We start from the raw sequence: 114,254 nt of genomic DNA on the forward strand, positions 1-114,254 counted from the left end.
GCTAACCGATACTAATTGCTCGTGAGGCTTGACCATATAACGCCAAAGGCGTTTGACGGCCTGCTGAAGTAACACGTCGTAAAGACACCGATAGATCCATCTCCCGGATTGGTTGAGAGACAAGCGATCGTCGTATCAGAATTAAGCACAGTCCAGATTGTCCAGTTTTTGCTTGGCGACCATAGAGCCGTGGAACCACCTGATCCCATCCCGAACTCAGAAGTGAAACGTGGCATCGCCGATGGTAGTGTGGGGTCTCCCCATGTGAGAGTAGGTCATCGCCAAGCATTGAATACGCAGAACCCCCGGTCTCGTTGAGGCCGGGGGTTTTTGCCTTTACGGCGGCGGCAACAGTGACTGCGGAATCCTGCGTCGCAATTGAATGTCGTAACCGAGCCCTTAATCCCACCGTGCGCGACCCTGAATCAGTCGCAGAGAACCTCTATCTCGCTGAGGAGCCTGTAGGTTTTCTTCATCGGAGGCGGTGCTTATCGTCAGGCATGAAAATGTAGAAGCCCCGTCTCGATGAAGTTGAGGCCTTTGGGGGCTTTTTGACTACGTGTGAGATATCCCAACTAAACATTCCGATCAAATCAACAGCCGGATAATCAGACCAGTACTGATCGGGTGTTGCTCTTCGAAACAAGTAGCTCAGCGAAGTAGAAAATAAAAAGGGGACACTCCTTCCATGAGAGTGTCCCCTTCGTTGGCATCCATTGTCCCTGCTTATCTTGATCCTTAATGGCGTCCTGCCTTCCCTTTAGCGGGTCTTGGCCATCCAGACTATTCGATCCGTGAACAGGAGATCCGTGTTAACAGTATGGTACAGATTACAGTGAGTGCCAGTAAAAACGTAAACTTTTTGCAAATGCACTAATGATATTGAGGGATGAATTACAGTTCCGCTGGCTAGGTTAACAGTACTGCAATTGATGTGCCGGTAGCTGGGGAAGTGACGAAGCTTTTGGCTCCTGTGAAGCAAAGGTACTGGCTCCACCCTTAGGGCACAGAATAGATTAGTCTGCGACTATAGATCGAAATGTATAACGAGTGAGAGGGGTAGAGAGGGCGTCAATCCTTGACACCCCCTCCAAGTTGGCTTCCCTAGTCCTTGCGGAGATAGTGCATCCATGCGTGGCATCCTGCCATCCCTTTCCGCTATTCCAGCCATCCTTAGGTGTTCACTTTCATGAACAGGAGATCCACGAAAGCTATTATCGATTTATAGGAATTATTTGATATAGGAAAAATTCTTAATTTTTATAAGGTTTTCTATATCGCTACTTTTTAGGAAAATAAGCTCAGCCTGATTAGGTGTTTTGGCTGATCTTTAAATCTGACTGCTGCTGCCGTCAGCAAAAATGATCTCTTGGATATGTAGTGATTTTTTTTTCAGAAATCACTACACTGTGATTCTGTCTTGGTCGGGGTGCCTTTTAGATAAGGCTGAGATTTGACCCGTTGAACCTGATCCGGTTAGCACCGGCGTAGGAAATCCAGATGTACTTAGATACGACTCTTAAAATTGGTCGTTCGCCGCTCCTGAATAGAGGAGTGCGAAAATGACCGCTTCAAACGTCCCGATGGCCCTGACAATCGCCGGATCTGATTCTGGTGGTGGCGCGGGCATTCAGGCCGACCTAAAGGCCTTTTCAGCCCTTGGTGTCTATGGCGCCTCTGTTATCACGGCTCTGACTGCTCAGAATACTCTGGGCGTTCAGGCGATTCATCCGGTTCCGGCCGATTTTATTGAGCAACAGCTTTGTTCTGTTTTCAGTGACCTCTCTCCCCGCGTAGTCAAAACGGGCATGCTTGGCGATGCTGCCGTAGTTCGTACGGTTGCAGGGTTTCTCCGTGGGCAACAGAACCTGAAATTGGTTGTTGATCCTGTCATGATCGCCAAGAGTGGAAATGCTCTGTTACGTGCTGATGCCGTCGCAGTGTTGACCCGGGAGCTGTTACCGCTGGCAACGGTTATTACGCCAAACCTGCCTGAAGCCGCTGCGGTACTGGGTTGTGCCGAGCCTGTTGACCTCGATGGCATGAAACAGATGGCTGCAAAGCTTCTGCGGCTGGGATCCCAGTCGGTACTGCTTAAAGGCGGGCACCTGACAGGAGGGCAGTGTCCGGACGTGTTTATGGACAGAGAGGGGATACATGTCATGGATCAGGTGCGTTTGGACACCCGCAACACGCATGGTACTGGCTGTACCCTGGCGTCGGCTATTGCTGCCTTTCTGGCGAAAGGTGAAACGCCAGCTGATGCAGTCTTGCAGGCCAAGAAATATATCACTGAAGCAATCCGTACTGCAGATCAGCTGGATATTGGTCATGGACAGGGACCTGTTCATCACTTTCATGCCAGCTGGCAGTTTGCTTCCGACCCAACAGTAAAACAATAAAGAAACATAGGTAACGCGATGTCTTTAGATGATAAGTCATTGAGCCAGACGGCTCAGGTTGATAAAGATTCAGTTCAGCCGTTCCCGAATTCCCGCAAGGTATATGTTGAAGGTAGCCGCCCGGATATTCGTGTGCCAATGCGTGAGATCTCGCTGGACGATACCCCGACCGATATGGGGGGGGAGAAGAACGATCCACTGTATGTCTATGATACCTCCGGACCCTATACCGATCCGGACGCGACTATTGATATTCGTAAGGGTTTGGCACCGCTGCGTGAGGCCTGGATTCTCGAGCGTGAGGATACCGAACAGCTCAGCGGCATGACTTCCGAGTACGGCCGGGTGCGAGAAGCCGACCTGCGCCTGGACCACCTGCGTTTTGAGCTGCAGCGTAAGCCGCGCCGTGCCATTGAAGGCCAGAATGTGACTCAGCTGCACTATGCCCGTCAGGGCATCATTACGCCTGAGATGGAATACATTGCTATTCGCGAAAACATGAAGCTGGCCAAGAGCCGTGCTGAAGGCCAGGTTGTGGCAGAACAGCACCCGGGGCACAGCTTTGGTGCGAAGCTTCCTGACGAGATCACGCCGGAATTTGTACGCCAGGAAGTCGCTGAAGGGCGCGCTATTATTCCTGCCAACATTAACCATCCGGAACTGGAGCCGATGATTATCGGTCGTAATTTCCTGGTTAAGATCAATGGCAATATCGGCAACTCGGCGCTGACTTCTTCTATTGAAGAGGAAGTTGAGAAGATGACCTGGGGCACCCGCTGGGGCTCAGATACCATTATGGATCTGTCCACGGGCAAAAATATCCATGAAACCCGCGAGTGGATACTGCGTAACTCACCGGTCCCAATCGGAACCGTACCGATCTACCAGGCGCTGGAAAAAGTAAAAGGTGTAGCGGAAGATCTGAACTGGGAAGTGTTCCGCGATACCCTGATCGAACAGGCAGAGCAGGGTGTGGATTACTTCACCATCCATGCCGGTGTTCTGCTGCGCTATGTACCAATGACTGCGAAGCGGATGACCGGTATCGTCTCCCGCGGTGGTTCAATCATGGCAAAGTGGTGCCTGGCACACCATGAAGAGAACTTCCTCTATACGCATTTTGAAGAGATCTGCGAGATCTGTAAGGCGTATGACGTGTCTTTCTCCCTTGGTGATGGTCTGCGTCCGGGATCGGTTTATGATGCAAATGACGAAGCACAGTTCGCCGAGCTGGAGACGCTGGGAGAGCTGACGAAGATCGCCTGGAAGCATGATGTACAGGTGATGATCGAAGGGCCGGGTCATGTGCCTATGCATATGATCAAGGAAAATATGGATAAGCAGCTGACAGAGTGCCATGAGGCGCCTTTCTACACGCTGGGTCCGTTGACGACGGATATTGCGCCGGGCTATGACCATATTACCTCGGGTATCGGTGCGGCTATGATCGGCTGGTATGGTTGCGCAATGCTCTGCTACGTAACACCGAAAGAGCATCTGGGACTGCCAAATAAGGCGGATGTTAAGGAAGGTATCATTACCTATAAGATCGCTGCGCATGCTGCCGATTTGGCTAAAGGTCATCCGGGCGCTCAGATTCGTGATAATGCGATGTCCAAAGCGCGTTTCGAATTCCGCTGGGAAGACCAGTTCAATATCGGCCTGGATCCGGATACTGCCCGTGCTTATCACGATGAAACCCTGCCGAAGGAGTCCGCTAAAGTGGCTCACTTCTGCTCGATGTGCGGCCCTAAGTTCTGTTCGATGAAGATTTCTCAGGAAGTGCGCGACCTGGATGATACTCAGGTGGCGGCTATCAATGCGAAAGCTGAGGAAGGCATGCAGGCTAAATCGGCTGAGTTCAAGGAAACCGGTGCAGAGATCTATCACAAGGTGTGAGTCTGTAGCGATTAGCTAAATTTGAAACCGCTCTTCGGAGCGGTTTTTTTATGCCTGAATCTGGTATTTTATCGTTAGTCTTTGCTAGGAAATTACTGATGTTTGCTGAAGATCTGAAATACCTCTGGGTACTGCTTTTTATTCTGTTTGCCTTTGTACCCGTGACTCTCAATGCCCTGCGCAGGCGAAAGGAAAACCCGCCACCGATGGCCAAAAATGACCGTAAGCTCTATCGCCTGTGGCGCTCAGATCCTGAGGCCTATGAGCGTCAGTATGGCGAGATGGATCGCCAGTATCTGAAAGCTCAGGAGGAAAAGAGGAAGTAATTGCTATATCGGCGCCTGCGGTGCTATCCGGCGCGGTAGGTAGAACTACGATCATCAGGCATCGTAGTTTCCGCAGATCCACCGTAGTATTTGTTGCCTGAATCGCATTAGTGCGAATAGGCCCTCTGACTAAATAACGGCAGCATAGACAGGGTTCCCGGCTGGTACGGGAGCGTCTGCCAATGAGACCGTCAGAGGATAAAAACAACTATGAATCTCTCCTTTAGTAAGAAACTGCTTGCCGCAGCAGCCTGCCTGGTGGCGGTTGCTAATCCGTTGCAGGCCGCTGAGAAAGTTTATCGCCTGAAGATGGCCGAGACCTGGCCATCAAATTTCCCTATCTTCGGTGATGCCCCACGTAATATGGCCGCTATGGCCGACAAGATGTCCAACGGTCGTTTGAAAATCACGATTGATTCCAAAAACAAGCATAAAGCGCCGTTCGGAATTTTTGACATGGTGCGATCCGGCCAGTATGACTTGGGACACTCGGCGTCTTACTACTGGAAGGGTAAGGTTCCCAATACGCTATTTTTTACCACCATGCCTTTTGGTATGACGGCACCGGAACAGTATGGCTGGTTCTACCATGGTGGCGGTATGGAACTGATGAACAAGGTGTATGACAAATACAACCTGCTTAGTTTTCCGGGAGGCAATACCGGTAATCAGATGGGAGGCTGGTTCCAGAAGGAAGTTAAGAGTCTGGACGATCTTCAGGGACTGAAAATGCGTATCCCGGGGTTTGCCGGTGAAGTGCTGGCAAAACTGGGCGCCAAGCCAACGAATATTCCTGCCGGCGAGCTCTATACCGCGTTGGAGCGCCGTACCATCGATGCGCTGGAGTGGGTCGGGCCTTCACTTGATCTGCGAATGGGCTTCCACAAAATTGCGCCGTACTACTACACCGGCTGGCATGAGCCTGCGACTGAGCTGCAGTTCCTGGTGAATAAGCGAACCTGGAAAAAGCTGCCTGAAGACCTGCAGGAAGTGCTGCGCGTCGCTATGCGCACGGCCGCTTATGATATGTATATCCAGTCCTATCATGCCTCAGGTGAAAACCTGGCTAAAATCCTGACCGAATACCCAGATATTCAGGTGAAGAGTTTCCCTGCCGATGTGGTGCAGGCGATGCGCGAAGCCAACCAGTCATTGCTGGCTGAGAAAGCGGCCGCTGATCCGCTGGCAGGCGAGATCCTCAAATCTCAGGCCGCTTACCTGAAACAGGCGCGTCTCTGGACCGATATTTCAGATAAGGCCTATCTCAACAGCCTGTCGACCGCTAAGTAACTGATTGATCCGGAACGCGGACCTGCTGCAGGTCCGCGTTTTTGATGTAACCGGCTTTCTTGCGAGGTCTGACATGCTGCTGCGGCTGGAAAAACTGATTAACCATTTCTCGGATGTACTGGGCAAGCTGGCTGCACTGCTGTTTGTCCTGATGCTTTTCAATGTATTTATCGATGTCGTGATGCGCTATGTCTTCAACGATGTCTCTATTGGCATGCAGGAGCTGGAGTGGCACCTGTTTGCTGCCATGTTCATGCTGGCGGTGCCTTATACCCTGAGGACCGGCGGCCATGTACGGGTCGACCTTATCTATGAGCGATTGGGCCTGCGACGCAAGGCGTTGATCGACCTGCTGGGATGTCTGCTGCTGTTATTGCCATTCTCGCTGCTGGTTGGCTGGTATGGCGTGGGCTTTGCCCTGGAGGCCTGGGAACTGGGCGAAACCTCCGGCGATCCGGGCGGGCTTAGCCAGCGTTGGATTATCAAGGCCGTGATACCTCTGACGTTCTTTGCAATAGCGCTCAGCGGGATTGGCATGATGCTGAAAAGCATCAATATCTTGCGTGGTCACCATCAGGAATGTGACTACCAGCCCCCACAGCATTAGCAGCCGGAGAGCAGAAAATGATTGGTATAGTGATGTTTTTTGTTGCGCTGGCGATACTGCTGATAGGCTTCCCGGTCGCATTTACCTTTGGCGGTGTGGCGCTGGCATTTGGTGTCTGGGCTGAAGGCCCGGATATGTTTGCGTTTATGCCGTTCCGGATACAGAGCATCATGGAAAACGTGGTGCTGATGGCCGTGCCGCTGTTTATCTTTATGGGCATTGTGTTGCAGAAAACCCGGCTGGCCGAGCAGCTGCTGGAGTCGATGGGGAAACTGTTCGGCGGAGTACGCGGTGGCCTGGCGATCTCAACAGTGCTGGTCGGGGCATTGCTGGCTGCCTCCACAGGTGTAGTGGGTGCTTCTGTGGTAGCTATGGGACTGATATCGCTGCCTGTAATGCTGAAGTATAACTACGACAAGTCGCTGGCTTGCGGCACGATCTGCGCCTCGGGCACTCTGGGACAGATTATTCCACCATCCATTATTCTGATCATCCTCGGTGATGTACTGGGTATTCCGGTGGGAGACCTGTTCCAGGCTGCTGTTGGGCCGGGGCTGATGCTGATCGGCATCTATGTCGTCTACATCCTGGTATATACCTGGCTGAAACCGGAGGCGGCTCCGGCCCTGCCGCTGGACGAGGATATAAGCCACAAACGACAGCAGTATCTACGCGCATTGAAAGCAATTGTGCCTCCGCTGGCGCTGATCCTGATCGTATTGGGCTCGATCTTTGCCGGCATTGCCACACCCACTGAGTCCTCTGCGCTGGGTGGTGTCGGTGCATTGGTACTGGCAGCGGCTTATCGTCAGTTCAGCTGGAAAATGGTCTACGAGTCTGCGCTGGAAACTGTCAAGGTAACGGCAATGGTTTTCGCCATCCTGCTGGGTGCCACCGCTTTTTCCATGGCTTTCACCTACACCGGCGGTGACTATATCGTAGAAGAGGTGCTGTCTGACCTGCCTGGTGGGGCAACCGGATTCCTGATTCTTTCCATGGTGGCCATACTGGTACTGGGGTTTTTTATCGACTTCGTCGAGATCAGCTTCATTATTGTTCCGATACTGGCTCCCGCTGCAGAAGCCTTGGGGATTGCGCCGGTCTGGTTTGCAATCCTGATAGCGATGAACCTGCAGACCTCCTTCCTGACACCACCGTTCGGATTCAGTCTGTTTTACCTGAAGGGAGTTGCGCCACCGCAGGTAAGGACGGTGGATATCTACCGAGGGGTAATGCCCTTCATCCTGATGCAGGTGGCCGTCGTAGTGTCGATCCTGCTGTTTCCATCCTTCTACGGGCTCAGCTAACGGCTCGGTAGCTGTTCCGGGCGGGCAATTCGTCATGAATTGCCCGTCTGCGTTATATTTGAACAAATTCTGCGCCCACGAGTTGCTATGACGTTAAAGTCAAAAATCCTTCTGTTGTCGATTTTGCCGCTGATACTGGCTTCCGTGGCTATCACCTGGATAACCCAGATGCAGGCACACCAGCTGTCTGAACAGGAGATCGCTACCTTTGAGCACAATCTGATGGCTTCCAAGCGGCAGCAGCTGCAACACTATGTCAGTCTGGCAATGACATCGATCGCGCCGATCGTGGCTGATATGGATAACGGTCTGGAATCCCGCTTTGCAGAGGAGGAGATCAAACGGATACTCAATGCCCTGACATATGGCGATGATGGCTACTTTTTCGTTTACGATCAGTCCGGCCGGAATCTGGTGCATCCGACCGAGCCCGATCTGGTGGGTAATGATCTGATCGAACTGCGTGACAGCGATGGCAAGTATGTGATTCAGGAACTGCTGATGCTGGCCCGTCAGGGCGGCGGTTTCAGTCGCTATAAATGGAATAAGCCTTCGGAAGAGGGGCCGGAGGATAAGCTGAGCTATGTGGTGCAGATACCCAAACTCAACTGGATGATGGGCACGGGCATCTATGTCGATGATATCGCTGCGGAAGTGGCTTCTACCCGGCAGGATGTGGATCGCAATATCCGGCAAACCTTCTATGTGGTGCTGATTATTATTTCAGTCACCGTTCTGCTGATCATACTGGTGGCGGTGGCGATCAATGTGCATGCAACCCAGCTGGCGGATAAGCGTTTGCAGGAGCTGGCCCATCGTTCGGTACAGTATCAGGTGGTTCAGCGCCGGCACTTTGCCCGTGAACTGCATGATGGCGTAAACCAGCTAATGGTATCCGCCCGGTTGCGGCTGAACCTTTCTATTAAGAAGTGGGGACAGGAGGTGGCGCGGGAGCATCTGGAAAAAGCTGGTGAGATGATGAATCTGGCGATGCAGGAGGTACGCCGGGTGTCCCATGATCTGAGGCCGATCCTGCTGGATGATCTGGGGCTGGAGGCTGCACTGAAAAACATGCTGGATGATATGGCTGAGCGTTCGGATCTGGAGGTGTTCAGCGATCTGCAACTGCCGGTTTCCCGCTTGCCGGATGTGATTGAGATCACGCTTTACCGTATCGTGCAGGAAGCGCTGACGAATGTTGAAAAGCACGCGGGTGCGCGTCATCTGAATGTCAGGATTCGCAGCCGTGAAGATGCGGTTATAGTGGAGGTTGAAGATGACGGGAAGGGCTTTCGTTCTGATACGGTTTCCGAAGGTATCGGCCTGATCAATATGCGTGAGCGAACTGAATTGCTGGGTGGGCGTTTTGACCTGCATAGTCATCCGAAGCAGGGAACCCTGATAAGAGCCGTATTTTCTCTGCGCCTCGAAGGAGAGAAAAGCTGATGAGTCATGAAATTAGGATATTGCTGGCGGATGACCATCCGATGGTCAGAGAAGGATTACGCGCCAGCCTCGATGGAGAGGAGGGAATCTCAGTGGTTGCTGCGGCCAGCGATGGTCAGCAGGCACTGGAGCTGGCTGCCAGTGTGGCGCCTGATGTGGTGTTACTGGATATCTCGATGCCCGGAATGAACGGGCTTGAAGCTGCGTTACGTTTTCGCCAGGAGTTCCCGGGTATTCGGGTACTGGTACTGACGATGCATGAGGATCGCGAGTATATCCTGAAGATGGTGCAGTCCGGGGTGGCAGGGTATGTGCTGAAGGATGTTGCCGCGGATGAGCTGATCCTCGCGGTACAGACGGTCTATCAGGGTGGGACTTTCTTCAGCTCGGCAGCGTCGCGGATTCTCTTTAGCCAGTTTGACGCAGTCACAGCCCCAGCCGCATCGCCGCAGGATGGCCTGACAGCACGAGAAAAGTGGGTCTTAAGGTTACTGGCTGAAGGTTGTGGCAATAAGGATATAGCACGGGAGATGGAGATCTCAGTGCGCACTGCGGAAGCCTATCGGCAGAAGATTAAGCAGAAACTGAATATTTCCACTTCAGCGGGTCTGATCCGCTATGCTATCGACCAGAAACTGGTGAAGTCCTGAAACTGTCAGGGGTAAACCGCCGTTTACCCCTGACGCTGTGATCAGCCGTAGACGGCCAGCTTCACCACAAAGAGCACAGACAGCAGCAGCATGGCGCTGTTGACCTCTTTAATACGACCGGTCAGCAGTTTGATCGCAGTGTAAGAGATAAAGCCCAGGCCGATGCCGGTAGTGATGGAGAATGTCAGGGGCATGGTGACCGCGGCAATAACCACCGGTGCGGCTTCCGTGATGTCATCCCAGTCAATCTGCACCAGGCTGTGGGTCATCAGTACCGCAACGAAGAACAGCGCCGGTGCGGTGGCATAGGCTGGAATGGTTCCGGCTAGCGGAGACAGGAACATGCTGGCAATAAACAGCAGGCCCACTACAACCGCCGTTAGGCCGGTACGACCACCTGCAGCGATACCTGCACCTGATTCGATATAGCTGGTTGTGGTCGAAGTCCCCATGACTGAGCCCGCCATAGTTGCAGTGGAGTCCGCCATCAGGGCGCGGCCGAGACGAGGCAGGCGTCCCTGATTGTCCAGCAGTTTACCTTTCTGGGCTACGGCAATCAGGGTGCCGGAGGTATCAAACAGGTCCACAAACAGGAAGGAGAACACAATACTGATCAGGCCGACCTGCAAGGCGCCTTCCAGATCCAGTTGTGCTAGCGTCGGCTCAAGGCTCGGTGGTGCGGCGACAATGCCTTGGAATTCAATCTGACCGGCAATCAGGCTGATCACTGTTACCAGCAGGATGCCGATCATCACGGAGCCTGTTACCTGGCGGTGGAACAGGGCTGTGATAATGATAAAGCCGACGCAGGCCATGACCGCGCTCCAGCTGGTCATATCACCGATCGTTACCAGGGTTGCCGGGTTATCGACCACGATGCCGGCATTTTTCAGTGCGATGAAGCCCAGAAACAGACCGATACCCGCACCAATTCCGCCTCGCAGGGAGAGGGGGATGCTATGGATAATCCATTCACGCACTTTGAAAATAGACAGCAGGAAAAAGCAGACACCGGAGAGGAATACCGCACCCAGCGCCACCTGCCAGCTGTAGCCCATCTGCCCGACTACAGTGAAGCTGAAGAAGGCATTCAGTCCCATACCCGGAGCCAGGGCAACCGGGTAGTTTGCCCAAAGGCCCATGATCATACAGCCGACTGCGGCCGCCAGGCAGGTAGCGACAAATACGGCACCTTCATCCATACCGGCAGCAGCGAGCATGCTTGGGTTGACGAAGATGATATAAGCCATGGTCAGGAATGTAGTAAAGCCAGCGATCACCTCGGTTTTAACGTCGGTGTTGTGCTCGCTTAATTTAAAGAGTTTTTCCAGCATATCGATAGGGACTCTCTTCCGGTGTTTGACGTTCCTATGGTGCCAGCGGGTCGGACGGTCAGGCGTCAAATGCGGTGGCATACATAGCCGCAGGCTCGCAGAACTTTACTGCTTACGACGGTTGTCGTTCCGCAGGCGGTTTCACCGAGCCAATATCCTTATGTGTGCGACCGAATGTTCAGTCAAAACACCTTTCGGACGGTTTGAAAAAACGCGCAATGATACAGCAAAATATTTGACTAAAGTATTGGCTCTGTCCACTTTTTGGCATTAATGCGCGCGTTTCGGGATGAGGGGTTATATTGCGCTGTATCCGGTCGGAAATCATTTATACGCGGGGCTGCTCCGGCTCTGTATAATATGTCGTTTTCAGAATGTTGCGCTGTTTTAAATGGAATTCTCACTGATCATCCCTGCTCTTAAAACTTTCTCATTAATCTTTCTGGCAGAGATGGGCGACAAGAGCCAGCTGGTCTGCATGTCGCTGGCTGCCCGGCAACGTGTCTGGCCAGTAGTGGCCGGAGCGGTGGCTGCGTTTGCCCTGCTGAATCTGCTCGCCGTGACTCTGGGGGCCACCATTGCCGCGGCGCTGCCTCAATGGGTTATTCTGGCGCTGGTGAGCGTTGCATTCCTCTTCTTTGGCTTACAGGCGCTTAGAGCCACGGCTGAGGATGAAACTGAAGCCGTGCCGGTGACGGGAAGGTCGCTGCTTATTGCCACGTTTTTGCTGATTTTTGTAGCTGAGTTCGGGGATAAAACCCAGCTTGCCGTTGCTGGTTTAAGCGGGATCGAGTCCGTGCTGCAGGTATGGCTGGGGGCTACGTTGGCACTGGCCGCGACCAGTGTGCTTGGCGTAATGCTTGGTAAGGTACTTTTGACTCGAGTCCCGCTGCATTGGATGCAGCGTGGCAGCGGCATCTTGTTTATCGGTTTTGCGATCGTTTCCGCCGTCGAGCTGGTGCGGGTGTTATAGGTGATCGGATGGTTATAGGCTTCCTTGCTCTGCTATTGTGTCAGCTCGCCGGAGAGCTGCTGGTTGTCTGGCTCGAATTACCGGTGCCCGGCGCCGTGGTAGGGATGCTCATTCTGCTGTCACTGCTTGCCATACGGGGCGAAGCTCCTGCCTCTGTGCGTCAGGCCGGTGAAGGGCTTCTCAGTATACTGCCTTTGTTTCTGGTGCCAGCGGGTGTAGGGCTTATGTTGCACTTTCAGCTGATAGCCGCTAACTGGTGGTCGATACTGCTGGCTTTACTGGGCAGTACTCTGATTACCATGCTGGTGGTCGGAGTTTTGATGAAGTGCAGCGCACTGAATCCAGGCGAGCAGGGAGAGACGCATGAGCGCTAAACCCCTGCTGGAATCTCCGCTGTTATGGATTACGCTGACGCTGGCTGTGTTCTGCCTGGCGGTCTGGATCAACCGAAAGGCGGGCCGCTCTCCGTTTCTGCATCCGGTGCTGGTCTCCCTCAGTATCATCATACTGATCCTGCTCTGGCTCGAGGTCCCCTATCAAACCTACTTCAGCGGCGCTCAATTTCTCCACTTCATGATGGGGCCGGCGATTGTTGCCCTGGCGATCCCGCTATACGACAACCGGCAGCGGGTACGTCGGCTACTGCTGCCTGTTTTATCAGCCACGCTGACCGGTGCCGTAACTGCAGCTGTTTCGGCGGTGGTGATCGGTTATCTGTCAGGGGCTGACAGGGTATTGATGTTGACCCTCGCACCGAAATCAGTGACGTCACCGATCGCTATCGGGATTGCGGAGAAGATTGGTGCCGAGCCTTCGCTGGCGGCGGGGCTGGTACTGATAACCGGCGCGCTTTCCTGTCTGTTCGCGCCTTTTGTTTTCCGATTGCTGAGACTTAATGATCACGCGGCCCGTGGTTTCACGCTAGGCGTGTCCGGACATGCGATGGGAACTGCTTACGCATTCGAATACAGCGCCCTGGCTGGGGCTTTTGGTGGTTTGGCAATGGGCCTGGCCGGTGCCTTTACGGCATTTTTTCTGCCGGTTCTGTTGCCTCTGCTGGATTGGCTGCCGGGGTGAGCTGTTTTGTAAGATTCTGATTTTTAAAAGAATATAGGTTTTCCGCGAACTTATTGGTCTATTGTTGAATTTGCCATGGAGATGATAGATGAGTAAAGTTCCGCCTGCTTTGAATTCATCCACCGATAAGTGATTTTGGCAATGACTCCCCTAGAGCGGTATAAGAAAGACCTTCTTCGTGACGACTTCTCCTACGACCCGGCCCAGGAGATGGCGGTTAAACATCTGCAGCGCCTCTATGAAGACCTGACAGCAGTCAAAGAGGAGCCAAAGAAGGGCTTGTTGCAGCGTCTCAGTGGCCGCTTTAAAACGGAGGTCGTCGAACCGCCTACGGGGCTGTACTTCTGGGGTGGTGTAGGTCGGGGTAAGACCTACCTGATGGATACGTTTTACGACAGCCTGCCGTTCGAGCAGAAGATGCGCACCCATTTCCATCGCTTTATGCAGCGGGTTCACAGCGAACTACGGGCGCTGGATGGCACCCCGAATCCGCTGATTGCCATTGCTAAAAAGTACGCAGACGAAACACGGATTATCTGTTTTGACGAGTTCTTCGTTACCGATATCACCGATGCGATGATTCTGGGAAGCCTGCTGCAGGAGCTGTTCAACAACGGTGTGGCGCTGGTGGCTACATCCAATATCGTGCCCGATGGTCTCTATAAAGACGGCCTGCAGCGAGCCCGTTTCCTGCCGGCGATCGATATGCTGAATAAATACACCGAAGTGGTGAATGTGGACGGCGGGGTGGACTACCGTTTGCGTGCCTTGGAGCAGGCCGAGCTCTACCACTGGCCGCTGGACGATAAAGCGGATGAAAGTCTGAACCGCAGCTTTGAAAGCCTGGCGCCTGATCTGGAAGAGGTGGTGGAAGCTGAAGTGCTGGATGTGAATGGACGAGACATGAAAAGCCGTCGCTGCTGCGAAGACGTGGTCTGGTTTGATTTCAGTGAGATATGTGAAGGGCCGCGTTCACCGAGTGATTACATTGAGCTGGCCAAGATCTTCCATGCGGTGCTGGTGAGTAACGTACCCCAGTTAGGCCGTTCCAATGATGATGCTGCGCGCCGCTTTATCAATATGGTCGATGAGTTCTATGACAGTGGCGTTAAAGTAATACTGTCAGCAGACAAACCGATCCATGAGATCTATTCTGAAGGGCGGCTCGAGTTTGAGATAGAGCGTACCCAGAGCCGTCTGCTGGAGATGCAATCCCATGAATACCTTGCGCGCGAACACCGTGCCTGAGGTTATCGTCGGAAAGAGCGGGGCTGAGTGCAGATACTTGCAGCTTCCCCTTGAAGCTATCTGCTTCAGTCCGTATAATGCGCGCCACCTCATCTCTGGGTGAGGGCGTGTTAGTTGTCGCGATGGTCGCGGCAACCAATAACTATAAGTCAGAACGGTCGTGGCCTAGCGTCATTGCCAGCTCTGAATGAATTTAAGGTTTAAATTCAGATGAAAACATTCGTTGCAAAACCAGCCGAAGTAAAACGCGACTGGTACGTTGTTGATGCCGAGGGTCTGACCCTGGGTCGTCTGGCTACTGAAATTGCCCGCCGTCTGCGCGGTAAGCATAAGCCAGAATTCACGCCTCACGTTGATACTGGCGACTACATCGTAGTTGTTAACGCTGAGAAAGTTGCTGTAACCGGCAACAAAGCAAATGACAAAATGTACTACCGTCACTCTGGTTTCCCAGGTGGTCTGAAGGAAGCAAACTTCAACAAAATGGTAGAGACTTTCCCTGAGCGCACTATCGAGCTGGCTGTTAAAGGCATGCTGCCTAAAGGTCCTCTGGGTCGCGCTATGTACACCAAGCTGAAAGTATACGCTGGTGCTGAACATCCACACCAGGCTCAGCAGCCGAAAGAACTGACTATCTAAGGGGAACGTGGAAATGTCTGCTACTCAGTATTACGGCACTGGCCGTCGCAAAACTTCAACTGCACGCGTATTCCTGCGTCCAGGTACTGGCAAGATCACTATCAATGATCGCACTATCGAACAGTACTTCGGTCGCGAAACTGCTCGCATGATCGTTCGTCAGCCGCTGCAGCTGACTGAAACTGAAGAGAAGTTTGATGTATACGTGACTGTAAAAGGCGGCGGTGGCTTCGGTCAGGCTGGCGCTATCCGTCACGGTATTACCCGTGCTCTGATGGAGTACGATGAAACTCTGCGTCCTTCCCTGCGTCAGGCTGGTTTCGTTACCCGTGATGCTCGTGAAGTTGAGCGTAAGAAAGTGGGTCTGCGTAAAGCACGTAAGCGTCCACAGTTCTCCAAGCGTTAATATTACGCGCTTGCGAAATACTCAAAAAAACGCCCGTTTCCTTACAGGAACGGGCGTTTTTTTATGCCCGGTTTCAGGTCAATACTTTGGCCTAATATACGGAATGGCAGGGCAATTCACCTTGTAAGGAAGGGGTATTTTCTTTACTATTTGGCACATTTTTAAAATCCATGTTTCCGTGGCTTTTTTTGCTTATGCGGCCAATTGCACTCCTGATTAAACAGGGGGCGAAAAGTCGATTGAGGGGAGATAATCTTAATGAGCAATGATGGCGTGAATAAGGGTCGGCGTCGCCTCCTGATAGGTGCCACATCCGCGGTGGGCGCGGTTGGTGCTGTCGGAGCGGCTGTCCCGTTCGTAGCTTCCTGGAACCCAAGTGCTAAGGCGAAGTCTGCCGGTGCACCGGTTAAGGTTGACGTCAGTAAACTAGAGCCGGGTCAGCAGACCATCGTCAAATGGCGTGGTAAGCCGGTCTGGATTGTTCGTCGTGGTGATGAGGCACTGGCGAACCTGGAGAAGATCACCGATACCCTGGCTGATCCTAACTCCGAGGTTCCGCAGCAGCCTGCTTATGTACCTGGTACTGCAGCGCGTGCGCTGAAGCGTGACGATATCGTCGTGCTGGTCGGTATCTGTACACACCTGGGCTGTTCACCAACCTACCGTCCTGAGATCGCACCTGAAGATCTGGGTGCTGAGTGGGTCGGTGGTTTCTACTGCCCATGCCACGGTTCCCGCTTCGATCTGTCCGGTCGTGTAATTCAGGGTTCCCCGGCGCCAAGCAATCTGGTGATCCCGCCGCACTCCTATGAGGGTCAGGATGTGATCATTGTTGGTGTTGATCAGGAGGTTGCGTAATGGCTGGTAGCCGCAATAAAGGTAATCCGGGCCTGATGGGCTGGATCGATGATCGTTTCCCTGCGACAGCGATGTGGGAAGATCACCTGTCTAAATACTATGCTCCGAAGAACTTTAACTTCTGGTACTTCTTCGGTTCCCTGGCACTGCTGGTGCTGGTAAACCAGATCCTGACCGGTATCTGGCTGACTATGGCTTATAACCCTTCTGCGGAAGGCGCCTTTGCCTCTATCGAATACATCATGCGTGACGTTGAGTATGGCTGGCTGCTGCGTTATATGCACACCACCGGCGCGTCTGCATTCTTCGTTGTTGTTTATCTGCACATGTTCCGCGGCATGATGTACGGTTCCTACCGTAAGCCTCGTGAGCTGGTGTGGATCTTCGGTATGACAATCTACCTGGCGCTGATGGCTGAAGCCTTTATGGGCTACCTGCTGCCATGGGGTCAGATGTCTTACTGGGGTGCTCAGGTAATTGTTTCGCTGTTCTCGGCGGTGCCGTTTATCGGTGAAGACCTGGCGCAATGGATCCGTGGTGACTATCTGATATCGGGTATCACTCTGAACCGCTTCTTTGCCCTGCACGTTATTGCGCTGCCGATCGTGCTGCTGGCACTGGTTGTGCTGCACATCATCGCACTGCACGAAGTGGGCTCTAACAACCCGGACGGTATTGAAATCAAGGAAAACAAGGATGAGAACGGCGTACCGCTGGACGGTATCCCATTCCACCCTTACTACACCGTGAAAGATATCGTCGGTGTGGTGGTGTTCCTGTTTGTCTTCTGTGCAGTCATCTTCTTCTTCCCGGAAGGCGGTGGTTACATGATTGAAGCGCCTAACTTCGAACCTGCTAACCCGCTGAAAACGCCTGAGCATATCGCGCCTGTATGGTACTTCACGCCATTCTACGCAATGCTGCGTGCGATTCCGCCAATTGCCGGCTCCCAGTTCCCGGGTGTTGTTGTAATGGGTGGCGCTATCGCAATCCTGTTCGTGCTGCCTTGGCTGGATCGTAGCCCTGTTAAATCTATGCGCTACAAAGGCATGATCAGCAAGGTCTCTCTGGTGATCTTTGCAATCAGCTTCGTAATCCTGGGTTACCTGGGTGTGGTTTCCTCTACGCCTGTGCGTACGGTGATGGCTCAGATCTGTACGTTCCTGTACTTTGCGTACTTCTTCCTGATGCCGTTCTACACCAGGATGGAAAGCACTAAACCGGTTCCGGAAAGGGTTACAGGCTAATGAAAAAGTATCTTGTTGCATTGTTAATGGCAGTGCTGCCGCTGGCGGCAACTGCAGCTGGTTCCGGTGCTCACCTGGACCATATGGAAGTTGATCTGGAGAACAAGGCGTCTCTGCAGCGTGGTATGAAGACTTTTGTCAACTACTGCATGGGTTGCCACTCGGCTCAGTATCAGCGCTACGAGCGTGCTGCTGTTGATCTGGGGTTGGATCCTGAGCTGGTGAAGGAGCACATGATCTTCGATGAGAAGAAAGTGGGCGAGCAGATGGGTATTGCTATGCCCGCTGAAGACGCCGGTAACTGGTTCGGTAACCCACCGCCGGATCTGACGCTGGAAGCGCGCCTGCGTAAGCCAGACTGGATCTACACTTACCTGCGTAGCTTCTATGCTGATGAGTCCCGTCCGTGGGGCGTAAACAACGTTGTCTTCAAAGACGTTGGTATGCCAAACGTACTGGCTGAACTGCAGGGTGTCCAGGTTGCGCATTGTTCACGCGAAGAGATGGAAGCCCACGGTATCCGTGGTACTGGTATCGATCCGCTGACCAATAAGCCGCTGAATAACTGTTCCAGCGTAAAGGATGGCTCCGGCCAGCTGACTCCGGCTGAATTTGACCGCGTTGTATACGACCTGGTTAACTTCATGGCTTACATTGGTGAGCCAACCAAGCTTGAGTCCCAGCGTATCGGTACTTATGTGCTGATCTTCCTGGTGCTGCTGTTCTTCCTGGCGTTCGCGCTGAAGAAAGAGTACTGGAAAGACATTCACTAATCAGATTGGTCTGAATTAGTGGTACTATAGATACGCGGCCCCCACAGGGCCGCGTATATTTGTTTCTAGCATCAGTGAGATAAACGGGGTTTATTGATGGGAGTAGTGGCGAAGCGTTCTTCCATGACTTTTTATTCCAATGGTGAAGACCATTACAGTCACCGCGTACGTATCGTGCTGGCTGAGAAAGGTGTGGCGGTTGAAATTGTTGATTGCAACGAAGGTAACTTGCCTGAAGACCTGGCAGCGCTGAATCCGTATAACAGTCTGCCGACTCTGCTGGATCGAGACCTGGTGTTGTTTGAATCCGGTGTGATGATGGAGTATCTGGACGAGCGATTCCCGCATCCACCATTGCTGCCGGTTTATCCAGTGGCGCGAGCAGAAAGCCGTCTTTATATGTATCGTATCCAGCGCGACTGGTGCGTACATGCTGATATCATCCTGAATGCAGATGATGATACAGAGGAAGTGGAGCAGGCTCGTAAGGAGTTGCGCGATAGCCTGGTGGCTGTAGCGCCGATCTTCTCTGAGAAGGATTTCTTCATGAGCGAAGAGTTCTCTCTGGTTGATTGCTGCCTGGCGCCGCTGCTTTGGCGTTTGCCTCTGATGGGTATTGAGCTGCCGGAAGATCAGTGCAAGCCGCTGATTAAGTACATGCAGCGACTGTTCCAGCGCGAGTCTTTCCAGGAAAGCTTGTCTGAAGCAGAGCGTGAAATGCGCGACTGATAGCTGTCGCGGAGTTTTACAGAGGGATGAAGGCTGCTTCATCCCTTTTTTTATGGAGTATCTTTATGAATCCGAGTCGTCCTTATCTGTTGCGGGGGCTGTATGAGTGGTTGCTGGACAATGATGCCACGCCATACCTGCTGGTAGAGGCTGAGCTTCCCGGTGTAATGGTTCCTGAACAGTTTGTTGAAGATGGTCGTATCGTGCTGAATATCGCGCCGGGGGCTGTGCAGGCGCTGAATATAGATGATCAGGCGGTCTCCTTTAACGCCCGTTTCGGCGGTGTGCCAATGGATGTCTATATCCCGCTGGCCGCAGTGGCGGCTATCTATTCGCGTGAAGATGGTCAGGGGATGGGCTTTGGTATGGAGCCGGGGGCTGAGCTATATGAGCAGGAAGAGCCTGTTCAGGATGAGGTGCAGCAGCCGGAGCCGGACGCCCGCCCGCAGGGCCGTCCTTCATTGAAGGTTGTTAAGTAGGCAGGGGTTGTCAGTTAAAACAAAGCCGGGATATCCCGGCTTTTTTATGTCTCAGATGTATTCAAAGATCTTAACGATGCGTTCGACACCGCTGATATTGCTGACAACACCGACGGCATCATCTGCCTCCTGTGGTGTGACGAGTCCCATCAGGTAGACCGTTCCTTTGTCGGTAACTACCTTGATGCGTCCGCCCACGACATTTTCATCGACGAGCAGCTGTGTTTTGGACTTCAGGGTCAGCCAGATATCGCTGGTCTGAGAGAGGGAGGATGCGCCGCCTGAGATCTGTAGTTCGTTGTGTACTTTGCGAACCTTTCGCAGCTGGGCGGTAATCTGTTCGGCTTCCTTCTTGGCGTACTCATTAGGCACTTCGCCAACCAGCAGTACGATACCGTTGAAGCTTGTGACACTGATATTGGAGTTCTTTACTGCTTCGGTGGCCTTGTTGAAGTTAACCAGCGTCATGGTCTCAATCAGCTGGTCATCTACATAGGTGCCCAGGGTGCGGGTGGTTTTATCTTCTTTTATGGGTTCGTCGCGCGTGGCGCTGATCAGGCTCGAGCAGCCACCCAGTAGCAGGGTTGAGGCCATCAGTAGAGCCGAAATTCTGTGTATCATCAGAAGTCACCTCCGAATAACTGGTAGTCAATCAGGTCGCAAAGTGCATGAAGTACAAGTAGATGGGCGTCGTGAACCAGGATGGGGTCATCAGACGGAACGCATATTTCCACTTCGTCCGGGCCCAGCAGGGAGGTTACGTCGCCACCGTCGTTACCGTTCAGGATGATAGTTGTCATCTCCCGGTCGTGGGCTGCCTGGATCGCCTGAATCAGGCTTCCTGAGCGTCCATCGGTCGTGACCAGGAGCAGTATGTCTCCCGGTTGTCCGATCGCACTGATCTGTTTGGCGTAGACTTCGCTGAAGTTGCCGTCGCTGCTGATGCCGCTGACCGTGGCTGCATCGGCGCTGAGATTGATGGCAGGTAAGCCCGGGCGTTCCTGGCGGAAGCGATTCATCAGCAGGCTGGTAAAGTGCTGGGCGAGAGCCGCTGAGCCGCCATTGCCGCAGCAGACGATTTTGCTCTCGTTAACGAGGCAGTGGAGCAGAAGTTCTCCAGCATGTGCAATCAGGGGGGTGTACTGCTCAATGGTGACGGCATTTATCTCCATTGAGTTATGAAACTGACTGACGATTCGGTCTTCTAGCTCCATTTCGGTCCTTACTTGTCGGGCATCAAATTCTGAAGGCGTCTTTATACCATAGTGGAGCCTTGCTTGCTGTATTCCCGTCATAGGCAATCACATCAAAGCGGCAGTTATGGCTGGCCCAGCGTGGGTTTTTGAGCAAAAAGTACTCTGCGGCGTGGATGATCTTGCGCTGCTTGGTGAAATTCACACTTTCCGCTGCATTGCCGTATTGGTGGTGAAGTCTGCGGCGTACTTCTATAAAGACCAGTGTGCTGCGTTCCAGCATAATGAGGTCAATCTCGCCGCCACGACAATTAAAATTGCAACAGAGGGTTTTCAGACCCTGGCTGAGCAGGTACTTCTCTGCCTGTTGTTCGGCTTCCTTGCCGAGTGCTCGCGCATCCATGCGGACTCCTTATTGTTCGATAGAGGGAATGCCCTGTCGGTAGATCGCCCATTCCAGCTCGCGAGTGATGCGATTGTTTTCGCTGATCGACAGTTCGCCTGTTTCGCCGCTGATACTGGCGTCCGGGTTGGCGGCCAGTTGGCGCAGGAACGGGTAGATGCGATATGCATCGAGGCCGAGTGCATAGAGCCGGCCAAAGCGTCCGGAGGTGTTTTCGTGTTGCTGTGCTAACAGCAGATGTTCCGCCGAGGGCGCTTTAATGTTCCATGGGGTGGCACAGAAGCGCACCTTGTTCAGATCCCGGTCGCTATTGGCATTCGCCTGTCCTGAGTATATATGCGAGGTTGCGTATACCGGCAGGTCGGCCCCGTAGTAAAAGTCGACAATCGGCTTTAGCTGGCGCGCATCGTTCGGCAGGGCGCTCATAAATATAGCATCGGCGTCCTGGCGGCGGCGCTCTTCAAACTTGATGCTTTTACCAATCAGGGAACGGACCTTTTTGCTGCGCTCGCGGCTCTTGTCGGTCGCCAGTAGGGCGGCGATGCGGTCAGAGTGCCCGGCTGTGTCGGCATAGAGTGCGTAATCGGCAACGACCCCGCCGAGTGTTTCGAAGCGATTGCTAAAGGCATCCAGTACCTTACGTCCCCAGTTGGCATCGGCGCTGATAGCCAGTACCACGCGATGGCCCTGTTGCCACATGCGGTCGGCGACCTGCTCGGCTTCGCTCTCGGCTGAAAGACCGAACTGGAACAGGTTCTGGTTGATCAGTTCGTCGTTACTGAAATTCAGTGCCAGCATCGGAACAGGCAGGTCTCCGGAGAGAGTCAGAGAGCTGACATAGTTCTTATCCAACGGACCTATGGCCAGATCGGCTTGCTGTTCGTTCAGGGTGGCGATCAGCTGCTGAGGGTCAGTCACGGTAGCTGAATCGATAAAGGTCAGTTCCGGCGTGCTTTCTCCATTCTGGCGGGCAGCATAATAAGCCGCCAGCAAGCCATTGCGGATGGCTTCAGCCGGTTTGGCCAGGTTGCCGCTTTCCGGCAGTATCACCGCAACCTTGTTTGCCTGAATGATTTCGGCGCTGGCAGCCGCTTGTCCCTGTGGCGGTAGCTCGTGGGCGGGATGGGCTTCCCACAGAATCATCCATTCGGATACAGCCTGATTGCGCGCAGCCAGGCCGTTACTGCTTTTTACGGCCTGGCTGAGTTCAAACCAGCCCTGCTCGTAATAAGTGTTGTTCTTACTCAGCAGCTGCTGCAGTTCGCTGCTGCTGATGCTGTTCAGAAGGCCCCAGATCTGATTGTGCAGGAGTTGCTGCTGTTCCGTATCCTGCTGAAGCAGGCTGGCGTAGATCAGTTCGCGAAGCTGGCTTTCTGTGTCCTGCTTGAGATCGTAGGCGGCGGCACGCAGCTGGGTGGAGATCAGGTCCTGCTGTGGTGATAATTCCGCGCTTCTTTTCGGCAGCATCTGCAGATAGGCCAGGGCCTGCTCGGGATCCTGATTTTCCAGTGCGGCTTCTGCTTTCAGTCGGGCAATATCGAACTTCAGTGCTGGTGGCAGCAGCTGTATATCAACGGTCTCCAGCAGAACCAGAGCTTCTTCCTTGCGGCCCTGCTCAATCAGTATGCGCGCCGCTTCAGCGCGGTATTGAGCTGCCTGAATAGGCTGCGACTGACCCGCCTTGTGGATCAGCTGGGTGGCCTGTTGCAGAGGTGTCAGCGGTTGCTGTACCTGTGCCTGTTTTTCCGGCTGCGAGCTGCAGCCGGCTATAGCAAGACTTATTAGTCCGGCGGCCAAAGACAGACGCCATTGAATCATCATATACTTCTCACCCCGTTTGTGAGGATGGAATAAAAATGTCAGAAGCTGCCCTGTATGTGGTTGCTACCCCTATCGGTAACCTCCAGGACATGACGCTACGCGCGGTCGAAGTATTGCAGTCAGTCAGCTTGATCGCTGCTGAAGATACCCGCCATAGCGCTCGGTTATTGTCGCACTTTAACATTAATACGCGGCAGCTGTCGGTGCATGAGCACAACGAGCGCCAGCGCAGCGAGATGATTGTACAACAGCTTGCTGCAGGTAACAGCGTTGCATTGATTTCGGATGCCGGTACGCCGCTGATTTCCGATCCCGGCTATATCCTGGTGGGGATTGTGAGGGAGGCTGGATACCGGGTTGTGCCATTGCCCGGCTGTGCCGCTTTTGTCACAGCGCTGAGTGCGGCCGGTCTGGCATCGGATCGTTTCTCATTCGAGGGATTTCCGCCGGCCAAGAAAGGTGCCCGGCTGGAGCAGTATCGTTCGCTGGCGGATGAAAGCCGTACTCTTATCTTTTACGAATCGCCGCATCGGGTGTTGGATTCGCTCAGGGATATGGCGCAGGCGTTTGGTGGTGATCGTAAGGTTGCTGTTGCCCGGGAGCTGACCAAGACCTTTGAAACTATCCGTTCCGGTTCCCTGGATGAGCTGCTGGTCTGGATGGAGGCGGATCACAACCAGCAGAAAGGCGAATTTGTATTGCTGGTTGAGGCTGCGCCGCGCCGCAAAGAGGAAAGCCTGGGTGCTGAACAGCTCCGGATATTATCTCTGCTGACCGAGGAGCTGCCGGTAAGTCAGGCGGCGGCCCTGGCGGCAAAGATCACAGGGATCAAGAAAAAGGTGCTCTATCAGGCCGCCCTGGAGATAAATAAAGGTTGAATTGTTCGATATTTGCACGATGTAAACGCTGTTTTTAAAAGAGCGTTGCATTCTGCATTAATGTTGGTAGTCTTGCGGCCGAGGAGATCGCCAGACAATCGCTGTCCCGCTTGCGGGAGGGAGGAAAGTCCGGGCTCCAGAGGGCAGGGTGCCAGATAACGTCTGGGCGGCGAAAGCCGACGGAAAGTGCAACAGAAAGCAAACCGCCTAAGCAGCTGGGTTTTCGGATCCGGTTGACGGTAAGGGTGAAACGGTGCGGTAAGAGCGCACCGCGTGGGTGGCAACACTCCACGGCGATGGTAAACCCCACTCGGAGCAAGACCAAATAGGGACCCATTACGGCGTGGCCCGCGCTGGGTCCGGGTAGGTCGCTAAAGGTATATGGTGACGTATACCGTAGATGAATGATTGTCCAAGACAGAACCCGGCTTATCGGCGGTCTCCTCCAATCATTTTGTTCAAGTTTTGATACAGCTGTGACGGATCCGTTACAGTCCGCCTTGTGGTAATCCTTTGATTTACAACACTTCCTGTTTGTTCTGATTGGTCCACTACCTGGTCATCTATCAAGGTGACTCATAATTGCTTGATTCCATTGGTTTGCTGCGATGCAGCATCCTTGCATTGGCTATGGTTAATTTCTATAGTGTCGTGCTGTGGGATAAAGTGGGTAAAAGTGGGATTTTGGGCCGTTAAGTGGTTTTCTGGGGTGGACTTGTATGTTCCGGGGCGTTAATCAGATCAATCTCGATGCCAAGGGGCGCATGGCGATCCCGGCTCGTTATCGTGAGCAGATTAATCGCTGTTGCGAAGGCCAACTGGTTGCCACTATTGATACCGAGGCCCGTTGCCTGCTGATCTATCCGCTGGAAGAGTGGGAAGAGATTCAGGAAAAGGTTGAAGCACTGCCCAGCTTTAATCCTGCGGCCAGAAGAATCCAGCGCCTGCTGATTGGTCATGCGACTGACCTTGATATGGACAGCAACGGGCGTCTGCTTTTGCCGGCGCCTTTGCGTGAATATGCGGTGCTGGATAAGAAAGTTGTATTGCTCGGGCAGGGGCGGAAATTCGAACTCTGGAGTGAGCCGTTGTGGCTGGCGACAAGAGACCAGTATTTACAAGAAGTTGAGGGAAGCGGGGCATTGCCGGATGAGTTGCAAAGCCTTTCCCTCTGAGCCTGGATGACACTAACAGATGGCGCAGGAATTTTCACATACCACCGTATTGCTGGATGAAGCGGTGAACCTTTTGGTCACAGATGAGGCCGGCTTTTACGTTGATGGGACTTTTGGCCGTGGCGGCCACAGTGGTCTGATCCTGAAGCATCTGGGTGAGCATGGGCAGTTGATGGCGATCGATAAAGATCCCGAAGCGATTACTTACTCTCAGACCCTGTTCGCAGACGATAACCGTTTTTCAATATGTCACGGCAGTTTTGCTGAGCTGGAGTCGTTCGTGACTGCCCGGGATATGAACGGAAAAGTTGATGGCATCCTGCTGGATCTGGGAGTTTCGTCACCTCAGCTGGATGATGCCTCCCGTGGATTCAGCTTTATGAATGACGGCCCGCTTGATATGCGGATGAATCCGACGGTGGGTGAGAGTGCTGCTGACTGGATCAACCGTGTCGACGAGAAAGAGATGGCCGACGTGTTCTACATCTATGGTGAGGAGCGCTTCTCCCGCCGTATGGCCAAAGCCGTGGTTGCCGAGCGTCAGCTGGAACCGATCACGACCACAGCGCGGCTGGCAAAGATTATCACCGAAGCGAACCCGGCCTGGGAAAAGGGTAAGCATCCCGCCACCCGTGTTTTCCAGGCGATCCGTATCTACGTTAACCGTGAGCTGGAAGATCTGGAAAACTGCCTGCAGCAGTCGCTTGAGATGCTGAAAGAAGGTGGGCGCATGGTGGTGATCAGCTTCCATTCATTGGAAGACCGTATCGTTAAACGCTTTATTCGCAAGTACGTCAAGGGCGATGAGCATATTCCGCGTGGTATTCCGGTGACTGAAGAGATGCTGGATCAGCGTCTGAAGGCCGTCGGAAAGGCGTTGAAACCGGGTAAGCAGGAAGTCGACGATAATCCCCGTGCCCGCAGCGCCGTTATGCGCGTTGCCAGCAAGTTGAGGTAAGTATGCTGGACAGACTGCGTCAGGCGTGGCAGCAGCGGCAGAATTCTGCGCCCGTTTCCGAGACGGCGGCGGCTGAGTTGTCGCTGTATCGCTTCGAGCAGTTGTTGCGTCCGGCTCTGCTCCTCCTCCTACTGACATCGGTGCTGGTGGGTAGCGCACTCAGCGTCATTCTCAGTGCCCATGAATTCAGGAAACGCTTCCATCAGCATCAGTTACTGGTGCAGCAACGAGATGACCTTCAGGTTGAGTGGGGGCAGTTGTTGCTGGAAACCGGCGCCTGGGCTGCCAACAATCGTATAGAACAGCTGGCCGTTGAAAAACTCAATATGAATGTGCCCGGACTCGAATCCATCGAGGTGGTTCGCGATGAGTGACCCTGCTCTGGTAGACAAAGCCCGGGGCTGGCGCCTCTGGCTGGTATTGATATTGTTGCTGCTTATTGCCGGTGCGATCTCTGCGAAACTGTTCAGTCTCTATCTGCAGGATCAGGAATTTCTCCAGAGCCAGGGCGATGCCCGCTCCCTGCGGACTATCGAAGTGCCGGCTCATCGCGGCATGATCACGGATCGTAACGGTGAGCCGCTGGCGGTCAGTGCGCCGGTGGCAACGATCTGGGCTGACCCGAAGAAGTCTGATCTGGATAATCCCGGTCTTGCGCGTCTTGCCCAGCTGTTAAAGAGTAACAAGAAGAAACTGGTTAAGCGGTTGGCGAATAACCGCGAACGCCGTTTCCTCTACCTCAAACGTCAGGTTACGCCGGAGCTGGCAGAGCAGGTACGTCAGCTGCGTATACCGGGCATCCATGTCGATCAGGAATATAAACGCTATTACCCGGCGGCAGAGGTTGCTACACACCTTGTTGGTTTCACTAACCTGGACGGCCGTGGGCAGGAAGGGCTGGAGCTGGCATTTGAAGAGTGGCTGGGGGCTGAGAACGGCCGGCAACTGGTGATGAAAGATCGCCTGGGTCGTACGATCAAGCATATCCGTGAGCTATCGCCGGTGAGTAACGGTAAATCACTGCAACTGACCATCGACCTGCGGATGCAATACCTGGCCTATCGTGAACTGAAAGCGGTAGTCGCTGCCCATAAAGCGGATGGTGGTTCTCTGGTTATGTTGGACTCCGCTACCGGTGAGGTGCTGGCGATGGTCAATCAGCCTTCCTACAACCCTAATGATCCCGCCCAGCGTATTTCGACCGCACTGCGCAACAAGGCGATGACCGATGTTTTTGAGCCGGGCTCGACCATGAAGCCGCTGACCGTTGCGGCCGCGCTGATGAGTGGCCGTTACACACCATCGAGCGTAGTTGATACTTCTCCGGGATATATGCGAGTGCGACGCAAGACCATACGCGATCACCGGAACTACGGCTCACTGGATATAACCGGCATCATCGCCAAATCCAGTAACGTCGGGGTGGCCAAGCTGGCCTTGAGTATGGAGGCCGGTTCCGTACGCAATCTTATGTCGAATGCAGGTATCGGGCAGGCTACCGGAGTCGGCTTTCCGGGCGAGCAGGGCGGACGGCTGCCATTCCTGAGTAAGAAACAAGACGTACAACGTGCGGCATTATCTTATGGTTACGGGCTTTCCACCACGCCGCTCCAGCTGGCCCAGTCCTATCTGCCATTAGCCAATGATGGATTGCTGAATCCGGTTTCGCTGATTCAGGGGCAGGATATGAAGCGTGATCCCGTCAGGGTAATGCCGGCCACCGTCGCGCGTCAGGTACGCGGAATGATGGAATCGGTAATCAGTGTGGCCGGTACCGGACGCCGGGCTGCCGTACAGGGCTATAAGGTTGCAGGTAAAACCGGTACGGTGCACAAAGTCGGTGCCCAAGGATATATCGACGATCAGTATATCTCGGTGTTTGCCGGTATGGCGCCCGCGAAAAATCCACGCCTGGTGATGGCGGTTATGATCGATAACCCCAGGGGGCAGGAATACTACGGCGGAGAAGTGTCGGCACCGGTCTTTTCCCGGACAATGGCGGGGGCGTTGCGCATGATGAATGTGGCACCCGATACAGTAATTAAGAGTAATGGGCAGGTAGCTCAACGATGACCGGATCTGTGAAAACACTTTCCGAACTGATCGCTGAAACAGCGGATCATCCGCAGGGTAATATTTCTGTGTCCGGTATCCAGCAGGACAGTCGCCTGATCAAGCCAGGCGAGCTGTTTGTGGCGCGCACCGGGGCTGCCGCCAACGGACTGAGCTACATCGCCCAGGTCGAGCAGCAGGGTGCCGCTGCAGTACTGGTTGATGCTGCCGCTGATCTGTCCGGCCTGGAAACCTCGCTTCCGGTCGTCGCCATTGAAAATCTGCAACAACGGATGGGGCCGATCGCCGCAGCCTTCTATGATCACCCTTCCCGTCAGCTCAGGATGATTGGCATTACCGGTACCAATGGTAAAACGTCCTGCAGTCACTTTATCGCTCAGGCGCTGAATCGCAGTGGCTGTAAAGCTGCACTGGTTGGCACTGTCGGCAATGGCTTTCCGGGAAGTTTGCAGTCTGCCAGCCATACCACACCCGATGCCATCGGCTTACAGCAGCTGCTGGCAGGCTTTCTGGCCGAGGGCGCGCAGGCGGTGGTGATGGAAGTCTCCAGTCATGCTCTTGAGCAGGGGCGTGTAACGGGAATCGAGTTTGATTTTGCTGCCTTTACCAATCTCAGCCGCGATCATCTGGATTATCACGGCACAATGGAGGCTTACGGCGCTGCCAAGGCCGGACTGTTTCGCGATTTTGCCCTGCAGGGCGCGGTGATCTGTGCCGATGATCCGTTTGGCCGCTCGCTGATCGGTGAGCTGTCGCAAACGCCTGGCGTCCTGGGATTTGGCGAGGCTGCATCTGATCTGCATCTGCGCAACTACGAACTGAATAGCGGCGGTATTGAACTGACTCTTGCTACGCCCTGGGGTGAGGTGAATGCCGTTACCTCTGTGGTGGGGCGCTATAACCTGCATAACCTGATGCTGAGTGCCGGTATCCTGGGACTGTGTGGTCTGACGGCCGATGAGATAGGTGAGCAGCTGGGGCAGCTGGATGCCGTGCCGGGACGGATGCAGTGCCTGGGCGGTGGTGAAGCCCCGTTGGTGGTGATCGACTATGCCCATACGCCGGATGCGTTGCAGAAAGCGTTGGAGGCAGTCAGGGTGCATACAGTTGGACAGCTCTATTGTGTGTTCGGTTGTGGTGGAGACCGGGATAATGGCAAGCGCCCTGAAATGGGGCGTATCTCTGCAGCGCTGGCTGACCGGAGCTATGTCACCAGTGATAACCCGCGTTCGGAAGAGCCGCAGCAAATTATCGACATGATACTGGCAGCAATGCCCTCGGGTGACGAGGTGCAGGCCGAGGTTGACCGCCGCAGCGCTATTCAGCAGGCGATTACATCCGCCGGAGCGGGGGATGTAGTGTTAATTGCCGGCAAGGGGCATGAAAATTATCAGGACATTATGGGCGTGCGCCATCACTTTGATGATGCGGAAGAAGCTGCACTTATGCTGGCGGAGGTGAAGGGATGATTGGTGAGTGGAATCTTTCCCTGTTGCAGCAGAATTTTGGGGGTGAGCTGAACTGTGATGACGGCCGCCAGGTGAAGTTCACGGGCATCAGTACCGATACCCGCCAGTTGCAGCCGGGACAGCTGTTTATCGCCCTGCAGGGGCCGAACTTTGACGGTAACCGCTTTGTTGCGCAGGCGCTGGAAAAAGGTGCCGCTGCCGCCGTGGTTACCAAGCTGCAGGACAGTGATATCGCACAGTGGTGTGTGGCAGACACCCGTATCGCGCTAGGCCAGCTCGCCAACCTGAACCGGCAGCGTTTCGATGGCCCGCTGATCAGCGTCACCGGTAGTAGCGGCAAAACCACCGTTAAGGAGATGCTGGCCAGTATTCTGGGACAGGTTCAGCCGGTGCTGGCAACCCGTGGCAACTTTAATAATGATATTGGTGCGCCACTGACGCTGCTGGAGATCGGAGCGCAACACCACGCGGCGGTGATCGAGCTGGGTGCCAGTGCCGAAGGTGAGATCGATTATACGGCCCGCCTGGCGGCGCCCCAGATCGCGATTCTGAATAATGCTATGGGCGCTCATCTCGAGGGATTCGGATCGCTGATGGGTGTTGTCCGGGCTAAGGCAGAGATCTTTGATGGCCTGCAGAAGGATGGGGTTGCGGTAATCAATCGCGATGATCCTCATGCGGACCACTGGCTGAAAAAGGTGGCTTCGCTGGCGGTGCGGGTGATGACCTTTGCCCGCGACCGGGCCGATGCCGATGTTACCGCCTTGGATCTTCAGGCGCAGAACAATGGCTGCTACCGCTTTCAGCTCTGCCTGAACGGCGAGCGTCGTGAGCTGGCCCTGCAGGTGATGGGGCGTCACAATGTGGCCAATGCACTGGCGGCGGCTACAGCCGCATCAGCCTGTGGCATTGCTGTGGATCAGATTGTTACAGGGCTGCAGCGATTCTGCGCAGTGTCGGGGCGGATGCGGCGATATCGGGGGGCGCAGGGTGCGCTGCTGATTGATGACAGTTATAACGCCAATCCAGGCTCAGTCCGTGCGGCCATTGACCTGCTGACCGAACTCGGTGGCGAGCGGGTACTGGTGCTTGGGGATATGGGTGAGCTGGGCGAGGGCGCAGCTGAAGAACACTCTGCAATCGGAGCTTACGCAGCACAGAAGGGGATCGACCGTGTTTTTGCGGTGGGTGAGCTGAGTGCGTTATCGGTGGCGGAATTTAAGCAGTATGGCGGTGATGGGCGTCATTTTAAAACTAAAAAAGCGTTGATCGAAACACTGGAAAGCGTTTTGGGGAAAACGGTAACGGTGTTGGTCAAAGGTTCTCGCAGTGCCGGAATGGAGATCATCATTAAGGCGTTGCAGGAAGGGGAAACAAACTAGATGTTATTGTTACTTGCTGATTTTCTTGCGGAATTCCACAGCGGTTTCGCGGTTTTCCAGTATCTGACGCTGCGAGGCATTCTTGGCATACTGACCGCGCTGCTGATCTCACTGGTGCTCGGGCCGGTATTGATCCGTAAGTTGCAGGTTAAGCAGATTGGCCAGGCGGTTCGCCAGGACGGGCCTGAGTCACACCTGAGCAAGTCAGGGACGCCGACCATGGGCGGAGCCCTGATCCTGCTGGCCATCTCTATCAGCACCCTGCTGTGGGGAGACCTGAGCAACCGTTATGTCTGGATCACGCTGATCGTTACACTGTTGTTCGGCGCAGTGGGCTGGGTGGATGACTACCGTAAAGTGATCGAGAAGAACTCCCGGGGGCTACCCGCTCGCTGGAAGTATTTCTGGCAATCCGTGGGCGGCTTCGGTGCTGCGATCGTGCTGTATTTTTCCGCTCAGACCCCGGTTGAAACGCAGCTGATCCTGCCGTTTTTCAAAGATGTGGTGGTTGAGCTGGGTATCTTTTATATCGTCTTCACCTATTTCGTGATTGTCGGCAGCTCCAATGCAGTGAACCTGACCGATGGCCTGGATGGGCTGGCAATTATGCCCACTGTGATGGTCGCCGCCGCACTGGCTGTTTTTGCCTATCTGACCGGTAATATCAAATTCGCCGAGTACCTGTTGATTCCTTATGTTGCGGGTTCAGGTGAGCTGATCGTTTTCTGTGGCGCCATTATCGGCGCCGGTCTCGGCTTCCTCTGGTTCAATACCTATCCGGCGCAGGTGTTTATGGGCGATGTAGGTTCGCTGGCGCTGGGGGCGGCACTGGGGATTGTGGCGGTGATCGTGCGCCAGGAGCTGGTGCTGCTGATCATGGGCGGTGTGTTTGTAATGGAGACGGTTTCAGTCATCCTGCAGGTGGCCTCCTACAAACTGACCAAGCGCCGTATTTTCCGTATGGCACCGATTCATCACCACTTTGAACTGAAAGGCTGGCCGGAACCGCGGGTTATCGTCCGGTTCTGGATTATGACCGTAGTGCTGGTGCTGATCGGGCTGGCAACCTTGAAGATTCGTTAGGGGCGGGCACGATCATGGGTTTAATTACCAGCGATAAGAAACGCATTGTGATCGGGTTGGGCATCACCGGAATGTCGGTGGTGCGCTGTTTCCTGCGAGAGGGGCTGCCATTTGCTGTGGCGGATACCCGGGATGTGCCGCCGGGACTGGAACAGCTGAAATCTGACCATCCGGAGCTTGAGGTGCGGACCGGGCCGCTGGATGCGGACTGGCTGAGCAACGCCAGTGAGCTGATCGTCAGCCCGGGTATCGCAATTGCCGAACCTGCGATTCAGGCAGCGGCGGATGCCGGTGTAGCGATCCGCGGCGATATTGACCTGTTCTGCGAGCGGATCTCGGCACCGGTGATCGCGATTACCGGCTCTAACGCGAAAAGCACGGTGACCACCCTGGTGGGTGAGATGGCGAAAGCCGCTGGTATTGATGTTGGCGTTGGCGGGAATCTGGGCACCCCGGTGCTGGATATGCTGGCGGAGCGGGAGCAGGCACTGTATGTGCTGGAGCTGTCCAGCTTTCAGCTGGAGACCACCCACCTGTTGCGGGCGGAGGTGGCGACCGTGCTGAATATCAGCCCTGATCACCTCGATCGCTACGACAGCATGCAGGATTACTACCGGGCTAAGCACCGGATCTTCCGGGGATGCCGCAAGGCGGTGGTTAATCGCGATGATTCCCTGACTCTGCCGTTGCTGCCTAAGGGGGTAGAACAGCTGGCGTATCATGCCGGCCGTCCCGACCTGAAGCTGTTTGGTATTGCGCAGGAGCAGGGCGAGGATTACCTGGCGGTCGGTCTGGACCGGCTGATGCCGGTGGCAGAGCTGCCGGGGCTGGGGCAGCATAATACGGTGAATGCGCTGTCGGCACTGGCGCTGGGTTTTGCTGCGGGGCTGCCGCAGGAGGCGATGCTGCAGGCGCTGCGGGAGTTTCGCGGCTTGCCTCATCGTTGTGAGTTTATTGTTGAGAAGGACGGTGTCAGTTGGGTGAATGACTCAAAAGGCACTAATGTCGGCGCTACTGTTGCCGCGCTGACCGGACTGGGGCCGACGCTGGCAGAGGGCGCGGGTATTGTGCTGATCGCCGGCGGCGTGGGTAAAGGGGCTGAGTTCTCCGAACTGAATTCGCCAATGCAGCGCTTTGGGCGTGGTCTGGTGCTGATCGGTGAAGATGCACCGAAGATCGCGGCCGCAGTGGATATCGAAACCCGGCACGCTGATTCGATGGCGGATGCCGTGGCGCAGGCGGCAGAACTGGCTGCGCCGGGTGATATTGTCCTGCTCTCTCCGGCATGCGCCAGTTTCGATATGTTTAAGAACTTCAATGTACGGGGCGAGGCCTTTGTGCAAGAGGTTGAGGCGCTGTGATGATGGCGATGGCGGGCGTAGCCAACCCACGGATGAAGGGGGGAGTATTGCCCTTTGATCCCTGGTTGGTATTATGCGCCGCCTGTCTGATGCTGACCGGCTTCATCATGATCAGCTCCGCATCACTGGAAGTCGCTTCTCGCAACAATGGCACGCCTTATTTTTATATGCTGCGACAGGGGATCTTTATCCTGATGGCGCTGGTGGGTGGTCTGATCGTCTGGCGTATTCCGATGGCCTTCTGGCAGCAGAAAGGTCATTGGTGGATGATCGGAGCTGCGGTGTTGCTGGTGCTGGTGCTGATTCCGGGGGTTGGGCGGGGCGTTAATGGCAGCCATCGCTGGTTGCCGCTGGGGCCGATCAACCTGCAGGCTTCCGAGGTCGCGAAGTTCTGTATGGTGATGTACATGGGAGGCTATCTGGTACGCCGCCTGAAAGAGGTCCGGACCAGCTGGTCCGGCATCGCCAAGCCGGCACTGCCTCTGGGAATTTATGTGGGACTGCTTTATCTGGAGCCCGACTTTGGCGCGGTGGTGGTGCTGACCAGCACGGTGATGGGAATGATCTTTCTCGGAGGCATGCGCTTCTCCCAGTTCATTCTGGTCGCGGGGGGCGCTGCGAGCCTGCTGGCTCTGGTGGTCGGTCTGCAACCCTATCGAGTGGCTCGGCTGCAGAGCTTTATGGATCCATGGAAAGACCCCTTCGGCACCGGCTATCAGTTATCTCAGGCGCAGATCGCCTTTGGGCGCGGTGACTGGTTTGGCACCGGTCTGGGAAACAGCGTACAGAAACTGTTTTATCTGCCGGAGGCGCATACCGACTTCGTGTATTCGGTGCTGGCTGAAGAGATGGGGCTGATCGGGGCGCTGGTGATTATCCTGATCTATGCCGTGCTGGTGGTGCGGATGTTCTTGATCGGCCGTAAAGCTGAAAGCATGCGGCAGTTCTTTATGGCCTACGTGACTTATGGCTTTAGCATCATCATGGCCGGACAGGCCCTGATCAATATCGGGGTGAATGTCGGAGCTTTACCGACTAAAGGTCTGACTCTGCCACTGGTCAGTTATGGCGGTAGTAGTTTACTGGTTTGCGTGGCGATGTTAGCGGTGATTTTGCGTATTGATTACGAACTGAAGCGCCTTCAGATTGGGGCAGCGGGAGATCCAGACCCGCAAAATGATGAACGGGAGAGCGGCAAGAATGGGTGACCGCAGAGTTGCATTAATCATGGCGGGTGGCACTGGCGGACATGTCTTCCCGGCCCTGGCAACAGTACATGAGTTACAGGGCAACGGTGTTCATTGCGAATGGTTGGGAACGGCAAAGGGCATCGAGGCTGAAGTCGTGCCTGCTGCTGGTCTGAAACTGCACTGTATCAGCGTCAGTGGCCTGCGTGGCAAAGGTAAGCTTGGCTTACTGCTGGCACCGTTTAGGTTGCTGTGGGCTTTGGTGCAGGCGCTGAAGGTGATCCGTCAGGTGAAACCTGATGTGGTGCTGGGTATGGGAGGCTTTGCCTCCGGACCGGGCGGCGTGGCGGCGTGGCTGCTGGGGATCCCGCTGGTGATTCATGAGCAGAATGCCCTGGCAGGGATGACTAACCGGTTGCTGTCCCGTGTCGCCCGTCGGGTACTGGAAGCGTTTGACAATGGCTTTCAGGGCAAGGTGGAAGCCGAGCAAGTCGGTAATCCGGTGCGCGGTCCTATCCTGCAAATGGGCGAGCCTGAGCAGCGTTTCGGTGATCGTCAAGGGGCGCTGCGTCTGCTGGTGGTTGGCGGCAGTTTGGGGGCTAAGGCGTTAAATGAGGCGCTACCGCAGTATCTTGCGGCATTGCCGGAGGAGGAGCGCCCGGAGGTATGGCACCAGACCGGTAAACGTACTTTTACCGAGACGCTGCAGAGTTATGAGTCATTGGGAGTGACAGCAAAAGTCGTTCCTTTTATCGATGATATGAGTGAGGCTTACGGCTGGGCAGATCTTGTGATCTGCAGATCCGGAGCCTTGACGGTCAGCGAGCTGGCGATTGCGGGTGTTCCATCGCTTCTGGTGCCTTTCCCGCATGCCGTCGACGACCACCAGACTAAGAATGCAGAATATCTCTCCTCTCTGGGGGCGGCACAATTGCTACCGCAGCCGGAGCTGAATGCAGAGACACTGAAACAGATAATTAATGGCCGCTTCAGCAGTCGCGATGCGCTGCTGGTTATGGCCAGAAAGGCTAAACAGCTGGCCCGCCCCGAAGCCGGGAAACGGGTGGCGGAAGTTTGCCAAGAGGTGATGAAGTAATGATTAAACAGGGACAGGCAGCGATGTTTGAAGTACCTGAGATGCGCCGTATCAGCAGTATCCACTTTGTTGGTATTGGTGGCGTTGGTATGTGTGGTATCGCTGAAGTGCTGTTGAACCAGGGGTATACCATCACCGGTTCCGATATACGTGAGTCAGCGACCACTAACCGCCTGCAGGCAGCAGGGGCAACCATCTTTATTGGCCATGCCGAAGGTAATGTGGCGGCGGCCGATGTTGTGGTGGTTTCGACCGCGGTGAATGAACAGAACCCGGAGGTTATGGCTGCACGGGAACGTCGGGTGCCGGTTGTGCGTCGCGCTGAGATGCTGGCGGAGCTGATGCGCTACCGTCACGGTATCGCTGTTGCCGGAACCCATGGTAAGACCACAACCACCAGTCTGTTAGCGTCGATCTTTGCCGAAGGTGAGCTGGATCCGACCTTCGTAATTGGAGGACGCCTGAACAGTGCCGGCACCAATGCACAGCTGGGCGGAAGCCGTTACCTGGTAGCCGAAGCGGATGAGAGTGATGCATCCTTCCTGCATCTGCAGCCGATGGTGGCGATCGTTACCAATATTGATGCCGACCATATGGAAACCTATGGCGGTGACTTTGGTACGCTGAAGAAAACATTTATCGATTTCCTGCATAACCTGCCGTTTTACGGCCTGGCCGTGATGTGTGTCGATGACCCTGTGGTGCGGGAAATCATGCCATCCGTCAGTCGTCCGATGCTGACCTATGGCTTCAGTGAAGAGGCCGATTTCCAGGCGTTCGACTTGCAGCAGCACGGCATGTATACCCGCTTCCGGGTACGCCGGCCTAAGGGACATGCCGTACTGGATGTGACTCTGAATATGCCGGGCCGCCACAATGTACAGAATGCCCTGGCGGCAATCGCCGTGGCGACCGACGAAGGACTGAGTGATGCGGCAATCTGCCAGGCGCTGGAGAAGTTTGCCGGTGTTGGCCGTCGCTTCCAGGTGCTTGGTGAAATTAAGGCGAAGGATGGTCTGGCGACTCTGGTTGATGATTACGGCCATCATCCTCGTGAAGTTAAAGCCGTGATCAATGCAGTCCGTGAAGGCTGGCCTGACCGCCGTCTGGTGATGATCTATCAGCCTCATCGCTATACCCGTACCCGGGACCTGTATGAAGACTTTGTACAGGTGTTGTCGGATGTGGATGTGCTGCTGTTGCTCGACGTTTATGCCGCCGGTGAGGAGCCGATCGCCGGTGCTGATGGGCGCAGTCTCTGCCGCAGTATCCGTCAGCGCGGTCAGATAGATCCGGTCTTTGTCAGCGATGCATCTGAAGTATCCGCTGTACTGAAGAACATCCTGCAGGATAATGATCTGCTACTGACCCAGGGCGCAGGTAACATTACCCAATTGGCACATACCCTGACTAACGAGACCCTGTTCGAAGAGGAGTAAGCGATGACTGACTACCGGATTACTGCTGAACAGGCGGCTGAGTTTGGCCGGGTCGCCGTGATCTATGGCGGAAACTCCGCCGAGCGTAGTGTCTCGCTGAACAGCGGTCGCGAAGTGCTGGATGGTTTATGTCGTGCGGGTGTCGATGCATTCGGGCTGGATCTTTATGGCGAGGGTGCGGCTGAAGATCCGATTCGTCAGTTGCTTGAGGCCTGCTTTGATCGCGCTTTCCTTATTCTGCACGGTCCTGTCGGTGAAGACGGTACCCTGCAAGGCGTACTGCGAATGATGGACAAGCCGTTTACCGGCAGTGATGTCACGGCATCGGCACTGGGAATGGATAAACTGCGCACCAAGCAGCTGTGGAAAGGAGCCGGCCTGCCTACCCCTGACTTTATGGTGCTGCGCAGGCCTGAGGATCTGGCTGAGCTAGAGGCATTGATCGGATTTCCGGTCATGGTGAAGCCTGCGCATGAGGGCTCAAGCATTGGTATGGCAAAAGCCGAGAATATGGCTCAGCTGCGCAGTGCCTATGAGCTGGCCCATGGCTATGATGGCCTGGTGCTGGCCGAACGCTGGATGAGCGGGGCTGAGTTTACCGTAGCGGTGTTGCACGGGCGCGCGTTACCCGCCATCCGGCTTGAGACCCCGCACGGTTTTTATGATTTTGACGCCAAATACACTTCGAATGATACCCATTACCTGTTTGAACTGGGAATCAGTGAGGAGAAAGAAGCCGAGTTGAAAAAACTCTGTGAAGAGGCGTTTCGGATGGTAGGGTGCAGCGGCTGGGCAAGAGTTGATGTGATGCAGGACCAGTATGGTGATTTCCAGCTGCTTGAAATTAATACGGCGCCGGGTATGACGGATCATAGTCTGGTGCCGATGGCTGCTCGCCAGAACGGCATGGCGTTTTCTGAGCTGGTTGTCGAAATTCTGAAAACGGCGGTTTAAGTGCTGGCACGACTGCGCAGGTTTCGCGAACCGGTTCCCTCTGTCACAGAGGCCTCCCGGGGGGCACCCGCTTCGGTTGCAGATGAGGGCTGGTGGTTACCGCTCTGGACGCTGACCGCGCTGCTGATCTTTATTGCCCTGATTGCCGGACAGGGCCAGCGGCTCTGGTTATGGCTGGATCGTCCGGTGACGCAGATTGCGGTCAAAGGTGACACTTATCACCTGGATCGAAAGCGCCTTGCGGAAGATGTGGCTGCTGTGGTGGATGCCACGTTGTTACAGCTGGATATTGCTGCCATACGGGATATGGTGGCCGCCCACCCCTGGGTACGGGAAGTGTCGGTAGGCCGGGACTGGCCACAAACGCTGCAGATCACCGTCAGGGAAGAGGTGCCTGTTGCGCGTTGGGGGGAAAAGGGATTGTTGAATCATCAGGGAGATATTTTCTGGCCGGAGCTGAAGCCGGAATATGAAAAGTTACCCCGATTAAGCGGCCCGGCTACGGATACGGCGACCGTTATGGTCCAGTTCCACGACCTGAACCAGATGTTCAGGCAGGCCGATCTGACGATAAAGGGGCTTAATCTCGAAGCGCGTGGTGCCTGGACGCTGATTCTTGATAATGGCATCCGGGTTGTAGTTGGAAGAGAAAATATAAATGAGCGCCTGCAGCGCTTTTTACGCATTTATCGCCGTGAGCTGTCTGCTCAGGCTGAGCGCATTGAGCAGGTAGATATCCGCTATTTCAATGGCGTTGCGGTAAAATGGCGCCCGGAAGCGGAAGAAGATAACACAGGTTGACAGAGATATGGGTTCAACGACAAATAGCAATATGATAGTAGCGCTGGATATAGGTACATCCAAGGTGGTTTGCCTCGTTGCCGAGGTGACGCTGGACGGCGCAATTGAGGTTGTCGGCATCGGTTCTCATCCCTCCCGTGGATTGAAGCGCGGGGTTGTCGTCAATATCGAATCAACCGTCAGCTCCATTCAGCGGGCTGTTGAAGAAGCCGAGCTGATGGCGGGCTGTAAGATTCATTCCGTCACAGTCGGCATTGCCGGCAGCCATATCAGTAGCCTGAACTCCCACGGCATAGTGGCTGTACGGGAGCGGGAAGTAACGGACTACGACCTTGAACGGGTGATTGACGCTGCCCGGGCGGTGGCTATCCCGGCTGATCAGAAAATTCTACACATTCTGCCGCAGGAATATGTAATCGATAACCAGGACAGCATCAAGGAACCGCTGGGGATGTCCGGCGTGCGCCTGGAAGCCAAGGTGCATCTGGTAACCGGCGCGATCAATGCTGTGCAGAATATCGAAAAGTGCATTCGTCGCTGCGGACTGGATGTCGATGACGTGGTCCTGGAACAGCTGGCATCAAGCTATGCGGTGCTGACGGATGACGAAAAGGAACTCGGTGTCTGCATGGTCGATATCGGCGGTGGCACCACTGATATCGCGGTATTTACCGGTGGTTCCATCCGCCATACGGCGGTGATACCTATTGCCGGTGATCAGGTGACTAACGATATTGCGATGGCTCTGCGCACGCCAACCCAGCATGCCGAAGAGATCAAGATCAAGTACGCCTGTGCGCTGGGACAGCTGGCCAGTGCCGATGAAACGATTAAGGTACCGAGTGTGGGGGATCGTCCTCCGCGGGATCTTTCACGTGCAGCGCTGGCCGAAGTGGTCGAACCCCGTTACGATGAACTGTTTACACTGATTCAGGCCGAGTTACGCCGCAGTGGTTTCGACGATCTGGTTGCTGCCGGCATTGTACTGACCGGCGGGACTTCATCCATGGAAGGCGCCGTGGAACTGGCAGAGGAAATTTTCCATATGCCGGTAAGGCTGTCGCGACCTCACGGCCTTCGGGGAATGGACGACATTCTTGAAAGCCCTATCTTCGCAACCGGCGTTGGCTTACTGCAATATGCAGGACAGAATCAGGAACGTAGTTTTGAGTCCGCGCGACCTGCCCAGCAGGACGCACCCGAACCGATTTTAGAACCTGTGCCCCAGATCAGTCTGCTGGAACGCATGAAATCCTGGTTCCAGGGTAATTTTTAACGCCATCTTGCATTAATCGCTTGATGTTGCTGATGACAGAATTATGATAGCGCCGGAAGGTAGTGGCAGGCGCACAAATGGAGGCTTGGCAGATGTTTGAATTATTAGATAACTTACCGCAAAACGCGGTCATTAAAGTAGTAGGTGTCGGTGGCGGCGGTGGTAATGCTGTCCAGCATATGGTGAGCACCGAGGTTGAAGGTGTTGAGTTTATCTGTGCTAACACTGATGCTCAGGCCCTTAACAATATGGCTGCCCGCACCGTGCTGCAGATCGGTGGTGAACTCACTAAAGGTCTGGGGGCGGGTGCAAATCCTGAAGTCGGCCGTCAGGCGGCCATGGAAGATCGTGAACGCATTACCGAGATGCTGCACGGTACCGATATGGTGTTTATCACTGCCGGTATGGGCGGGGGTACTGGTACTGGTGCTGCGCCTATCGTGGCTGAAGTCGCCAAAGAGATGGGTGTGCTGACCGTTGCGGTTGTCACTAAACCGTTTCCTTTTGAAGGCAAGAAGCGCTCGCTGATCGCCGAAGAGGGGATCAAATCTCTGCGTGAAAGCGTGGATTCCCTGATTATTATCCCGAATGCCAACCTGATGCAGGTTCTCGGGCGCAACTGCAGCCTGATGAATGCGTTTAATGCAGCGAACGACGTACTTCGCGGCGCGGTGCAGGGTATCTCTGACCTGATCACCCGTCCGGGTATGATCAACGTCGACTTTGCCGACGTCCGTACCGTGATGTCCGAAATGGGCATGGCGATGATGGGGACCGGCGTTGCCCGTGGTGAAGGACGCGCACTGGAAGCGGCTCAGGCCGCGATTAACAGTCCGTTGCTGGATAACATCGACCTGAAGGGCGCGAAAGGCGTACTGGTAAATATTACTGCAGGTATGGATCTGAGCCTGGGCGAATTCTCCGAAGTCGGTGATCTGGTGCATGAGTATGCGTCCGAGAATGCCACGGTTGTGGTGGGTACTGTATTTGACAGTGAACTTACTGACGAGCTCAAGGTCACAGTGGTGGCAACTGGTCTTGATAAGGCTCAGGAAGAAGTGCGGGTAGTCTCTTCCAATACGACCAAAAAGACCGATGGCAGCCTGGATTTTGAACAGATCGAACTGCCAACTGTCCTGCGTCGCCAGAAGGAAGATGCGCTGGCCGCACCGGAGACACACCCATCCCGTTCTTCAGATGCTGCAGCGCCAGCCGATAAAGAAGATGGAGACCTGGGATACCTTGATATTCCTACGTTTCTACGAAAGCAGGCGGATTGATTTCGCCTGCTCAAGTTGCTGTAAGAAACACAACTTTGGTATGATTGCCCGTTTGACGGCGCACCACTAACACGGCGATATATATGATCAGACAGCGAACACTAAAAAACAGTATCAAAGCTACCGGCATCGGCCTCCATACAGGTCAGAAAGTTTATCTGACATTAAAGCCTGCCCCGGTAGACAGCGGTATTGTTTTTCGTCGCGTCGATCTTGATCCTGTCGTTGAGATTGAGGCGCATGCACACAACGTGGTTGATACCACGCTCTCCACCAATCTGGCTAAAGATGGTGTGCGTGTTGCGACGGTTGAGCATCTCCTGTCAGCTATGGCTGGCCTCGGTATCGATAACGCGGTTATTGAACTGAGCTCGGAAGAAGTGCCAATCATGGATGGCAGTTCTGCTCCCTTTGTATTCCTGATTCAGTCTGCAGGGATTCATGAGCAGGATGCAGCGAAAAAATTTATCCGTATAAAGCGTGAAGTAACCGTTAAGGTTGATGATAAGTCTGCGACTTTCCGTCCGTTTCACGGCTTTAAGGTCGGCTTTAAAATCGACTTTGAACATCCAGCGTTCGAAGGCCGTAATATGGAAGCCTGTCTGGATTTCTCCAGCACCTCATTTGTAAAAGAGGTGAGCCGTGCCCGTACCTTCGGCTTTATGCGGGATATCGAATACCTGCGTTCCCAGAATCTGGTGCTGGGTGGTAGTTTCGAGAATGCGATCGTTGTTGACGACTACCGAATTCTGAATGAAGACGGTCTGCGTTACGAAGATGAGTTTGTTAAGCACAAAGTGCTTGATGCCGTGGGCGATCTCTACCTGCTGGGCAAAAGCCTGGTCGGTGAATTCTTCGGGCACAAGTCAGGTCACTACTTGAATAACCTGCTGCTTCGCGAGCTGCTGGCTCAGGAAGATGCCTGGGAGGTTGTGACTTATGAGGATCAGGACGCAGAAGCGCCGATCTCCTATCAAAAGCCGGTGCTGGCGGTAGGATAAAAAGGAAAGCCGAGCCTCCGGGTTCGGCTTTTTTATGCCCTTAGCCCGCCTTGTCCGTGGCTTTCTGTTTGACTAAGTCTGTGTCGACTAGCCGTCATCCCCAGGGGCGGGCTTTTCGCCGGGGCTCTAGGCATTTAGTCACATCCTTTTGATTTAATACATAAATATACGTCCTTGAGATTCTATTCTTCGCCCCAATAAAGGTAGAATGAATCACTTCCGCGCTATGTGGAAAGGAACCCGATATTAACTAGCTGAAAGTGCAAGCATGCTGACCTCTCTGTTCAAAAAGATATTCGGAAGTAAGAACGATCGTGAACTCAAGCGGATGGGACGTCTGGTTAAACAGATCAACGCCTTCGAGCCTGAGTTGGAAAAACTATCTGATGCTGAACTGAAGGCTAAAACTGAAGAGTTTCGCCAGCGTCTTAAGGATGGCGCGACGCTGGATCAGCTGTTGCCGGAAGCCTTTGCCGTAGTGCGAGAGGCCTCCAAGCGTGTGATGGGTATGCGTCACTTTGATGTACAGCTTATCGGTGGCCTGACGCTGCATGAAGGTAAGGTCGCAGAGATGCGTACCGGTGAAGGTAAAACCCTGGTGGCCACACTGCCGTCTTACCTCAACGCCCTGAGCGAGAAGGGGGTTCACGTTGTCACAGTGAATGACTATCTGGCGCGGCGTGATGCTGACTGGATGCGCCCGTTGCATGAAGCTCTGGGGCTGACCGTAGGTGTTGCGGTATCGGGACAGGACCCTGCTACCAAGCGTGCAGCTTATGCCTGTGATATTACCTACGGCACAAACAACGAGTTCGGGTTCGATTACCTGCGCGACAACATGGCGTTTAGCCTGGATGAAAAAGTCCAGCGCGAGTTTAACTTTGCCATTGTCGATGAAGTGGATTCTATCCTGATCGACGAAGCGCGGACGCCGCTGATTATCTCCGGCCCTGCTGAAGACAGCTCCGCACTTTATGCAGCGATCAATACCCTGATTCCGGAACTGGAACGCTTTGATGGCGAGATAGACCCGAAAGATGAATCTCAGGTAATCGACCAGCACTTCGTGGTTGATGAGAAGAACAGAACGGTCGAACTGACCGAGGCTGGCCACCAGATGGTGGAAGAGATGTTTAACAGCCACGGCCTGCTGCAGGAAGGCGAAAGCCTGTACGCCCCTCAGAACCTGAACCTGCTGCATCATGTGCTGGCCGCGCTGCGTGCCCATCACCTTTATGTGCGTGACAAGGACTATATAGTTCAGGACAGTCAGGTTGTCATCGTTGATGAGCATACCGGCCGAATCATGCCGGGCCGCCGCTGGTCTGAAGGCCTGCATCAGGCCGTTGAGGCAAAAGAAGGTGTGACGATTCAGCAGGAAAGCCAGACTCTGGCCTCCACCACCTTCCAGAACTATTTCCGCCTCTACAATAACCTGTCAGGCATGACCGGTACCGCGGACACTGAAGCCTTCGAGCTGCGCCAGATCTACGGCCTCGATGTGGTGGTGATCCCAACCAATAAGCCCGTTGCCCGTAAAGATGCCAATGACCTGGTCTACCTGACCATGGACGAGAAATATCAGGCGATTATTAAAGAGATTCGTGGTTGTCAGGAGGCCAAACGCCCTGTTCTGGTGGGTACCGCTTCTGTTGAGTCTTCCGAGCTGATCTCGGCGTTGCTGAAGAAAGAGAAGATCGCTCACAATGTACTGAATGCCAAGAACCATGCCGGTGAAGCGACAGTTATCGCCGATGCGGGTCGCCCGGGAGCGGTTACTATTGCTACCAATATGGCCGGACGTGGTACTGATATTATGTTGGGGGGGAAGCTTGACGCTGAGTTAGCTGCACTGGGCGACGAGGCGACGCCAGAACAGATTGAAGCGGCAACAGCGGACTGGAAACAGCGTCAGGCAGCAGTCCTCGAAGCCGGCGGCCTGCATATCGTGGGTACCGAGCGCCATGAGTCACGTCGTATCGATAACCAGCTGCGTGGTCGAGCTGGTCGCCAGGGTGACCCGGGTTCATCCCGTTTCTTCCTGTGCCTTGAAGATGACCTGATGCGGATCTTCGCTTCTGACCGGGTGCGCCAGTTTATGCAGGCGCTGGGTATGGAGAAGGGCGAAGCAATTGAGCATAAGATGGTGACCAACGCGATCGAAAAGGCCCAGCGTAAGGTTGAAGGCCGTAACTTCGATATTCGTAAGGCACTGCTTGAGTACGATGACGTGGCAAACGACCAGCGTACGGTGATCTACGGACAGCGTAACGAGCTGATGGCCAGCGATGATATTTCCGAAACTGTAGTTGCCGTTCGGGAAGAGGTTGTCGATGCTGCGATCAGCGAGTATATCCCGCCACAGAGTCTGGAAGAGCAGTGGGATGTGCCGGGTCTGGAGAAGACCATGGAAGCTGAGTTTGGCCTGAAACTTCCGATCGCTCAGTGGTTGGAAGAAAACGATAACCTGCACGAAGAATCACTGCGTAAGAAGCTTCAGGATGAAGTGAACGCCTCTTACGCAGCTAAAGAGGAACAGGTGGGTGCGGAAACTATGCGCACCTTTGAGAAGCAGGTGATGTTGCAGGTACTGGACACCTTGTGGAAAGAACATCTGCAGAGCATGGATCATCTGCGTCAGGGTATTCATCTACGTGGCTATGCGCAGAAAAACCCGAAGCAGGAATACAAGCGTGAATCCTTTGAGCTGTTCCAGCAACTGCTGGAAAACATTAAGCGCGATGTCGTGCGTATCCTGTCTCATGTTCAGGTTCGCGAACCTGAAGACGTGGATGCTATGGAGCAGCAGCGACGAGAGCAGGCCGAGCGTCAGCAGATGAACTACCAGCATGAACAGAGCTCTGCCATGCAGCAGGATATGCAGCTGGAAGAGTCTGATGTCGCAGTAGAAACTGATGAAGCAGTCGAGACCTTTGTGCGTGATGAGCGTAAGGTCGGTCGTAATGAGCCTTGTCCTTGCGGATCGGGTAAAAAATATAAACAGTGTCATGGCAAGCTGAGCTGATATCTATATCGGCGATGCACCGGGCATCCGGTCACTGGCAGTCATGCCTGTGACTCGTAACACATAAACAAAGCAGCCCCGGCTGCTTTGTTTGTCTTTAGGAGAGATTGAAATGGCTGTTGGACCTGATACCTTGCAGCGGATGCTGCCTGTCGCGGGCTTTAAACTGGGCACGGCTTCGGCGGGAATTAAAACCCCAGGACGCCTGGACCTGGTGCTGATGGAGATTGCGGAAGATTCCACCGTTGCCGGTGTCTTCACTAAGAATGCTTTCTGTGCTGCCCCGGTGCAGATCTGCAAGCGTCACCTTGAGGTCGCATCTCCACGCTATCTGTTGGTGAATACCGGAAATGCCAATGCCGGTACCGGTCAGCAGGGCTATCAGGATGCGATACTGAGCTGCGAATCAGTGGCGGGCCTGACTGCTACTCAGGACGCTGAAGTTCTGCCATTTTCCACCGGCGTTATCGGTGAAAAACTGCCGGTTGAAAAGATTGTCGCGGCGCTGCCCCAGGCTCAGGCTGATCTGAAAGAAGCCGGCTGGGAACGTGCAGCCAGCGGTATTCTGACCACTGATACCCGACCTAAGGGCAGCAGTGTGCAGATTGAGTATCAGAGTCAGAGCATTACCCTCACCGGTATCTCTAAGGGCTCCGGTATGATCAAGCCAAATATGGCGACCATGCTGGGCTATGTAGCAACGGATGCGGCCATTGCCCAGCCTCTACTGCAGCAGCTACTGACGCAGGCTACTGATAAGTCTTTCAACCGCATCACTGTTGACAGTGATACCTCTACCAACGATTCCTGCATTCTGGTTGCTACCGGTCAGTCCGGGATCGAAGTATCCGCGCAGGAACCTGAACTGTTGCAGCTTTTCAGCAGCGCACTGGAAGAGCTGATGCAATATCTTGCCCATGCCATCGTGCGTGATGGCGAAGGGGCGACTAAATTTGTCACTGTTCAGGTTGATGAGGCTGCAACTCAGGACGAGGCACTGGCGGTCGCGTTTGATATCGCTCACTCCCCGCTGGTTAAAACCGCACTGTTTGCTTCCGATCCGAACTGGGGGCGTATTCTGGCAGTAGTCGGACGCGCAGGTGTGGAAAATCTGGATATCGATGCGCTGGAGATTTACCTAGGCGATGTGCGTATTGTTTCTGCCGGTGGCCGCGATGCAAATTACACCGAAGAGGCAGGTCAGGCCGTCATGGACCAGGAAGAGATCTGCATCCGGGTTGTATTACACCGTGGTGAAGTGTCAGAAACCGTCTGGACCACCGACCTGTCGCAGGAGTATGTCAGCATCAACGCGGATTACCGTAGTTAAGATGTCAGTTGCTAAGAAAATCGTGCATGTAGCTGCTGCCGTGATCGTTGATGATCACGGCAGGATTCTCCTGGCGAAGCGCCCTGATGATAAGCATCAGGGCGGTCTCTGGGAGTTTCCGGGTGGTAAGGTGGAGTCCGGTGAGCCGGTTTCCTCCGCTTTGCTCAGAGAGTTGGATGAGGAGCTGGGCATCACCGTCATGGCGTCTTTTCCCCTGATTAAGGTTCCGTACCACTATCCGGATAAGTCGGTGTTGCTGGACGTCTATAAGGTGACGGCCTTTACCGGCGAAGCCTATGGTCGGGAAGGTCAGCAGGTACGCTGGGTTGAGCCAGCGGATCTGGATGACTATCAGTTTCCGGCGGCTAACCGGCCGATCGTCAATGCTGCATTGTTACCACAGCGTTTATTGATTACTGGCACCGCTGAACCTCAGGAGTATGTTGAGAAGGTCGCACAGGCGGTCAATCGCGGGGCTGAAGGCGTGATGTTTCGGGCTAATGCGCTTGATGACGCTTCCTTCGCGGAGCTGGCCGCCGTATTGCAGACCGGTTTCACACAGGCGCGTTTTCTGACCCTGAACTGTTCCATTGAGATGGCTGAAAAGCTGCGTGCTGATGCGCTTCACCTTAATCGACACCGTTTGCAGGAATTACAGGATCGCAAGCAGTTTAGCGGTCGCTGGCTCAGTGCTTCCTGCCACAGTCGTGAAGAGCTGCAGATGGCGGTGGAGAAGGGTGTGGATTTTATTTTGCTGTCACCGGTAAAGGAAACCTCCAGTCATCCGGGAGATGCTGGTATGGGCTGGGATCGGTTTGCCGATCTGCTGGCTGAATGCCCAGTACCGGTTTTTGCGTTGGGTGGAATGGGAGAGGAGGATCTGGCTCTGGCGTCCAATGCCGGAGCCCAGGGGATTGCCGCTATCAGTGCGTGGTGGGCGTAAATTCCTGCTCTGAGAGGTCATCTCCGGAGCTGAAGTCATTGGCATCAGCGGGAGTGTTGATCTGATACTCCTCGTTGGCCCAGGCGCCTAGATCGATCTGTTTGCAGCGTTCGCTGCAGAAGGGGCGGAATGGACTATTACTGTTCCATTCCATCTTTTTTCCGCATTGCGGACAATTCAGTTTAACTTTACTCATTTCTGATCTTCTCAACGGCTTTCAGAAGCCAGTTGCAACAGCTTCAGGTGCAACTGGTTAACGCTTTGCCTAAGATGATACAGATCTCCGCTGTTATCTAAAACCGAATCGGCTTTTTCCAGTCTCTGTTTGCGCGCCATCTGTGCAGCAATAATCGCCCGGACCTGCTGTTCGCTGTTCTGATCTCTGGACGTTGTCCTGCTGACCTGGATCTCCTCAGGCACATCAACCACGATGATATGGTCTACCAATAAGTGCTGGTCAGTTTCCAGCAGCAAAGGAGAAGCGAGGACGGTGTATTCCGATGCAGAACTCTGTAGTTGGGAGATAATACGTTCACGGATCAGGGGATGCAGCAACTGCTCAAGCCACTCACGCTCAGCTGGTTCTGCGAAAACCCTGGCGCGCAGGGCGGCTCGGTTGAGTTCGCCGGACTCAAGCAGTACCTCATTACCAAAGTGAGCCGCGATAGAATCCAGTGCTGATTCTCCGAGTTCGACCACTTCGCGCGCAACGATATCGGCATCGATAATATTGATGCCCAGGGATTCCAGCTGCTGAGATACCGCGCTTTTACCACTACCTATACCGCCGGTCAGGCCTACGATAAACATCAGTTAGAGTCCTATATACCGGAAATAAGCCTGGGTAATATCCTGTCCCCAGATCATCGCGATCCAGCCGGCAATAGCCAGATAAGGGCCAAATGGGATGGGCTTCTGCTGGTCATGGCGCTGAAACAGGATCATCGCGATACCAATAGCGGCACCAACCACGGAAGAGAGCAGTATAATCAGTGGCAGTTGATCGATACCAGCCCAGGCACCCAGTGCCGCCAGTAACTTAAAATCGCCATAACCCATACCTTCCTTGCCGGTGACCAGCTTAAACAGCCAGAAGATACTCCACAGGCTTAGATAGCCAGCCACAGCGCCGAATACCGCCAGATGCAGCGTGGTGAAAAGACCATAACTGTTTGCCAGCAGCCCCAGCCAGAGCAGCGGCAGGGTAATCCGGTCAGGCAGCAGCTGGTGATCGATATCGATTGCCGTCAGACAGATCAGCGCCCAGGTCAGCAGTGTCAGCGTAATGCTAATCTCGTTAAGGCCATAAGTGTAAACAATAAAGCCAACTAGCAGGGCGCTAATCAGCTCAACGATAGGGTAGCGAATTGAAATGCTTGTTTTACAGCCATTGCAGCGTCCCTTCTGCATCAGATAGCTGAACAGCGGAATATTCTCGTACCAGCGGATACTGTGCTGGCAATGGGGGCAGCTGGAACCCGGTACGATCAGATTATAGGGTGTTTGCTGGCTGGCATCAGTGTCATCCAGCTGTGCCTGCCACTCCCGCTGCATCATCACCGGAATGCGGTGGATAACAACGTTAAGGAAACTGCCGATAAGCAGGGCGAAAATAGTACTTAGGCTGATAGCCAGCCAGAGATTGTTTAGGAGAAATTCGAAATACATATATCAGTTCAGAGACTTCTTAGAATATTTGGTCTAAACGGCCGAGCCAAGCTGGAATATTGGTAAGTACATTGCTATTACCAGTCCGCCAACCAAAACGCCTAGTACCACCATAATTAAAGGTTCAAGCAGATCAGATAGGTTATCTACGGCATTGTCGACAGCTTCTTCATAAAAATCAGCTATTTTGGAGAGCATCATATCCAGAGAGCCGGCCTCTTCGCCTATGGCGATCATCTGGGTAGCCATATTGGGAAATACGCCAGTAATAACGGTTGCTGATTGTAGGGACTGACCGGTAGAAACGCCATTTTTTATCTGGAGAATGGCATTCCTATAAACAACATTTCCTGAAGCTCCAGCAGCTGAGTCTAGTGCATCGACTAATGGAACGCCTGCCGCAAAAGTGGTAGCAAGGGTTCTTGCAAAGCGCGCTATCGATGCTTGGTGTAATATGCTTCCAATTACAGGAACTTTTAACATAGTACGATCAACAGAATCGGCGAACTTCTGAGAGCGCTTTTTGGCTTTCGCAAACGCTAGTCCCGCTCCTATGGACGCAGCGAGTCCTATCAACCACCAGTCTTGGGCGAACTCAGATAGTTGCACAACTAGTCGTGTAAATGCGGGTAGGTCGGCTCCGAAACCTTTAAATATTGTCTCAAATTGAGGAACTACTTTGACCAGCAGTATTGCAGATACGAGGATGCCTACTACCAATACTGCCGCTGGGTAGGTCATCGCTTTCTTGATTTTTGCTTTCAGGCTTTCCAGCTTTTCCTTATAGGTTGCAATTCTGTCCAGCATGGTTTCAAGGGCACCAGAATGCTCGCCAGCCTGAACCAGGTTGCAAAACAGCGCATCAAAGTAGTCCGGATATTTGCTTAAAGCCTGTGAAAAATCACTACCGCCATTAACGTCATTGCGGATACCAAGAATCATTTCGCGTAGCTTATCCTTCTCTACGCCGTTGGCAACAATCTCCAGTCCTTGAAGCAGTGGCACGCCAGCCTTCATCATTGTCGACATCTGTCGGGTAAAAAAAGCGATATCAACCGGCTTAACAGCGGCCTTTTTCTTATCAAACAGGGTAAAGCTGCTTTCTCTGTGTACCTTCTTTGGAGTGATGCCTTGCTGTCGAAGTGCCGTTTTTGCCTTGGATATGCTGTCAGCACAAATGCGTCCCTTGCTATTATTACCGCTTTTATCCTTGCCTTCCCACAGAAATTGTAGTTGCTTTTTTTCTTTATTAGCCACAACGGTTTCCTTCAGGTTTTAATAACCCTGTTGATCTCTTCCAGACTGGTAATACCCTGAGCTACCTTGGCACGGGCGGAGTCACTCAGGGTTTTGAATCCCTCCTCCTGAGCGACTCGGAGTATATCCAGAGAGCTGCCATTACCCATAATGATCTCTGACAGGGCTTTAGTGATCTTCATCATCTCGTAGATGCCGACCCGTCCCTTATAGCCGCGATTGCATTTACTGCAACCGATACTATTGGCTTCAAAAAGCTGTAGATCTTTTACCTCATCCTGATTGAATCCCACCTCCAGTAGACTTTCCTTGGGGATGCTAGCTGCTACTTTGCAGCTATTGCAGAGGCGTCGGGCGAGGCGTTGGGCGATAATCAGTGAGACTGAGGATGCAATATTAAAAGCAGGTACCCCCATATTGCGCAAACGGGTCAGGGTTTCGGCGGCACTGTTGGTATGCAGCGTCGATAGCACCATATGACCGGTCTGGGCGGCTTTTATGGCGATCTCGGCCGTTTCCAGATCTCGGATCTCACCCACCATCACAATATCCGGGTCTTGGCGTAGGAAGGAGCGTAGGGCTTCGGCAAAGTTCAGGCCGACCTTAGGGTTTACATGTACCTGGTTGATACCGTCCAGATTGATCTCTACCGGGTCTTCGGCGGTGGAGATATTGCGCTCTTCGGTATTAAGGATATTCAGCCCGGTATAGAGGCTGACGGTTTTACCGCTACCGGTCGGGCCAGTAACCAGAATCATCCCCTGCGGTTTATGCAGGATATCCATATAGAGATCATGCTGTTCCTTATCGAAGCCTAGCGCTTCGATGCCCATTTTTGCACTGGATGGGTCAAGGATACGCAGTACGATCTTTTCCCCCCAAAGGGTAGGTAGAGTGTTGACACGGAAGTCGATTGCCCGGGTCTTGGATATCTTCATCTTGATACGGCCATCTTGAGGAACGCGGCGTTCTGATATATCCATTTGAGACATGACTTTTAAGCGTGCAGCTAGTCGGCCGGAAAGGTTAACCGGTGGTTTGGCGACTTCTTGCAGTATGCCGTCGATGCGGGAACGAATACGGTAGCTTTTCTCATAGGGCTCAAAATGGATATCCGACGCGCCGACCTTGATAGCATCCAGTAGCACTTTATTTACAAAGCGAACAATAGGGGCGTCATTAGCAGAATCAGACTCTTCATCTTCCTCCTTGCTGCCCCCCTGCAGGCTATCATCGATCTCCAGGTTATCAAGATCGGTATCTTCCAAGTCATCCAGTGCGCCTCCTTCCTGGGCTTCAAGGTACTGATCGATAATGCGATGCAGCTTGTCTTCCTCAACGATCACTGCTTCAGTGGTAATCCCGGACTGGAACTTAAATTCATCTAAGGCCTGGATATGGCTTGGGTCCGAAATAGCAACAAAGAGGCGGTTCTCACGCTTAATCAAAGGCAGGGCGCGATGCTTAAGAATCAGCTTCTCATCGATTAGTCCACGGCTGAGGGAATCCAGATTAATAGCATCCAGATCAAGTAGTGGTATGCCAAATTCATCAGCGGCTGCGGCCGCCGCACGGGCGGCACTGACAAGGCGCTGTTCAATGATATAGCTGATAAAGGTTTGCTGATTTTGTCGAGCGCTTTGCGCGGCCTCTGCGGCGACCTCTGTAGAGAATATTCCTTCATTAACCAGCCTCTTGGCCAGCCCACTCAGCGGTTGGAATGACTGCACTTCTGCTCCCTGTATGATCTGTCTGATGATTTGGGTCAAAGTTAAAATAGCATTTGTACAATTGTTTGAAAATGCGGTTATACTGCTAGGCGGTTGGTATCGCGACTGGGGACCAGTAGGACACTGGAGTGATGGCAACTTCAAATACTTAGGGATCTTTTGCTGGAGAACTATCAATGAAAACCGTAGAAAAAAATCAAAAGGGTTTTACCCTGATTGAATTGATGATTGTGGTAGCGATCATCGGTATTCTGGCAGCAATTGCGCTGCCTGCATATCAAGGCTATATCGCACGGGCAAATGGCTCTCAGGCTGTATCTGCGCTGTCTCAATCTAAAGCACTGGTTTCTGAAAACTGGTCTTTAGGTAACGGCGCGTGTACTAATGTAGATACCGGAGCCGGTGGTGACAATAATGGTTGTACAGTACCTGAGGGCGGTGGCGCAGTGCTTGTTAGCGCAAGCTTCGGCGACGGAAGTGCCGCAACAACTGCTACATTGACTGCTACATTCCCTAATGGTTCGGGTACTATCGCGTGGGCTTGTACCGTTAGTAATGCTCTGGCAGCTAATCAAAACTGTACAGCAGCAGCAGAGTAATTGTCAGTGACGCTGTTACATATATAGTACGTTACAGATAACTTAGAACAGCGTTATTTCATTGAAACCGGATATGGGAATTGATTCCTATTTCCGGTTTTTTGTGGTTGATAGATCTTCGAAAGAGTCAGCTATAAGCATAATCTCGCTACAGTGGTAATCATTTGGTGATCGGTTATCATGAAGCTTCTTATGAATGGAAGTACGCTAATTTATGAAACGCACACTTATTATCCTTCTGGTTGCTGCCTGCGTTGGCATAACGATTTACCTTAATAAAAGTAGTGACCAACTTAGCTTGTCGACAAAAAGTGAAGTTGAAAAATCGGTGCTTGGATTACCTACTTTTCCTGCCCGCCCAGTCTGGTGGCAAAACGATTCTGTACTTGCTGTTGGCGTAGTAAAAAAGTCCGATAACCACGACCAAGATGCAGTCACTGTTTGTAAGATTGCTAAAGAGCATGGTGTAACTGATCTGTTGGTAGAGATCTACGATATCGTGGAGATCCAGCAGAACGATAACTGGACCCGGATTGGTAGCGCTAATTGCGCAGCGATGGCCCAATAGATTGGGTCTCAGGCAGTTCAGATACTAAAAAGGCGCTTCGATAAGCGCCTTTTTAGTATCTGTAGGTCAGGTAATACCAATCAACTCTCAATCAATCGCATAGAAAGATCCACGGCCTGCACATGCTTGGTCAGGGCGCCAATCGAGATGTAATCCACACCTGTTTCGGCGATGCTTAGCAGTGTTTCGTCTGTCACGCCGCCGGAGGCTTCCAGTTTGGCTTTACCGGCTACTTCTTCGACGGCGTGGCGCATGTCGGCCAGGCTGAAGTTATCCAGCATAATGATGTCGGCACCGGCATTCAGGGCGGCACGCATCTCTTCCAGGCTTTCTACTTCGATCTCTACCGGTTTGCCGGGTTCGTTGGCTTTAGCGGTGCTGACAGCCTGTTCGATACCGCCACAGGCCATGATGTGGTTTTCTTTGATCAGGAAGGCGTCGTAGAGGCCGATACGGTGGTTGAAGCAGCCGCCGCAGGTCACGGCATATTTCTGGGCGTTACGCAGGTTAGGCAAGGTCTTGCGGGTGTCGAGTAGCTTAACATTGGTGCTGGCGACCATCGCGGCATAGCGGGCGCTTTCAGTGGCTGTGCCGGAGAGGGTCTGCAGGAAGTTCAGGGCGGCGCGCTCAGCGGTGAGTAGGCTGCGGGCGGCACCTTTGGCTATAAACAGTACCTGATCTCGCTCGACTGTGTCGCCATCGGCAACCTGCCACTCTACGATCATCTCCGGATCTACCTGCTTGAAGACTTCGTTGACCCAGTCGACACCACAAATCACTGCTTGCTGGCGACTGATAACACGGGCTACGGCCTGGTTCTCAGCCGGGATCAGCTGGGCAGTGATATCGCCGTCTCCGATATCCTCTTCGAGTGAGTTGCGTACGGTGGTGGCAATATTATGTTTCAGATCGTATTGGGTCAGCATGGTATCAGGTTGTCCGTCCGGGTCTGCAGGGTTGCTATGCGTTTATGCCGGGTGCTCCATAAAACGGTGTTGGGAGCCTGTAGCGGCGCACTGCCAAAGCTAATTCGATGATAAGATGGCGCTTATTCTAGCGAAATTGCCTATGGGCTGATAGAGATGAAGTCAGAGAGATGAGCACTAAGTTTCAGGTTGTAGATGGCTGGGTTCGGGGAGCTCGTTGTTGTGAGTCTCCTAACTTTAACCAGCGGCCGCTGCAGGGCGATATCAGTTTGCTGGTGATCCATAATATCAGCCTTCCGCCGGGGCAGTTTGCCGGCGACGATGTCGAACGTTTCTTCTGCAACCAGCTCGATTTTGACAGCCATCCGTTCTATCAGGAAATTCGAGGTGTTGAGGTGTCGGCACATCTGTTTATCCGCCGTGATGGCGAACTGGTTCAGTTTGTCTCGCTGGACAACAGGGCCTGGCACGCCGGGATGTCAGAGTTTGAGGGCCGTGATCAGTGCAATGATTTCTCGATTGGGATCGAGCTGGAAGGAACTGACAGTCAGTCCTATACAGATCAGCAGTATCAGGTGTTGTCAGTGCTAACCCAGGCAATACAGCATGCATATCCGGAAATCTCGGCTGAGCGTATCACAGGCCATTCGGATATCGCTCCGGGACGAAAGACTGATCCGGGCGAGGCGTTTGACTGGTTACGCTACCGTTCATCACTGAAGTAGATGTCACGGTGTCGGGCGGCTATAAGCAATAATTGTTTTCATTTATAATTTCCTTCCCCTTTTTTGTCTGTGTGAGCTGAACCGATGTCGCTACTGCTGGAAGTTGAAGGTCTGAGCTGTGCCTATCAGGACCATATCATTACCCGTGATATCAGTTTTTCAGTAGCGCCGGGACAGATCGCCTGTTTGCTGGGCCCCAGTGGCTGTGGTAAGACCACGGTGTTGCGGGCGATTGCCGGCTTTGCGCCGGTACGCCAGGGGACTATTGCGCTGGGCGGGCAGATTATCTCCTCTGAGGCAGCGACACTGGCGCCGGAGAAGCGCCAGATGGGCATGGTCTTTCAGGACTATGCGCTGTTTCCCCATCTGAGTGTGGCGGACAATATAGCGTTTGGCCTGAATGGAGTCAGTGCAGCCGAGAAACGCAGTCGGGCAGCCGAGATGCTGAAGCTGGTGCGCTTACCTGATCTGTCAGACCGATATCCCCATGAGCTATCCGGCGGCCAGCAGCAACGTGTGGCGCTGGCACGGGCGCTGGCACCGAAACCGAAGTTATTGTTGATGGATGAGCCGTTCTCGAACCTGGATACCGACCTGCGCCAGCAGTTGTCGCTGGAGGTGCGGGATATCCTGAAGCAGCAGAAGATCGCCGCAATTGTGGTTACCCATGACCAGCAGGAAGCTTTCACCATCGGGGATCAGGTCGGTATTCTCGCCGAAGGTACCCTACAGCAATGGGCACCGCCTCAGGTGCTTTACAACACGCCGATCAATGCGATGGTGGCAGGTTTTGTTGGTAAGGGCGAGTTATTCCGCGGCCAGTGCCTGACGGAAACCCGGGTTGAAACCGAACTGGGTGTACTGGAATTCGCCGAGCCTTTCTGCCTGCCGGTTGGTAAACAGGTTGATCTGTTTATCCGTCCCGGCGATCTGCGTCCTGTGACGGGTGGAGCTGGGGCGGTGGTGCAGTGCAGTGAGTTCCTCGGAGAATCAATTCGTTACTGGCTGCGCCTGGATAATGGTCGTAAGGTTGAGTCGCTCTGCTTCGAGTCCTCGGCCCTGAGTGATGGCGAGCAGGTCGGCGTGCGGGTCGCGGTACATCGGCCAATCGTCTTTGAAGTAGAATGATCCAGTTTTGCGTTGATTAAGAAAGCCGGTATTGCCGGCTTTTTTTGTCTCTTTGGAAAGTGCTGCCGACTAGTTTGCCGATCGGGTAGATGAGATTGTACGGGTCAGCAGGATCACCGGAATAATCCCCACGGCAACGATCAACAGTGCTGCCAGCGCACTCTCTTCCAGCATCTCGTCTGAAGCAAACTGATAGACATAGGTTGCCAGCGTGTCGTAGTTAAAGGGGCGCAGGATCAAGGTGGCTGGCAGTTCTTTCATGCAATCGACAAAGACCACCAATGCAGCGGAGAGTATCCCGCCACGAATCAGAGGCAGGTGTACCTTGATCAATGTCTGCAAGGGTGTCAGTCCCAGTGAGCGTGAGGCCATATCCATACTTGGTGTGACTTTGTTCAGACTGGATTCGATAGCACCGGTCGATACCGCCAGAAAGCGGACCGAGTAGGCAAAGACGATGGCAAAGCTGGTACCACTGAGCAGCAGACCACTGGAGATATCAAAGTGGGCGCGCAGGAAGCTGTCGACACTGTTATCGAAGGCGGCCAGCGGGATAACAACTCCTACTGCCAGTACGGCACCGGGCATGGCATAACCCAGGCTGGAGAAGTTGCTGGCGGCCGTGAGCGAGCGACGCTGGTGCAGGCGCTTGCTGTAGGCCAGCAGCAGGGCGATCAGGATGGTTACCAGTGCAGCGGTGGCTGAGAGATAGAAGCTGTGGCTGGCGTAGGTGAGGAAATCCTCAGTCCAGAGCTGGTCCAGGTGGCGGCTGGCATAGGTCGCCAACAATGAGACTGGAATCAGGAAGCCTAGTAATACCGGCATGGCGCACAGCAGGGTGGCAACCCAGCCTTTGATACCGCTGAGCTGGAAGGTTTCAATCGCCTTATAGCGGTCGCTGGCGTGGAACTGTTTCTGGCGGCGACGGGCAAAGCGCTCCAGCACAATCAGAAGTACCACAAACATCATGGTCAGGCTGGCGATCTGGGCCGAGCCACCCAGGTTGCCCATATTGAGCCAGGTGTCATAGATGCCGGCACTCATGGTTTTGACCGCAAAGTAATCCACGGTGCCGAAATCGTTAATGGTCTCCATCGACACCAGTGCCAGTCCGACTGCGATGGCCGGACGGGCGATCGGCAGTGAGATCCGGAAGAAGCTGGTGGTCGGTGTGCAGCCCAGTAAACGGCTGGCATCGCGCAGGCTGTTACTTTGCTCGAGAAAAGAGGCACGCACCAGCAGGTAGATATAAGGGTAGAGCACCAGCGCCAGCATCAGAGTCGCGCCGCCTAATGTACGGATGTCCGGAAACCAGTAGTCACGTGCACTGCTCCAGCCAAACAGCTCGCGCAGGAAGATCTGCACCGGGCCGGAATACTCCAGCAGGTCGGTATAGACGTAGGCGATCACATAGGCAGGGACTGCGAAGGGCAGCATTAGGGCCCATTCAAAGATTCGCTTGCCGGGAAAGCTGCACATGGTCACCAGCCAGGCAGAAAGCACGCCCATACTGATTGCCAGTACACCGACCCCGGTAATCAGCATCAGGGTGCTGCTGATATAGACCGGCAGTACCGTATCGACCAGATGGCCCCAGATATTTTCGGTGGGGAAGAGGGCGAGGTAGAACACAGACAACACTGGCAAGGCTACCAGGGACGCAACCAGCCAGGTTGAACCGTACCAGTGGATCAGGCTGTCGCCTTTTTCACTCTGATCCATCGGACTACTGCCTAGTGTGCTGGTAGATGTTGTCAAAACCGCGTACCTCAATAACGACGAAAACGGTAGCCGCGAAGCGGACTACCGTTACTGACAAACTAATGGCCTTGCCGGGTAGGGCGAGGTTAGTTGTCGAACTGTACCTGATCAGCCAGTTTGGCTGCTGCCGAGCGCAGTGATGCGATCTGCTTCAGGCTGATATCATCTTCTTTAAATTCGCCCATATGCTCCTTAATCAACGGGGAGCGTTCGGTGTTCGGGCGGACTGGGAATTCGAAGTTAACCTCGGCATAGAGACGCTGGGCTTTTTCGCTGCTGAGGAACTCAATCAGCTTAATCGCCGCTTCTTTATGCGGTGCATAGCGGGTAACACCGGCACCGGAGATATTCATATGGGCACCGCGATCGGTCTGGTTCGGGAAGATCAGGTTGACGGATTCAGCCCATTTGATCTGCTCTGGCTTCTTCTCATTGGTAATCATCTTGCCGAAGTAGTAGGAGTTACCCAGAGCCAGGTCACAGACCCCTTCGTTGATCGCTTTTACCTGAGCCCGGTCGTTACCCTGAGGGCGGCGCGCCAGGTTCTCTTTCAGCGCCAGGGTCCATTGCTTGGCCTCGGCTTCGCCATGGTGGGCGATCATAGAACCAAACAGGGACAGGTTATAGGTGTGCTTGCCACTGCGGGTACAGATACGGCCCTTCCACTTCGGATCGGCCAGGTCTTCGTAGCGACTGATTTCGCCCGCTTTTACCCGCTCTTTGGAGGCGTAGATAATACGTGAACGGGAGGTTAGTCCATACCAGCGGTTCTCCGGATCACGGTATTTGGCCGGGATATTCGCTGCCAGGGTATCGCTGCTGATGGATTGCAGCAGGCCGCGCTCGGATGCATCATACAGCGGTCCTATATCGGAGGTCAGCAGGATATCGGCCGGTGAGTTCTTGCCTTCATGCTTCAGGCGCTCCAGCAGGCCTTTCTTGGAGAAGACCACATTGGCTTTAATGCCGGTCTCTTCGGTAAAGGCATTGAGCAGGGGCTTGATCAGGAAAGCCTGACGGAATGAGTAGATGTTAACTTCATCGGCTGCCTGAGCTACAGGCGCGAGGGTTGCCGCGGTGAGGCTGAGGGCCAGCAGGGCGTTCTTAGCGTATCGCATCATAGTTACAACATTCCGAAGCAGGTTTACAAAGAGTAATGCGAATAATTCTTGTTTGTTCTCAGGCTAAAGTCAATCTTTTCTGAGTTTTATTCTCAATTGCGTTTGCATCATTGATAGAGGTCAAACGAGTCAATAAGCCTGTCATCAGATCAGTGGGAATAGCCGCGCCAGCAGCACAGGCACTGCATTTTCAACCCGCAGGATACGCTGACCAATATGGATCGATGCAAACCCTGCGGCATTGAGCTTCTCGACTTCGTAGGGGATAAAGCCACCCTCAGGGCCGATCGCCAGTGTGGTGTGTTGATCCGATGGTGGCGGGCAGGCCGATGCCCCGTAAGGGTGGGCAATCAGGGCGCGAGTATCAGCGGCAATATCCGGCAGCTCATCCTCGACAAAAGGCTTGAAGCGCTTACGCAGATGAACTTCGGGTATCAGGGTATCGCCAGCCTGTTCCAGTCCCAGCAGCAGCTGCTCTTCGATCGCCCCGGGTTGCAATAAGGGTGTCGACCAGTAGCTTTTATCGACCCGATAGGAGTTGATCAGGTAGATCTGTTTGACGCCCATGGCGGTGATGGTTTGCAGGGTGCGCTTAAGCATCTTGGGACGCGGCAGGGCTAACAGTAATGTCGCAGGTAGCGGTGCGGGAGGCTGTCTCTCCAGCGCGACCTCCAGCGTCACCTGTTGATCGCCGATTGCGGTGACAGTGGCGGTACCGGTCTCGCCGTTCAGCCGGCCAACCCGGAGCTGCTCACCGACTTCGGGCTTATGCACCAGGCTGATATGGGTATAGCGACGGTCACTGAGTCGGGCCGTCGTCGGGGCGATAAAGTCGGCGTCAAACAGCAGGATCAGATTCATATTGCAGCCCGGTGAGAAAAGGGCGTCATTGTAGATCAGAGTTGTGCCAGGGGCGAGGTTGACAGGGGCTGTTTATCAGGACAACAGTCTGTTCGTCTTAGATGAATACAGGTAGCGCTGAAAAGCAGTTAAAATTGACCTGTTCCCTCCTTTCAATCACAAGTGCTTTAGCCATGTTGCTATGAAATGCAGCGCGCTGACAGAGACTCCCTATGCCCGTAAAAACTGATCTGTTAAAGGATTCGATTGGCTCCGTGCTGGTTCGAATGACCCTGCCGATGATGATGGGGATAGTCAGCCTGATGCTGTTCAATATTGCTGATGTCTATTTTGTCGGGCAGCTGGGTACTGCACCACTGGCGGCGCTTGGCTTTACCTTTCCGGTGACGTTCAGTGTGGTCAGTCTGGCGATCGGCCTGGGCATCGGTACCTCGGCGACACTGGCAAAGCTGATTGGTAGTGGTGATCAGGCTCAGGCCAGCTCTCTGTCCAGTGATAATCTGTTATTGGCGGCACTGCTGACACTGCTAATCGCCGCAGGAATGCAATTGCTCAGTGCTCCGCTGTTCACCCTGATGGGAGCGCCGTCCACGTTGTTGGTTACGATTCAGGAATATATGTCAATTTGGCTCTTGGGAGCGGTGTTCCTGGTGGTCAATATGGTGGCAAACAGTTCCATGCGAGCCAGCGGTGATACGAAAACGCCGGCGAAGATAATGGCATTCTCCTCTGTGCTTAACCTGATACTTGATCCGTTACTAATTTTCGGCTGGGGGCCGGTACCGGCGCTGGGCATACAGGGGGCGGCGATAGCCAGTGTCATTGCCTGGGGGATTACCACGCTGATGGCCCTGCATATCCTCTACCATCACAAAAAGCTGCTGATCCTGCAGGCGCTGGAGCTGACGCGTCTGCGCCGTCACTGGCTGAAGGTGATGAAGATCGGTTTACCTGCGGCGCTTTCCAATATGATGACTCCGCTGGCCAGTGGTGTCCTGACAGCGGTTGTTGCCAGTTATGGCGCTGAGGCGGTCGCGGCCTTTGGGGTGGGCACCCGGCTGGAGTCTCTCTCGCTGCTGGCCTGCCTGGCGTTGTCTATGACTCTGCCGCCCTTTATCAGTCAGAACTATGGTGCTGGTCAGACGGCGCGTGTTGCCCGGGCATGGTTGCTGTCGGTGCGCTTTGCCCTGGTTCTGCAGGCCGTGATCTATCTGCTGCTGATATTGTCGGCGGGTACGGTCGCCCGTTTGTTTAGTGATCAGGCTGAGGTGCAGGAGCTGATTCGGCTCTGGATCTGGATTGTGCCGCTGGGCTTTGGTTTTCAGGCGGTGACCTTCCTTTCGGCTTCCAGCTTCAATGCTCTGCATCAGCCCATGCGGGCGATGCGGATCAGCGTGACCCGCCTGTTTCTGCTTTATGTTCCACTGGCCTGGCTGGGTGGTTACCTGGCCGGGTTGCAGGGCATGTTTATCGGCCTGGTGGTGGCGAATATGCTGACTGCAGCAGTGGCCGCCTTCTGGATCAGGCGCCACCTCAATCGCCTGGCGGATTCTGTCGCGACTCAGGAATCGTCATAAGTATCCACAAAGGCTGTCATTGATTGTTCATATCCCGTTTGTAGTCTGAACTGACCCGGCGATAGATCGAGATATCCGGCTGTCAAACTGATCTTAATGATCAGGGTCAGCAGAAATAGCGACCAAAGTTATATTATTTAACTGCGCTGTTGGTATTATGATCAGCTGAGGTCAAGGAACGTACCAATAAAAGATAACAACTACAAAAATACAATTCACAACATATACCTGAAGGGATGTGAATATGAGTCAGAAAATTGCTCTCGTAACAGGTGGTACCGGTGGTCTGGGTACTGCAATTTGTCGCTCGCTGGCTGATGCGGGCTTTAAGGTTGTTGCTGGCTATAACAGCGGCGGTAACCATGAGAAGGCTTTGGCCTGGCAAGAGCAACAGAAAAAGGATGGCTACGATATTCTGGTAGCCTATGGTGATGTGACGAATGCCGACTCTTGTGCCGAGTGTATTAACACGGTGGCTGAAGTTGCCGGCGGCGGCGTGGATATTCTGGTTAACAATGCCGGTATTACCCGCGATGGCCAGTTCAAGAAGATGAGCTGGGAGCAGTGGGACGAAGTCCTGAGTGCAAACCTGGATTCCATGTTCCATATGACCCGCCTGGTGATCAATGGCATGATCGACAAGGGCTGGGGCCGCGTGATCAATATCTCCTCTGTAAATGCCCAGAAAGGCCAGTTTGGTCAGTGTAACTACTCTGCTGCAAAAGCGGGTATCCACGGCTTTACTAAGGCTCTGGCGCAGGAAGTTGCCCGTAAGGGCGTGACAGTTAACACTGTATCTCCGGGCTATATCAAAACCGCTATGGTGGCTAAAATCGCTCAGGAAGTTCAGGATCAGATCTGTTCCGGTATTCCTGTTGGCCGCTTTGGTACCCCTGAAGAGATCGGTCGCACTGTATCCTTCCTGGTTGATGACCAGTCTGGCTACATCACCGGCGCGGACCTTTCCGTCAACGGTGGTCTGCATATGTCCTGATCTGCGGATCAGAACAAAAAAAGCCAGCGCTTGCGCTGGCTTTTTTATGTCTGCTCTATTGGTATCAGGCCACTGGCCTGGTCTGAAGTCGTGCCACCTCGGTGTTGACCGAGCCAGCCTTAAGGTTACTCCAGCTCGTTCAGCAGGCTGGTAAAGCGCTGTTCGAGGTCTTCAAAGCAGCTGCTGAACGCAGCGCATTGCCACTCGTATTCCAGTTTCTTTATCGCCGTCAAATCGGGCGATTCATCCTGCTGTGCCAGCGCCTGTTGCAGCCGCTGCATCTGATATTCCATTCGCAGGGCCTGATCTTCAATCGGGGAAGGTCGGTTAAGCGCGATTTCCAGCCGGATGCAAAGCTGTCTCAGCACCGGTTCCTGTTCGGCGACAGCTTGTTCCAGCTGTTCCGGAGCTTCGGCCAACTGGGCCAGCAGATTATAGCGCTGCTGCATCAGCGGGGCATAAGTCGCCGGCAAGGTATCAAGCTGTTGCTTTTCAGCATCCAGGCGGCTGTCCAGATCGCCGCTGTGGCCCTCAAGCAGGGCAGCTTCGATTTGCTGACACAGTTCGATTTTCTGCTCAAGCGTTCGGAATTCGCAACTCTGCAGGGAGGCCATGGCGCTCTCCTGCTGATCGATAAACGCGAGTGCGGCATCAAAGCGCTTGCTGAGCTGGTTATCGACTTCGTGGCCCTCTTTGCTCAGTTCGCCCAGCTGGCTTTTCGCCTGCAGCAGCTGCTGCTGCATCTGGGTCAGGCCGTGTGGGGTTTCCTGCAGGGTATCCAGCTGATCGCAGATGGCGTTAACCTGCTCGCGAACCGATTGTTTCTGATCCGAATGCTGGCGACGTTGCTGGTGGTAGAGGTCAAACAGCTGGTTGCAGTACTGGCGGAACTCAGACCAGAGTTTTCGTTCCTGGCTGTGGAAGGTGGCACCGGCCTGCTTCCACTGGTGCTGCAATTGCTTGGCTTCTTCGGTCGCCGCGGCCAGGTCTTCGCTGTCCAGCAATTGCCGGGCCTGCTCGACCAGCACCTGCTTGCTGTCACGGTTCTTTTCGCGAAACGCCTTGAAAGGGGTTTCCAGGCTTTGCAGTAGCTTATTAAAGCGCTCCTGCGCCTTTTTGCCCGGGGCGCGGTCCACCGGGCTGAAGTTACGCCACTCAGACTTTGCCACCTTAAGGATCTCTTCCAGGGCCTTCCAGTCAACCTGATCCCAGTCGATGCTGTTCAGGTAACCTTCAAGCTGCTGGCAGATCTCTTTACGGGCTGCAAGGTTGCGCTGGCGTAATTCACGCTGCTCGCTGAAATGATTCTCGCAGGGCTCGTAGGCGCGGTCAGATGCCGCTTTGAAGCGTTTCCAGAGCGTATGTGAGTGATGTGAGTCTGTGGAGTCCAGTTCACGCCACTGTTGCTGAAGCTGGCGGATGCGGTTGGCCCGCTGCGGCAGCAGCATCTCTGAGTCGATCAGTTGTTCCATCTCAGCACAAAGGGCTTCTTTCTTAGGCAGTACCGCGTAGCCCTGCCAGTCCTTCAGTTCCTGAAGCTGAGCCTGCAGCGATTTCACCCGGTTATCCAGCGCGCCACTGAGTCTGGCCGGCAGTTGCGGCTCGACCTGTTTGCGGATCTTGTCGGCGTTACGAATCTCACCGGCTTCGATGGCCAGAGACCACTCGGTCAGAAGCTGTTCAAGCTGTTGCTGCTGTTGTTTCTCGGCTTTTTTCAGTTCGGCCTGCTGTTGCTCCAGTCGGCCAATCAGTGCCTGCAGCTGTTTAAGAACCGAGGGCTGGGGAATCTGTGATGGCCAGTTCAGCTTGCTGTGCAGATTATTACAGCTTTTCAGCTGTTGCCGCAGGGCCTTAGGGCTGCTCTTGTCCGGGGCTGACTCGGACAGCAGTGCTTCCAGTGTCGGCTGCAGCTCTGTCAGTCGGGTTCTTGCTTCAAGGTTATTGCGGCAGTTGCTCAGCAGCTGGCTGACGGACTTGTCGCGGTTATCCAGCTCTTCTGCGCGCTGCTTCAGCGCTTTCAGCTGTGCAGTCTGCTGCTGCAGGTCGCTGGTCGGGTCGGTTGTTTCGGTCAGAAGTTGCCCGGCATCGTTGCACAGCTGTTGCTGTGCTTCTTTCAGGGCTTGTCGTTGCTGTTCCAGCTCGCGACTGGCAGCCTGCTGCGCCTGATAGCTGTCTACTTTTTGCTGGCTCAGCTCTCGGGCACGGGCGAATGTCTGTGCCTGCTCGGTGGTTGCATCGCCGGCCTGTTTGCCCCACTCCTGAATCAGTGCGTTCAGGCGGGCGGCGTATTGTGGATAATACTCAGACTGGCTCAGCTGTTCGATAGTGCTCAGCAGCTCCTGTCGGGCCTGCTGTTTGTCCTGTTGCAGCTTTTCAGCGTCGCGAAGTTGCTTCAGCTTGTCGCGCAGAATGCGATGAACACTTTTATCCTTGCCGCGCAGTTCTTTGCTGAGGCTTTCAAGCAACTCAGGGTTTTCAATCTTTTCGGCGGCTTTGCAGCGTAGCTGAACCTTATTGCTGTTCAGTAGCAGGGTGATCAGGTGTTCATCCTGATTGATCTGGTTGAGCGCGATCTCCTGCAGGCTGCTGTTATTGGCATGCAGGATAAAGCGGGTCAGGATGTCGGGCGAACTGATATTGCGAATCGCGTCCTGACGTTTGTCTTCGGTAATATCCGGACTCTTCAGGAGCAGGTCGCAGGTACGGGCAGCCGCGGTCTGGCGGTTCTCTTCAGTCTGGTCGTGGCGATAGACACGCAGTAGCAGATCCAGGCTTTCGAGACGCTCGATGGCGGCCTTACGAACCGGGGCGCTCTGATCTTCAAGGGCAATTCGTGAAATGATTTCGGTACGGTCGGGATCGCTGTCGCTCAGGCGAACGACGGCGCGAATACGCGCTTCAGGATTACTACTCTGCCACTTAGGTTTGAAGAACTGTTTCAATATAAACATAGGTACTAGCGCTGACGTCCTGCGATGGCTTTCAGGGTTTTAACCCTTTTAACTTATTGATATTGCAAGCCTAAACCCACTTTCCCCGGTGCTGCGCGTATTATTTTTATATCAGGCCGAATTGTAACATTTGAAGATTACGAAGTGGTGCTTACAGAACCACTATTCGACGGGGGCTGTAATCCTATTCAATCCAGCAATTAAGTCAATCTTGCAACATTTACGCTGAAGGTGTAGGCGCCAGATCACTCTGGCGGCCAGATCCAGCTCTTTGGCTCCGAATATGGGGCGATTATGCTGCTACTGCGGCGATAACGGCTGAGGCCGGCAGAGCAGGGCGGCGGCCGTTGGGCAGGGGCTCAGAAGCTTATATCGATATTTGCTATAGATAGCAGAAATCATACATTTAGCTGAATATTATTCAGCAGGTGTGAACTTCTACATCACCATCGACATAGACCCAGAAACCGTTTTCGCGACGAAAGTTGGACCTCTCGTGCAAAACGCCACTCTCATCACCGGCTTCATACCTGGCTTCAAACTCCACTACACCAGTGGCATCCTCTTTGTCGCCCCGATGCTTCTGGAGAATCTGCAGGCCCAGCCAGTTAGTGTATTTAACCTGTTCAGTAATGATCGCGGCGTCATCCGCGCTGCGCTTTTCAGGTGCCGTGGTCTGTATCAGGTAGTCGACTGCGCCCAGGGCAAAAGCGGTGTAACGTGAACGCATCAGCGCTTCAGCCGTCGGAGCTGGCATCTGTCCTTCGATTGCCGGTTCGCAGCAGAAGGCAAATGGCTTGGCTGATCCGCAGGGGCAGGTTTTGCTGGTGTCTAGGTTATGCAACATTGGTGATCCCTCAACCCTGAAATGTTAATCTGGTCACCTCGCAAGTATAACTGTTGTCTTCATCTATCCGCTAAGGGAAATTTATGGCTCAGGCCCCGCTTACCTTCTTCTGGCATGACTATGAAACGTCCGGAGCAGATCCGCGTCGTGATCGTCCGATGCAGTTTGCCGGCATCCGTACCGATGCTGATCTGAACATCATCGAAGAGCCGGTGATGTTCTACTGTAAACCGGCGGATGACCTGTTACCGCATCCGGACGCCTGTCTGATTACGGGCATCACGCCGCAGGATGCATTGCGTGAAGGGGTTAGCGAAGCGGAGTTTATCAGCCGGGTGCATCTGGAACTGGCGCGTCCGGGCACCTGTGGCGTCGGCTACAACAGTCTGCGCTTTGATGATGAAGTCACCCGAAACACCCTGTATCGAAATTTCTATGACCCTTATGCCCGGGAATGGCAAAACGGCTGCTCGCGCTGGGATATTATCGATATGATGCGGTTGACCCGTGCTTTACGTCCGGAAGGCATTCACTGGCCCACTTATGAGGACGGCACTCCCAGCCTGCGTCTTGAAGACCTGACCAAGGCGAATGGTATCGATCATGGCAATGCCCACGATGCCCTGTCGGATGTCTATGCCACGATTGAGATGGCGAAACTGGTACGGGATAAGCAGCCCAAGCTTTATGAGTATGTGCTGAATAACCGGGGTAAGCAGGCAATCGGCCGGATGATCGATGTGAGCACCTACAAACCGGTCTTACATGTGTCTTCGAGGTATCCTGCGGAGTGGGGTAATTGCGCCATCGTGGCACCTCTGGCCAATCACCCGACCAATCGCAATGGCGTGATCGTCTGGGACCTGCGGGAAGATCCGCGTGCCCTGCTGGATCTGCCGGTGGAGGAGATTCGTCGCCTGCTTTATACCGCGCGGGCTGATATGGCGGAGGGGGCTCCACGGATCGCCCTGAAGCAGCTGCATATCAACAAATGCCCGATCGTTGCACCGGCCGGGATGCTGAATACGGCGGAGGCACAGCGCCTCAATATCGACGGGGACATCTGTCGCACCCACCTGCAGATGCTGCGTGGCTCTGATGGCCTGCGGGAAAAGGTTGCTGAGGTCTTTAATGAAAACCGCTTTGAAGCCGATAATGATCCTGATCTGATGATCTACAGCGGCGGCTTTTTTGGCGACAGTGACCGGTCGGCTATGGAACGGATTCGAAATGCGTCGCCTGAAGAGCTGATGCAACTGGATCCGGGATTTCAGGATGCCCGGTTGGAAGAGATGCTGCTGCGCTATAAGGCACGTAACTTCCCGGCAACGCTGATTGACGAGGAGCGCGTGCAGTGGGAGGAATATCGTAAGCAGAAGCTACTGGAAGGTGGTGGTAACGGCTTCCTGACGTTTGCCAAGTACTACGAACGGCTGAATGAGCTCTATACTGACACTGATCTGAGCGCCAGGGACCGGACCATTCTGGAAGAGCTGGCGATCTATGCGGAATCAATCTATCCGATGGGAGATGAGTTTTACTGATGAAAGGCTCCGGTACCCTTTGCCTGATTCTGAGCTGTCTGAGCCCTGCGCTGTGGGCAGCTGATGCGGCGGATGAAGTACCGATTCCCTATCGTCTCACCTTGCCCGGACAGAGTGCCGAATATCGTCATGGTGCTATTGCTTATGAAGGGCTGAAGCGGGGCACCTTCGACCGTGAGGTGATGGATGAAATTCTGCCGCAGAAGATCCCTAAGAATCTGGCAACTCCGGTGGTGGTGCCTTACAAAGACCGGCCGAATGTGATCCGCACCAAAGAGGGCGAGCGAAAGATCAGGCTGACCGGAGAGGACAGGATCTTCAAGCAGATCGCTATCGATGTAATCAAGTCTCGCTGTATCCTGCTGGGCGACTGCCCGGAGGAGAAGAAGCCGGAGATGCCGCCGCGTATCGAGTTACCGATTCGGCTGCGCTAGCCTTATCGGGATTGCGGACATTAAAAAACCTGCCAGCTGGCAGGTTTTTTAATGTCCGGATCGGGTGCCGCAGCGAATCTGCCGGAGGCTCAGGCTTCCGGCATAAACTCGCCGGCGACTTTCAGGGCCTGAATATCGGCATCGCAGCGTCTGGCGATCTCTTGCTGGTCGGCCTCCGCCAGGTGTTTGTTACCGAAACTGCGAACCGTGAGCCGGCGCTGATCCATCTCGCGGAAGCTACGCTTGATATCGGCCAGCGACAGGGCCTGGACGGCTGCCGCCAGCTCTTCCCGGCTATTGAAGTTAGCCTGGTCGCGGTCGATTTCACGCCAGTAGCGTGCAGAGCGTTCGGTAAGGGTGTTCTCCCGCTTCATCACACGTGAAACCACACTCTGTTTGTAGCGCTCAAGCTGCTGCTCATCCAGCTCGTCCAGCTGAGCCTGCATACCGCTGATAAAGCCGTTGATGTGTTTTTCCAGCTCGGTTGGCGCGGCTACCGGAGACTGGACAACAAAGGCCAGTCCCGGAGCACGGCGCAGCTGAAGAGGTGTTTCGAAGACAACGTAGCCCAGCTGTTTTTCAGTGCGCAGGCGGTTATAGAACGGAGAGGCCATCAGTTCGCTCAGCAGCGCGTATTTGGCACGGGTATCGAGACTGGTATCATCGCCCTGGAAATAGACGCTGATGGCGGAGTCGTTGTGATCAACCTCCAGTGTCTGGACCAGGTTACGGGCTTTCTGCAAGCGGACGACCGGGGTCTCTTCTGCGCGGGCCGGACGGGCGCCCTCAAACAATGTGCCTGAAACCACCTGGGCCAGCTCGACCGCATCCTGCTGCTGCAGGTTGCCATGTGCCAGCAGGCGCAGCTCGGTCTCTGCCAGCAGCTGTGGTACGAAGGCTTTAAGGTCTTCCAGTGTCAGGTTTTCGGCGACGCTTAGCTTATCTTCCTCAGACCATTCCGGCAGCAGCAGCTGGAAAATCTCATTAATGGTCTGATTGTAGGGTTTGTCGCGCCGACTGTTTTTCAGGCTGCGGATATATTGCTGGCGGATGTCGGCAAAGCGCTGTTGATCAAACTCGGGCTGCTTAAGGCCGCTGATCACGTCTTGCAGCAGTCGATCGAGCTTATCGTTATAGCCAGAGATACGCACACTGAAACCGCGCAGGTGAGGGTAGATCTTACTGCTCAGCCCTGCCACATAGGCATCATAGAGCGTTTCGTTAAGCTGTTCCTGTACCATGCGGGTGTATAGCGAGGTCAGTGCCGCGTTTCTGGCGCTGGCATTGGCCTGCCTGGTCATCACGGTAAAGAAGAAATCGGCCTTCGGAATCTTGTAGGTGCTGTCCTGCTGATGCCACAGAGTGACGCCTTCAGAGCGCAGTATCACCTCCGGGCCGTCTGTCGGTTGAGACGGCGACTTCAGCGCCAGATCCTGTGCTACGAACGGATTCGCCTGGCGGGCAGCCAGTTGCTTAGCTGCGACGGTAGTGGTCAGCGAGGCGATTGCGGCCTGATCCAGCTGTTTCAGGCTGTATTTGGTGCCATACCACTCCTCCTTACGGTCGGTCTCGAGGTCACGCGCCATCAGAGTCAGCAGCATATTCTCGGGCTGAATGGCGTTCAGGTAGCTTTTGATCCCGGCCGGGTCATAGCGCTCGAAGCGGTAACCGGCGTCGATCACATGCTTATCAGGGAAGCGTTGCAGATTACGCGCCAGTGCGCCGACGTAGCGCATCGGTTCGCTGCCTTCCTGAAAGCGGAAGCGGATATCACTCAGCTGGCGTTCTTCTTCGTACAAGGCCGGGTTTACACCTTCCGCTGTGATCATCTCAACATATTCGAAGAACAGCGAGGTGACCTGCTGGTAATGTTTCATACCGGACTTGGTCAGGGCGATCTGAACCTGAAACGAGGCATCATTAATCAGATCGTGGCCGGTGGATGCGGAGAAGCCGGTGGCCCAGCCGCGGCGTTTCAATTCAGACAGCAGGCTGCCTGCACCTTCGTAGCCGATCTGGCTGCTGATGTAGAACAGCGGCTTGGTGCGCCAGTGATCGCGCACGGCGGCCACCGGGAAGGTCAGGCTCAGGCTACGCAGGTCCTTAATGGTTTTAATGTTCAGCTGTGCTGGTAACTGCTTTTTCAGGAACAGCGGCTCGCTGTTAACAAATTTCTTGGCTGAGAAGTCCGGGATATCACTGAAGCGGCTGGTGACCATCTGTTTCAGCTCTTCGGTGCTCTGCGGTCCCAGCACTACCAGTGCCATCAGGTTGGACGAGTAATAGCGTTGGTAGAACTTCAGCAGATCATCCCGTACCGCGCTGTTCTCGCGGTCGGCCAGGGTTTCCAGGCTACCGACAGAAAAGTTGCTGTAGCTGTGAGCCGGATTCAGGGCGCGTTTACTGACGGCATAGGCGCGGCGGCCATCATCCCGTAACTTTGACTGGTATTCGGAGTAAACCGCGTGACGCTCGCGATCTACCAGCTCTTCCGTAAACAGCGGATCGATAAAGAAACGTGAAAAGCGATCCAGCGCACCGGGCAGCTGCTCGGCCTTTACGTCGAAGAAATAGTTGGTGTTATCAAATGAGGTGTAGGCATTGTGGTTGCCCCCGCTGGAGCGGATAAACTCCTGATACTCGCCGGCTGTCGGGTATTTCTCCGTGCCCAGAAACAGCATATGTTCGAGGAAGTGGGCCAGTCCCTGACGACCGGCCGGGTCAGCCCCGGAACCGACCGCAACATCCATTGACGCAGCGGCTTTTTTTGCCTGGGGATCAGAAACAACCAGTACTTTCAGATTGTTTTTGAGGGAGAACGCCAGGTATTCGCGATGATCGTTCGGGCTTTTCTGCACATTGGCGTGGGCCAGTTTTGCCATAAAAAACAGCAGGCAGAGCAGCAGGTATTTCAGAGTGTTCGGTTGCTTCAGTCGGGTCATATTCAGGGGCCTCTGGGCTGAAGTGTTCCTGAGAATGTTAGCAGGGGTAAAGTTCACCATCCTAAATGAACACTCAAGAACTGTCTAATAATTATTCAGTGGTTGATTTGTTATATCTGAATCAGGGTTAGTTCTATCGATCATAAGGCTAAAAGTAAACGGTAGACCGGCTGAATGTAAAATGGTTCTGCCGGAAGTCATGGAAGATCGGCGCCGGAGTGCTAGAATCGCGCCATTGTCAGATTGCCGCTATACGTGCCGAAGGAAGGTCGCCATGAACAAAGAGAAGGTTATTTTCGCATTTTTTATCGTTCTGGCGATGACGCTGAACTTCGGTTTTTTCCTCGGGGATATCGACAATCCCGCCCATCACAATATCTATGAGTTTTTCGCTGCCATTGCCGTCAGCATGGTCTGTACCGTACTGAAGTTTGGTGACCGAACCCACCTGGGGGCATTGATGCTGGCCACCTCGCTGGTCGCGGACCTGCAGCTGGTAATCGCCGCAGCGATCTGGGGCTATGCCGAAAATGTCTCGATGGTAGGCATGACGCCGGAGCATATGTCCAGCGTGGTCTCTCTGACCGGTGGTGCGCTGATGGCAAATGTTATCTCGGTGGTCCTGTTGATGGTTGAGACCATTATGGTGCGTCGTTAACCCGGACGGGCATTGCAGTCATGATGCAGAACGATGCTATCTATCTGCTGTTGCGGCGGTTGCGTATGCCGCTCATCACGCTGATTACGGTCTATACGATTTCGATTCTGGGGTTTGTGCTGATACCGGGTATGGACGATCAGGGCCAGCCCTACCGGATGAGCTTCTTTAACGCCTTCTACTTCGTCTCCTTTATGGGGTCTACCATCGGGTTTGGTGAGATTCCCTATGCCTTTACTGCAGGCCAGCGCATGTGGGCGATGGTCTGTATCTATGGCACCGTAATCGCCTGGCTGTATGGCATCGGTGCCACCCTGGCGGCGCTGCAGGAACCGGTACTCAGTCGCGTAATGCGCCGGCGCTCGTTTGCCGCCCGGGTGCGAAAGATCGCCCAGCCGTTCTACCTGGTCTGTGGTCATGGCGTGACGGGTGGCATCGTAGTGCGCAGCCTTTCCCGGCGCGGCCTTCTCTGTGTGGTGGTGGATATTAATGATCAGCGCATCGATAACCTGGAAATGGCCGGGCTGGAGCTGCCGGTGCCGGGGCTGGTGGCTGATGCTTCGCTACCCGATGTACTGGACGATGCCGGCTTACAGCATCGTCACTGTATCGGTGTGCTGGCCCTGACCAACAGCGATCAGGTCAATCTCTCGATCGCCATCGCCAGCAAACTGCTGATGCCGGGCCGGATGGTGATCAGCCGCACCGAATCGGATATCACTACCGCCAATCTGCAATCCTTTGGTACTGATCTGGTGGTCGATCCGTTCCGGGCCTATGCCGAGTATCTCTCTCTGGCGGCCCATGCCCCTTATATGCACCTGGTCTATGACTGGCTGCTCAATCCGGTTCACCGGCCGCTGGCCAGTACTTACCAGCGAACTAAGGGGCGTTGGATTATCTGTGGGCACGGACGCTTTGGCCGCGCGCTGTACCGGGAATTCAATGAGGATGAAGTGGCGCTGACCGTCGTCGACCCGGATGCCAGTCACCTGGCACATCTGCCGCACCTGATCGAAGGGGTGGGTACAGAAGCCCGAACCCTGATTGAAGCCGGAGTGGGGGATGCCGTCGGCATTATCGCCGGTACCGGAAATGATGCCGATAACCTGTCGATTATGATGACAGCGCGTGAACTGAATCCGAAGCTGGTCACAGTGGTACGCCAGAATATCGATGCCAACAGCCTGGTGTTCAAAAATTCGCGCGCCGATTTCGTCATGGAGCCCGGGCGCATTATTGCCAATCGGATTCTGGCCCAGATAAAAACCCCGCTGCTGCCGGTATTTATCGAACAGGCGCTGCAACATGACGACGTCTGGGCGCATACCCTGCTTAACCGCATGGCCAGTATCAGCACCGATGAAGAGCTGGATAGTTGGTCATTTACCATCAGCGAAGAGAATACCCCGGCACTGTGCACCGCCATTGCAGAAGGGATGGCACCCAAGTTGTCTCTGTTCCTGAAAGATCCGCGTGACCGCAAACGAAACCTGAAGGCTTTCCCGCTGTTGATGCGGCGCCAGGGCGAGCTGTTTATGCTGCCAGGTGAGCTGCATAGTATGCAGCTGGGGGATGAGGTGCTGTTCTGCGGCCTGTCGAAGGCGTTTGGACGCAGTCAGTGGACTGTCAATAATTACAACGTACTGCAATACGTGATGACCGGTGAGGAGCGCAGCCACAATGTTCTGGCTCGTTTGCTGGATTATTACGCCAACAGGAAAAAATAGATGGCCTATCTGCTGCTGGTGTTTACGGTGCTGTTCTGGGCCGGCAACTTTGTGGTGGCCCGGGCGATGCACCTGGAACTGCCGCCGGTCACGATGGCCTTTATGCGCTGGTCACTGGCGTTCATACTTATCTCCCCCTGGCTTATTCCCCGGTTCTGGCGGTTACGCGCCGTTATCCGCCGGCATTGGAAGATTCTGGTGTTCTACGGAGTGGTCGGCGTGGCCGGGTTTAATACTCAGATCTACCTCGGTCTGCAGGACACTCAGGCCACCAATGCCACCCTGATGCAATCCTTTATTCCGATACTGATTCTGGTGATCTCTGCGCTGGGCTTGAGACAGCCGGTCTCCCGGCGGCAATGGCTGGGGGTACTGATCTCCTTTGCCGGGATCTGCTTCCTGGTGTCGAAGGGGCAGTGGCAAAACCTGGCGGCACTGACGTTTAACCCGGGCGATATATGGATTCTGGGGGCGGTGGTTGTCTGGGCTCTGTACTCTGTGGCGTTGCGCTGGAGACCGGCAGAGCTGGATGGACTGACCTTATTAGGCGTCACGGTGCTGGTGGCTGTACTTACGCTGGCACCGCTAAGCTACTATGAGCTGCGACAGGGTGCCGAGATTCACTGGAGCCAGGGCAGTATCGCGACCATCCTCTATATGGCTCTGTTTCCGTCCATACTGTCGTATATCTTCTGGAATAAAGGAGTGGAGCAGCTGGGTGCCCCCGTGGCCGGCCTCTTTATACATTTACTGCCGGTGTTTGGCCTCATACTCTCAGCTTTACTGCTGGGTGAGCAGATCTATGCTTTCCATTTATATGGGGTCGCTTTAATATTCACAGGCATCTATCTGGCGTTGATCGCCGATGCACTGAAGATTCTGCGACGACACCGATAACCATAAACGCAGATATCTGTTCCAAATCCAACGAGAAAGAACAAGAGACAGGAGTTTTTATGCGGACACTGGTAGCCAGTCTGCTGGCAGTATTTCTAACCTTTACCCTGGCAGTCGATCAGGTTGAAGCCAAGAAGCGTTTTGGTGGTGGCTCTTCCCTGGGTAAATCCTACTCAACCCCTAAGAAAACTTCACCGAGTTCGACTGATTCTGCAACCAGCCAGCAGAAGACTTCACAGACGGCCAATAATACTCAAGCTCAGCCTAAGAAGAAAAGCGGCCTGATGGGCGGCTTGCTGGGCGGTCTGCTGGCGGGTGGCTTGCTGGCGGCGCTGTTTGCCGGTGGTGCCTTCGAGGGCATCCAGTTTATGGACATCCTGCTGGTCGGGTTGCTGGCCTTTATCGGCTTCAAGCTGTTTGCGATGTTCCGACAACAACGTCAGCCGCAATACGCCACCGGTAATGCGCAGTATGAGATCCGTCCTGAGCCGATGAAGCGCGAAGCGCCACAGCCCCAGCCAGAGGAACCTAAGTTCTCGCCAATGCCTGCCTACAACGGTGGCGGCTTCTCCGGTGACGAGCTGAAACTGCCGCAGTGGTTCGACAAAGAAGGTTTTGTTGAAGGCGCCCGCCAGCACTTCACATTGCTGCAGAAAGCCTGGGATAACTGCGACTGGGATGAGATCAAGACCTATACCTCAGCCGAACTGCTGGAGCAGCTGAAAGCAGAGCGCGCCAAACTGCCAGAGCAACAGCACACTGAAGTCGTTTCAGTGATGGCGGAGTTGGTTAACTTTATCGACAACAACGATCACGTTATTGTCAGCATCAACTTCTACGGCTGGCTGAAGGAAGAGGGTGACGAAACCACTGAGTTTAACGAAACCTGGCACCTTTCCCGTGATACCACTGAGCAGAACTCAGACTGGTTTATCGTGGGTATCGAACAGCAGTAACCTGCTGTCGTGAAATTCAAAAGGCGGATCACTGATCCGCCTTTTTTATATCTTAACGAAACTGCTATCAGTGAATGCCGTCTCTCGGGCTCCTTAACTGTTTTGCGCTGAATGGGTAGCGGACAGCGAAGCCCTTTGATACCTGTGCCGGGCATTATCGCTTCGCGGCGCATCCCGGAAAACGCTTACTCGGCGTGGTCGCGGATAAAGGTCAGGGTATCGCCTTCCGACATCGTCTCTGCAAAGCGGTAGCCTTCCAGGTCAAAGTCCTTCAGCTGCTCAGGGTCGCTGATCTGGTGCTGGATGATATAACGGCTCATCAGGCCGCGGGCTTTCTTGGCATAGAAGCTGATGATCTTGTACTGACCGTTTTTCTGGTCCTTGAATACCGGCGTGATGATCCGCGCCTTCAGCTCCTTCTTCTTTACCGCCTTGAAATATTCGTTCGAAGCCAGGTTGACCAGCACATCGGAGCCCTGTTCCGCCAGCAGCTCGTTCAGCTTCTCGGTGATAATCGAACCCCAGAACGCGTACAGGTCCTTGCCGCGGCTGTTGGCGAACTTAGTGCCCATCTCCAGCCGGTAGGGCTGCATCAGGTCCAGCGGCTTCAGCAGGCCATAGAGGCCGGACAGCATGCGCAGGTTCTGCTGGGCGAATTCCAGATCCGTTTCGCTGAAACTCTCGGCATCCAGACCGGTGTAGACATCTCCCTTAAACGCCAGTAACGCCTGCTTGGCATTTTCCCGGGTGAACTCCGGCTGCCAGGATTCGTAGCGGGCGACGTTGAGGGCTGCCAGTTTGTCACTCAGTTTCATCAGGACGGCAATGTCCTGCACCGACAGCTCACGCAGCTGCCGGATCAGCTCGGCGGAGTGGTCGCTAAACTCCGGCAGCGTGGCCGTCTCGGTAATTGGCGGGGTTTCGTAATCCAGCGTTTTGGCAGGTGAAATAACTGTCAGCATAGTGGGTGTTCAGATCCGTTGGCGAAGAGTGAACAGCATCCGGCAGTCAGGCTGATGGTGGACAGACTGAGCGAAAGCCTCTTTAGGCTGAATCATACCGCTGCGACCGGAAACAAAAAAGGCCGGAGACTACCGGCCCGAAGAGGGTGAAACGACTGGCTTGATGGGAATTGAATCAGAATCTGAGTTAGTTACGTAACCGTATATTGAGTTCGTCGACGACCTCGCACCAGTCCGAATCGGACTCCAGCGCTTCCTTCAGGAAGCCGGCCTGTGCGGGGGTCCAGAATGTGGCTTCAGTGATATCGATCTTATTGCTGAACAGCCGGTGAGTGGCGATAAACTGATCGATCGAGCGATCACTACTGGGCAGACCCAGCTGTTGGAACAGCGTATTGATCGTATGACTTGAGGTATCCATTACAGCATCCTCTGAGGCGATTAATAACCCTGACATCAAGTTTTGGTCAGGATGAATGGTCTGTCAAACTGCGGGGGCAGTGCGGCCTGAAAAATTGGGGTATGATAGCCGCCTGCTGTTTGCACAGAACTTGGTTGAGACGAAGGATTCATGAGTAATAAGAAGACTGTATTAACCGGTATCACGACCACCGGCACCCCCCATATCGGCAACTATCTGGGCGCGATCAAGCCTGCCATTGAGGCCAGTGAAAACCCGGATTTCCAGAGCTACTTCTTCCTGGCGGACTATCACGCCCTGATCAAGTGCCACGATCCGGAGCGTGTCGCACGCTCTACCCGTGAGATTGCCGCCACCTGGCTGGCGCTGGGGCTGGATACCGATAAGGCAGTGTTCTATCGTCAGACCGATATCCCAGAGATTCCGGAGCTGACCTGGATCCTTACCTGCATGTGCTCCAAGGGCCTGATGAACCGCGCCCACGCCTACAAGGCCTCCGTGGATGCGAACCGCGATGCCGGTAAGCAGGACCTGGACGATGGCGTCACTATGGGACTGTTCAGCTACCCGGTACTGATGGCGGCCGATATCCTGATGTTTAATGCCGACCGTATCCCGGTGGGTAAAGACCAGATCCAGCATATCGAAATGGCGCGTGATATCGCCGGTCGCTTTAATCACACCTATAAGAGCCTGTTCAACCTGCCGGAAGCGGTCGTGGACGAACAGACTCAACTGATTCCGGGACTGGACGGTCGTAAGATGTCCAAGAGCTATGACAACACCATCCCGTTGTTCTGCAGTGCCGACGAATTGCGTAAGCTGATCAACCAGATCAAGACCGACACCCGTCTGCCGGGCGAGCCGAAGCCGTTGGAAGACAACACCATCTACCAGCTGTACAGCTGCTTCGCGAGCGAACAGCAAACGGCCGAGATGGCCGATAAGTTTGCCAACGGAATCGGCTGGGGTGATGCCAAGACCGAGTTGTTTGAGTTTCTCGACAGCCAGCTGAGCGCACCACGTCAGCGCTACAATGAGTTGATGAACGATCTGGGCGAGGTTGAGCAGGTGCTGAATAAAGGGGCGGCTAAAGCGCGTGAATTCTCAGCGCCTATGCTGGAGCAGGTGCGTATCGCCGCTGGCATCCGCCCGCTGACCTATGTGGCGCAGGATAAGACCGAAGAAGCTCAGAAAAAAGAGAAGTCTGCCGAGCAGATCGCCCGTGCGGAAGCCGGTCGCCGTCGTGCCATTCTGATGCAGCTGAAACCGATGCTGGACAAGGTTGCCGCGGCGGAAGACAAGTCGGCAGAAGCTCAGGCCATCGTTGCCGCTAAAGCAGAAGAAGTAGCAACGCTGAAGAAGAAAGCGAAGCAGAAAGCTGAAAACGAGCTGGAACTGCTGCGCGAAGAGCTGGCTGAATATCTGGGGTAAACCGCCATGTATACCACCATTGTTAACGCTGATACCCTGCAACAGCACCTCAACGATCCGGACTGGCTGCTGATCGACTGCCGCTTCAGTCTGGCCGACAGCGGCTATGGCAAACGTTTGTACGGCGAAGGGCATATACCGGGCGCGCGTTATCTGGATCTGGATGAAGACCTCTCCTCGGCGATTACGCCGCAAACAGGCCGTCATCCGATGCCCGATGCCGATGCGCTTAGTACTCGCCTGAAAGCGCTGGGCCTAAAGTCCGGACAACAGGTCGTGGTATACGATGACTGCAGTGGCATGATGGCCGCCCGCGCCTGGTGGCTGCTGCGCTGGCTGGGGCACGAAAGGGTTGCCTTGCTCGATGGTGGCCTCAGCGCCTGGAAGGGCGAACTCAGCGCTGATAATCCGTTGTACGAAGCCGGTAACTTCGAGGCGACGCCACGCAATACTGAGCGGGTGGAGCTGGCGGCGGTCGAAGCTAATCTCGATCAGCCCCGCTTTACCCTGATCGATGCCCGCAGCGCCGAGCGCTATCGTGGTGAGCAGGAACCGATCGACCCGGTTGCCGGACATATCCCCGGTGCCCTCAACCGTCCCCTGACCGACAACCTGCGCGACGGTGTATTTAAATCCGCCGGTGAGCTGCACGCCGAGTGGAAAGCTGTACTGGGTGATACCCCTGCAAGCGATATAGTGCATATGTGCGGTTCCGGCGTCACTGCCTGCCACAACCTTCTGGCGATGGAGATCGCCGGCCTCTGCGGCTCGCGTATTTATGCCGGCTCCTGGAGCGAATGGATCAGGAACCCGAAGCATCCGGTGATCAGCGTCAAGTAAGCGGTTACAAACATAAAGAGACCCGCCAATTGGCGCAATGCTGTTCACTTAAGCGGAGCAGCTTTGCGGTCAACGAGGTATCGGGTCTTTGATATCTTTACCGTCCTCGGTGTCGATGGCCGAGGACGGTGCTCCAGAAACAGGCTCGCGACGCCTGCTCGTAATTTTGATAATCGGCACCGGTTTTCGACGCCGGTTGCGCCGCCCCCATGACGATCAGTTGTGCCGCGATAAACTGACAGGCTGGCTTGAAGCGTATTTCGCTGGGACTGCGTCCGTAGCAGACCGCCGCCTGACTCGCTTCTCGGCGGATCACGTTATACGCCAGTAACATGCCCCAGACCTCCTGATAGATCAGTTCGACTTTCTTACTCCGAAGGGTGATTGCATTGTGCTGCATTGAGCTTTTTATATCCCGGAAGCCAAGCTCAATTTCCCAGCGCTCCTGATAAAGTGTCGCGACCTGCGCCGTGCTGAACCGCTCAGCAGGCAAGGAGGTAAAGACAGTCTTCAGCTTGCCATTCACTTCATAGGATACCGCCCGCACAGTCCAGGTTTCCGGTAAGGCGGGATGACGCTTACGCGCTTGAGCCGAGACTGTCATCTGCAATAAACGGTCATGCTCGTTATAGGCTTCAACCTCTTCATAGACCAGGCCTTTGCGTTCCGGTATCAGCCAGTGACGCTGCTCCCCGGTCCGATTGATGCTCAATAGCAAATCCGCGCCCCAAAAGCCCTTATCAAACAGCGTAACTGAGTGATCCGGTATTTGAGCGATGAAGGTCTCAGCCAGCCGCATTTCGCTGCGCCGGTATGGACTCAACTGTGCGTTCAGGATGACATGGGAGCGAACATTCATCAGAGCGACCAGCCGCATCATGGGAAATGCAGTTTGGCGCTGACTCGATGTATTGCCTGAACCGAAGTGTTCACGCAGCTCAGGTGTATCCGGTGTTCGGAACAAAGCCCCATCTACCGCGAAGATTTGCAAACCGTGCCAGTCATCTTGCGGATAACGTTCAGTTCCCCAATGTTGGCCGGTGCGTTTAAACAGCCACTCCAGTGGCTGATCCCCCAGACGCTGGCGCGCTTCTGATAAGCCGCTGCGCGCCAGCAACGCTTCATTGGCTAACCCCTCAGCACATATATTAAGCCGACGGGCGACTTCTCCAATCGGCTCATGCCTAAACAGTGCCATCCCCATTACCAACCACAAAACCTGCTCTGGAGGTAAGCGACGGCGCCGGATGGAAGCTTTAGTTGTGAGCTGGAGAGCCGACTCGATCCATTCGATGGGAATGTTCTGAGAGAAAGCGTCAAGATCGGTAAAGGAGTGCAGGTCGTCAAACCCGAGCAGCATCTGTTGAATAGGCACAAAAAAATCCGGTATTCATAAGGAATACATAGTTCTGTGTCAGCGTAAATCACAGATTGTAGTGGTCAACTGGGATAGCGTCAGATTCCAGTTTTGCACCGGATGCGTCCACTTCTCAGATGCCTTCGTCATACCCACATAGAGGAGCTTCAACAAGCTGGTCTCATTTGCGAAGCCCCCTTTGGTTTTGGTCAGCTTTCGGAACTGGCGGTGCACGGCCTCAACGGCATTGGTGGTATAAATAGCCCGGCGAATCTGCTCAGGATATTTAAAGTATACCGATAGGTTCTCCCATTTTCCGCGCCAGGACTTAATCACCAGCGGATATTGTTGGCCCCATTTGCCTTCCAGGTCATCCAGAGCTTGCGCGGCAGCGTTCAAGGTCGCAGCTTTATAGACGCACTTCAGGTCTGCCATAAAGGCTTTTTGGTTCTTACTGGCCACGTACTTCATCGAGTTGCGGATCTGATGGACGATACATAGCTGCACATCGGTATCCGGATAGATGGTTTCGATGGCCTCTGGGAAGCCCTTCAAGCCGTCGACAGAGGCGATTAGGATGTCCTTAAGGCCTCGATTCTGCAGGTCGGTCAGGACGCTGAGCCAGTAGTGTGCGCCTTCGCTGTCAGAGAGGTAAAGGCCCAGTAGCTCTTTCTTACCCTCAATGGTCAGCCCAAGGATGGTGTAGACCGCTTTGGAGACGAAACGCCCATTCTCTTTGATTTTGTAGTGGATGGCATCCAGCCAGACAAAGGGATAGATCGGATCCAGATCCCGTTCCTGCCAGGCCCTTAACTCGGGTACCAGGCGATCTGTAATGGCATTGATCGTGCCATTGGAGATGCTCATCCCGAACATATCCATGATGTGTTCACGGATGCTCTGGTAACTATTGCCGAGCGCGAACAATGATAGGATTTTGCTTTCCATCTCATCAGTCAGGCGAGTCTGGTACTTCTTGACGGTTTGCGGTTCAAACGAGCCGTTACGGTCTCTGGGTGTCTCCAGTTCAAACTCGCCGGAAGGCGACTTCACGGTCTTTTTAGAGGAACCGTTTCTTCGGTTGGAGGTATCATCCTTGGACAGATGCTCATCCAGTTCAGCACCCAGAGCCGCCTCGGTGATTTGCTTGATTAGCGGTGTAAGCAGGCCGTCCTTGCCGTTGAGGCTTTGGCCAGATTGCAGTGCTTTGGCGAATGCCTGGATATCGATTTCGTACTTATCAGCCATGATGTGTCGCTCCCTGTTTTAGTCAGTGTAGGAAACGACACAGAACTTTGAACACTACCGATTCAAAGGTCGCTGGGTCGTAATTGGGATGATTGCGCTTGCTAGTGTTAATAGCTATCTGAGGATCCATCAGCGTATATGAATGAACCTCGATTAGCTTTAATAGCATCTCTTGAGTCTATAAAGAGACTATATTGTAGAGTATCGATTTAGAAATTAGCTGGCTATTAGTGTTGACCCTAAGCTTTTGGCGGGCATTGCTAATATGAAATCTAGCTGTTCTATCCGATATAGATAGAATCTTTCCTATCTCCCAATAAGTTTTTCCAGCGCACAACCACTTAATGCATTCGGCCTCTCTATTTGATAGCTGAAAAGCTTTTCTGGAGTGGTTGTTGTTTTTGATTAATTGTTCAAATCTATAATGGAATGTATTTGTAAAGGCAAATAGCTTGCTTCCAAACTGGGCGAGCCATTTCTCTTCATCTACATTGTTTGGCAGTGCTAGTCCCCAGCCCGCAATAGATTGATCAAAGCTTTGGGCTGGAACGCCAATACCTTTGATGAGGCCATACTCCTTTGCCTCTTGCCAGAACTGAATAGCCTTCGCACTTGGCTCAATTACTTTTTTGCAATCTTTCCATATAAAGGGCCGCTTTAGAGCGGCGCAACAGTACGCTGTAGGGTCAACTAGATGATAGTCATTCTCAATATAGTGGCTAATCCACTCTGAAGGATAATTGCCACATGACGGATTAGTAGAGGCGAGAGGGCTTGTATGTATATAGATATATCTATCCATATCTAGCTGTGAGACAGAATTCTGAAAAGCTCTTTCTAAGTCGTCGATAGACTCAGCAGAATTGGTCGAGGCAAGCAAATCCCAAATGTCTTCCATAATCTCTACTGTCACATGTGACAGTTAATCCTTGTGTTCTATTGAATTAGCATTGGTGAATGCTTTTGATACCGCTTATTTTAATGAGTGTATATATAAGTACTGGGTGCCTGTAAATAGGTAAATGGTCTTGCTTTGGGATGGGGGATAGAGAAGAGCTATGAAATTGAATCAATTGGCTGTATGTAGCAGCGTATTATTTTTGACAGCTTGCCAATCAATGGGAAGTGGCTCACTGATTGATAACATCACTAAGCCTGTTGCAGACATGGCGTCCGGGCACAATCAAGAACAGGCCCAGCGTGCATCGTCTGCAGAAGCTATTAGCGATAAAAGTGAAAATTCGGCACCGTTACCAGTATTCTCAGGTTATAAAAAAATAGTTGCGGTTTCTCGATTTGAAAATCGATCATCTTTCAATAGCGAAGGGGCAATGAATTTAGGTGCTGGCATGCGAGATCAGCTTGCTGATGCACTTGTTCAAAGCGGACGCTTTGTTGTTCTAGAGCGTCAAAATTTGACTGATGTGTTTGGAGAACAGGATTTATCTCGCAGTGGGCGGGTCCAGCGCTCCCAGTCTGCGAGAACAGGAAAGGCAACTGCTGCGCAGTTTTTGGTTCAGGGAACCATTACCGAATTTAAGATGGACTCCGGCCAGGGGGGATCTGGAGTTTCCTTTGCTGGAATTTCCTTGGGAGGAGCTTCGTCTTCAACGCATATTGGCTTGATTGTTCGAATGATCGATACAACTACCGGAGAGGTGGTTGCATCAGAGCGTGTGCAAGGTATAGCCGAGGGGTCGGCATCCGCTGTTAGTGTTGACTTCGGTGGCATTGGATTCAAGACCGGAAGTCAAAAGGAAGACCCCGTTAGCATGGCTGTACAGCAAGTCATAGATAAAGCTGTTCAGGCTATCGCTGTGAAGCTGGGGGATAAGCCGTATCGAGGACGAGTTGTACAAGTTCAGAAAGGTACAGTTATTGTCTCAGCAAGTGAGCGCAATGGCACTAAGGTGGGTGATGTTTTCACCGTCTATTCAGTTGGTCGTGAGCTTAAAGATCCTCTTACTGGTGAGTTGTTGGGACGTGAAGAGAAAGAGGTTGGTCAGGTTAAGATTACTACAGTAAAAGAGAAGTATTCATTTGCCAAACATGTCGGGCGTTTCCGTCTCAAAACAGGTGACTTCATCCAAGCTATAGATTCAAACTTAGCTTTTCGTTAATCAGTGTATTAAGGGTGAAAAGGAGTCATTGCTTTTAGCTGGCTCCTTTTTTATTTGGAGGGATATTATGTTTTTATTTGGAAGGCAGAATTTTAAGTGTTTTTGCTTTTTTTCTGTGTCGGTGTTTCTCTTTCCTTTAGAAGCGGATGCTACAGATAAGAAAGAAAAGCGTCGTTACGAATATAGATCTAAGGCTCCTATTGTTATTGTTCCGCAAGACTATTACGGTAGCGTTGAAGTATATATTACCTCAAAAGGCTATGTGGTTTTAAAGAAGGAAAAGGAAAAGTCCAGCTATGAAGAAATACGTAGCTACTTAAGTAATGAGGATGATTTGAATAAATAGGAACTTTTTTGTATTGAGTGATAGTTATTGGCTCTCTTTGGAGGTGTTATGTTTAGAAGCTTATGCTTTTCTTTTTTGATGTTTTTTGTATCAGGGTCAATAACTTCCGTAGGTTATGCTAGTGAGAGAGATCTCATTGTTGATAGTGTGAAAAGTGATAAAAAAACTTGTGAGAGAGCTAGGAAGGAATATCACAAGTCGCCACTGTACTTCTCTGGCATCCTCAAGGTTTGCGGGATATCTGCACCTCCTAAAAGCAAAGACAGTTCCGGATACGTTAATGAGACGTATGATGTAAGTAAGCGTGAGGTGCGTGAAGTCTCCGTTGAGGGGTACCAAGACATACAAAATGAGATTAATGAATCTTCTTATGAATCATATGGAGTCTCTAGGAAAATAAATAAGCTGAAGGACTGTGGAGAGGGGCAAGGTGAAGTCCATCGTAGTTTGTGCTCTAATCCTGATGAAAGTGTTTACGAAGGAGAAGCTTACTCGTTATCAGGGAGTGATGAATATTTAGAACAACTAGAGCAGAATCAGCTCGAGCTGAATGAGGCATATGACAGCTATTTAGAAAGTGCTGAAGTAACAGATGAAGTACTTAGTAATCTTATTGATGACCTGGTCGGGAGTAAAAGTCTAGAGGTTGGGGTTTCACATAAAGCTAATTTTAATAGTTCTGATGATTTGGAAAAGAGTAACCTTGATCTAACGCCTAGCCCTGTCGAAAAAAGTGAATTGTTGGCGGATATCTATGAAAAAAGTCGTAGTCAGGATATAAAGGCTCCAAACCCCTCTTGGCGAGCACTTCTACCTTCTTGGGTCCCAGGTTCTCAGCCAGCAATGATCGAGAGGTCGATGGATGAATATGGAGATGGTATTGAGAAAGTGCGTAAGATTGGTCGAGGAGATCTAGTTCCCGAGAGAGCTGCATGCGGAGATGTTTTCTGGAATAGAGAAAAGGTTTATGGGCAAACGCCTCAACAATTAAAGCGATTTCATTCACGATGTGAAAGTCATTCAAAACTAACGATGAATGGAGGCAAAGCAGCTATCGCTGTTTCTGGAGCAGGATTTATAACCTCTTTCGGTGCTGAATTAATATCAGCAGGAGTTGATGGAAGTCTTAGTACAGATGATAAGTTGAGCCTATCCTCTGGGGTGGTGAATCATGCGATTAGTTTGACTACTAATGCTGCTACCAAAAAGACATCGATGGTTCTTGAAGGGGTTGGGCTTATTGAAGCGGGGGCTGAGACTGCTAATGCAGGAATAAAATCTTATTACGAGGAAGCTAAGAAGCCATAAGTTTAGAGGGTGTTCATAGTTCTGTGTCATCCGAGTTTTACAGATCGACGTATTCGTCGATCCGACCTTCGAAGTGGATGCTCAACTGAGACAGTGTCAGATTCCAGGGTAGTGTTCAAAGTTCTGTGTCTTTTCCTACACTGACTAAAACAGGGAGCGATACAGAACTTTGAACACTACCAAGAGGGCTGCTCTGCTACCCTGCTAAGACCCATCGCCTCAATCACATCTATCTATATCGCGCCCGAATATGCTACCTCAGCGTATTAATCTCATTTGCCAACGTATGTTGATTACTTGTCAGGCCGCCAATGATTTCAGCTCAAAGAGCCAGAATCGTTTTATCGGGTGCAGATTTAGAAGGCGGATGAAGTACGGAGCAGGGCAGGCTTAGTCCTGCAGCTGTTGCCTGAAAAAACGCACCAGTTCCCGGTTCATATGTTGGTGAAATGCTTGACGGTCGAAGCCCGGTTTATCGACACAGAGTAGCTCCCAGGTGTCCGGTTCAGACTGCTTCAAGGCCGGACGGCAGCGGGGCAGCAGAAAACTAAAGTGACCGGCATCTTCAATCCAGTGGAACTCAGCACGCTCGTCCAGGGCGTCGGCAATCGGCTGCGCATTGCTGTTATGGGGTACCCGCTTGTCTTCAAGCCCGGACCAAAGCTGTACTGGCACCTCAATACCCGCCAGTGCATTTGCATCAAAGGCGATACCCAGTCCCGGCGCGGCAATAGCGGCGGCACCGATACGTCGGTCAGCGCCCCAGGCTGCTGGTGGGAGCTGTGGCAGATCGCTCTTGGCCAGGCTGGCAACCAGTCCCTCTTTACAGGCAAACTCTTCCGGGACTGATTCGCAGTGGCTCGCTGCCCGGTCAAGGTTCGGCAGGGCTCCGATCAGGTTGAGTGCTGTCAGGCCGCCTGCAGAAAAGCCGAAGATGCCTACCTTGCCATCTCTGAGCGCCTCGCGCTGCGGCCAATGCTTGGTTAGTTGGTCGATGGTCTGGCTGATATGGCGTGGCCGATCCAGAACCCACTGTGGTGATGGCGAGCTCATATCGCCGAAGGTATTGCCGCTATGGCTTGGTGCAGCAACGACAAAGCCCGCCTGGGCCAGTGCCAGTGCCGTGTTGGCATGACTACCGAGCCAGCCACCATAACCGTGGGAAATCAGGATCAGGGGCCGGTCCTTCCCTTTTATCGGTGCATTCAGGGCCAGGGCCTGGCCGAATGGGCTGTTGGGATTCTCAGGTACGGGGCTGTCAGTGGGATACCAGATGCCGATCTGCAGTGGCTTTTCTTCAGGTAACTCTACCGCTAGTAGGCTGAAGCCGGTGGCATAAGTCGATAGCGGCACGCTGAGTAGTGCGAGGGTCAGAAGCTGCAGCAGTATTTGCCAGAACAACCGTGGGCTGCTGTCTGTTGCTGCAGTGATTTTCATCGGCTGTTGCGGGGGCATAGCATTACTCCATACGGGACTGTTAGAGGTGACGATAGTGCCGCTAGCCTGCCAAAATAGCGTCCTCAATCGCGATTCAGGTCGAAGCAGAACGCGATTTAGGCCATAGTCCTGCGCATAATGTTCTGACGGACAATGTATCAGAAGGAGTTTGTACCCCCATGGTTTTCTTGCCCCTGCCCATCGTGGCGGCACTGGTGCTGGCGACGATGTTGCTTATCTTGCGTGAGCGCCTGCTGTCTGCACCCGCCGGACGTGTGTTCGGAATCTTGTTATTGCTGTACTGCGTTGAATCGGTATTGATCGGTATCCGTTGGGGCTACGACATCATGTATCTGCTGCCCCTGCAGTCGTGGATCGCCGCCTTGTGGTGCCCCTTGGCCTGGATTGCATTTCGCAGTCTCAGTCATGGTAAGCCCAGTTGGCAATGGCCGGATGACTGGCCGCATCTGTTGCCCGTGTCGGCTGTGACGCTGTGCATACTGTTTGGACCGTCTCCCATCGAGGTGATCTTGATGCTGACCTATCTGGTCTACGGTGTGATGCTGGCGCGCCTGGCCCGGCGTGGGCCCGATGCCCTGGGTATGGTGCGCCTGAGTAGCGCGGTGCTGAGTCATCGCGCTCTGGTGGTGACCGCATTGCTGATGTTCTTTTTTGTGCTGGTGGACCTGCTGATCTCCATCGATATACATGGCTATCAGGGCCAGCATGCCTCGACAGTAGTGGCGATTGCCACTGTGCCGATGCTGCTTTTGTTGGGTGTGGCTGCTGCCGTTGCTGGGCAAGAGCGGGTAGAGGCAAAGGAGGATGAAGAGTTGGAGCCGAGGCCGGAGGTCAATGAGGAGGCTGTCGATGTAGAGGCTCAGCAACTAATGCCGCAATTACAGACATTGGTGCAGCAACTGGGGCTGTACAAAGATCCTGAGCTTAATCTGCAGTGTCTGGCACGTAAATGTGGTGTTCCGGCACGGCGTGTGTCGCGCGCAATCAATCTGGTGACCGGACAGAATGTTTCACAGTGGGTGAACGAGCAGCGGATCACTGCGGCCTGTGAGCTGCTGAAAAGTAGTGACGGGAGCGTGACATCAATTATGGAAGCGGTGGGTTTTATGACCAAGTCCAACTTCAATCGTGAGTTTAAGCGGGTCACGGGCACTACGCCGAGCGCCTGGCGGAGTGCCTCTGATTCCGGCTAACCTGTCTGAGTCTCAGGACGCTTCAGCTTCGGCAGCAGCAGTGAGTCACTGAACAGGATCAGGAAGTGGAACAGCACGCAGACCAACAAGGCTTCGCCCAGCGCCTGGTTAAGGGCCGTGAGCACGCTGACAGCAACAGGCAGGGTTTTCTGTGAGCCGGTAAATAGCAGCGCCAGGGTGACCGACCAGTCCAGTTGTATCGCTTTGGCCGCCAGCCAGCAGAGCAGCATCAGGCCAAAGTGAATGATCAGGGTGGCCAGTGCAATCTTGATCAGATCAGCCCCCTCTATCTGGCGCAGAACCTCAGCGGAGTCTGACATCGCCATCCAGACGGTGACGATCACGCAGAGAGAGGGCAGGTATTGCAATGCCAGGGATTGTGGTGACAGGCTGAGCAGAGTACGCAGCGCGGCACCGACGATAAATGGCAGCAGCACCAGCTTCAGCAGGGTCAGTAGCAGCGGCAGCGGTGAAATGCTGATATCGCCGCTTTGACTCAGGGTAAGTGCCAGCATAAAGGGCAGGGTGAAGATGCCGACGATATTGAGTATCACTGTCATCACCAGCGCCCAGAGGCTGCGGCCGCCGCAGAGCTGAGTCATGACAATACAGGTCGAAAGGGTGGAGGGCACGGTGGATTTCACTACCAGTCCCAGAGTCATGCCCGCGCCAAAACCAAGCAGGCTGGCAGTGGCGGCGCCTAACAGCGGCCCAATCAGCAGTGAAATCACCCCGGCGGCCAGAGTCGCTTTGATAAATACGGACTCGCGGGGAAGTTCTTTCAGGTTGGTCTGGTAGCCATTGACCAGAAAGATAGTGGCGACCATCCAGGGAATCAGTCCGATCTGCTTAAGCAGGGTACCCGCTTCAGGTGCGACATAGGCGATGGCAAATGCCACTAACAGTCCGCTGGGAAGAAAGGCGCTTTTCACTATCGATTCCTTTTACGAGTATTCACTACAAAACTGCTGTGTAGTGAGTGGAAGAACATTAGGATGCCGCATAGTTTTTTATAAAATCAAGGAAAAAGACTGTCTTCGAAACTGAATCCAGTGATCTTATCTGTCTGTACCTTGAAGGTCGATGATTACTCTTGTAGTTTTGTGTAATAAATAGTCCAATTTTCGATCACAAGTTTGTAAAAATCGCTGGTTAAGCTATGATTTTGTAAAAGAACTACAAGAATTACCTAGCCAGGAGAGAATCATGCAGCCAACTATGACTAGCCGTACAATCGCAATTTTGGCAGTCGATGGTGAAAACTACGAAGTTTCCGGTCACTTTGAAGGCCAGAAACGCAAGGCGAGCTGGTATACAGTGACCCGTTCCAGTGATCGTTCCGTCAGTGTAGATAAGTTGGACCAGTTCCCGACTCACGATTCACTGCGTACGTTGATGAACTGATCAGAAATAGCGATTTCACTGTTCGGCCGTAGCGATACACCCGCAGCGAACAGTAAAAAAGCCGGGCATGGAAACATGCCCGGCTTTTTAATGGCTGCGCTTCAGCTGAGACGGCCTGTGAGGCTTACTGAGCGGTCTCGTTATCGGAAAACACGCCTTCAAACAACGGCGATGACAGATAACGCTCGCCGGAATCCGGCAGGACCACCACGATCTGCTTACCTTTATTCTCCGGCTCGGCGGCCAGGCGCAGTGCTGCGCAGATTGCCGCACCACTGGAGATACCCGCCAGAATACCTTCCTGTTTCATCAGGTCGTGTGCCGTCGCAATGGCGTCTTCATTGCTGACCTGTTCTACCCGGTCGATCAGCTCTAGATCCAGGTTGCCCGGGATAAAGCCGGCACCGATACCCTGAATCTTATGCGGTGATGGTTTCACCTCTTCGCCATTGATTGTCTGAGTGATGACCGGAGAAGCGGTTGGCTCTACGGCTACCGAGGTGATCGCCTTGCCCTGAGTCGTCTTAATGTAGCGCGAGGTGCCGCTGATGGTACCGCCGGTGCCTACGCCCGCAACCAGAATATCGATAGCGCCATCGGTGTCCTGCCAGATCTCCGGGCCGGTGGTTTTTTCGTGGATCTCAGGGTTTGCCGGGTTTTCGAATTGCTGCAGCATCAGGTATTTGTCGGCGTCAGAGTCGACCAGCTCCTGGGCTTTTTCGATTGCACCTTTCATGCCTTTAGCCGGCTCGGTGAGGACAATATCGGCACCCAGTGCTTTCATCAGCTGACGACGCTCCAGACTCATAGAGGATGGCATAGTCAGGGTGATCTGGTAGCCACGTGATGCGGCGACGAAGGCCAATGCGATACCGGTGTTACCGCTGGTCGGCTCGACCAGTACCATGCCTGGCTTCAGTTGGCCGGATTGTTCCGCTGACCAGATCATATTGGCGCCAATGCGGCACTTTACAGAACCTGCAGGGTTGCGGGATTCGATCTTGGCGTAGATGTCTGCGTCTGGGGCCAGGCGTTTCAGGCGAACCAGTGGTGTACCGCCGATGGTCTGGGAGTTATCTTCAAAAGTGTTCATGGCGCTCATTCCCTTCGGATCTGTCGTTTGCTGGGTGCGATCCATTCTTATATAACGGAATGCTATTGTATTCCAGATTTTTTATGCCTTTTTTATCAGGCCAGGTCTCGGCTACAGGATGATCAATATTAGCGACGTCTGATATGATGGCGTTCCTATTTATCGTTGCTGTTCAGCGGAAGGTTTTACCATGCGTTTTCTGATGCGTTTACTGGCTCCTGCACTGTTCTGGTTTACCTTTATGCTGTTCCGGGCATCGCCGTTTAAGCGCTCTGAGCGCAAACATAGGCTGTTGATGAAGTGGTTCCGCTTTGCGGCTGATAACGGTAGTGAGAAGGCGCTGTCGGTCTACGGTCACCTGCTGCATTTTCGCGGTGAGGGGGTTCAGAACCGGATACAGGGCGGTATCTACCTGCAGCGGGCGGCGGAGAAGGGTGACAGTAAAGCCTGCTTCCAGATGGGTAAAATCTATGAGAGCGGTTTCGAGCATTACTTTCAGCCCGATCAGGCCAGGGCCCTGAGCTTCTACCGTAAGGCGGCTGAGGCAGGCCATCAACTGGCGATCCGGCGTCTGGCCGATGCCTATGATGCAGGCGAACTGGGACTGGAGGTTGATAAGGCTGAGGCCGGTCGCTGGTCTGATCGCCTGCCGGAGATCCCTGGCGGACGTTAGGCCGTGCCGGGTATCGGCTGGTGCTGGTTCCAGGCTTTGTAGTGAGTCAGGAAGCGGTCGAGCAGCTTGTCCAGCTCCGCCGCGACCTGATCCTGCTGGCTGAGGCGCAGTAACTCTGCCATGGTTTCCGCGGTGCAGAGGTGGTCGAAGTCCGGGTTTCGGCGCAGGTCGTAGCGGGTTTTCCGCTCCGGGGTAAACGACAGCAGTGGTAACTGATCCAGCCAGGGGCTTTTGCGTACCATCTTGCGTACTTCTTTCCAGGTACCGTCCGGTACCACAAACAGCGGTGTGCGCTGAGAACTGATTTCAAGTGGCTTGATCCGTGCCGCCAGCTCCGGACGATCGCCGGGAAACAGCAGCCAGGGCTGATAGGCGGGGTCATTGATCAGCCTGATCAGATCCTGCGGTGGCTCTTTGCGCTGCCAGATAAAGCATTCGGTCTCCGGCAGCAGCTGGCGGATCAGGCCGCTGGTGTTGGTCGGCCTTTGCGGCTCGTTCTCATGCAGTAGCAGGGCGATCTTCAGCGCTGGCCGGAACTGCGTCGCCGTATGGCAGACGCAGTAGGGGGCCGGCAGCTGGCAGTGACAGGTATCGGACATCAGCGCTCTGATTTCAGTAACTTGGCGCGGAAGTCTATCAGAGATTCACTTTTCCCCGGAACTTCGACGACCCAGCGCGCAGTGCCGGCGTTGGTTTTCTCATACTCGGGGGCGCTACGCTCCATCTCCCAGATCTGTGGGAAGTTAGCGTTAATCACCACCCTGGCAGGGCTGTTGCGGCTGTTACGAATGCTCAGTTGCTGCTCGACGATCAGGCCGTCGTAGCTTTTGCTGAACTGGGTTTGCTTGCGGCTGATGCTGACATCGAAGGCGCGCCCCAGCCCCACCTCCACTTTCTCGCCGCTGGCAGTATGTCGGATCGCCGAGCCGCCGATAAACTGCAGCTGCTGTTTCTGGTCCGGGCTGAATACCCGCACATTGCCGCCCGGTAAAGGCGTGCCGTCTTCGGAAAGCTCGTTAACAAAGCGCAGCTGGAGCCGGGGTTTAGCTTCATGTTTGGTGCTGTCCAGGTAGTTGGAAACCAGGAAGCTGTGGTTGTACTCACGCTCGACCGGGATTGCTTCTGCGCCGATCAGGCTGACCTGTTTCTGCTGTCCATCCAGCAGGTCATACTGGCCGGGCAGGCGGTAGAGGTGAAAGTCTGCCAGTTGCTCGCGCGATGGCATCGGGCTGTCCGCCATCGCCGCCATCATCTCAATGCCTTTACGGCGGATCTGCGCCTGCTGGCGTGGTTGACTGAGGTCGCCGGCCAGTAGCTGGATCTCGGCCTGGCTGAAGTCGTTGCCGGTGTTGTTGCTCAGTGTGGCCAGACCGTCCAGGCTGATGCTGTCGCCCTTATCGTTCAGGGTCAGGACATAATCCACGCCCCAGTTCATACCGCCGCTGAGGTAGCTGATCTGGGCGTTTGCAGGCTGGGAGGTACCGCCGGAACGGAAGTTAAGGCTGGGACGGCTGAGCAGGCGTTTCGGGATTGCCGGGAAGATAAAACGCCACTGGTCGCCGTAGGGGATAGATTCTGCCCGGCCGTTACGTTCTACCAGTGCGCGGTTGCCTTCAATACTAAGCAGGCGCACATTGCTGGTGGTTTCTTCGCCGGTGGCCGGATTGGTCCGTGCCAGTTGCAGCTCTTTGCCGAGATAGTGTTGTAGCAGGCTACGCTGGTTGAGCAGGTTGGTGTTGAGGTTCTGTTCCAGGATACGGCCGGCGTTCTTAACCTGCAGGGTTGCCGGCTGCAGCAATCGGCTGACGCCTTCAACGGTGACCTGCTGGCCCGGCTTGAGCACCGGCAGCTGGCGTTGTTCGCGCACCAAGCCGAGATCCTGATTGTACAGGGTCAGGGAGAGCGCCTGCCGTTGCTGGTCGCTGATACTCAGCTGTGCTGATGCCAGTGTTGGTAAAAGTGCCAGCAGGCTGGCCGTAATCAGGTTGCGTGAAAAAGGTATCAGCATTCTACATTCCTCATTGTGGTGTCACATCCAGTGCGACCCTGAAGCCCCAGCTGTCGCGATGCTCGTCGATGGCATAACGATAACGGCTGGCAGGCCGAATCAGGCGTCCGATTTCAAACCAGGAGCCGCCACGCATCACCCGGTATTGGCATTCACCGCTGCGACTGGCAGAGCCGTCAGTCGGCGTGTCTTTATAGCTGTCGTTATAGCAGTCGGCGACCCATTCATAGATATTTCCGGTCAGGTCATACAGACCCCAGGGGTTGGGCTGGAAAGAACCCACCGGGGCACTGCTTTTGCCATCCCATTCGCTGCCGCACTCATCACAGACAGCGTAGCCGGGCTGCAGCTTGTCGCCCCACCAGTAGGCGCTGGTGGTACCTGCCCGTGCCGCGTACTCCCATTCTGCTTCCGTCGGCAGCCGATAGGGCTGGCCGGTTTCCTTTGCCAGCCATTTGCTGAATGCCCTGGCGTCATACCAGCTGACATTAGTGACCGGGCGCTTGCCGCGCCCCCAGCCACCGTCATCCGGCAGGGGCCGTCCGGAAGCTTCAGCAAACAGGTCATACTGTTCAAAGGTGACCTCAAATCGTGACAGGGCGAATGGGTTGGCAATGGTCACTTCATGCACCGGCTGTTCGTTATCGTCGCCTATCTTATGTTGATCACCCATATTGAAGCTGCCTGCCGGTAGCAGCACCATCTCCGGGCCGTAGATCGCCGACTCGCCGATCAGGTCGGCAAAGACCTTCTGGCCCGGGGCGTCGGTGTCGCCCTGGTCGACCTTGCTGGCTTTGGCGTTGGCCAGTTCAAGCTGGGTCGCGGCTTGCCGTTCGCTGGCCAGTGCCAGCGCTTCGGTCTGCTGTTGCAGGGTTAACTGCAGTTCGGCCAGCTGGGATTTTAGCTGCTGGTTTTCATCACTGGCTGTTTGCAGCCGCTGCTTGTCGGCATGAACAAAGAAAGCCAGTAGGTAACCCGTAGTGAGCAGTCCGCTTCCGATCAGCAATGGTTTCAGCCAGCGTAGTTTGGGCAGACTGAAGCTGAATCTGCCTGCGAGCTTAGCGGGCTTTTCCTTAACTTCAGCTGTCTTACCGGCCTCATCGGGGGCCGGATCAGTCTTGCTGCCGTCCGCTACGGAATCGGCTGGGGTGTCTTCGTTCTCCGCGATTTCCGCTTCTGTATCGTCTTCCTCTTTAAACAGGGCCTGCACCAGCTCTATCACGCTCGGCTGACGCTGCTCCGGCTCTTTAGACAGGGCCTGCTGCAGCGCTTCCCACTGACTGGTGCTGAGGTTGTCAGGTTTGGTCAGTAGCTTACGTTTATTGTTGCTGTCCGGTGGCTCGACAGTATTTCCTGTGAACAGCTGGTAGGCGATACAGGCCAGTGAGTAGACGTCGGAGCGGGGGCTGAGGTTGCCGGGATGGAATGCTTCCGGTGCCTGGCAACTGGCAAAGTCCGGTGCCGATGCAAGCTGATCGCTGAGGGTGTCCAGCATTGGCCGCAGATTAAAGCTGCTGACCTTGATACCGCCTCGACGGTTCACAAAGATCAGGTCGGGGCAGAGTGCGCCGTGGGTGATCTGGCGGCGGTGGCCGATCTCGATTGCCGCGGCGATCTGTATTAGCAGGGCTTTTTGCTGGGCAGGGTTCAATGCGCTGCGCCTTTCATCGCTGAACAACTCGCTCAGGGTGGTGCCATCGACCGGCTCATGGGCCAGGAACAGCAGGCCGTTATCGGCCATCAGGCCGTATAGCTGCAGTATATGTTTGTGGTTCAGGCGACGGCTGTCGGTGAGGTGACGCTTAAGGGTATTGATCCGGGCGGGTGCTTCGGTCAGCAGGGCATCAAGAAACAGCAGGGTGACTTCGGGTCGGCCGGCGGCGCTGATATCTTCGGCACGCCACTGATCGCCCAGTGCCCAGCGATCGCCGGACTGGATCAATTTGTAGCGGTGATGGCTCGGGCCGATCACCTGTTCCGGTGTGAGTTCGTTGTAGCGTTGTGCTTGGGTGGTCGACACGGAAAACGGCCCCCTTGGCCTTGTCTCTAAGAATATTTTCGTATCATAGACAAGGCGGGGGCCGAACGCATCAGCCGGATGTATCCAGCGGATCGAAGCCTTTCACCAGATCGTCTATCGCTTTCATCTGTTGCAGGTAAGGCTCCAGTTTATCCAAAGGCAGGGCGCAAGGGCCATCGCACTTTGCTTCTTCCGGGTTTGGATGCGCTTCAAGGAACAGGCCGGCGATCCCCTGGGCCAGACCGGCGCGGGATAGCTGGGCCACCAGGGCACGGCGGCCACCGGCAGAGTCCGCCCGTCCGCCAGGCATCTGCAGGGCGTGGGTGGCATCGAACATCACCGGATAGCCGAACTCCTTCATGATGCTGAAGCCGAGCATATCCACCACCAGGTTGTTGTAGCCGAAGGAGCTGCCGCGTTCACACAGGATCAGGTTACCGTTACCGGCCTGTTCGCACTTGTTCAGGATATGTTTCATCTCCTGAGGTGCGAGGAACTGGGCTTTCTTGATATTGATCACGGCACCGGTTTTAGCCATCGCCTCTACCAGATCGGTCTGGCGCGAGAGGAATGCCGGAAGCTGAATGATATCGCAGACTTCCGCGGTCGGAGCCGCCTGATGTGGTTCATGCACGTCGGTGATGAGCGGTACGTTAAAGGTGGTTTTCACCTCTTCCAGAATTCTCAGGCCCTCTTCCAGGCCCGGGCCACGGAAAGAGGTCAGGGAGGAGCGGTTGGCTTTGTCGAAAGACGCCTTGAAAACGTAAGGAATATTCAGCTTATTGGTCACTTCCACGTAGTGCTCTGCAATACGCAGTGCCAGATCGCGTGACTCAAGAACATTCATTCCACCGAACAATACCATCGGCTTGTCGTTGCCGATCTCAATATCCGCGACTTTTACGATTTTCTGTTCCATACATCTCTCTGAGTAATCAATTATCAGTAATTACCCGATTATACGTGATCAGCAGGGAAAAGCGCGGCGTATCGCTCAATCCATTCCAGAGCAGCCTCATCCAGGCTCAGGTAGCGCTGCTGTTGCTGCAGGACATGCTGGCGATAGCGGTAGATATGGCTGAGTTGCTCCAGCATCCGGGCGCGCATGGCGTTATCGTTGTCCTGAAAGCGGATAGCCAGTTCATAACCGCCTTGGCTGGGCTGGCACCAGTCGACACGGCCCAGGGGATCGATGGCATCATCGATCAGTGGAATCATCATGCGGACCTGTTCGCCAGGGGCATAACCGTTGTCGCAATGACAGATGACGCCGATCCCGTCGCTGCCAGCGGCAGGCAGCCTGTCCTGCCCGGCTTGCTGCAGGCTGACCGGAATCTCATCCGGGTGGCGCAGGTAGATCTGATAACTGCCCATATTCAGTACCTCCTGTAACATTAGAGTCGCCAGTCTCTTAAACTGCTTTACTCCATTTGGCTATTTTGAGATTTTCAAAGCCTATAAGAGACTTAACTGATTGAAGCGGGAAACAGAACGATGTCGCAGGAAAACAGTCTTCAGGCCTATCAGCGTAGCTGTCACCAGCTGATTTCCGATCGCCAGTCTTTACTGCTGGCAACGGTTAACTGCGAAGAGGCGCCGGATATCAGTTATGCGCCTTATATCCGCGATGGGCAGGGGGCTTTCTATATCTTTGTCAGCCGTCTGGCGACACACACTCTGAATCTGTTGCACAGCAGGCGGGCGTCGGTGTTGTTTATCCGCGAAGAATCGGAAAGCCGTAACCTGTTTGCCCGCGAGCGCCTGAGCTTTCGCTGTCAGGTCACGGAGATTACGCCGCAGGATACGGACTACAAGGAACGGCTGGATCAGATGGAGCAGCAGCTGGGCAATACTGTGGCGATGTTACGCAGCCTGCCGGACTTCCATCTTCTGTGCTTAATCCCTGAGCAGGGGCGCTATGTTGTGGGGTTCGGTAAGGCGTTTGATGTGGATCCGAAGAGTGGGGAGCTGAGCCATATCGATGCGGACCGCCTGCAGCAGGGCAGGCGGTAACAGCTTGTTCAGGCCCCTATCATCTCCACCACAACGGTCTTGACCAGAAAAGCTGCCAGACCCAGACCCAGGGCAAAGAACAGCACGAATGTACCGAACTTACCGGCATTAGATTTCTTCGCGAGGTCGTAGATGATAAAGAAGATAAAGGCCGCAAAGACGGCAAGACCAACATTCAACATCAGGGCTTCTACTTCAGCCAGGCGCATAGGACAGAATCTCCGGAAAGTGAGTGGGTCGCTCGGTCGTTGCCGGATCAGCTGTGATAACTTGCTGATATAGGGTTGCAACAAATCAGGATGAGCGGTCGTTGGTCGCGGATTGTACAGTAAGCTGAAACTTTAAAATACCTACTGGTTATAGGGAAAAGAGGAAACGTTATGACGACCCGGACGGGGACTGTTCTGATCACCGGTGCGGCGCGCGGAATCGGGCTCGAATTTGTGCGCCACTATCTGGCCCGTGGCTGGCAGGTACATGCCTGTGCCCGCAACCTTGCTGAGGCGACAGAGCTGCAGCAGCTGGAGCAGTCGGGCAGTGGTCTGAGTCTGCATCAGCTGGATATCAGCTCCGATGAGCAGATCGCTGAACTGACGCTTGCCCTGGATCGGCAACCGCTGGATCTGCTGATCAACAATGCCGGAATCTACGGTCCCAAGAAGCTGGCCTTTGGTGAGGTGACCCGGGATCGCTGGCGTCGGGTGCTGGAGATCAATACGATCTCGCCACTGATGCTGACCCAGGCACTGATCGGCAATCTGATGGCGGGACGACAGAAGAAGGTGCTAATGCTGAGCAGCAAAGTGGGCAGTATCAGCGATAACTCCGGCGGTGCCGGTTACTACTACCGCAGCTCCAAAACGGCGCTGAACCAAGTGGTTAAAAGCCTGTCGATCGATCTGGCAGAGAAGGGAATCAGCGTATTAGCGCTGCATCCGGGCTGGGTGCAGACCGAGATGGGTGGGCCTAATGCCCTTATCAGCACGGCAGAGAGTGTTGCCGGACTGGTTGAAGTGATCGATGCGCTGGATCTGCAGAGCAGCGGACAGTTTATCGAATACAACGGTAAGCAGATCCCCTGGTAGCCGGGGATCTGCTGAATCAGGTTTGAGCCTTAGCTCAGCAACTGGTAGCTCAGCGCCACCCAGTAGCTGGCACCCAGTGGCAGGATCTCATCGTTGAAGTCGTAGTGGGGATTATGCAGGGCGCAGCAATCAGGGCCTGCGCCGTTTCCGATCCAGATATAGGCGCCTGGTTTCTGTTGCAGCATAAAGGCAAAGTCCTCGGCCCCCATGCTCGGTGCAATCGCCCAGTCCACATTCTCGTCACCCGCCAGAGAGGCTGCCACCCGGCGGCACTGTTCGGCGTTATCCGGTGTATTGATGGTTGCCGGGTAGCCATCGCGGTAGATCAGCTCAGCCTGAGCGCCAAAGCCGGCGGCGATATTCTCCACCAGGGTGCGCAGGCGCTGCTGGATCAGTTCGCGTTGCTCCGGTGCCAGTGTGCGCACGGTGCCTTTCAGAGTGGCCTGTTCCGGAATCACATTATGGGTATCGCCGCCTTCCATCTGGGTAATGCTGATAACGCCGCTTTCCAGAGGGTTAATGTTGCGTGAGACAATACTCTGGCTGGCGCTGATGATCTGGCCTGCTACCAGCACCGGATCGACTCCCTGATGCGGCATCGCCGCATGGCCACCCTGACCGGTGATACTGATGGTAAAGGTATCGGCGGAGGCCATCACTGCGCCCGGATGTACCGCAAAACGCCCCTGTTCCAGTCCCGGCCAGTTATGCATGCCATAAACCTGATCCATCGGGAAGCGCTCGAACATGCCATCTTCGATCATCTTGCGTGCCCCGGCGTGGCCCTCTTCCGCAGGCTGGAAGATAAAGCAGATACTGCCCCTGAACTGCCGGTTCCGGCTCAGATGGCTGGCGGCACCGAGCAGCATGGCGGTATGGCCATCATGGCCACAGCCGTGCATCTTGCCCTCGTGGCAGGAGCGGTGTTCAAACTGGTTGAGTTCATTCAGGTGCAGGGCATCCATATCCGCGCGCAGGCCGATCATCGGGCCCTCACCCAGTTCTCCTTCCAGCAGGCCGACAACGCCGGTGCCTCCGAGGCCTCGGTCTACTGTCAGACCCAGCGATCCGAGTATCTCCGCCACCTTATCGCTGGTGAGGAACTCCTCATAAGCGGTTTCGGGGTATTGATGAATCTCCCTACGCCACTGCTGCATCTGCTGGTGGAGCGGGCTGAGGGGCTGAATAGCAAGGGGGGTATTCGTCGACATCAGTATCTGGCTTCGGAAATTTCAATGTATAACCCGGAACGGCGCGTAACACGGCCAGCCTCGGATAGGTGAAGTATTCGGTTCAGGTATGGATTTGTTTGGTTAAATAATATGCAGTGGTTTTCTTTCGGATTAAACCTTAAGCCGCCCAACCGCGTATAGATAAAACCGGAGCTGCCTGAATCAGTGTCAGAGCAGTCTACTACGGCTGGGAGATGACAGGCTAATTTTTGCGCGGAATAGTGTTGAGCGTTTTTTAACCAGAAACGTCAGGGTTTATCGTAGGTGGAATTAATGACAGCTGAAGTCAAAATGCTTATCGGATTACAAGCAGAAGGTGCCTGACTATTTATCTGGCTGAATCGGGTGTTGGGATATTATTGCAGGAGCAGGCGCTGATGTCCTTGAGGTCTGAGGCTAAGCCTCTGAGAAGATGGTGGTGGGAGGTGGATTCGAACCACCGAAGCTTGCGCGTCAGATTTACAGTCTGATCCCTTTGGCCACTCGGGAATCCCACCTCTTCTCGAAGAGGCGCGTATCTTACCGATCGGGGCGGGAGGATGTAAAGCTTTTTGTGAGTACTTTCCTACATTTTTTTAAATGAATGTTAGGAATGGATTTGAAGGGGAGGGTGAAAATAATTCTTTAAGGCCTGCCAGAGACAGGAAGCCAGTAATCGCCTGCGCTGGCTCAGGTTACTACCTTTGGCCTACACAGATAAGGCAGCAAATCAATATTGAAATTAAACGACAGAAAACTATATTTAGGCGCAATTAACGATCGAGCTACAATATGTAGTGTATCTGTGTGTTATTTGTACAGATTTCAAAGCGAATTAATTCGGTTTTGGCAAGTATTTTCTTAAAGTATTCTGCCGGTTTTGCAGTTCGGTTAATTATTAGACGATAAACGTTGGTGGATGGGTTTCATGCAGCAAGATCTGTTGGTAACGAAGAGGGATGGTCGTCGCGAAAATATTGACCTGGAAAAAATTCACCGGGTTGTCATCTGGGCCGCAGACGGGCTGGATGCGGTTTCACCGTCCGAAGTGGAGCTTAAAGCTCACCTGCAGTTTTACGAAGGAATCAGAACCTCCGATATCCATGAGACGCTGATTAAATCTGCTGCCGACCTTATTTCTGAGGAAGCGCCTGACTACCAGTATCTGGCTGCCCGTCTGGCGATCTTCCACCTGCGTAAGCGCGCCTTCGGTACCTTCGAGCCGCCTCGCCTGTATGACCATGTCGGTAAAATGGTGTCGCAGGGCCGTTACGACAACCACCTGCTGGAAGACTACAGCGAAGCCGAGTGGGATGAGCTGAACGGCTATCTCGATCACAATCGCGATATGAACTTCTCCTATGCTGCGGTTAAGCAGCTGGAAGGCAAGTATCTGGTTCAGAACCGTGTCACCGGTGAAGTGTACGAGAGCCCGCAGATTCTCTATATGCTGGTATCCGCCTGCCTGTTTGCCAGCTATGACAAGGCCTCCCGGCTGGAATACGTCAAGCGCTTCTATGATGCCTGCTCGCTGTTTAAGCTGTCGCTGCCGACGCCGATCATGGCCGGTGTGCGCACGCCAACCCGTCAGTTCAGCTCCTGCGTGCTGATTGAAACCGATGACAGCCTGGACTCGATCAATGCCACTGCGGCATCCATCGTGAAATACGTATCCCAGCGCGCCGGTATCGGTATCAACGCAGGCCGTATCCGGGCCCTGGGTAGCCCGATCCGTAACGGTGAGGCTTTCCACACCGGTTGTATCCCGTTCTACAAGCACTTCCAGACAGCGGTTAAGTCCTGCTCGCAGGGTGGTGTGCGTGGCGGTGCCGCGACACTGTTCTACCCATTGTGGCACCTGGAAGTTGAATCCCTGCTGGTATTGAAGAACAACCGTGGTGTCGAAGAGAACCGCGTGCGTCACATCGACTACGGCGTCCAGCTGAATAAGATGATGTATACCCGCCTGATCAAAGGTGGCGATATTACCCTGTTCAGCCCGCATGAAGTGCCGGGCCTGTACGATGCGTTCTTTGCCGATCAGGATGAGTTTGAGCGCCTGTACCTGAAGTACGAGCAGGATGACAGCATCCGCAAGAAGACGATTAAGGCGGTAGAGCTGTTTGGTCTGCTGGCAGCGGAGCGTGCCCAGACCGGTCGTATCTATATCCAGAACGTCGATCACTGTAATACCCACAGCCCGTTCGATCCGGCTGTCGCACCGGTGAAGCAGTCCAACCTCTGTCTGGAGATTGCCCTGCCGACCAAGCCGCTGAAGGATGTCAACGATCCGGATGGCGAGATCGCGCTCTGCACCCTGTCTGCCTTTAACCTCGGTGCACTGGAAAATCTGGATGAGCTGGAAAACCTGGCTGACCTGATCGTACGTGCACTGGATAGCCTGCTGGATTATCAGGACTATCCGATTCCGGCCGCCTACAACGCTACGATGGCGCGTCGTACCCTGGGTGTCGGCGTGACTAACTTTGCCTACTACCTGGCGAAGAACGGTGTGCGTTACTCCGATGGCTCAGCCAATGGCCTGGTGCACCGGACCTTTGAATCGATTCAGTATTACCTGCTGAAAGCCTCCAACCAGCTGGCGAAAGAGCGTGGTGCTTGTCCGAAGTTTGACGAAACCACCTACGCTAAGGGCCTGCTGCCGATCGACACTTATAAGCGCGATCTGGATGATGTCTGTGCTGAACCGCTGCATCACTTCTGGGAAACCCTGCGCGAAGATATCCGTGAATTCGGCCTGCGCAACAGTACCCTGACGGCGCTGATGCCATGTGAGACCTCCTCTCAGATCACCAACTCCACCAACGGTATCGAGCCGCCACGTGGCTTCGTTTCGGTGAAGGCGAGCAAGGACGGTATCATGAAGCAGGTGGTGCCGGACTACACTGAACTGAAAGCGCAGTACGAACTGTTGTGGGATATCCCGAATAACAGCGGTTACCTGCAGCTGGTCGGTATCATGCAGAAGTTTGTCGATCAGGCGATCTCTGCCAATACCAACTACGATCCAGGTAAGTTCCCGGGTGATAAGGTTCCGATGAAAACCCTGCTGCAGGACCTGTTGTCCTCCTACAAGCTAGGCCTCAAGACACTGTACTACCACAATACCCGTGATGGTGCATCCGACAAGCAGGATGATCTGGGCGGTGGCTGCGAAGGCGGTGCCTGCAAGCTCTGATCCACTTCGGATCATTCTGAATACGCGGCTGCCGATCCCGGCAGCCGTGATAGCAACTCTCTTATATAGCGGTAATTACCAGCGTCATGACGTACACCACGTTTAGTCACAGCACCCACGATGCGACCAAAGAGCCAATGTTTTTTGGCCGTCACGTTAACGTTGCCCGTTACGACAAGCAGAAATACCCGATTTTTGAAAAGCTGATTGAGAAGCAGCTGTCCTTCTTCTGGCGTCCGGAAGAGGTGGACCTGAGCACTGACCGCAAAGACTTTGCCCAGATGCCGGAACATGAGAAGCATATCTTTCTCAGTAACCTGAAATACCAGACGCTGCTGGACTCTGTGCAGGGACGTTCGCCAAACGTTGCCTTCCTGCCGGTGGTCTCCCTGCCGGAGCTGGAGACCTGGTTTGAGACCTGGGCCTTCAGTGAGACGATTCACAGCCGTTCTTATACCCATATCATCCGTAATATCATCACTGAACCGTCCGAAGTGTTTGATCAGATCGTGACTAACGAAGAGATCATCAAGCGGGCGGACGCAGTGACTTCACTGTACGACCAGTTTATTGCGCTGGTGAACGTCTACACCATACATGGTGAAGGTATCCATACCGTGGATGGTAAGGTCTATGACACGACCATGCGCAACCTGAAGACCAAGCTCTACCTGACGCTGGTGTCGGTCAACGTACTGGAAGCGATCCGTTTCTATGTCAGCTTTGCCTGCTCCTTCGCCTTTGCTGAACGCGCGATCATGGAAGGCAATGCCAAGATCATCAAGCTGATCGCCCGTGATGAGGCGCTGCACCTGACCGGTACTCAGCATATGCTGAATATCATGGCCTCCGGCAGCGATGACCCAGAGATGAAGGAGATTGCTGCGGCCTGCAAGGATGATGTGATCCGCATCTTCCGCGAAGCAGCGCAGCAGGAGAAGGACTGGGCGCACTATCTGTTCAGCGAAGGCTCTATGATCGGTCTGAATGCCCAGATCCTGAGCGATTACGTTGAGTACATCACCAACGTCCGTATCAAGGCGCTGGGCTTCGATGAGATTTTCCCGAGCCGTCAGAATCCGCTGCCATGGATGAATGCATGGCTGGTGAGTGACAATGTTCAGGTAGCACCGCAGGAAGCGGAAATCAGCTCTTATCTGGTTGGTCAGATCGACAACGAGGTGGACGAGTCTGATTTCGACGGGTTTGATCTATAAAAGGAACAGCGCTGCATGTCAGGTATTCCACGCGTCAAAGTCAATCTGCATCACACCTTCTACTACCAGTACGAGCCGACTCTGCTGGATGCGCTTGAGTCCCAGCAGATTCCGGCACCCTACAACTGTCGCGGCGGTTACTGTGGCTGTTGCAAAGTGCGGTTGCTGGAAGGGGAGGTGAAGTATGTACAGGATAGCCTGGTTGACCTGGCCGATGACGAGATACTGACCTGCTGTTGTATCCCGCAAAGCCATATAGAGATTGAGATTCCCGAAGACTGAACAGCTGTGAGTATTCCTATAAACCTCCCTTGAAAAAGGGAGGTTTTTTTGTGCCTGGCTATTTCTTTTGCACAGTAAATACCGCCTTGCAGCGTTACTGAGTACTAACCCAGTCATTTTCCTGATTCCAGCCTATTGCATTGTTTAACTTATTGAAAAATAAAGACTAAATTGTGTCTGTATAAATAATGAACAATTCGCTGAAGGCCCCTTTAACAGGGCGCCTTAGCTATATACCCAAAAACTATTCACCAACTTATCCACAGAATGTGTGGGTAAGCACACCGGTTGTCATCGTTGTGCCATACTTCTAGCCGTGGGCGAAAAATCAAGCTGAATTTCGTGCCCAGGTTGAAGAATTTCCGTGATATCGCATTGTATTTTTCGGAGGCTGTGATGACCGCCAATCCTGCACTGATCGAGCTGATCGGTAATACGCCACTGCTGCATCTTGACCGCCTGTCTGAGCAGACCGGCTGCCATATTCTGGGGAAGGCTGAGTTTATGAATCCGGGCGGCTCGGTGAAAGACCGTACCGCCTGGGGGATTGTCCGCGATGCCATCGCCGGAGGGCAGCTGGCGCCCGGTGGACGTATCGTCGAAGGGACGGCCGGTAACACCGGTATCGGCCTGACATTGGTGGCGAATGCACTGGGTTACCGCTGCACTATCGTGATGCCTGACACCCAGAGTCAGGAGAAGATCGATATGCTGCGCCTCTATGGTGCCGAACTGGTCCTGGTGCCTGCCGTGCCCTATGCCGATGAAAACCACTACACCAAGGTTTCACAGCGGCTGGCGGAAGAGTACAGCAGTCAGGAGTCCGGGAACGTGATCTGGGCAAATCAGTTTGATAACGTCGCCAACCGGCAGATCCACTATGAAACCACCGGCCATGAAATCTGGCATCAGACCGGCGGGCTGGTAGATGCCTTCTGCTGTGCTGTGGGCACCGGCGGCACGTTGGCCGGTGTGGCGCAGGCGTTGCGGGAGAAGCATCCGCAGACAAAGATCTTTCTGAGTGACCCGGTGGGGGCATCACTCTATCGTTATTACACCGAAGGCTCGCTGAAAGCCGAAGGCAGTTCAGTAATGGAGGGTATCGGTCAGAGCCGGGTAACGGCCAACCTTGAGGGGCTGGAGGTCGACGGTGCCTTTGAAATACCGGATGAGGAAGCGCTGCCCTATGTCTTTGATCTGCTGCAGAAGGATGGTTTCTGCCTGGGCGGCTCCAGCGGGATCAATATTGCGGGGGCGGTGAGGGTGGCACAACAGCTTGGCCCGGGCCATACCATTGTGACGGTACTCTGTGATCAGGGGAATCGTTATCAGAGTAAGCTGTTTAACCCGGCCTTCCTTAAAATCAAGGGGTTACCTGAGCCGGGCTGGTTGTAGTGGATAACTATTGACCAGGGGTGTTGTTTGTTGTCGCTGGCGGGGGTCAGACCAGTAGGGCTGAAATACATAATTATTCTTGACTATTAGATGACAGTCAGTGTGGATAGATCGCGCTAACTTAGCAAAATCAGCAAGATAGATTGTTGTTTGCAAAATAACCAAATTAAGCTACACCCAGCTGTCGCGGGGGCTTTGTGACACCGGATGATGTTTATCACCAGAGTTATTCACAGATTTTGGGGGTAACTGTGTTCAGGCCTAAAGCGGCGACCTCCGGGGATTACATCCCTGCAGCCACAGGGCTGGAGGTCGCCTGAAAGCGGTCAGGTTTTACCAGTTCAGCTGTTGCCAGCCTCGCGCAGTGGCATGCCGGGTGAGTTGGCTGTCGGGGTTGGTTGCCACAGGTACGTCAACCATCTCCAGCAATGGCAGGTCATTATGTGAGTCTGAGTAGAAGCGGGAGCCTGCCAGGGTTGCCTGATGCTGTTCCAGCCAGCGCTGCAGTCGCAGGACTTTTCCCTCCCTGAAGGTCATCACATCGCGCGTGCGGCCTGTGTGGATACCCTGCTCAAATTCCATCAGCACGGAAAGCTGCTGCTCGACTCCGAGGCGGCGGGCGATGGGATCAACCAGTTGCTCTGCCGAGGCAGAGATAATCATGATCTGATAGCCGTCGTTCTTCAGGTCCTTCAGCAGCTGGCGGGCCTGGGGATAGATAATTGGCTCGATCACCTGATCGACAAAGGGCTCCACCATCTGCTGTATCTGTGACCATTTCTTACCTTTAAAGGGGCTCAGGTGGAATGCCATATAGGATTCCATATCGAGCAGGCCGGCATGGTAGGCATCCTGCAGGGCTTTATCCGTCTTGAGAAAATCGGGATCGTCGGTCAGGCCCTGATCGACCATATAGTGGTGCCAGAGGGAGGAGCAGTCGCCTTTCAGCAGGGTGTCGTCGAGATCAAACAGCGCGAGGGGCATAAAAAATCCTGTCACAAATTCCTGTCACTTACGGGTGCAGTGGTAAGGCTGCGAATCCGTAATCTTTGAAAGTTGCCCAGTCTGTCTGTTGAGTGTTGCTGATTGATTGCAGGATTTTGCCACGCACGCCGGACATCGGTTGTTAGTAAAAGTAATTCCGGACAGTTGTCTGCTAATGCCAGGTAAAAGTGGCTAAAGCATCGGTAAATTACCTTCTAAGGCCGATATATGGCAGGGAAATGCAGTGAAGGTGCTTGTGATCGTTTTCTTGCCCTGAGCCACCGGGAATCTGGTGATAGGGTTGGTGTGTAGCGGGATTAGAAATTCTGGGGGCATGAGGCCCCCAGAACAGGTGACTGATCAGGCCTCGGGTTGTTGAATCAGGCTGTGGTTGCCCTCACTCAGCAGCTGCTCGCCAAACCAGGCCAGATCCTGATGCAGCCCGACCACTTCACCGACAATGATCAGGGCGGGTGCCGGGAGCTGTGCTTCGGCCTGACGTTCGGCCAGGTTTGCCAGGGTTCCGGTTAATACCTGCTGATCGGCACGGGTGCCGCGGCTGACAATTGCCGCCGGGGTGCTGGCAGGCTTGCCGTGTTTGATCAGCTGCTCAGACAGGCATGGCAGGCTGTGCAGGCCCATGTAGAAGACAATGGTCTGGTTCGGGTGTACCAGTTCGGCGTAGTTCAGGTCGCTGGTACGGTTCTTCAGCTGGCCGGTAACAAACTTTACTGACTGGGCATAGTGGCGGTGGGTCAGCGGGATGCCGGCATAGGTGGAGCAGGCACTGGCTGCGGTAATACCCGGCACCACCTGGAACGCAATGCCGTGTTCTTTGAGCTTCTCCAGCTCTTCGCCGCCCCGGCCAAAGATAAAGGGGTCGCCTCCTTTCAGACGCACCACGCGCTTGCCCTGCAGGGCGTGCTGCACCAGCAGTTCGTTGATCCCTTCCTGTGGCACGCTGTGGTTGTCACGTTGTTTGCCGACAAACACCATATCGGCATCGCGGCGGCAGAGATCCAGCACCTGGGGAGAAACCAGGGCGTCGTAGAGCACCACGTCAGCCTGTTGCATCAGGCGCAGCGCCTTAAAGGTCAGCAGCTCCGGGTCGCCGGGACCGGCACCGACCAGATAGACCTCGCCGACCTGCTTTTCCGGGTCCTGATGATTCAGTTTTTCCTGCAGCAACTGCTCTGCATCCTCAACACGCCCTGAGAGGACTTTTTCGGCTACCTGGCCCTGGATGACGTGCTCCCAGAACATGCGTCGCTGGTCGACCGTGCTGAAGCGTGCCTTAACCTTGTTACGGAAGCGGCCGACCAGCTGGCCCAGGGTGCTGTAGCCGTTGGGGATAATACTCTCCAGCTTGGCGCGCAACATGCGGGCCAGGACCGGGGCTTTGCCGCCGGAGGAGATGCCGATGACGATCGGAGAACGGTCGACGATGGCCGGGAAGATAAAGGTACAGAGCGCCGGGCTATCGACCACATTGATCGCGATATGGCGCTCAGTGGCATCGAAGTGGATACGCTTATGTAGCTCATCGTCATCGGTGGCGGCAACTACCAGCAGTTTCTCATCCAGCAGGCCGGGGTGGTATTCACCAATCAGCGCCTGGCCGTTGTGCTGGTCCAGCAGCTGTTTCAGTTCCGTGTGAATCTCGTGGGCGATAACCGTCAGTGTGGCGCCGGAGCGAACGAGCAAACGGGCTTTACGCAGGGCGATATTGCCGCCGCCGACCAGTAATACCGGTTTGTCTTTGATATCAAAAAAGAGTGGTAAATAATCCACAGCGTATCTCCTGCCGTACTGATAATGCCAATAGGCATAAGTTTATCAGGGAATAGCCTGCCAAGTCCCCTTGGCTGCGGGCCGGGTGGCAGAGTGGCAGAAGCGGTGAGGAAACGGGCGTTCTGTGCTCAAACCGGTTGGCGGCCAGGCGTATTCCCGGAAGTCTGATGGTTGAGCGCCGTTGCTCGGGATATCGCTGGCACGCAGGGCGCGTGCCAGCAGGACTCAGTGCTGAGTCAGGATATTACAGCTGAGTGTGCAGGCCGCATTCGCGGGTTTCGATCGCTTTGGTAGGATCGAAATAATCATGCTCGTTTGGCAGGTTGTGCTCTGCCAGGTAAGCATCCAGGTCAGCTTCAGTCAGGTTGTACAGAGGTGCCACTTTGATGATGCCATCTTTGCTGGCGCTGACGATATCCATGCTCTGACGGAACTCGGTCTGATCCTTACGGATGGCATTCAGCCACAGGTCCGGCTTCAGCTCTGACAGGGCGCGCTGGAATGGCTCCAGTTTCACCTGGCGGGTGAACTCCGCATGCAGTGCGTCATCCACGTCAGGAATGCCTTTCATCAGCACATTGCGGCGTGCGGCAGTCATTTCAGGGATGTAGGTCACGACATTCAGGTTCAGGTCCTGAATCAGCTTTTCAGCGAAGCGGTAGGTCGCAGAGGTGTTGTAGCCGGAGTCTACCCAGAGCACCTGAATGTCAGGCTTAACCTGAGCGGCCATATGCAGGATCACCGACTCGTAGGGACGGAAGTTGGTGGTCACCAGCGGCTTGTCGGACTGGCTCAGGGCCCAGGCGATTATCTCTTGCGGGGTCTTATCGTTCAGCTCTGTATTGGCTGCTGTCAGATCGATGCTCATCGTTTCCTCTCTCTAATCCTGCACTCTGTTGAGTGCGCAAAGCCCGGTACTGAGACCGGGCTTTCGGGGTTCTTACCGGTGGTAAACCGGACGCGGGTCGTCGGCGGCACCCTGGTAGCGTACGCTGACCTCGGTAAAGACCGCCAGACTCTCGTCACTGTAACGCTCTTCGCTGATCTCGAAGGCGTTGAAGCCACAACGTTCCATAAAGGTCAGGCGGTCATGGGCAACATCGCCGGTCGCGCGGATCTGGCCTTCGAAACCGGCGCGTTTCAGCAGCCGGGCGAGGCTGAAGCCACGACCGTCACGGAACACCGGAAAGTCGATGGCGATCAGCTCATACTGGTTTGGGTTTTCCAGCAGGGCGTCGATATTATCGTCACCGTTGATCTGCACCGCAACGCGACCTTTGCGATCTTGCAGGCTGTCGGCGTTGGCTTCCAGCAGCGCCAGAGGCACGATAATGTCACCGCCGGTGCTGCTCAGAGTTTCTTCGTTGACCAGAGTCCAGCTGTCGTTGGCAGCCGGCTGGCGATTAATGAGCAGTGGCATTTACGTTCTCCTTAAAGGTGGCCAGGCCAATGCGCTGGAAGGTGTCGATAAAGCTCTCGCCTTCATTGCGATGCTCGACGTAAACGTTGAGGACTTTCTCCAGAACATTCGGAACCTCTTCCGCGGACACCGCTTTACCGAGGACCTTACCCAGTGCCGCCTGTTCGTCGTCACGGCCTCCCAGGGTAATCTGGTACCAGTCTTCGCCTTTCTTATCCACACCCAGCAGGCCGATATTACCGACATGGTGGTGGGCGCAGGCGTTGATACAGCCGGAGAAGTTCAGCTTGATGTCGCCCAGATCGTAGAGGTAGTCCAGATCTTCAAACTTCTCATTGATACGGTCGGCTACACTCAGGGTCTTGGCGTTGGCTAGGGCGCAGAAATCGCCGCCCGGGCAAACTGTCATATCCGCCAGTGTGCCGATATTCGGGCGCGCCAGGTTGTTGTCGGCCAGTACCTGCCATACCGCCAGCAGGTCAGATTTCTTCACGTCAGCCAGTACCAGGTTCTGGTTGTGGGTGCCGCGGATCTCACCAAAGCTGTAGCTTTCAGCCAGGTCTGCTACTGCTTCCATCTGCTCGGAAGTCATATCACCAGCAGGCTTAAGGTACGGCTTCAGGGATACCACCACGACGCGGTAGCCGCTGACTTTATGGGCCACGGTGTTACGTTCGTACCAGACGCGGAAGTCGTTGTTTTCCGCCAGCAGGGTATCAACCGCATCATCGGCTGCATTGCTGTCGTACTCAAATGGTTTGAAGAAATTCTGTACGCGGCTGATCTCAGTTTCTGGCAGCTTTAGTTCGCTGTCGCGGATCTCGGCCCATTCGGCTTCAACCAGCTCACGGAACTTATCGATGCCCATTGCCTGTACCAGGATCTTGATACGGGCTTTGTACTTGTTGTCACGGCGGCCATTCAGGTTGTAGACGCGAATGATCGCTTCAAGAAAGGAGAGCAGATCCTCCTTAGGCAGGAACTCACGGATCTGCTTGCCAATGACCGGAGTACGTCCCAGGCCACCACCGACCAGCACTTCAAAGCCTACGTCCCCGGCTTCGTTGCGGACGATGTGCAGACCAATGTCATGCACCTGGGATGCAGCCCGGTCCTGTGGACCGCCTGTCACAGCGATTTTGAACTTACGTGGCAGGAAGGCGAATTCCGGATGCAGTGTAGACCACTGACGGATGATTTCGCAGTACGGACGTGGATCTTCTATCTCGTCCACGTTAACGCCTGCCAGGTGGTCGGTCGTTGTATTTCGGATACAGTTTCCGGAAGTCTGGATAGCATGCAGCTGGACTTCAGCCAGCTCCGCCAGAATATCAGGTACTTCCTCCAGCTTCGGCCAGTTCAGCTGCAGGTTAGTACGGGTGGTAAAGTGACCGTAGCCGCGGTCGTACTTACGGGCAACGTGAGCCAGTTTACGCAGCTGTGCTGAGTTCATCAGGCCGTAGGGGATAGCGACACGCAGCATAGGTGCGTGGCGCTGTACGTACAGGCCGTTCATCAGGCGCAGGGCCAGGAATTCATCTTCCGGCAGTTCGCCGGCCAAATAGCGACGTGTCTGATCACGATATTGCTCGACACGCTCATCTACCAGTTTCTGGTCGACTTCGTTGTATTGATACATGGCTAAAACCTCTCAGATCACAGAGTGATCTGCTCACCTCACCTAATTATTGGATTCACGAGACTGTTTTGCGGATTAACCCGCCAGCACAAATCTCAGGCCGATGGCTAACAAAATAGAGCCCATAATCGGCTGCATCACCTTCGGAGAAAGGCGTGCGCCGATATGGCTGCCGAGGAAGACTCCCGGCAGAGAACCGATTAGCAGATATGCCAGCAAGGTCAGGTCCACATTGCCCATAGTGTAGTGGCCTGCACCGGCAATACCGGTAAGCACTACGGCATGGAGCAGGTCGGTACCGACAATCTGCTGCATGCTCAGGCGCGGGTAGAGCACGATCAGTAGTGCTGTACCCAGAGCGCCGGCGCCGACAGACGACAATGTGACCAGTCCGCCCAGCAGGAAGCCGGTGGCCACGGTAATTGCCGGGCGCACTCGACGTGCCTTAGCTGCAAGCGGGTGATCCTGCATACTGGCTGCGTAATCACGAATCTGGTTGCGCAGAAAGACCGCAATGGAGGTCAGTACCAGTGAGACACCCAGAGTCAGGTTCATCAGGTGCTCAATCTGTTCCAGCGCTTCCAGGCCTTTCAGGTAATTCAGGGTTATCAGGCTGCCCGGAATACTGCCTGCCAGCAGCAGCACGACGATGCGGTACTGCACCAGCTGCTTGCGGGCGTAAGACCAGATACCGCCACATTTAGTAATAGCGGCATACAAAAGGTCAGTACTGACCGCGGCAACCGGCGGAATGCCGAATATAACGATCAGGATCGGTGTCATCAGGGCTCCACCGCCGATGCCCGTAAGGCCGACGATAAATCCGACTACCAGTCCTGCGAAGCTATACGCGAATTCCATTGATCTACCTGTCATAAGTTAATGACGACGGAGTTTAGAGACTGTTGCATATAACTCAAAATAATATTTAGAACTTTTATTATTCCTTTTTGTTTTGTTGTTGGTGCCTGACGAATGCCAGCGCTGAAGCTGTCTTCTGTGCTGTTGTTGTCGGGACTGAGGGCGGGGCGGTTTGAGTTGAATTCGGTTTGATAGCGGCAGCGACGTGAGGTCAGATCCGGTCCGGAAAGGCACTTATTTCTGATTGTGTTATAGATCGGAATTTGTTCTGGAATCTGATTGTATTGAATGTGATGCCCATGTTAGCTTTTTGGAGTCTGCTTCGGGGTCCGGTCAGGACATGGAGCTATATTTACAGTGGATTGCTGTGCGTGGGTTGTCGGTTGACTGCAGTAGAGGTGATGGAGTCATCCAGGCTGTTGCTCAATGAAATCTGGCAGGTAAGCAGGCGGCAGGGTAAGGGGATTTCCCGCGAATACCATACCCGAAAATAACTAAGCCCATCAGGCATAAGGAGAACGCCGTGGACTACCAGCAAATAGCTGACCTTCGCTTGCAAGAGCAACCGACCCTGAAAAATCGCCCACTAAGCGATAAACCCGCCGATATTAATGCTGTGCGCCAGCTGTGCCAGGCTGCTGTTAATGTTGAACTCTTCACCATTCCACTCTATATGACCGCGATGTATTCCATTCAGGGAATGCATGAGATCAATACCAAGCATGGATTTTATAAAGGACGCCAGTGGCCGGGTATGGCGACGACGTCAGGCAGCGGTGAGACGCCGAATGAAACCTGCTTTAACATCATTTTCAGCGTATTCATCCAGGAGATGTTACACCTTCAGCTGGCGGCTAATATATCTACCGCACTGAGCAAAGGTGTTGACCGGGATAAGGTCAGGTATTTCCCGACCTTTACCAGTCCCCTTTTGCAGGGAAGCTTTGACGATCAGGGAACCTCCTACCCGGATGCCTGGATCTGCTATGGCAAGAACTGTACTTCAATCCCTCATATCGTCGACTTTAATGACACTACCCTGGAAGGCTTAACGGTTGAACTGGGGCCGCTGGATGCACAGCGCATCACGTTGTTTAAAGCGATTGAGGAACCGGAAGCCGATGCCTGTGCGATTATCCGTGATTCGGCGAAGGATAAATATTTCCCAGCCGTTCCCTTTGCCGGCTGGACTGAGGGCAGCAGTGAGGCTGATCTGCCGCTGTTCGGTACTATCTCTTATATGTATCAGTGCCTGGCGACCTACCTGAATATCAGTTATGACGACGGCAGCACCCTGTTCGAAGCGGTTTATACCGATAAGTCTGCCCAGCAGGATCTGTTTAATCTCGAGGATGCCAAGGGCGGGCACCCCTGCCAGGAGTTCCCGCGGATGGGGGGGCTGAAAGTCACCAGCAGTAACCTGAGCGAAGCCAAAGAGCAGATCTTTAACCTGATGAGCGGGATTACCGATCAGGGTGAGGGCGGTAAGCTGGATGTGATTCCTGAGCCGGTACCGCAGCCGTTGCAGGCAACACTGCTTGGAGCCGTCGATTGTGAATATCAGCCGGACTTCGCCGCAC

At 54.1% G+C, this 114,254-nt stretch carries 103 protein-coding genes, 1 tRNA gene, 1 rRNA gene, 1 other RNA gene, 1 pseudogene and 1 riboswitch (1 of these 108 running past the window's edge); of the genes and pseudogenes, 68 read left to right on the top strand and 39 right to left on the bottom strand.

Translation table 11 applies throughout. The annotated features are described in order from the left end of the window. Positions 1 to 171 precede the first annotated feature (171 nt). The 9 genes from rrf (at position 172) to Q354_RS0101745 (ending at position 9,927) form a co-directional block, all read left to right on the top strand. Positions 172 to 287 (top strand): 5S ribosomal RNA (gene rrf, locus Q354_RS0101705). Between the two features lie 1,128 nt (positions 288 to 1,415). After that, positions 1,416 to 1,512: riboswitch (TPP riboswitch) on the top strand. Between the two features lie 50 nt (positions 1,513 to 1,562). Next, positions 1,563 to 2,402: a bifunctional hydroxymethylpyrimidine kinase/phosphomethylpyrimidine kinase gene (gene thiD / locus Q354_RS24245; RefSeq protein WP_036228283.1), complete on the top strand. Its 840-nt coding sequence runs from the start codon at positions 1,563 to 1,565 to the stop codon at positions 2,400 to 2,402. A gap of 18 nt (positions 2,403 to 2,420) precedes the next feature. After that, positions 2,421 to 4,301, top strand: a complete 1,881-nt coding sequence (gene thiC / locus Q354_RS0101715; RefSeq protein WP_027856102.1) for a phosphomethylpyrimidine synthase ThiC — start codon at positions 2,421 to 2,423, stop codon at positions 4,299 to 4,301. 98 nt (positions 4,302 to 4,399) lie between these two features. Further along, on the top strand, positions 4,400 to 4,627 hold the full coding sequence (locus Q354_RS0101720) for a hypothetical protein (protein ID WP_027856103.1): 228 nt from the start codon (positions 4,400 to 4,402) through the stop codon (positions 4,625 to 4,627). A 210-nt stretch (positions 4,628 to 4,837) separates the two neighbouring features. Continuing rightward, on the top strand, positions 4,838 to 5,917 hold the full coding sequence (locus Q354_RS0101725; RefSeq protein WP_027856104.1) for a TRAP transporter substrate-binding protein: 1,080 nt from the start codon (positions 4,838 to 4,840) through the stop codon (positions 5,915 to 5,917). A 73-nt stretch (positions 5,918 to 5,990) separates the two neighbouring features. Further along, complete coding sequence (locus Q354_RS24250; protein WP_036228334.1) at positions 5,991 to 6,524, top strand: TRAP transporter small permease subunit; 534 nt, start codon at positions 5,991 to 5,993, stop codon at positions 6,522 to 6,524. Positions 6,525 to 6,541: 17 nt separating this feature from the next. Then, the gene (locus Q354_RS0101735) at positions 6,542 to 7,831 is read left to right on the top strand and encodes a TRAP transporter large permease (RefSeq protein ID WP_027856105.1); all 1,290 of its coding nucleotides are present in this window, start codon (positions 6,542 to 6,544) and stop codon (positions 7,829 to 7,831) included. An 87-nt stretch (positions 7,832 to 7,918) separates the two neighbouring features. After that, positions 7,919 to 9,277: a cache domain-containing protein gene (locus Q354_RS0101740; RefSeq protein WP_027856106.1), complete on the top strand. Its 1,359-nt coding sequence runs from the start codon at positions 7,919 to 7,921 to the stop codon at positions 9,275 to 9,277. Beyond that, positions 9,277 to 9,927 carry a response regulator transcription factor gene (locus Q354_RS0101745; RefSeq protein WP_027856107.1) on the top strand — a complete coding sequence of 217 codons (651 nt, stop codon included), beginning with the start codon at positions 9,277 to 9,279 and terminating at the stop codon, positions 9,925 to 9,927. Before Q354_RS0101740 ends, Q354_RS0101745 begins: the two co-directional genes overlap by 1 nt. 41 nt (positions 9,928 to 9,968) lie before the next feature. On the opposite strand, the gene Q354_RS0101750 is transcribed toward Q354_RS0101745, so the two are convergent. Then, positions 9,969 to 11,261 (bottom strand): NCS2 family permease, encoded by a 1,293-nt coding sequence (locus Q354_RS0101750; protein WP_027856108.1) that lies wholly within the window; start codon positions 11,259 to 11,261, stop codon positions 9,969 to 9,971. A 391-nt stretch (positions 11,262 to 11,652) separates the two neighbouring features. Between Q354_RS0101750 and Q354_RS0101755 the strand changes: the two genes are divergently transcribed. The 11 genes from Q354_RS0101755 to Q354_RS0101805 all read left to right on the top strand — a co-directional run bounded on the left by Q354_RS0101755 (position 11,653) and on the right by Q354_RS0101805 (position 19,690). Beyond that, positions 11,653 to 12,234 carry a TMEM165/GDT1 family protein gene (locus Q354_RS0101755; protein ID WP_027856109.1) on the top strand — a complete coding sequence of 194 codons (582 nt, stop codon included), beginning with the start codon at positions 11,653 to 11,655 and terminating at the stop codon, positions 12,232 to 12,234. Between the two features lie 8 nt (positions 12,235 to 12,242). Continuing rightward, entirely contained in the window at positions 12,243 to 12,608 is a 366-nt protein-coding gene (locus tag Q354_RS24255; RefSeq protein ID WP_051559812.1) for a CidA/LrgA family protein, read from the top strand. Continuing rightward, positions 12,598 to 13,311, top strand: coding sequence for an LrgB family protein (locus tag Q354_RS0101765; RefSeq protein ID WP_027856110.1), 714 nt, complete (start codon positions 12,598 to 12,600; stop codon positions 13,309 to 13,311). Before Q354_RS24255 ends, Q354_RS0101765 begins: the two co-directional genes overlap by 11 nt. 141 nt (positions 13,312 to 13,452) lie before the next feature. Then, a complete protein-coding gene (zapE, locus tag Q354_RS0101770) occupies positions 13,453 to 14,559 on the top strand; it encodes a cell division protein ZapE (protein WP_027856111.1) in 1,107 nt (368 codons plus the stop codon). A gap of 210 nt (positions 14,560 to 14,769) precedes the next feature. Then, positions 14,770 to 15,198 carry a 50S ribosomal protein L13 gene (gene rplM / locus Q354_RS0101775; protein ID WP_027856112.1) on the top strand — a complete coding sequence of 143 codons (429 nt, stop codon included), beginning with the start codon at positions 14,770 to 14,772 and terminating at the stop codon, positions 15,196 to 15,198. A 13-nt stretch (positions 15,199 to 15,211) separates the two neighbouring features. Then, positions 15,212 to 15,604 (top strand): 30S ribosomal protein S9, encoded by a 393-nt coding sequence (gene rpsI, locus Q354_RS0101780; protein WP_027856113.1) that lies wholly within the window; start codon positions 15,212 to 15,214, stop codon positions 15,602 to 15,604. 258 nt (positions 15,605 to 15,862) lie between these two features. After that, on the top strand, positions 15,863 to 16,462 hold the full coding sequence (gene petA, locus Q354_RS0101785) for a ubiquinol-cytochrome c reductase iron-sulfur subunit (RefSeq protein WP_027856114.1): 600 nt from the start codon (positions 15,863 to 15,865) through the stop codon (positions 16,460 to 16,462). Further along, positions 16,462 to 17,709 carry a cytochrome b gene (locus tag Q354_RS0101790; RefSeq protein ID WP_051559813.1) on the top strand — a complete coding sequence of 416 codons (1,248 nt, stop codon included), beginning with the start codon at positions 16,462 to 16,464 and terminating at the stop codon, positions 17,707 to 17,709. The genes petA and Q354_RS0101790 overlap by 1 nt, the downstream gene beginning before the upstream one ends. After that, entirely contained in the window at positions 17,709 to 18,482 is a 774-nt protein-coding gene (locus Q354_RS0101795; protein WP_027856116.1) for a cytochrome c1, read from the top strand. Before Q354_RS0101790 ends, Q354_RS0101795 begins: the two co-directional genes overlap by 1 nt. 96 nt (positions 18,483 to 18,578) lie before the next feature. Continuing rightward, positions 18,579 to 19,211, top strand: coding sequence for a glutathione S-transferase N-terminal domain-containing protein (locus Q354_RS0101800; protein WP_027856117.1), 633 nt, complete (start codon positions 18,579 to 18,581; stop codon positions 19,209 to 19,211). 65 nt (positions 19,212 to 19,276) lie between these two features. After that, complete coding sequence (locus Q354_RS0101805; protein ID WP_027856118.1) at positions 19,277 to 19,690, top strand: ClpXP protease specificity-enhancing factor; 414 nt, start codon at positions 19,277 to 19,279, stop codon at positions 19,688 to 19,690. 51 nt (positions 19,691 to 19,741) lie between these two features. Here Q354_RS0101805 and Q354_RS0101810 read toward each other — a convergent pair whose 3' ends face one another. From Q354_RS0101810 to Q354_RS0101825, 4 genes are read right to left on the bottom strand one after another with little or no spacing between them, the layout of a single operon-like run. Further along, a complete protein-coding gene (locus Q354_RS0101810; RefSeq protein ID WP_036228286.1) occupies positions 19,742 to 20,311 on the bottom strand; it encodes a BON domain-containing protein in 570 nt (189 codons plus the stop codon). Then, entirely contained in the window at positions 20,311 to 20,904 is a 594-nt protein-coding gene (locus Q354_RS0101815) for an SIS domain-containing protein (protein WP_027856120.1), read from the bottom strand. The genes Q354_RS0101810 and Q354_RS0101815 overlap by 1 nt, the downstream gene beginning before the upstream one ends. Positions 20,905 to 20,926: 22 nt before the next feature. After that, positions 20,927 to 21,286 carry a YraN family protein gene (locus Q354_RS0101820; protein ID WP_027856121.1) on the bottom strand — a complete coding sequence of 120 codons (360 nt, stop codon included), beginning with the start codon at positions 21,284 to 21,286 and terminating at the stop codon, positions 20,927 to 20,929. Between the two features lie 9 nt (positions 21,287 to 21,295). Next, on the bottom strand, positions 21,296 to 23,107 hold the full coding sequence (locus Q354_RS0101825; protein WP_084332437.1) for a penicillin-binding protein activator: 1,812 nt from the start codon (positions 23,105 to 23,107) through the stop codon (positions 21,296 to 21,298). Positions 23,108 to 23,142: 35 nt separating this feature from the next. On the opposite strand from Q354_RS0101825, the gene rsmI reads away from it, so the two are divergent. The 21 genes from rsmI (at position 23,143) to Q354_RS0101925 (ending at position 47,818) form a co-directional block, all read left to right on the top strand. Next, positions 23,143 to 23,985 (top strand): 16S rRNA (cytidine(1402)-2'-O)-methyltransferase, encoded by an 843-nt coding sequence (rsmI, locus tag Q354_RS0101830; protein WP_036228288.1) that lies wholly within the window; start codon positions 23,143 to 23,145, stop codon positions 23,983 to 23,985. A gap of 82 nt (positions 23,986 to 24,067) precedes the next feature. Further along, an RNA gene (gene rnpB, locus Q354_RS27150) (RNase P RNA component class A) lies at positions 24,068 to 24,433 on the top strand. Positions 24,434 to 24,704: 271 nt separating this feature from the next. Then, the gene (gene mraZ / locus Q354_RS0101835; protein ID WP_027856124.1) at positions 24,705 to 25,160 is read left to right on the top strand and encodes a division/cell wall cluster transcriptional repressor MraZ; all 456 of its coding nucleotides are present in this window, start codon (positions 24,705 to 24,707) and stop codon (positions 25,158 to 25,160) included. 19 nt (positions 25,161 to 25,179) lie between these two features. Then, positions 25,180 to 26,118, top strand: coding sequence for a 16S rRNA (cytosine(1402)-N(4))-methyltransferase RsmH (gene rsmH / locus Q354_RS0101840; protein WP_027856125.1), 939 nt, complete (start codon positions 25,180 to 25,182; stop codon positions 26,116 to 26,118). Positions 26,119 to 26,120: 2 nt separating this feature from the next. Beyond that, complete coding sequence (ftsL, locus tag Q354_RS0101845; RefSeq protein ID WP_027856126.1) at positions 26,121 to 26,492, top strand: cell division protein FtsL; 372 nt, start codon at positions 26,121 to 26,123, stop codon at positions 26,490 to 26,492. Next, the gene (locus tag Q354_RS0101850; protein ID WP_027856127.1) at positions 26,485 to 28,191 is read left to right on the top strand and encodes a peptidoglycan D,D-transpeptidase FtsI family protein; all 1,707 of its coding nucleotides are present in this window, start codon (positions 26,485 to 26,487) and stop codon (positions 28,189 to 28,191) included. Before ftsL ends, Q354_RS0101850 begins: the two co-directional genes overlap by 8 nt. Further along, positions 28,188 to 29,660 (top strand): UDP-N-acetylmuramoyl-L-alanyl-D-glutamate--2,6-diaminopimelate ligase, encoded by a 1,473-nt coding sequence (locus Q354_RS0101855; protein ID WP_027856128.1) that lies wholly within the window; start codon positions 28,188 to 28,190, stop codon positions 29,658 to 29,660. Before Q354_RS0101850 ends, Q354_RS0101855 begins: the two co-directional genes overlap by 4 nt. Next, the gene (locus tag Q354_RS0101860) at positions 29,657 to 31,042 is read left to right on the top strand and encodes a UDP-N-acetylmuramoyl-tripeptide--D-alanyl-D-alanine ligase (protein WP_027856129.1); all 1,386 of its coding nucleotides are present in this window, start codon (positions 29,657 to 29,659) and stop codon (positions 31,040 to 31,042) included. Before Q354_RS0101855 ends, Q354_RS0101860 begins: the two co-directional genes overlap by 4 nt. Continuing rightward, on the top strand, positions 31,043 to 32,125 hold the full coding sequence (mraY, locus tag Q354_RS0101865) for a phospho-N-acetylmuramoyl-pentapeptide-transferase (RefSeq protein WP_027856130.1): 1,083 nt from the start codon (positions 31,043 to 31,045) through the stop codon (positions 32,123 to 32,125). A 14-nt stretch (positions 32,126 to 32,139) separates the two neighbouring features. Next, on the top strand, positions 32,140 to 33,486 hold the full coding sequence (gene murD, locus Q354_RS0101870) for a UDP-N-acetylmuramoyl-L-alanine--D-glutamate ligase (protein WP_027856131.1): 1,347 nt from the start codon (positions 32,140 to 32,142) through the stop codon (positions 33,484 to 33,486). Then, positions 33,486 to 34,694 (top strand): putative lipid II flippase FtsW, encoded by a 1,209-nt coding sequence (ftsW, locus tag Q354_RS0101875; protein ID WP_027856132.1) that lies wholly within the window; start codon positions 33,486 to 33,488, stop codon positions 34,692 to 34,694. The genes murD and ftsW overlap by 1 nt, the downstream gene beginning before the upstream one ends. Continuing rightward, entirely contained in the window at positions 34,687 to 35,769 is a 1,083-nt protein-coding gene (gene murG, locus Q354_RS0101880) for an undecaprenyldiphospho-muramoylpentapeptide beta-N-acetylglucosaminyltransferase (protein WP_027856133.1), read from the top strand. The genes ftsW and murG overlap by 8 nt, the downstream gene beginning before the upstream one ends. Beyond that, positions 35,769 to 37,208, top strand: coding sequence for a UDP-N-acetylmuramate--L-alanine ligase (murC, locus tag Q354_RS24260; RefSeq protein ID WP_084332438.1), 1,440 nt, complete (start codon positions 35,769 to 35,771; stop codon positions 37,206 to 37,208). The genes murG and murC overlap by 1 nt, the downstream gene beginning before the upstream one ends. A gap of 3 nt (positions 37,209 to 37,211) precedes the next feature. After that, the gene (locus Q354_RS0101890) at positions 37,212 to 38,162 is read left to right on the top strand and encodes a D-alanine--D-alanine ligase (protein WP_036228290.1); all 951 of its coding nucleotides are present in this window, start codon (positions 37,212 to 37,214) and stop codon (positions 38,160 to 38,162) included. Then, a complete protein-coding gene (locus Q354_RS24265; protein ID WP_245600966.1) occupies positions 38,163 to 38,963 on the top strand; it encodes a cell division protein FtsQ/DivIB in 801 nt (266 codons plus the stop codon). Between the two features lie 7 nt (positions 38,964 to 38,970). After that, on the top strand, positions 38,971 to 40,239 hold the full coding sequence (gene ftsA, locus Q354_RS0101900; protein WP_027856135.1) for a cell division protein FtsA: 1,269 nt from the start codon (positions 38,971 to 38,973) through the stop codon (positions 40,237 to 40,239). A 92-nt stretch (positions 40,240 to 40,331) separates the two neighbouring features. Beyond that, positions 40,332 to 41,519 (top strand): cell division protein FtsZ, encoded by a 1,188-nt coding sequence (gene ftsZ / locus Q354_RS0101905; protein WP_027856136.1) that lies wholly within the window; start codon positions 40,332 to 40,334, stop codon positions 41,517 to 41,519. Positions 41,520 to 41,602: 83 nt separating this feature from the next. Then, positions 41,603 to 42,520 (top strand): UDP-3-O-acyl-N-acetylglucosamine deacetylase, encoded by a 918-nt coding sequence (gene lpxC / locus Q354_RS0101910; protein ID WP_027856137.1) that lies wholly within the window; start codon positions 41,603 to 41,605, stop codon positions 42,518 to 42,520. Positions 42,521 to 42,788: 268 nt separating this feature from the next. After that, complete coding sequence (secA, locus tag Q354_RS0101915; RefSeq protein WP_027856138.1) at positions 42,789 to 45,545, top strand: preprotein translocase subunit SecA; 2,757 nt, start codon at positions 42,789 to 42,791, stop codon at positions 45,543 to 45,545. A 112-nt stretch (positions 45,546 to 45,657) separates the two neighbouring features. Further along, positions 45,658 to 46,875 (top strand): bifunctional glutamate N-acetyltransferase/amino-acid acetyltransferase ArgJ, encoded by a 1,218-nt coding sequence (gene argJ, locus Q354_RS0101920; protein ID WP_027856139.1) that lies wholly within the window; start codon positions 45,658 to 45,660, stop codon positions 46,873 to 46,875. Between the two features lies 1 nt (position 46,876). Beyond that, positions 46,877 to 47,818: a Nudix family hydrolase gene (locus tag Q354_RS0101925; RefSeq protein ID WP_027856140.1), complete on the top strand. Its 942-nt coding sequence runs from the start codon at positions 46,877 to 46,879 to the stop codon at positions 47,816 to 47,818. Here Q354_RS0101925 and yacG read toward each other — a convergent pair. Genes yacG through pilB form a run of 5 tightly spaced genes read right to left on the bottom strand, consistent with a single transcriptional unit; the run spans position 47,799 to position 52,473 of the window. Beyond that, positions 47,799 to 48,014 carry a DNA gyrase inhibitor YacG gene (gene yacG / locus Q354_RS0101930; RefSeq protein ID WP_027856141.1) on the bottom strand — a complete coding sequence of 72 codons (216 nt, stop codon included), beginning with the start codon at positions 48,012 to 48,014 and terminating at the stop codon, positions 47,799 to 47,801. The genes Q354_RS0101925 and yacG overlap by 20 nt on opposite strands. An 11-nt stretch (positions 48,015 to 48,025) precedes the next feature. Beyond that, positions 48,026 to 48,628: a dephospho-CoA kinase gene (gene coaE / locus Q354_RS0101935; protein WP_027856142.1), complete on the bottom strand. Its 603-nt coding sequence runs from the start codon at positions 48,626 to 48,628 to the stop codon at positions 48,026 to 48,028. 3 nt (positions 48,629 to 48,631) lie between these two features. Then, positions 48,632 to 49,486, bottom strand: coding sequence for a prepilin peptidase (locus Q354_RS0101940; RefSeq protein WP_027856143.1), 855 nt, complete (start codon positions 49,484 to 49,486; stop codon positions 48,632 to 48,634). A gap of 33 nt (positions 49,487 to 49,519) precedes the next feature. Then, a complete protein-coding gene (locus Q354_RS0101945) occupies positions 49,520 to 50,743 on the bottom strand; it encodes a type II secretion system F family protein (RefSeq protein ID WP_027856144.1) in 1,224 nt (407 codons plus the stop codon). Positions 50,744 to 50,754: 11 nt separating this feature from the next. Beyond that, positions 50,755 to 52,473: a type IV-A pilus assembly ATPase PilB gene (pilB, locus tag Q354_RS0101950; protein WP_027856145.1), complete on the bottom strand. Its 1,719-nt coding sequence runs from the start codon at positions 52,471 to 52,473 to the stop codon at positions 50,755 to 50,757. Between the two features lie 176 nt (positions 52,474 to 52,649). On the opposite strand from pilB, the gene Q354_RS28930 reads away from it, so the two are divergent. Both Q354_RS28930 and Q354_RS0101960 read left to right on the top strand, forming a co-directional pair. Then, complete coding sequence (locus Q354_RS28930) at positions 52,650 to 53,072, top strand: pilin (protein ID WP_027856146.1); 423 nt, start codon at positions 52,650 to 52,652, stop codon at positions 53,070 to 53,072. 214 nt (positions 53,073 to 53,286) lie between these two features. Then, positions 53,287 to 53,640: a hypothetical protein gene (locus tag Q354_RS0101960; protein ID WP_027856147.1), complete on the top strand. Its 354-nt coding sequence runs from the start codon at positions 53,287 to 53,289 to the stop codon at positions 53,638 to 53,640. Positions 53,641 to 53,720: 80 nt separating this feature from the next. On the opposite strand, the gene nadC is transcribed toward Q354_RS0101960, so the two are convergent. Further along, positions 53,721 to 54,566, bottom strand: coding sequence for a carboxylating nicotinate-nucleotide diphosphorylase (nadC, locus tag Q354_RS0101965; protein WP_027856148.1), 846 nt, complete (start codon positions 54,564 to 54,566; stop codon positions 53,721 to 53,723). A gap of 170 nt (positions 54,567 to 54,736) precedes the next feature. On the opposite strand from nadC, the gene ampD reads away from it, so the two are divergent. Continuing rightward, positions 54,737 to 55,291, top strand: a complete 555-nt coding sequence (ampD, locus tag Q354_RS0101970; RefSeq protein ID WP_027856149.1) for a 1,6-anhydro-N-acetylmuramyl-L-alanine amidase AmpD — start codon at positions 54,737 to 54,739, stop codon at positions 55,289 to 55,291. An 84-nt stretch (positions 55,292 to 55,375) separates the two neighbouring features. After that, positions 55,376 to 56,419, top strand: coding sequence for an ABC transporter ATP-binding protein (locus tag Q354_RS0101975; protein WP_027856150.1), 1,044 nt, complete (start codon positions 55,376 to 55,378; stop codon positions 56,417 to 56,419). Positions 56,420 to 56,488: 69 nt separating this feature from the next. Here Q354_RS0101975 and Q354_RS24270 read toward each other — a convergent pair whose 3' ends face one another. The 3 genes from Q354_RS24270 to Q354_RS0101990 all read right to left on the bottom strand — a co-directional run bounded on the left by Q354_RS24270 (position 56,489) and on the right by Q354_RS0101990 (position 60,162). Next, positions 56,489 to 58,141 carry an ABC transporter permease gene (locus Q354_RS24270; protein ID WP_051559814.1) on the bottom strand — a complete coding sequence of 551 codons (1,653 nt, stop codon included), beginning with the start codon at positions 58,139 to 58,141 and terminating at the stop codon, positions 56,489 to 56,491. A 125-nt stretch (positions 58,142 to 58,266) separates the two neighbouring features. After that, positions 58,267 to 59,301 (bottom strand): Fe(3+) ABC transporter substrate-binding protein, encoded by a 1,035-nt coding sequence (locus Q354_RS0101985; RefSeq protein ID WP_036228295.1) that lies wholly within the window; start codon positions 59,299 to 59,301, stop codon positions 58,267 to 58,269. A gap of 144 nt (positions 59,302 to 59,445) precedes the next feature. Further along, entirely contained in the window at positions 59,446 to 60,162 is a 717-nt protein-coding gene (locus Q354_RS0101990; RefSeq protein ID WP_027856152.1) for a 16S rRNA (uracil(1498)-N(3))-methyltransferase, read from the bottom strand. A 212-nt stretch (positions 60,163 to 60,374) separates the two neighbouring features. On the opposite strand from Q354_RS0101990, the gene Q354_RS0101995 reads away from it, so the two are divergent. Together Q354_RS0101995 and phbB are read left to right on the top strand one after the other, a co-directional pair. After that, positions 60,375 to 61,739, top strand: a complete 1,365-nt coding sequence (locus Q354_RS0101995) for an MATE family efflux transporter (protein ID WP_027856153.1) — start codon at positions 60,375 to 60,377, stop codon at positions 61,737 to 61,739. Between the two features lie 244 nt (positions 61,740 to 61,983). Next, positions 61,984 to 62,733 carry an acetoacetyl-CoA reductase gene (phbB, locus tag Q354_RS0102000; RefSeq protein WP_027856154.1) on the top strand — a complete coding sequence of 250 codons (750 nt, stop codon included), beginning with the start codon at positions 61,984 to 61,986 and terminating at the stop codon, positions 62,731 to 62,733. Positions 62,734 to 62,858: 125 nt separating this feature from the next. Here the strand turns inward: phbB and Q354_RS0102005 are convergent, their stop codons facing one another. Together Q354_RS0102005 and Q354_RS0102010 are read right to left on the bottom strand one after the other, a co-directional pair. Then, on the bottom strand, positions 62,859 to 65,684 hold the full coding sequence (locus Q354_RS0102005) for a DUF349 domain-containing protein (protein ID WP_027856155.1): 2,826 nt from the start codon (positions 65,682 to 65,684) through the stop codon (positions 62,859 to 62,861). Between the two features lie 421 nt (positions 65,685 to 66,105). Further along, positions 66,106 to 66,531 (bottom strand): YchJ family protein, encoded by a 426-nt coding sequence (locus Q354_RS0102010; RefSeq protein ID WP_027856156.1) that lies wholly within the window; start codon positions 66,529 to 66,531, stop codon positions 66,106 to 66,108. A gap of 83 nt (positions 66,532 to 66,614) precedes the next feature. Between Q354_RS0102010 and sbcB the strand changes: the two genes are divergently transcribed. Further along, positions 66,615 to 68,075, top strand: coding sequence for an exodeoxyribonuclease I (gene sbcB, locus Q354_RS0102015; RefSeq protein WP_027856157.1), 1,461 nt, complete (start codon positions 66,615 to 66,617; stop codon positions 68,073 to 68,075). After that, complete coding sequence (locus Q354_RS0102020; protein WP_027856158.1) at positions 68,075 to 68,509, top strand: hypothetical protein; 435 nt, start codon at positions 68,075 to 68,077, stop codon at positions 68,507 to 68,509. The genes sbcB and Q354_RS0102020 overlap by 1 nt, the downstream gene beginning before the upstream one ends. A gap of 89 nt (positions 68,510 to 68,598) precedes the next feature. On the opposite strand, the gene Q354_RS0102025 is transcribed toward Q354_RS0102020, so the two are convergent. Then, entirely contained in the window at positions 68,599 to 71,451 is a 2,853-nt protein-coding gene (locus Q354_RS0102025) for an insulinase family protein (protein WP_051559815.1), read from the bottom strand. A gap of 274 nt (positions 71,452 to 71,725) precedes the next feature. Here Q354_RS0102025 and Q354_RS0102030 point away from each other — a divergent pair, with 274 nt between their 5' ends. Genes Q354_RS0102030 through Q354_RS0102045 form a run of 4 tightly spaced genes read left to right on the top strand, consistent with a single transcriptional unit; the run spans position 71,726 to position 75,692 of the window. After that, the gene (locus Q354_RS0102030) at positions 71,726 to 72,109 is read left to right on the top strand and encodes a DUF6394 family protein (protein ID WP_027856160.1); all 384 of its coding nucleotides are present in this window, start codon (positions 71,726 to 71,728) and stop codon (positions 72,107 to 72,109) included. A gap of 20 nt (positions 72,110 to 72,129) precedes the next feature. Further along, complete coding sequence (locus Q354_RS0102035; RefSeq protein WP_245600967.1) at positions 72,130 to 73,839, top strand: potassium channel family protein; 1,710 nt, start codon at positions 72,130 to 72,132, stop codon at positions 73,837 to 73,839. Further along, positions 73,840 to 74,736, top strand: a complete 897-nt coding sequence (locus Q354_RS0102040; RefSeq protein WP_027856162.1) for a DMT family transporter — start codon at positions 73,840 to 73,842, stop codon at positions 74,734 to 74,736. Positions 74,737 to 74,795: 59 nt separating this feature from the next. Continuing rightward, positions 74,796 to 75,692, top strand: a complete 897-nt coding sequence (locus tag Q354_RS0102045; RefSeq protein ID WP_027856163.1) for a Tim44 domain-containing protein — start codon at positions 74,796 to 74,798, stop codon at positions 75,690 to 75,692. A gap of 185 nt (positions 75,693 to 75,877) precedes the next feature. Here the strand turns inward: Q354_RS0102045 and yaaA are convergent, their stop codons facing one another. Continuing rightward, the gene (yaaA, locus tag Q354_RS0102050; protein WP_027856164.1) at positions 75,878 to 76,654 is read right to left on the bottom strand and encodes a peroxide stress protein YaaA; all 777 of its coding nucleotides are present in this window, start codon (positions 76,652 to 76,654) and stop codon (positions 75,878 to 75,880) included. Between the two features lie 187 nt (positions 76,655 to 76,841). Continuing rightward, entirely contained in the window at positions 76,842 to 77,075 is a 234-nt protein-coding gene (locus tag Q354_RS0102055) for a DUF2789 domain-containing protein (RefSeq protein ID WP_027856165.1), read from the bottom strand. A 150-nt stretch (positions 77,076 to 77,225) separates the two neighbouring features. Between Q354_RS0102055 and Q354_RS0102060 the strand changes: the two genes are divergently transcribed. Both Q354_RS0102060 and Q354_RS0102065 read left to right on the top strand, forming a co-directional pair. Next, positions 77,226 to 78,509: a tryptophan--tRNA ligase gene (locus Q354_RS0102060; RefSeq protein WP_027856166.1), complete on the top strand. Its 1,284-nt coding sequence runs from the start codon at positions 77,226 to 77,228 to the stop codon at positions 78,507 to 78,509. Between the two features lie 6 nt (positions 78,510 to 78,515). Then, a complete protein-coding gene (locus Q354_RS0102065) occupies positions 78,516 to 79,349 on the top strand; it encodes a sulfurtransferase (protein WP_027856167.1) in 834 nt (277 codons plus the stop codon). A 44-nt stretch (positions 79,350 to 79,393) separates the two neighbouring features. Here Q354_RS0102065 and Q354_RS24275 read toward each other — a convergent pair. From Q354_RS24275 to Q354_RS0102080, 3 genes and pseudogenes are all read right to left on the bottom strand, one after another. Then, a pseudogene (locus tag Q354_RS24275) lies at positions 79,394 to 80,709 on the bottom strand (IS4 family transposase). 54 nt (positions 80,710 to 80,763) lie between these two features. After that, the gene (locus Q354_RS0102075; RefSeq protein ID WP_027856168.1) at positions 80,764 to 81,954 is read right to left on the bottom strand and encodes an IS256 family transposase; all 1,191 of its coding nucleotides are present in this window, start codon (positions 81,952 to 81,954) and stop codon (positions 80,764 to 80,766) included. A gap of 178 nt (positions 81,955 to 82,132) precedes the next feature. Next, on the bottom strand, positions 82,133 to 82,867 hold the full coding sequence (locus tag Q354_RS0102080) for a helix-turn-helix transcriptional regulator (RefSeq protein ID WP_156948141.1): 735 nt from the start codon (positions 82,865 to 82,867) through the stop codon (positions 82,133 to 82,135). Between the two features lie 145 nt (positions 82,868 to 83,012). Between Q354_RS0102080 and Q354_RS0102085 the strand changes: the two genes are divergently transcribed. The 3 genes from Q354_RS0102085 to Q354_RS0102095 all read left to right on the top strand — a co-directional run bounded on the left by Q354_RS0102085 (position 83,013) and on the right by Q354_RS0102095 (position 85,728). Continuing rightward, positions 83,013 to 84,074 carry a CsgG/HfaB family protein gene (locus Q354_RS0102085; RefSeq protein WP_084332439.1) on the top strand — a complete coding sequence of 354 codons (1,062 nt, stop codon included), beginning with the start codon at positions 83,013 to 83,015 and terminating at the stop codon, positions 84,072 to 84,074. A gap of 67 nt (positions 84,075 to 84,141) precedes the next feature. Further along, a complete protein-coding gene (locus Q354_RS0102090; protein WP_156948142.1) occupies positions 84,142 to 84,420 on the top strand; it encodes a hypothetical protein in 279 nt (92 codons plus the stop codon). A 48-nt stretch (positions 84,421 to 84,468) separates the two neighbouring features. Next, positions 84,469 to 85,728 (top strand): hypothetical protein, encoded by a 1,260-nt coding sequence (locus tag Q354_RS0102095; RefSeq protein ID WP_156948143.1) that lies wholly within the window; start codon positions 84,469 to 84,471, stop codon positions 85,726 to 85,728. A 390-nt stretch (positions 85,729 to 86,118) separates the two neighbouring features. Here Q354_RS0102095 and Q354_RS0102100 read toward each other — a convergent pair whose 3' ends face one another. After that, positions 86,119 to 87,183 (bottom strand): alpha/beta hydrolase family protein, encoded by a 1,065-nt coding sequence (locus Q354_RS0102100; RefSeq protein WP_051559816.1) that lies wholly within the window; start codon positions 87,181 to 87,183, stop codon positions 86,119 to 86,121. Positions 87,184 to 87,344: 161 nt separating this feature from the next. Here Q354_RS0102100 and Q354_RS24280 point away from each other — a divergent pair, with 161 nt between their 5' ends. Next, positions 87,345 to 88,379 (top strand): helix-turn-helix domain-containing protein, encoded by a 1,035-nt coding sequence (locus tag Q354_RS24280; protein ID WP_036228298.1) that lies wholly within the window; start codon positions 87,345 to 87,347, stop codon positions 88,377 to 88,379. Here Q354_RS24280 and Q354_RS0102110 read toward each other — a convergent pair. After that, positions 88,376 to 89,311: a bile acid:sodium symporter gene (locus tag Q354_RS0102110; protein WP_036228299.1), complete on the bottom strand. Its 936-nt coding sequence runs from the start codon at positions 89,309 to 89,311 to the stop codon at positions 88,376 to 88,378. The two genes, Q354_RS24280 and Q354_RS0102110, sit on opposite strands and share 4 nt — an antisense overlap. A gap of 286 nt (positions 89,312 to 89,597) precedes the next feature. On the opposite strand from Q354_RS0102110, the gene Q354_RS0102115 reads away from it, so the two are divergent. Continuing rightward, on the top strand, positions 89,598 to 89,783 hold the full coding sequence (locus tag Q354_RS0102115; RefSeq protein ID WP_245600968.1) for a hypothetical protein: 186 nt from the start codon (positions 89,598 to 89,600) through the stop codon (positions 89,781 to 89,783). A 124-nt stretch (positions 89,784 to 89,907) separates the two neighbouring features. Here Q354_RS0102115 and cysK read toward each other — a convergent pair whose 3' ends face one another. Continuing rightward, complete coding sequence (cysK, locus tag Q354_RS0102120; RefSeq protein ID WP_027856176.1) at positions 89,908 to 90,876, bottom strand: cysteine synthase A; 969 nt, start codon at positions 90,874 to 90,876, stop codon at positions 89,908 to 89,910. A 190-nt stretch (positions 90,877 to 91,066) separates the two neighbouring features. Here cysK and Q354_RS0102125 point away from each other — a divergent pair, with 190 nt between their 5' ends. Beyond that, the gene (locus Q354_RS0102125) at positions 91,067 to 91,549 is read left to right on the top strand and encodes a tetratricopeptide repeat protein (protein WP_027856177.1); all 483 of its coding nucleotides are present in this window, start codon (positions 91,067 to 91,069) and stop codon (positions 91,547 to 91,549) included. Here Q354_RS0102125 and Q354_RS24285 read toward each other — a convergent pair. The 5 genes from Q354_RS24285 to Q354_RS27135 all read right to left on the bottom strand — a co-directional run bounded on the left by Q354_RS24285 (position 91,546) and on the right by Q354_RS27135 (position 96,951). Continuing rightward, on the bottom strand, positions 91,546 to 92,148 hold the full coding sequence (locus Q354_RS24285; protein ID WP_051559817.1) for a tRNA-uridine aminocarboxypropyltransferase: 603 nt from the start codon (positions 92,146 to 92,148) through the stop codon (positions 91,546 to 91,548). The genes Q354_RS0102125 and Q354_RS24285 overlap by 4 nt on opposite strands. Next, positions 92,148 to 93,557 (bottom strand): DUF4139 domain-containing protein, encoded by a 1,410-nt coding sequence (locus Q354_RS0102135; RefSeq protein ID WP_027856178.1) that lies wholly within the window; start codon positions 93,555 to 93,557, stop codon positions 92,148 to 92,150. Before Q354_RS0102135 ends, Q354_RS24285 begins: the two co-directional genes overlap by 1 nt. A 10-nt stretch (positions 93,558 to 93,567) precedes the next feature. Then, positions 93,568 to 95,577: an SUMF1/EgtB/PvdO family nonheme iron enzyme gene (locus Q354_RS27130; protein ID WP_051559818.1), complete on the bottom strand. Its 2,010-nt coding sequence runs from the start codon at positions 95,575 to 95,577 to the stop codon at positions 93,568 to 93,570. A 70-nt stretch (positions 95,578 to 95,647) separates the two neighbouring features. Further along, positions 95,648 to 96,496, bottom strand: coding sequence for a 3-deoxy-8-phosphooctulonate synthase (gene kdsA, locus Q354_RS0102145; protein WP_027856179.1), 849 nt, complete (start codon positions 96,494 to 96,496; stop codon positions 95,648 to 95,650). Positions 96,497 to 96,534: 38 nt separating this feature from the next. Beyond that, positions 96,535 to 96,951, bottom strand: coding sequence for a hypothetical protein (locus Q354_RS27135; protein ID WP_156948144.1), 417 nt, complete (start codon positions 96,949 to 96,951; stop codon positions 96,535 to 96,537). A 120-nt stretch (positions 96,952 to 97,071) separates the two neighbouring features. Between Q354_RS27135 and Q354_RS0102155 the strand changes: the two genes are divergently transcribed. Beyond that, a complete protein-coding gene (locus Q354_RS0102155) occupies positions 97,072 to 97,590 on the top strand; it encodes a HugZ family pyridoxamine 5'-phosphate oxidase (protein WP_027856180.1) in 519 nt (172 codons plus the stop codon). A gap of 8 nt (positions 97,591 to 97,598) precedes the next feature. Here the strand turns inward: Q354_RS0102155 and Q354_RS0102160 are convergent, their stop codons facing one another. Next, a complete protein-coding gene (locus Q354_RS0102160) occupies positions 97,599 to 97,799 on the bottom strand; it encodes a DUF2788 domain-containing protein (RefSeq protein ID WP_027856181.1) in 201 nt (66 codons plus the stop codon). Positions 97,800 to 97,970: 171 nt separating this feature from the next. Between Q354_RS0102160 and Q354_RS0102165 the strand changes: the two genes are divergently transcribed. After that, complete coding sequence (locus Q354_RS0102165) at positions 97,971 to 98,675, top strand: SDR family oxidoreductase (RefSeq protein WP_027856182.1); 705 nt, start codon at positions 97,971 to 97,973, stop codon at positions 98,673 to 98,675. Positions 98,676 to 98,704: 29 nt separating this feature from the next. Here the strand turns inward: Q354_RS0102165 and Q354_RS0102170 are convergent, their stop codons facing one another. Both Q354_RS0102170 and Q354_RS0102175 read right to left on the bottom strand, forming a co-directional pair. Continuing rightward, positions 98,705 to 99,886, bottom strand: coding sequence for a M20 aminoacylase family protein (locus tag Q354_RS0102170; RefSeq protein WP_084332440.1), 1,182 nt, complete (start codon positions 99,884 to 99,886; stop codon positions 98,705 to 98,707). A gap of 434 nt (positions 99,887 to 100,320) precedes the next feature. After that, positions 100,321 to 100,404: transfer RNA gene (locus tag Q354_RS0102175), tRNA-Tyr, on the bottom strand. Positions 100,405 to 100,814: 410 nt separating this feature from the next. Here Q354_RS0102175 and nrdA point away from each other — a divergent pair. The 4 genes from nrdA (at position 100,815) to Q354_RS0102195 (ending at position 105,979) form a co-directional block, all read left to right on the top strand. Beyond that, positions 100,815 to 103,085 carry a class 1a ribonucleoside-diphosphate reductase subunit alpha gene (nrdA, locus tag Q354_RS0102180; protein ID WP_027856184.1) on the top strand — a complete coding sequence of 757 codons (2,271 nt, stop codon included), beginning with the start codon at positions 100,815 to 100,817 and terminating at the stop codon, positions 103,083 to 103,085. Positions 103,086 to 103,171: 86 nt separating this feature from the next. Then, on the top strand, positions 103,172 to 104,302 hold the full coding sequence (gene nrdB, locus Q354_RS0102185) for a class Ia ribonucleoside-diphosphate reductase subunit beta (protein ID WP_027856185.1): 1,131 nt from the start codon (positions 103,172 to 103,174) through the stop codon (positions 104,300 to 104,302). Between the two features lie 15 nt (positions 104,303 to 104,317). Beyond that, positions 104,318 to 104,584 (top strand): class I ribonucleotide reductase maintenance protein YfaE, encoded by a 267-nt coding sequence (yfaE, locus tag Q354_RS0102190; RefSeq protein ID WP_027856186.1) that lies wholly within the window; start codon positions 104,318 to 104,320, stop codon positions 104,582 to 104,584. Positions 104,585 to 104,980: 396 nt separating this feature from the next. Beyond that, positions 104,981 to 105,979: a cysteine synthase A gene (locus Q354_RS0102195; protein WP_027856187.1), complete on the top strand. Its 999-nt coding sequence runs from the start codon at positions 104,981 to 104,983 to the stop codon at positions 105,977 to 105,979. 333 nt (positions 105,980 to 106,312) lie between these two features. Here Q354_RS0102195 and Q354_RS0102200 read toward each other — a convergent pair whose 3' ends face one another. The 6 genes from Q354_RS0102200 to Q354_RS0102225 all read right to left on the bottom strand — a co-directional run bounded on the left by Q354_RS0102200 (position 106,313) and on the right by Q354_RS0102225 (position 112,674). Then, positions 106,313 to 106,963, bottom strand: coding sequence for an HAD family hydrolase (locus Q354_RS0102200; protein ID WP_027856188.1), 651 nt, complete (start codon positions 106,961 to 106,963; stop codon positions 106,313 to 106,315). 360 nt (positions 106,964 to 107,323) lie between these two features. Continuing rightward, entirely contained in the window at positions 107,324 to 108,754 is a 1,431-nt protein-coding gene (gene cysG / locus Q354_RS0102205; RefSeq protein ID WP_027856189.1) for a siroheme synthase CysG, read from the bottom strand. A 244-nt stretch (positions 108,755 to 108,998) separates the two neighbouring features. Beyond that, a complete protein-coding gene (locus tag Q354_RS0102210; protein WP_027856190.1) occupies positions 108,999 to 109,622 on the bottom strand; it encodes a phosphoadenosine phosphosulfate reductase domain-containing protein in 624 nt (207 codons plus the stop codon). Between the two features lie 72 nt (positions 109,623 to 109,694). Further along, positions 109,695 to 110,174 (bottom strand): DUF934 domain-containing protein, encoded by a 480-nt coding sequence (locus tag Q354_RS0102215; RefSeq protein ID WP_027856191.1) that lies wholly within the window; start codon positions 110,172 to 110,174, stop codon positions 109,695 to 109,697. Beyond that, the gene (locus Q354_RS0102220) at positions 110,158 to 111,813 is read right to left on the bottom strand and encodes a nitrite/sulfite reductase (protein ID WP_027856192.1); all 1,656 of its coding nucleotides are present in this window, start codon (positions 111,811 to 111,813) and stop codon (positions 110,158 to 110,160) included. Before Q354_RS0102220 ends, Q354_RS0102215 begins: the two co-directional genes overlap by 17 nt. A 75-nt stretch (positions 111,814 to 111,888) precedes the next feature. Further along, entirely contained in the window at positions 111,889 to 112,674 is a 786-nt protein-coding gene (locus tag Q354_RS0102225; protein ID WP_027856193.1) for a sulfite exporter TauE/SafE family protein, read from the bottom strand. Between the two features lie 523 nt (positions 112,675 to 113,197). Here Q354_RS0102225 and Q354_RS0102230 point away from each other — a divergent pair. After that, positions 113,198 to 114,254, top strand: partial view of a ferritin-like domain-containing protein gene (locus tag Q354_RS0102230; RefSeq protein WP_051559821.1) — the 5' portion only. Its footprint extends 1,013 nt past the window's final position; the window shows 1,057 of its 2,070 coding nt (coding positions 1–1,057); its start codon is at positions 113,198 to 113,200; its stop codon lies beyond the right edge, outside the window.

Source organism: Marinobacterium jannaschii DSM 6295, from assembly GCF_000620085.1.
GTDB lineage: Bacteria > Pseudomonadota > Gammaproteobacteria > Pseudomonadales > Balneatricaceae > Pontibacterium > Pontibacterium jannaschii.

Excerpts from the sequence above, each read along its gene's own strand:
- Q354_RS0102075 (WP_027856168.1), bottom strand. The coding sequence starts at position 81,954 with ATGGCTGATAAGTACGAAATCGATATCCAGGCATTCGCCAAAGCACTG.
- Q354_RS0101960 (WP_027856147.1), top strand. The coding sequence starts at position 53,287 with ATGAAACGCACACTTATTATCCTTCTGGTTGCTGCCTGCGTTGGCATA.
- Q354_RS0101735 (WP_027856105.1), top strand. The coding sequence starts at position 6,542 with ATGATTGGTATAGTGATGTTTTTTGTTGCGCTGGCGATACTGCTGATA.
- kdsA (WP_027856179.1), bottom strand. The coding sequence starts at position 96,496 with ATGGAACAGAAAATCGTAAAAGTCGCGGATATTGAGATCGGCAACGAC.
- Q354_RS0102155 (WP_027856180.1), top strand. The coding sequence starts at position 97,072 with ATGTCGCAGGAAAACAGTCTTCAGGCCTATCAGCGTAGCTGTCACCAG.
- Q354_RS0102025 (WP_051559815.1), bottom strand. The coding sequence starts at position 71,451 with ATGACCCGACTGAAGCAACCGAACACTCTGAAATACCTGCTGCTCTGC.
- Q354_RS24255 (WP_051559812.1), top strand. The coding sequence starts at position 12,243 with ATGGTTATAGGCTTCCTTGCTCTGCTATTGTGTCAGCTCGCCGGAGAG.
- mraY (WP_027856130.1), top strand. The coding sequence starts at position 31,043 with ATGTTATTGTTACTTGCTGATTTTCTTGCGGAATTCCACAGCGGTTTC.
- Q354_RS0102220 (WP_027856192.1), bottom strand. The coding sequence starts at position 111,813 with ATGTATCAATACAACGAAGTCGACCAGAAACTGGTAGATGAGCGTGTC.
- Q354_RS0102020 (WP_027856158.1), top strand. The coding sequence starts at position 68,075 with ATGAAAGGCTCCGGTACCCTTTGCCTGATTCTGAGCTGTCTGAGCCCT.
- lpxC (WP_027856137.1), top strand. The coding sequence starts at position 41,603 with ATGATCAGACAGCGAACACTAAAAAACAGTATCAAAGCTACCGGCATC.
- Q354_RS0102200 (WP_027856188.1), bottom strand. The coding sequence starts at position 106,963 with ATGCCCCTCGCGCTGTTTGATCTCGACGACACCCTGCTGAAAGGCGAC.
- Q354_RS0102045 (WP_027856163.1), top strand. The coding sequence starts at position 74,796 with ATGCGGACACTGGTAGCCAGTCTGCTGGCAGTATTTCTAACCTTTACC.
- Q354_RS0102100 (WP_051559816.1), bottom strand. The coding sequence starts at position 87,183 with ATGCCCCCGCAACAGCCGATGAAAATCACTGCAGCAACAGACAGCAGC.
- rplM (WP_027856112.1), top strand. The coding sequence starts at position 14,770 with ATGAAAACATTCGTTGCAAAACCAGCCGAAGTAAAACGCGACTGGTAC.
- Q354_RS0101850 (WP_027856127.1), top strand. The coding sequence starts at position 26,485 with ATGAGTGACCCTGCTCTGGTAGACAAAGCCCGGGGCTGGCGCCTCTGG.
- rpsI (WP_027856113.1), top strand. The coding sequence starts at position 15,212 with ATGTCTGCTACTCAGTATTACGGCACTGGCCGTCGCAAAACTTCAACT.
- petA (WP_027856114.1), top strand. The coding sequence starts at position 15,863 with ATGAGCAATGATGGCGTGAATAAGGGTCGGCGTCGCCTCCTGATAGGT.
- Q354_RS0102165 (WP_027856182.1), top strand. The coding sequence starts at position 97,971 with ATGACGACCCGGACGGGGACTGTTCTGATCACCGGTGCGGCGCGCGGA.
- Q354_RS0101800 (WP_027856117.1), top strand. The coding sequence starts at position 18,579 with ATGGGAGTAGTGGCGAAGCGTTCTTCCATGACTTTTTATTCCAATGGT.
- Q354_RS0101745 (WP_027856107.1), top strand. The coding sequence starts at position 9,277 with ATGAGTCATGAAATTAGGATATTGCTGGCGGATGACCATCCGATGGTC.
- Q354_RS24250 (WP_036228334.1), top strand. The coding sequence starts at position 5,991 with ATGCTGCTGCGGCTGGAAAAACTGATTAACCATTTCTCGGATGTACTG.
- Q354_RS0101975 (WP_027856150.1), top strand. The coding sequence starts at position 55,376 with ATGTCGCTACTGCTGGAAGTTGAAGGTCTGAGCTGTGCCTATCAGGAC.
- yaaA (WP_027856164.1), bottom strand. The coding sequence starts at position 76,654 with ATGCTGACAGTTATTTCACCTGCCAAAACGCTGGATTACGAAACCCCG.
- Q354_RS0101990 (WP_027856152.1), bottom strand. The coding sequence starts at position 60,162 with ATGAATCTGATCCTGCTGTTTGACGCCGACTTTATCGCCCCGACGACG.
- Q354_RS0102065 (WP_027856167.1), top strand. The coding sequence starts at position 78,516 with ATGTATACCACCATTGTTAACGCTGATACCCTGCAACAGCACCTCAAC.
- Q354_RS0101825 (WP_084332437.1), bottom strand. The coding sequence starts at position 23,107 with ATGATGATTCAATGGCGTCTGTCTTTGGCCGCCGGACTAATAAGTCTT.
- Q354_RS0102040 (WP_027856162.1), top strand. The coding sequence starts at position 73,840 with ATGGCCTATCTGCTGCTGGTGTTTACGGTGCTGTTCTGGGCCGGCAAC.
- ftsA (WP_027856135.1), top strand. The coding sequence starts at position 38,971 with ATGGGTTCAACGACAAATAGCAATATGATAGTAGCGCTGGATATAGGT.
- nrdB (WP_027856185.1), top strand. The coding sequence starts at position 103,172 with ATGACGTACACCACGTTTAGTCACAGCACCCACGATGCGACCAAAGAG.
- rsmH (WP_027856125.1), top strand. The coding sequence starts at position 25,180 with ATGGCGCAGGAATTTTCACATACCACCGTATTGCTGGATGAAGCGGTG.
- Q354_RS0102210 (WP_027856190.1), bottom strand. The coding sequence starts at position 109,622 with ATGAGCATCGATCTGACAGCAGCCAATACAGAGCTGAACGATAAGACC.
- Q354_RS0102215 (WP_027856191.1), bottom strand. The coding sequence starts at position 110,174 with ATGCCACTGCTCATTAATCGCCAGCCGGCTGCCAACGACAGCTGGACT.
- Q354_RS0101925 (WP_027856140.1), top strand. The coding sequence starts at position 46,877 with ATGTCAGTTGCTAAGAAAATCGTGCATGTAGCTGCTGCCGTGATCGTT.
- Q354_RS0102055 (WP_027856165.1), bottom strand. The coding sequence starts at position 77,075 with ATGGATACCTCAAGTCATACGATCAATACGCTGTTCCAACAGCTGGGT.
- coaE (WP_027856142.1), bottom strand. The coding sequence starts at position 48,628 with ATGTTTATCGTAGGCCTGACCGGCGGTATAGGTAGTGGTAAAAGCGCG.
- Q354_RS0102115 (WP_245600968.1), top strand. The coding sequence starts at position 89,598 with ATGACTAGCCGTACAATCGCAATTTTGGCAGTCGATGGTGAAAACTAC.
- Q354_RS0102090 (WP_156948142.1), top strand. The coding sequence starts at position 84,142 with ATGTTTTTATTTGGAAGGCAGAATTTTAAGTGTTTTTGCTTTTTTTCT.
- Q354_RS0101940 (WP_027856143.1), bottom strand. The coding sequence starts at position 49,486 with ATGTATTTCGAATTTCTCCTAAACAATCTCTGGCTGGCTATCAGCCTA.
- Q354_RS0102010 (WP_027856156.1), bottom strand. The coding sequence starts at position 66,531 with ATGTTGCATAACCTAGACACCAGCAAAACCTGCCCCTGCGGATCAGCC.
- Q354_RS0101890 (WP_036228290.1), top strand. The coding sequence starts at position 37,212 with ATGACTGACTACCGGATTACTGCTGAACAGGCGGCTGAGTTTGGCCGG.
- Q354_RS0102135 (WP_027856178.1), bottom strand. The coding sequence starts at position 93,557 with ATGCTGATACCTTTTTCACGCAACCTGATTACGGCCAGCCTGCTGGCA.
- Q354_RS0102170 (WP_084332440.1), bottom strand. The coding sequence starts at position 99,886 with ATGTCGACGAATACCCCCCTTGCTATTCAGCCCCTCAGCCCGCTCCAC.
- Q354_RS0102030 (WP_027856160.1), top strand. The coding sequence starts at position 71,726 with ATGAACAAAGAGAAGGTTATTTTCGCATTTTTTATCGTTCTGGCGATG.
- Q354_RS24285 (WP_051559817.1), bottom strand. The coding sequence starts at position 92,148 with ATGTCCGATACCTGTCACTGCCAGCTGCCGGCCCCCTACTGCGTCTGC.
- mraZ (WP_027856124.1), top strand. The coding sequence starts at position 24,705 with ATGTTCCGGGGCGTTAATCAGATCAATCTCGATGCCAAGGGGCGCATG.
- Q354_RS0102005 (WP_027856155.1), bottom strand. The coding sequence starts at position 65,684 with ATGTTTATATTGAAACAGTTCTTCAAACCTAAGTGGCAGAGTAGTAAT.
- ftsZ (WP_027856136.1), top strand. The coding sequence starts at position 40,332 with ATGTTTGAATTATTAGATAACTTACCGCAAAACGCGGTCATTAAAGTA.
- Q354_RS0101810 (WP_036228286.1), bottom strand. The coding sequence starts at position 20,311 with ATGATACACAGAATTTCGGCTCTACTGATGGCCTCAACCCTGCTACTG.
- murC (WP_084332438.1), top strand. The coding sequence starts at position 35,769 with ATGATTAAACAGGGACAGGCAGCGATGTTTGAAGTACCTGAGATGCGC.
- Q354_RS0101755 (WP_027856109.1), top strand. The coding sequence starts at position 11,653 with ATGGAATTCTCACTGATCATCCCTGCTCTTAAAACTTTCTCATTAATC.
- ftsL (WP_027856126.1), top strand. The coding sequence starts at position 26,121 with ATGCTGGACAGACTGCGTCAGGCGTGGCAGCAGCGGCAGAATTCTGCG.
- cysK (WP_027856176.1), bottom strand. The coding sequence starts at position 90,876 with ATGAACACTTTTGAAGATAACTCCCAGACCATCGGCGGTACACCACTG.
- Q354_RS0102225 (WP_027856193.1), bottom strand. The coding sequence starts at position 112,674 with ATGGAATTCGCGTATAGCTTCGCAGGACTGGTAGTCGGATTTATCGTC.
- yacG (WP_027856141.1), bottom strand. The coding sequence starts at position 48,014 with ATGAGTAAAGTTAAACTGAATTGTCCGCAATGCGGAAAAAAGATGGAA.
- Q354_RS0101750 (WP_027856108.1), bottom strand. The coding sequence starts at position 11,261 with ATGCTGGAAAAACTCTTTAAATTAAGCGAGCACAACACCGACGTTAAA.
- Q354_RS0102125 (WP_027856177.1), top strand. The coding sequence starts at position 91,067 with ATGCGTTTTCTGATGCGTTTACTGGCTCCTGCACTGTTCTGGTTTACC.
- Q354_RS0101860 (WP_027856129.1), top strand. The coding sequence starts at position 29,657 with ATGATTGGTGAGTGGAATCTTTCCCTGTTGCAGCAGAATTTTGGGGGT.
- Q354_RS0101995 (WP_027856153.1), top strand. The coding sequence starts at position 60,375 with ATGCCCGTAAAAACTGATCTGTTAAAGGATTCGATTGGCTCCGTGCTG.
- Q354_RS28930 (WP_027856146.1), top strand. The coding sequence starts at position 52,650 with ATGAAAACCGTAGAAAAAAATCAAAAGGGTTTTACCCTGATTGAATTG.
- Q354_RS0102160 (WP_027856181.1), bottom strand. The coding sequence starts at position 97,799 with ATGCGCCTGGCTGAAGTAGAAGCCCTGATGTTGAATGTTGGTCTTGCC.
- Q354_RS0101790 (WP_051559813.1), top strand. The coding sequence starts at position 16,462 with ATGGCTGGTAGCCGCAATAAAGGTAATCCGGGCCTGATGGGCTGGATC.
- thiD (WP_036228283.1), top strand. The coding sequence starts at position 1,563 with ATGACCGCTTCAAACGTCCCGATGGCCCTGACAATCGCCGGATCTGAT.
- argJ (WP_027856139.1), top strand. The coding sequence starts at position 45,658 with ATGGCTGTTGGACCTGATACCTTGCAGCGGATGCTGCCTGTCGCGGGC.
- Q354_RS0102195 (WP_027856187.1), top strand. The coding sequence starts at position 104,981 with ATGACCGCCAATCCTGCACTGATCGAGCTGATCGGTAATACGCCACTG.
- rsmI (WP_036228288.1), top strand. The coding sequence starts at position 23,143 with ATGTCAGAAGCTGCCCTGTATGTGGTTGCTACCCCTATCGGTAACCTC.
- Q354_RS0102035 (WP_245600967.1), top strand. The coding sequence starts at position 72,130 with ATGATGCAGAACGATGCTATCTATCTGCTGTTGCGGCGGTTGCGTATG.
- Q354_RS0101805 (WP_027856118.1), top strand. The coding sequence starts at position 19,277 with ATGAATCCGAGTCGTCCTTATCTGTTGCGGGGGCTGTATGAGTGGTTG.
- Q354_RS0101765 (WP_027856110.1), top strand. The coding sequence starts at position 12,598 with ATGAGCGCTAAACCCCTGCTGGAATCTCCGCTGTTATGGATTACGCTG.
- Q354_RS0102085 (WP_084332439.1), top strand. The coding sequence starts at position 83,013 with ATGAAATTGAATCAATTGGCTGTATGTAGCAGCGTATTATTTTTGACA.
- Q354_RS0101855 (WP_027856128.1), top strand. The coding sequence starts at position 28,188 with ATGACCGGATCTGTGAAAACACTTTCCGAACTGATCGCTGAAACAGCG.
- thiC (WP_027856102.1), top strand. The coding sequence starts at position 2,421 with ATGTCTTTAGATGATAAGTCATTGAGCCAGACGGCTCAGGTTGATAAA.
- nadC (WP_027856148.1), bottom strand. The coding sequence starts at position 54,566 with ATGCTGACCCAATACGATCTGAAACATAATATTGCCACCACCGTACGC.
- Q354_RS0101740 (WP_027856106.1), top strand. The coding sequence starts at position 7,919 with ATGACGTTAAAGTCAAAAATCCTTCTGTTGTCGATTTTGCCGCTGATA.
- Q354_RS27135 (WP_156948144.1), bottom strand. The coding sequence starts at position 96,951 with ATGGGCAGTTATCAGATCTACCTGCGCCACCCGGATGAGATTCCGGTC.
- Q354_RS24280 (WP_036228298.1), top strand. The coding sequence starts at position 87,345 with ATGGTTTTCTTGCCCCTGCCCATCGTGGCGGCACTGGTGCTGGCGACG.
- Q354_RS24270 (WP_051559814.1), bottom strand. The coding sequence starts at position 58,141 with ATGGATCAGAGTGAAAAAGGCGACAGCCTGATCCACTGGTACGGTTCA.
- ftsW (WP_027856132.1), top strand. The coding sequence starts at position 33,486 with ATGATGGCGATGGCGGGCGTAGCCAACCCACGGATGAAGGGGGGAGTA.
- Q354_RS0101725 (WP_027856104.1), top strand. The coding sequence starts at position 4,838 with ATGAATCTCTCCTTTAGTAAGAAACTGCTTGCCGCAGCAGCCTGCCTG.
- nrdA (WP_027856184.1), top strand. The coding sequence starts at position 100,815 with ATGCAGCAAGATCTGTTGGTAACGAAGAGGGATGGTCGTCGCGAAAAT.
- sbcB (WP_027856157.1), top strand. The coding sequence starts at position 66,615 with ATGGCTCAGGCCCCGCTTACCTTCTTCTGGCATGACTATGAAACGTCC.
- Q354_RS0101795 (WP_027856116.1), top strand. The coding sequence starts at position 17,709 with ATGAAAAAGTATCTTGTTGCATTGTTAATGGCAGTGCTGCCGCTGGCG.
- Q354_RS0101815 (WP_027856120.1), bottom strand. The coding sequence starts at position 20,904 with ATGGAGCTAGAAGACCGAATCGTCAGTCAGTTTCATAACTCAATGGAG.
- phbB (WP_027856154.1), top strand. The coding sequence starts at position 61,984 with ATGAGTCAGAAAATTGCTCTCGTAACAGGTGGTACCGGTGGTCTGGGT.
- Q354_RS0101820 (WP_027856121.1), bottom strand. The coding sequence starts at position 21,286 with ATGGATGCGCGAGCACTCGGCAAGGAAGCCGAACAACAGGCAGAGAAG.
- Q354_RS0102095 (WP_156948143.1), top strand. The coding sequence starts at position 84,469 with ATGTTTAGAAGCTTATGCTTTTCTTTTTTGATGTTTTTTGTATCAGGG.
- murD (WP_027856131.1), top strand. The coding sequence starts at position 32,140 with ATGGGTTTAATTACCAGCGATAAGAAACGCATTGTGATCGGGTTGGGC.
- Q354_RS0101985 (WP_036228295.1), bottom strand. The coding sequence starts at position 59,301 with ATGATGCGATACGCTAAGAACGCCCTGCTGGCCCTCAGCCTCACCGCG.
- secA (WP_027856138.1), top strand. The coding sequence starts at position 42,789 with ATGCTGACCTCTCTGTTCAAAAAGATATTCGGAAGTAAGAACGATCGT.
- ampD (WP_027856149.1), top strand. The coding sequence starts at position 54,737 with ATGAGCACTAAGTTTCAGGTTGTAGATGGCTGGGTTCGGGGAGCTCGT.
- Q354_RS0102060 (WP_027856166.1), top strand. The coding sequence starts at position 77,226 with ATGAGTAATAAGAAGACTGTATTAACCGGTATCACGACCACCGGCACC.
- Q354_RS0101720 (WP_027856103.1), top strand. The coding sequence starts at position 4,400 with ATGTTTGCTGAAGATCTGAAATACCTCTGGGTACTGCTTTTTATTCTG.
- zapE (WP_027856111.1), top strand. The coding sequence starts at position 13,453 with ATGACTCCCCTAGAGCGGTATAAGAAAGACCTTCTTCGTGACGACTTC.
- yfaE (WP_027856186.1), top strand. The coding sequence starts at position 104,318 with ATGTCAGGTATTCCACGCGTCAAAGTCAATCTGCATCACACCTTCTAC.
- murG (WP_027856133.1), top strand. The coding sequence starts at position 34,687 with ATGGGTGACCGCAGAGTTGCATTAATCATGGCGGGTGGCACTGGCGGA.